Annotated in this window: 106 protein-coding genes and 2 pseudogenes (2 of these 108 only partly in view); 46 read left to right on the plus strand and 62 right to left on the minus strand. The window is 60.8% G+C overall.

What is annotated here, in order from left to right:
* Positions 1 to 431, minus strand: partial view of a VOC family protein gene (locus FB009_RS06900; protein ID WP_011970165.1) — the 5' portion only. It extends 16 nt beyond the left edge of the window; the window shows 431 of its 447 coding nt (coding positions 1-431); its start codon is at positions 429 to 431; the stop codon falls past the left edge of the window.
* Positions 432 to 504: 73 nt separating this feature from the next.
* Positions 505 to 1377: an NmrA family NAD(P)-binding protein gene (locus FB009_RS06905; RefSeq protein WP_018010943.1), complete on the minus strand. Its 873-nt coding sequence runs from the start codon at positions 1375 to 1377 to the stop codon at positions 505 to 507.
* A gap of 78 nt (positions 1378 to 1455) precedes the next feature.
* On the opposite strand from FB009_RS06905, the gene FB009_RS06910 reads away from it, so the two are divergent.
* Both FB009_RS06910 and ppk2 read left to right on the plus strand, forming a co-directional pair.
* Positions 1456 to 2370, plus strand: a complete 915-nt coding sequence (locus FB009_RS06910; protein ID WP_024311772.1) for a LysR family transcriptional regulator — start codon at positions 1456 to 1458, stop codon at positions 2368 to 2370.
* A gap of 134 nt (positions 2371 to 2504) precedes the next feature.
* Positions 2505 to 3424, plus strand: a pseudogene (gene ppk2, locus FB009_RS06915) (polyphosphate kinase 2).
* A gap of 259 nt (positions 3425 to 3683) precedes the next feature.
* Here ppk2 and FB009_RS06920 read toward each other — a convergent pair.
* The 5 genes from FB009_RS06920 to FB009_RS06940 all read right to left on the minus strand — a co-directional run bounded on the left by FB009_RS06920 (position 3684) and on the right by FB009_RS06940 (position 10365).
* Positions 3684 to 4676: a Bug family tripartite tricarboxylate transporter substrate binding protein gene (locus tag FB009_RS06920; RefSeq protein WP_011970169.1), complete on the minus strand. Its 993-nt coding sequence runs from the start codon at positions 4674 to 4676 to the stop codon at positions 3684 to 3686.
* Positions 4677 to 4947: 271 nt separating this feature from the next.
* The gene (locus FB009_RS06925; protein ID WP_024324460.1) at positions 4948 to 6402 is read right to left on the minus strand and encodes a TrkH family potassium uptake protein; all 1455 of its coding nucleotides are present in this window, start codon (positions 6400 to 6402) and stop codon (positions 4948 to 4950) included.
* Positions 6403 to 6584: 182 nt separating this feature from the next.
* Positions 6585 to 6806: a hypothetical protein gene (locus FB009_RS33090; RefSeq protein ID WP_011970171.1), complete on the minus strand. Its 222-nt coding sequence runs from the start codon at positions 6804 to 6806 to the stop codon at positions 6585 to 6587.
* Between the two features lie 13 nt (positions 6807 to 6819).
* A complete protein-coding gene (locus FB009_RS06935; RefSeq protein ID WP_127580458.1) occupies positions 6820 to 8766 on the minus strand; it encodes a M10 family metallopeptidase in 1947 nt (648 codons plus the stop codon).
* Between the two features lie 705 nt (positions 8767 to 9471).
* Complete coding sequence (locus tag FB009_RS06940; protein WP_164829992.1) at positions 9472 to 10365, minus strand: DMT family transporter; 894 nt, start codon at positions 10363 to 10365, stop codon at positions 9472 to 9474.
* A gap of 63 nt (positions 10366 to 10428) precedes the next feature.
* Between FB009_RS06940 and FB009_RS06945 the strand changes: the two genes are divergently transcribed.
* Positions 10429 to 11319: a LysR substrate-binding domain-containing protein gene (locus tag FB009_RS06945; protein WP_101778043.1), complete on the plus strand. Its 891-nt coding sequence runs from the start codon at positions 10429 to 10431 to the stop codon at positions 11317 to 11319.
* Between the two features lie 90 nt (positions 11320 to 11409).
* Here the strand turns inward: FB009_RS06945 and FB009_RS06950 are convergent, their stop codons facing one another.
* Both FB009_RS06950 and wrbA read right to left on the minus strand, forming a co-directional pair.
* Positions 11410 to 12639: an MFS transporter gene (locus FB009_RS06950; RefSeq protein ID WP_127580462.1), complete on the minus strand. Its 1230-nt coding sequence runs from the start codon at positions 12637 to 12639 to the stop codon at positions 11410 to 11412.
* Entirely contained in the window at positions 12636 to 13274 is a 639-nt protein-coding gene (wrbA, locus tag FB009_RS06955; RefSeq protein WP_101778045.1) for an NAD(P)H:quinone oxidoreductase, read from the minus strand. Before wrbA ends, FB009_RS06950 begins: the two co-directional genes overlap by 4 nt.
* A gap of 150 nt (positions 13275 to 13424) precedes the next feature.
* Here wrbA and FB009_RS06960 point away from each other — a divergent pair, with 150 nt between their 5' ends.
* Positions 13425 to 14345 (plus strand): LysR family transcriptional regulator, encoded by a 921-nt coding sequence (locus FB009_RS06960; protein ID WP_127574661.1) that lies wholly within the window; start codon positions 13425 to 13427, stop codon positions 14343 to 14345.
* A 92-nt stretch (positions 14346 to 14437) separates the two neighbouring features.
* Here FB009_RS06960 and FB009_RS33885 read toward each other — a convergent pair.
* From FB009_RS33885 to FB009_RS06980, 4 genes and pseudogenes are all read right to left on the minus strand, one after another.
* Positions 14438 to 14558, minus strand: a pseudogene (locus FB009_RS33885) (LysR family transcriptional regulator); the annotation flags it as partial.
* A 369-nt stretch (positions 14559 to 14927) separates the two neighbouring features.
* Positions 14928 to 15587: a glutathione S-transferase family protein gene (locus FB009_RS06970; protein WP_011970177.1), complete on the minus strand. Its 660-nt coding sequence runs from the start codon at positions 15585 to 15587 to the stop codon at positions 14928 to 14930.
* Complete coding sequence (locus FB009_RS06975) at positions 15584 to 16063, minus strand: SRPBCC family protein (RefSeq protein ID WP_018210355.1); 480 nt, start codon at positions 16061 to 16063, stop codon at positions 15584 to 15586. Before FB009_RS06975 ends, FB009_RS06970 begins: the two co-directional genes overlap by 4 nt.
* A complete protein-coding gene (locus FB009_RS06980; RefSeq protein ID WP_024311774.1) occupies positions 16063 to 16434 on the minus strand; it encodes an ArsR/SmtB family transcription factor in 372 nt (123 codons plus the stop codon). Before FB009_RS06980 ends, FB009_RS06975 begins: the two co-directional genes overlap by 1 nt.
* A gap of 227 nt (positions 16435 to 16661) precedes the next feature.
* Here FB009_RS06980 and FB009_RS06985 point away from each other — a divergent pair, with 227 nt between their 5' ends.
* Positions 16662 to 17615, plus strand: a complete 954-nt coding sequence (locus tag FB009_RS06985) for an SDR family oxidoreductase (RefSeq protein WP_011970180.1) — start codon at positions 16662 to 16664, stop codon at positions 17613 to 17615.
* Positions 17616 to 18021: 406 nt separating this feature from the next.
* Here the strand turns inward: FB009_RS06985 and FB009_RS33645 are convergent, their stop codons facing one another.
* From FB009_RS33645 to FB009_RS07005, 3 genes are all read right to left on the minus strand, one after another.
* The gene (locus FB009_RS33645; protein WP_011970181.1) at positions 18022 to 18150 is read right to left on the minus strand and encodes a hypothetical protein; all 129 of its coding nucleotides are present in this window, start codon (positions 18148 to 18150) and stop codon (positions 18022 to 18024) included.
* 289 nt (positions 18151 to 18439) lie between these two features.
* Entirely contained in the window at positions 18440 to 18658 is a 219-nt protein-coding gene (locus FB009_RS07000) for a hypothetical protein (protein WP_011970183.1), read from the minus strand.
* Positions 18659 to 18670: 12 nt separating this feature from the next.
* Positions 18671 to 18952, minus strand: a complete 282-nt coding sequence (locus FB009_RS07005; protein ID WP_011970184.1) for a hypothetical protein — start codon at positions 18950 to 18952, stop codon at positions 18671 to 18673.
* A gap of 410 nt (positions 18953 to 19362) precedes the next feature.
* Here FB009_RS07005 and FB009_RS07010 point away from each other — a divergent pair, with 410 nt between their 5' ends.
* Together FB009_RS07010 and FB009_RS33650 are read left to right on the plus strand one after the other, a co-directional pair.
* A complete protein-coding gene (locus FB009_RS07010; RefSeq protein ID WP_024311776.1) occupies positions 19363 to 19704 on the plus strand; it encodes a hypothetical protein in 342 nt (113 codons plus the stop codon).
* Between the two features lie 55 nt (positions 19705 to 19759).
* The gene (locus tag FB009_RS33650) at positions 19760 to 19882 is read left to right on the plus strand and encodes a hypothetical protein (protein ID WP_024311777.1); all 123 of its coding nucleotides are present in this window, start codon (positions 19760 to 19762) and stop codon (positions 19880 to 19882) included.
* 285 nt (positions 19883 to 20167) lie between these two features.
* On the opposite strand, the gene FB009_RS07020 is transcribed toward FB009_RS33650, so the two are convergent.
* Complete coding sequence (locus FB009_RS07020; protein WP_011970187.1) at positions 20168 to 20443, minus strand: DUF1488 family protein; 276 nt, start codon at positions 20441 to 20443, stop codon at positions 20168 to 20170.
* Between the two features lie 366 nt (positions 20444 to 20809).
* Between FB009_RS07020 and FB009_RS07030 the strand changes: the two genes are divergently transcribed.
* From FB009_RS07030 to FB009_RS07040, 3 genes are all read left to right on the plus strand, one after another.
* A complete protein-coding gene (locus tag FB009_RS07030; RefSeq protein WP_145161494.1) occupies positions 20810 to 21208 on the plus strand; it encodes a hypothetical protein in 399 nt (132 codons plus the stop codon).
* Between the two features lie 212 nt (positions 21209 to 21420).
* Positions 21421 to 21738 (plus strand): hypothetical protein, encoded by a 318-nt coding sequence (locus FB009_RS07035; protein ID WP_011970190.1) that lies wholly within the window; start codon positions 21421 to 21423, stop codon positions 21736 to 21738.
* 111 nt (positions 21739 to 21849) lie between these two features.
* Positions 21850 to 22128: a DUF2934 domain-containing protein gene (locus FB009_RS07040; protein ID WP_153316323.1), complete on the plus strand. Its 279-nt coding sequence runs from the start codon at positions 21850 to 21852 to the stop codon at positions 22126 to 22128.
* Between the two features lie 58 nt (positions 22129 to 22186).
* Here the strand turns inward: FB009_RS07040 and FB009_RS07045 are convergent, their stop codons facing one another.
* Entirely contained in the window at positions 22187 to 23077 is an 891-nt protein-coding gene (locus FB009_RS07045; RefSeq protein ID WP_102045144.1) for a helix-turn-helix domain-containing protein, read from the minus strand.
* 187 nt (positions 23078 to 23264) lie between these two features.
* Between FB009_RS07045 and FB009_RS07050 the strand changes: the two genes are divergently transcribed.
* Positions 23265 to 25268: an aldo/keto reductase gene (locus FB009_RS07050; RefSeq protein ID WP_101806959.1), complete on the plus strand. Its 2004-nt coding sequence runs from the start codon at positions 23265 to 23267 to the stop codon at positions 25266 to 25268.
* Between the two features lie 184 nt (positions 25269 to 25452).
* Complete coding sequence (locus FB009_RS07055) at positions 25453 to 25761, plus strand: hypothetical protein (RefSeq protein ID WP_011970194.1); 309 nt, start codon at positions 25453 to 25455, stop codon at positions 25759 to 25761.
* 107 nt (positions 25762 to 25868) lie between these two features.
* Here FB009_RS07055 and FB009_RS07060 read toward each other — a convergent pair whose 3' ends face one another.
* From FB009_RS07060 to FB009_RS07110, 9 genes are all read right to left on the minus strand, one after another.
* On the minus strand, positions 25869 to 26984 hold the full coding sequence (locus FB009_RS07060; protein ID WP_011970195.1) for a pyridoxal-phosphate-dependent aminotransferase family protein: 1116 nt from the start codon (positions 26982 to 26984) through the stop codon (positions 25869 to 25871).
* A 351-nt stretch (positions 26985 to 27335) separates the two neighbouring features.
* On the minus strand, positions 27336 to 27782 hold the full coding sequence (locus FB009_RS07070; protein ID WP_162303445.1) for a c-type cytochrome: 447 nt from the start codon (positions 27780 to 27782) through the stop codon (positions 27336 to 27338).
* A 39-nt stretch (positions 27783 to 27821) separates the two neighbouring features.
* On the minus strand, positions 27822 to 28190 hold the full coding sequence (locus tag FB009_RS07075; protein ID WP_011970197.1) for a hypothetical protein: 369 nt from the start codon (positions 28188 to 28190) through the stop codon (positions 27822 to 27824).
* A 151-nt stretch (positions 28191 to 28341) separates the two neighbouring features.
* Entirely contained in the window at positions 28342 to 30999 is a 2658-nt protein-coding gene (locus tag FB009_RS07085; RefSeq protein ID WP_101778051.1) for an ATP-binding protein, read from the minus strand.
* Positions 31000 to 31652: 653 nt separating this feature from the next.
* On the minus strand, positions 31653 to 32564 hold the full coding sequence (locus tag FB009_RS07090; protein WP_011970198.1) for an SMP-30/gluconolactonase/LRE family protein: 912 nt from the start codon (positions 32562 to 32564) through the stop codon (positions 31653 to 31655).
* Positions 32565 to 32624: 60 nt separating this feature from the next.
* On the minus strand, positions 32625 to 33566 hold the full coding sequence (locus FB009_RS07095; RefSeq protein WP_011970199.1) for an ABC transporter permease: 942 nt from the start codon (positions 33564 to 33566) through the stop codon (positions 32625 to 32627).
* A complete protein-coding gene (locus FB009_RS07100; RefSeq protein WP_127580466.1) occupies positions 33563 to 34510 on the minus strand; it encodes an ABC transporter permease in 948 nt (315 codons plus the stop codon). The genes FB009_RS07095 and FB009_RS07100 overlap by 4 nt, the downstream gene beginning before the upstream one ends.
* Positions 34507 to 35961, minus strand: coding sequence for an ATP-binding cassette domain-containing protein (locus FB009_RS07105; RefSeq protein ID WP_020493299.1), 1455 nt, complete (start codon positions 35959 to 35961; stop codon positions 34507 to 34509). The genes FB009_RS07100 and FB009_RS07105 overlap by 4 nt, the downstream gene beginning before the upstream one ends.
* A 67-nt stretch (positions 35962 to 36028) precedes the next feature.
* Positions 36029 to 37045 (minus strand): ABC transporter substrate-binding protein, encoded by a 1017-nt coding sequence (locus FB009_RS07110; RefSeq protein ID WP_018010935.1) that lies wholly within the window; start codon positions 37043 to 37045, stop codon positions 36029 to 36031.
* A gap of 378 nt (positions 37046 to 37423) precedes the next feature.
* Here FB009_RS07110 and FB009_RS07115 point away from each other — a divergent pair, with 378 nt between their 5' ends.
* The 3 genes from FB009_RS07115 (at position 37424) to FB009_RS07125 (ending at position 40736) form a co-directional block, all read left to right on the plus strand.
* Positions 37424 to 38677, plus strand: a complete 1254-nt coding sequence (locus FB009_RS07115) for a sensor histidine kinase (protein ID WP_011970203.1) — start codon at positions 37424 to 37426, stop codon at positions 38675 to 38677.
* A complete protein-coding gene (locus FB009_RS07120; protein ID WP_011970204.1) occupies positions 38674 to 39393 on the plus strand; it encodes a response regulator transcription factor in 720 nt (239 codons plus the stop codon). The genes FB009_RS07115 and FB009_RS07120 overlap by 4 nt, the downstream gene beginning before the upstream one ends.
* 74 nt (positions 39394 to 39467) lie before the next feature.
* On the plus strand, positions 39468 to 40736 hold the full coding sequence (locus FB009_RS07125) for a GGDEF domain-containing protein (RefSeq protein WP_011970205.1): 1269 nt from the start codon (positions 39468 to 39470) through the stop codon (positions 40734 to 40736).
* Positions 40737 to 40754: 18 nt separating this feature from the next.
* Here FB009_RS07125 and FB009_RS07130 read toward each other — a convergent pair whose 3' ends face one another.
* The gene (locus FB009_RS07130) at positions 40755 to 41513 is read right to left on the minus strand and encodes an alpha/beta hydrolase (protein WP_127580468.1); all 759 of its coding nucleotides are present in this window, start codon (positions 41511 to 41513) and stop codon (positions 40755 to 40757) included.
* A gap of 37 nt (positions 41514 to 41550) precedes the next feature.
* Positions 41551 to 43326, minus strand: coding sequence for a cytochrome c biogenesis protein DipZ (locus FB009_RS07135; RefSeq protein ID WP_186447661.1), 1776 nt, complete (start codon positions 43324 to 43326; stop codon positions 41551 to 41553).
* A gap of 292 nt (positions 43327 to 43618) precedes the next feature.
* On the opposite strand from FB009_RS07135, the gene FB009_RS07140 reads away from it, so the two are divergent.
* Positions 43619 to 44035: an organic hydroperoxide resistance protein gene (locus tag FB009_RS07140; RefSeq protein ID WP_024311788.1), complete on the plus strand. Its 417-nt coding sequence runs from the start codon at positions 43619 to 43621 to the stop codon at positions 44033 to 44035.
* Positions 44036 to 44066: 31 nt separating this feature from the next.
* Positions 44067 to 44192, plus strand: coding sequence for a hypothetical protein (locus FB009_RS33655; RefSeq protein WP_024311789.1), 126 nt, complete (start codon positions 44067 to 44069; stop codon positions 44190 to 44192).
* 74 nt (positions 44193 to 44266) lie between these two features.
* Here the strand turns inward: FB009_RS33655 and FB009_RS07145 are convergent, their stop codons facing one another.
* Complete coding sequence (locus FB009_RS07145; RefSeq protein ID WP_018010929.1) at positions 44267 to 44926, minus strand: TetR/AcrR family transcriptional regulator; 660 nt, start codon at positions 44924 to 44926, stop codon at positions 44267 to 44269.
* Between the two features lie 109 nt (positions 44927 to 45035).
* On the opposite strand from FB009_RS07145, the gene FB009_RS07150 reads away from it, so the two are divergent.
* Positions 45036 to 46637, plus strand: a complete 1602-nt coding sequence (locus FB009_RS07150) for an ABC-F family ATP-binding cassette domain-containing protein (protein WP_127580470.1) — start codon at positions 45036 to 45038, stop codon at positions 46635 to 46637.
* Between the two features lie 22 nt (positions 46638 to 46659).
* On the opposite strand, the gene FB009_RS07155 is transcribed toward FB009_RS07150, so the two are convergent.
* Together FB009_RS07155 and FB009_RS07160 are read right to left on the minus strand one after the other, a co-directional pair.
* Positions 46660 to 47628, minus strand: coding sequence for a quinone oxidoreductase family protein (locus FB009_RS07155; RefSeq protein WP_127580472.1), 969 nt, complete (start codon positions 47626 to 47628; stop codon positions 46660 to 46662).
* 82 nt (positions 47629 to 47710) lie between these two features.
* The gene (locus FB009_RS07160) at positions 47711 to 48277 is read right to left on the minus strand and encodes a TetR/AcrR family transcriptional regulator (protein WP_018010926.1); all 567 of its coding nucleotides are present in this window, start codon (positions 48275 to 48277) and stop codon (positions 47711 to 47713) included.
* Between the two features lie 261 nt (positions 48278 to 48538).
* Between FB009_RS07160 and katG the strand changes: the two genes are divergently transcribed.
* Complete coding sequence (gene katG / locus FB009_RS07165) at positions 48539 to 50722, plus strand: catalase/peroxidase HPI (protein WP_164829993.1); 2184 nt, start codon at positions 48539 to 48541, stop codon at positions 50720 to 50722.
* Positions 50723 to 50812: 90 nt separating this feature from the next.
* On the opposite strand, the gene FB009_RS07170 is transcribed toward katG, so the two are convergent.
* The 16 genes from FB009_RS07170 to FB009_RS07245 form a co-directional block, all read right to left on the minus strand.
* A complete protein-coding gene (locus FB009_RS07170; protein WP_026160891.1) occupies positions 50813 to 52009 on the minus strand; it encodes an MFS transporter in 1197 nt (398 codons plus the stop codon).
* A gap of 58 nt (positions 52010 to 52067) precedes the next feature.
* Complete coding sequence (locus FB009_RS07175; protein ID WP_127580476.1) at positions 52068 to 53366, minus strand: amidohydrolase family protein; 1299 nt, start codon at positions 53364 to 53366, stop codon at positions 52068 to 52070.
* Positions 53367 to 53389: 23 nt separating this feature from the next.
* A complete protein-coding gene (locus FB009_RS07180; RefSeq protein WP_011970215.1) occupies positions 53390 to 54334 on the minus strand; it encodes an ABC transporter permease in 945 nt (314 codons plus the stop codon).
* Complete coding sequence (locus FB009_RS07185) at positions 54331 to 55380, minus strand: ABC transporter permease (RefSeq protein ID WP_127580478.1); 1050 nt, start codon at positions 55378 to 55380, stop codon at positions 54331 to 54333. Before FB009_RS07185 ends, FB009_RS07180 begins: the two co-directional genes overlap by 4 nt.
* Positions 55370 to 56896: an ABC transporter ATP-binding protein gene (locus FB009_RS07190; RefSeq protein WP_018210374.1), complete on the minus strand. Its 1527-nt coding sequence runs from the start codon at positions 56894 to 56896 to the stop codon at positions 55370 to 55372. The genes FB009_RS07185 and FB009_RS07190 overlap by 11 nt, the downstream gene beginning before the upstream one ends.
* Positions 56893 to 58308, minus strand: coding sequence for an amidase (locus FB009_RS07195; RefSeq protein ID WP_145161501.1), 1416 nt, complete (start codon positions 58306 to 58308; stop codon positions 56893 to 56895). Before FB009_RS07195 ends, FB009_RS07190 begins: the two co-directional genes overlap by 4 nt.
* 11 nt (positions 58309 to 58319) lie before the next feature.
* A complete protein-coding gene (locus tag FB009_RS07200; protein WP_145161504.1) occupies positions 58320 to 59303 on the minus strand; it encodes a BMP family protein in 984 nt (327 codons plus the stop codon).
* 100 nt (positions 59304 to 59403) lie between these two features.
* Entirely contained in the window at positions 59404 to 60717 is a 1314-nt protein-coding gene (locus FB009_RS07205) for an aspartate aminotransferase family protein (RefSeq protein WP_127580482.1), read from the minus strand.
* Positions 60718 to 60730: 13 nt separating this feature from the next.
* Entirely contained in the window at positions 60731 to 61399 is a 669-nt protein-coding gene (locus tag FB009_RS07210) for a cysteine hydrolase family protein (RefSeq protein ID WP_127580484.1), read from the minus strand.
* On the minus strand, positions 61396 to 62424 hold the full coding sequence (locus FB009_RS07215) for a branched-chain amino acid ABC transporter permease (RefSeq protein ID WP_011970222.1): 1029 nt from the start codon (positions 62422 to 62424) through the stop codon (positions 61396 to 61398). The genes FB009_RS07210 and FB009_RS07215 overlap by 4 nt, the downstream gene beginning before the upstream one ends.
* Positions 62425 to 62436: 12 nt before the next feature.
* Positions 62437 to 63327 (minus strand): branched-chain amino acid ABC transporter permease, encoded by an 891-nt coding sequence (locus tag FB009_RS07220; RefSeq protein ID WP_011970223.1) that lies wholly within the window; start codon positions 63325 to 63327, stop codon positions 62437 to 62439.
* Positions 63328 to 63330: 3 nt separating this feature from the next.
* Positions 63331 to 64038, minus strand: a complete 708-nt coding sequence (locus FB009_RS07225) for an ABC transporter ATP-binding protein (RefSeq protein WP_011970224.1) — start codon at positions 64036 to 64038, stop codon at positions 63331 to 63333.
* A complete protein-coding gene (locus FB009_RS07230; RefSeq protein WP_011970225.1) occupies positions 64031 to 64765 on the minus strand; it encodes an ABC transporter ATP-binding protein in 735 nt (244 codons plus the stop codon). The genes FB009_RS07225 and FB009_RS07230 overlap by 8 nt, the downstream gene beginning before the upstream one ends.
* Positions 64766 to 64815: 50 nt before the next feature.
* Positions 64816 to 65988: an ABC transporter substrate-binding protein gene (locus tag FB009_RS07235; protein WP_011970226.1), complete on the minus strand. Its 1173-nt coding sequence runs from the start codon at positions 65986 to 65988 to the stop codon at positions 64816 to 64818.
* A 126-nt stretch (positions 65989 to 66114) separates the two neighbouring features.
* Entirely contained in the window at positions 66115 to 66765 is a 651-nt protein-coding gene (locus tag FB009_RS07240) for an isochorismatase family cysteine hydrolase (protein WP_024311798.1), read from the minus strand.
* Positions 66755 to 67570 carry an N-formylglutamate amidohydrolase gene (locus FB009_RS07245; RefSeq protein ID WP_011970228.1) on the minus strand — a complete coding sequence of 272 codons (816 nt, stop codon included), beginning with the start codon at positions 67568 to 67570 and terminating at the stop codon, positions 66755 to 66757. The genes FB009_RS07240 and FB009_RS07245 overlap by 11 nt, the downstream gene beginning before the upstream one ends.
* A gap of 154 nt (positions 67571 to 67724) precedes the next feature.
* Here FB009_RS07245 and FB009_RS07250 point away from each other — a divergent pair, with 154 nt between their 5' ends.
* Positions 67725 to 68624, plus strand: a complete 900-nt coding sequence (locus tag FB009_RS07250; RefSeq protein ID WP_011970229.1) for a MurR/RpiR family transcriptional regulator — start codon at positions 67725 to 67727, stop codon at positions 68622 to 68624.
* The gene (locus tag FB009_RS07255; protein ID WP_018210380.1) at positions 68614 to 69927 is read left to right on the plus strand and encodes a glutamine synthetase family protein; all 1314 of its coding nucleotides are present in this window, start codon (positions 68614 to 68616) and stop codon (positions 69925 to 69927) included. The genes FB009_RS07250 and FB009_RS07255 overlap by 11 nt, the downstream gene beginning before the upstream one ends.
* Positions 69928 to 69993: 66 nt before the next feature.
* On the opposite strand, the gene msrB is transcribed toward FB009_RS07255, so the two are convergent.
* Positions 69994 to 70437 carry a peptide-methionine (R)-S-oxide reductase MsrB gene (gene msrB / locus FB009_RS07260; protein WP_018010910.1) on the minus strand — a complete coding sequence of 148 codons (444 nt, stop codon included), beginning with the start codon at positions 70435 to 70437 and terminating at the stop codon, positions 69994 to 69996.
* A 172-nt stretch (positions 70438 to 70609) separates the two neighbouring features.
* Here msrB and FB009_RS07265 point away from each other — a divergent pair, with 172 nt between their 5' ends.
* Positions 70610 to 71884, plus strand: coding sequence for a cation:proton antiporter (locus tag FB009_RS07265; RefSeq protein ID WP_011970232.1), 1275 nt, complete (start codon positions 70610 to 70612; stop codon positions 71882 to 71884).
* Positions 71885 to 71980: 96 nt separating this feature from the next.
* Here FB009_RS07265 and FB009_RS07270 read toward each other — a convergent pair whose 3' ends face one another.
* From FB009_RS07270 to paoA, 5 genes are all read right to left on the minus strand, one after another.
* Positions 71981 to 72718, minus strand: coding sequence for an adenylate/guanylate cyclase domain-containing protein (locus FB009_RS07270; protein ID WP_011970233.1), 738 nt, complete (start codon positions 72716 to 72718; stop codon positions 71981 to 71983).
* A gap of 1886 nt (positions 72719 to 74604) precedes the next feature.
* Positions 74605 to 75741 (minus strand): DNA polymerase IV, encoded by a 1137-nt coding sequence (gene dinB, locus FB009_RS07285; protein WP_011970234.1) that lies wholly within the window; start codon positions 75739 to 75741, stop codon positions 74605 to 74607.
* Between the two features lie 152 nt (positions 75742 to 75893).
* On the minus strand, positions 75894 to 78092 hold the full coding sequence (gene paoC / locus FB009_RS07290) for an aldehyde oxidoreductase molybdenum-binding subunit PaoC (protein ID WP_127580492.1): 2199 nt from the start codon (positions 78090 to 78092) through the stop codon (positions 75894 to 75896).
* Between the two features lie 4 nt (positions 78093 to 78096).
* Positions 78097 to 79047, minus strand: coding sequence for an FAD binding domain-containing protein (locus tag FB009_RS07295; RefSeq protein WP_127580494.1), 951 nt, complete (start codon positions 79045 to 79047; stop codon positions 78097 to 78099).
* Complete coding sequence (gene paoA / locus FB009_RS07300) at positions 79044 to 79679, minus strand: aldehyde dehydrogenase iron-sulfur subunit PaoA (RefSeq protein ID WP_102045161.1); 636 nt, start codon at positions 79677 to 79679, stop codon at positions 79044 to 79046. The genes FB009_RS07295 and paoA overlap by 4 nt, the downstream gene beginning before the upstream one ends.
* A gap of 482 nt (positions 79680 to 80161) precedes the next feature.
* Between paoA and FB009_RS33890 the strand changes: the two genes are divergently transcribed.
* From FB009_RS33890 to FB009_RS07340, 7 genes are all read left to right on the plus strand, one after another.
* Positions 80162 to 80248 carry a potassium-transporting ATPase subunit F gene (locus FB009_RS33890; protein ID WP_127580510.1) on the plus strand — a complete coding sequence of 29 codons (87 nt, stop codon included), beginning with the start codon at positions 80162 to 80164 and terminating at the stop codon, positions 80246 to 80248.
* A 24-nt stretch (positions 80249 to 80272) separates the two neighbouring features.
* Positions 80273 to 81982 (plus strand): potassium-transporting ATPase subunit KdpA, encoded by a 1710-nt coding sequence (gene kdpA / locus FB009_RS07315; protein ID WP_127580496.1) that lies wholly within the window; start codon positions 80273 to 80275, stop codon positions 81980 to 81982.
* 11 nt (positions 81983 to 81993) lie between these two features.
* Positions 81994 to 84036 carry a potassium-transporting ATPase subunit KdpB gene (kdpB, locus tag FB009_RS07320; protein ID WP_127580498.1) on the plus strand — a complete coding sequence of 681 codons (2043 nt, stop codon included), beginning with the start codon at positions 81994 to 81996 and terminating at the stop codon, positions 84034 to 84036.
* Positions 84037 to 84038: 2 nt separating this feature from the next.
* Complete coding sequence (kdpC, locus tag FB009_RS07325; RefSeq protein ID WP_127580500.1) at positions 84039 to 84608, plus strand: potassium-transporting ATPase subunit KdpC; 570 nt, start codon at positions 84039 to 84041, stop codon at positions 84606 to 84608.
* Between the two features lie 18 nt (positions 84609 to 84626).
* Positions 84627 to 87320: a sensor histidine kinase gene (locus tag FB009_RS07330; RefSeq protein WP_127580502.1), complete on the plus strand. Its 2694-nt coding sequence runs from the start codon at positions 84627 to 84629 to the stop codon at positions 87318 to 87320.
* Positions 87317 to 88009 carry a response regulator gene (locus FB009_RS07335; protein ID WP_127574681.1) on the plus strand — a complete coding sequence of 231 codons (693 nt, stop codon included), beginning with the start codon at positions 87317 to 87319 and terminating at the stop codon, positions 88007 to 88009. Before FB009_RS07330 ends, FB009_RS07335 begins: the two co-directional genes overlap by 4 nt.
* Before the next feature lie 218 nt (positions 88010 to 88227).
* Positions 88228 to 89001: a sulfite exporter TauE/SafE family protein gene (locus tag FB009_RS07340; RefSeq protein ID WP_011970243.1), complete on the plus strand. Its 774-nt coding sequence runs from the start codon at positions 88228 to 88230 to the stop codon at positions 88999 to 89001.
* On the opposite strand, the gene FB009_RS07345 is transcribed toward FB009_RS07340, so the two are convergent.
* Entirely contained in the window at positions 88998 to 90149 is a 1152-nt protein-coding gene (locus FB009_RS07345; RefSeq protein WP_011970244.1) for a CBS domain-containing protein, read from the minus strand. The genes FB009_RS07340 and FB009_RS07345 overlap by 4 nt on opposite strands.
* A 169-nt stretch (positions 90150 to 90318) precedes the next feature.
* Here FB009_RS07345 and FB009_RS07350 point away from each other — a divergent pair, with 169 nt between their 5' ends.
* Positions 90319 to 90612, plus strand: a complete 294-nt coding sequence (locus tag FB009_RS07350) for a hypothetical protein (RefSeq protein ID WP_011970245.1) — start codon at positions 90319 to 90321, stop codon at positions 90610 to 90612.
* A gap of 30 nt (positions 90613 to 90642) precedes the next feature.
* Here the strand turns inward: FB009_RS07350 and FB009_RS07355 are convergent, their stop codons facing one another.
* The 3 genes from FB009_RS07355 to FB009_RS07370 all read right to left on the minus strand — a co-directional run bounded on the left by FB009_RS07355 (position 90643) and on the right by FB009_RS07370 (position 95347).
* Positions 90643 to 90915, minus strand: a complete 273-nt coding sequence (locus FB009_RS07355) for a hypothetical protein (RefSeq protein ID WP_011970246.1) — start codon at positions 90913 to 90915, stop codon at positions 90643 to 90645.
* A 223-nt stretch (positions 90916 to 91138) separates the two neighbouring features.
* Complete coding sequence (locus FB009_RS07360) at positions 91139 to 92872, minus strand: peptidoglycan D,D-transpeptidase FtsI family protein (RefSeq protein WP_145161507.1); 1734 nt, start codon at positions 92870 to 92872, stop codon at positions 91139 to 91141.
* Between the two features lie 33 nt (positions 92873 to 92905).
* The gene (locus FB009_RS07370) at positions 92906 to 95347 is read right to left on the minus strand and encodes a penicillin-binding protein 1A (RefSeq protein WP_164829994.1); all 2442 of its coding nucleotides are present in this window, start codon (positions 95345 to 95347) and stop codon (positions 92906 to 92908) included.
* A 198-nt stretch (positions 95348 to 95545) separates the two neighbouring features.
* On the opposite strand from FB009_RS07370, the gene FB009_RS07375 reads away from it, so the two are divergent.
* Together FB009_RS07375 and FB009_RS07380 are read left to right on the plus strand one after the other, a co-directional pair.
* Positions 95546 to 96430: a LysR family transcriptional regulator gene (locus FB009_RS07375; protein WP_011970248.1), complete on the plus strand. Its 885-nt coding sequence runs from the start codon at positions 95546 to 95548 to the stop codon at positions 96428 to 96430.
* A gap of 228 nt (positions 96431 to 96658) precedes the next feature.
* Positions 96659 to 96805 carry a DUF1127 domain-containing protein gene (locus FB009_RS07380; protein ID WP_011970249.1) on the plus strand — a complete coding sequence of 49 codons (147 nt, stop codon included), beginning with the start codon at positions 96659 to 96661 and terminating at the stop codon, positions 96803 to 96805.
* Between the two features lie 602 nt (positions 96806 to 97407).
* Here the strand turns inward: FB009_RS07380 and FB009_RS07390 are convergent.
* Together FB009_RS07390 and FB009_RS07400 are read right to left on the minus strand one after the other, a co-directional pair.
* Positions 97408 to 98091 (minus strand): 5-formyltetrahydrofolate cyclo-ligase, encoded by a 684-nt coding sequence (locus tag FB009_RS07390; protein ID WP_024311804.1) that lies wholly within the window; start codon positions 98089 to 98091, stop codon positions 97408 to 97410.
* A gap of 402 nt (positions 98092 to 98493) precedes the next feature.
* Positions 98494 to 99309, minus strand: coding sequence for a LysR family transcriptional regulator (locus tag FB009_RS07400; protein WP_164829995.1), 816 nt, complete (start codon positions 99307 to 99309; stop codon positions 98494 to 98496).
* A gap of 742 nt (positions 99310 to 100051) precedes the next feature.
* Between FB009_RS07400 and traI the strand changes: the two genes are divergently transcribed.
* The 13 genes from traI to FB009_RS07465 all read left to right on the plus strand — a co-directional run bounded on the left by traI (position 100052) and on the right by FB009_RS07465 (position 111137).
* Positions 100052 to 100672 carry an acyl-homoserine-lactone synthase gene (gene traI / locus FB009_RS07405; protein ID WP_102045166.1) on the plus strand — a complete coding sequence of 207 codons (621 nt, stop codon included), beginning with the start codon at positions 100052 to 100054 and terminating at the stop codon, positions 100670 to 100672.
* Positions 100673 to 100682: 10 nt separating this feature from the next.
* A complete protein-coding gene (trbB, locus tag FB009_RS07410; protein WP_011970254.1) occupies positions 100683 to 101660 on the plus strand; it encodes a P-type conjugative transfer ATPase TrbB in 978 nt (325 codons plus the stop codon).
* Positions 101650 to 102030 (plus strand): TrbC/VirB2 family protein, encoded by a 381-nt coding sequence (locus FB009_RS07415; protein WP_102045167.1) that lies wholly within the window; start codon positions 101650 to 101652, stop codon positions 102028 to 102030. The genes trbB and FB009_RS07415 overlap by 11 nt, the downstream gene beginning before the upstream one ends.
* Positions 102023 to 102319, plus strand: coding sequence for a conjugal transfer protein TrbD (locus FB009_RS07420; protein ID WP_011970256.1), 297 nt, complete (start codon positions 102023 to 102025; stop codon positions 102317 to 102319). Before FB009_RS07415 ends, FB009_RS07420 begins: the two co-directional genes overlap by 8 nt.
* Positions 102320 to 102329: 10 nt before the next feature.
* A complete protein-coding gene (locus FB009_RS07425) occupies positions 102330 to 104783 on the plus strand; it encodes a conjugal transfer protein TrbE (protein ID WP_011970257.1) in 2454 nt (817 codons plus the stop codon).
* Complete coding sequence (gene trbJ / locus FB009_RS07430; RefSeq protein WP_024311807.1) at positions 104758 to 105558, plus strand: P-type conjugative transfer protein TrbJ; 801 nt, start codon at positions 104758 to 104760, stop codon at positions 105556 to 105558. The genes FB009_RS07425 and trbJ overlap by 26 nt, the downstream gene beginning before the upstream one ends.
* Positions 105555 to 105755: an entry exclusion protein TrbK gene (trbK, locus tag FB009_RS07435; RefSeq protein WP_011970259.1), complete on the plus strand. Its 201-nt coding sequence runs from the start codon at positions 105555 to 105557 to the stop codon at positions 105753 to 105755. Before trbJ ends, trbK begins: the two co-directional genes overlap by 4 nt.
* Entirely contained in the window at positions 105749 to 106957 is a 1209-nt protein-coding gene (gene trbL / locus FB009_RS07440; protein WP_011970260.1) for a P-type conjugative transfer protein TrbL, read from the plus strand. Before trbK ends, trbL begins: the two co-directional genes overlap by 7 nt.
* Entirely contained in the window at positions 106935 to 107597 is a 663-nt protein-coding gene (locus FB009_RS07445) for a conjugal transfer protein TrbF (protein WP_011970261.1), read from the plus strand. The genes trbL and FB009_RS07445 overlap by 23 nt, the downstream gene beginning before the upstream one ends.
* Before the next feature lie 16 nt (positions 107598 to 107613).
* Positions 107614 to 108426 carry a P-type conjugative transfer protein TrbG gene (gene trbG / locus FB009_RS07450; protein WP_102045168.1) on the plus strand — a complete coding sequence of 271 codons (813 nt, stop codon included), beginning with the start codon at positions 107614 to 107616 and terminating at the stop codon, positions 108424 to 108426.
* A gap of 3 nt (positions 108427 to 108429) precedes the next feature.
* Positions 108430 to 108870 (plus strand): conjugal transfer protein TrbH, encoded by a 441-nt coding sequence (trbH, locus tag FB009_RS07455; protein ID WP_011970263.1) that lies wholly within the window; start codon positions 108430 to 108432, stop codon positions 108868 to 108870.
* 12 nt (positions 108871 to 108882) lie between these two features.
* Positions 108883 to 110175 (plus strand): IncP-type conjugal transfer protein TrbI, encoded by a 1293-nt coding sequence (trbI, locus tag FB009_RS07460; protein WP_102045169.1) that lies wholly within the window; start codon positions 108883 to 108885, stop codon positions 110173 to 110175.
* Positions 110176 to 110432: 257 nt separating this feature from the next.
* Positions 110433 to 111137: an autoinducer binding domain-containing protein gene (locus FB009_RS07465; RefSeq protein ID WP_024311808.1), complete on the plus strand. Its 705-nt coding sequence runs from the start codon at positions 110433 to 110435 to the stop codon at positions 111135 to 111137.
* A gap of 3 nt (positions 111138 to 111140) precedes the next feature.
* Here FB009_RS07465 and FB009_RS07470 read toward each other — a convergent pair whose 3' ends face one another.
* Positions 111141 to 111464: a transcriptional repressor TraM gene (locus FB009_RS07470; RefSeq protein WP_011970266.1), complete on the minus strand. Its 324-nt coding sequence runs from the start codon at positions 111462 to 111464 to the stop codon at positions 111141 to 111143.
* Between the two features lie 218 nt (positions 111465 to 111682).
* Between FB009_RS07470 and FB009_RS07475 the strand changes: the two genes are divergently transcribed.
* Entirely contained in the window at positions 111683 to 111895 is a 213-nt protein-coding gene (locus FB009_RS07475; RefSeq protein ID WP_011970267.1) for a helix-turn-helix domain-containing protein, read from the plus strand.
* A 177-nt stretch (positions 111896 to 112072) separates the two neighbouring features.
* Here FB009_RS07475 and FB009_RS07480 read toward each other — a convergent pair whose 3' ends face one another.
* A protein-coding gene (locus FB009_RS07480) for a TraH family protein (RefSeq protein ID WP_102045171.1) crosses the window boundary here: on the minus strand, positions 112073 to 112651 show its 3' portion. Its footprint extends 18 nt past the window's final position; only the last 579 of its 597 coding nucleotides appear in the window; its start codon lies off the right edge, out of view; the stop codon is at positions 112073 to 112075.

Raw genomic sequence — 112651 nt, forward strand, 5'->3', positions numbered from 1 at the left:
TGCCAGCCGGCCGGGGGAATGACGTTGATCATCCACGGAACGCCAAACCTGTCGATCAGGGAACCGAAGCCGGGCGACCAGAAGGTCTCGCCAAAAGGCATGACCGGTTTGCCCCCTTCGGACAACTGATTGAACCAGCGTTGGCCCTCGGCATTGTCCTCAGTGTGAAGGGTGACGTCGAATCCGTTCTTCGGCTTATCAATATTGCGGGCCCAGCCGACATCCATGTCGGCTCCCATCAGCGCCTGCTCGCCGACTTCCAGCCAGCAGTGCATCAGCCAATCTTTGTATTTGGGATCGTTGATCGGCATGTCGGGTGGGGCTTCGCCGTAGGAATGGGCGGCGGTGATCCTCCCGCCCAAGACCTTTGCATAGAACTCGAAGGCTTCTCGGCACTGGCCTTGGAAACTCAGACTGGTCACAATCTTCATGATTGCCTCCTCCTGTCGTGGTCGTCATTTCGGATATCGGGCGGAAACAGCCGGCGGACCAGGATCCAGGCCCCTACTTCCCTCCCATTGTCAGCACAATTCTCTCGACCGCTTCGGCCAGCGAGACGGAACCGCGGCGCTGTTCGGTTCCTTGTTCGTGCTCGACCCGACCGCTGGCGATGCCATCATACATCCCGAGCAGCGCCCTGGCGACTTCCGGAGGGACTCCTTCCTGCGCGAGAACCGCAGCACGAATATCAGGCGGAACGAATGCGGTCTCCACACTCCGGCCGAGCACCCTGCTGAATGCGGCCGCAACATCGTTGGCGCTCCAATCCTGCGGGCCCCGCAGTGCAATGATCCGCTTGCCGCTGAAGTCCCCGGTAAGCAGCCGGGCGGCGGTGCGCCCTACGTCGATTGTGCTCACCATCGGGATCTTCTGCGAGGGCTCGAGAAAGGTCGGAAGCACACCGTCGGAGATCACCGCCGGTGCTATCTCGCCCCAGGTCTCGACGAAATAGCCCGGCCGCAGGAAGATGGTTGACCGCGCTGCCCCCTCGAGATGCTTCTCCAGGCTATTGAGCGTTGCGATAACGCCTGTGCCCTTATCATGCTGCGCACCAATGGAGGACAAGGCGACCAGTTTTGGCAGACGGGCCTCTCGCACCGCTTGTGCAAGTGCGATGCCGACCTCGTGCGCGCGGCTGTAGGGATCGCCGCTTGCGGGCGGAGGAGAGAGCAGGAAAGCGCCTGACGCGTCCCTCAATGCTGCGGTAAGGCTTGCCACATCCTCGATACTGCCGATTGCGAACTCAGCCCCCAGCCTCGTCCACTTTCCGGCCTGCTCCGGTCGCCGCAGCACGACGCGGACGGGGATGCCTAATTCCATCAGTGCCCGGGCGGTCTCGCCGCCGGCTCGCCCGTTTGCTCCAAGCACTACATACATGTCCGTTCTCCTTGGTTGACGCCGCAGAGACTAGGGTTCAAATTGCCATGCGTCGAATGCATGGATGGTATTATATATATGCGTGAAGTGGATTTGAGGGCCGCCGACCTCAACCTGCTCGTTGTGCTCAACGCGCTGTTGGAAGAACGGAGCGTAACCCGGGCTGCAACGCGGCTCGGCATGAGCCAACCCGCTGCCAGCAGGGCGCTTGCGCGCTTGCGGGTACTCTTCTCCGATGCGATTCTGGTGGACGGACCGGGTGGATATCTGCTTACCGCACGCGCGGAAGAAATGCGCCCTTCACTGCGCAACACCCTGGCAGGCGTCAACGAACTTCTCGACGGCAGGACTTTCGATCCGATGCGGGCGACCGGGGCCGTGCGCCTGCTGATGCTGGATCTTGAGGCCGCAGTCCTCGCCCCGCGGTTGATCTCCAGTCTCGCGGAGCAGGCGCCGGCAGTCGATCTTCAGGTGGTATCGCCGGGGCTGCGGCCGCTTGAAGCGCTTGAGGCTGACGCTGTGGATGCCGTCATCGGCGTCGTTGATGAAGCACCTGCCGGCATCCGGAAACGCAAGCTGTACCAGGATGGCTTCGTAACCCTGATGCGAGCGGACCATCCTGCCGCGGGCCAAAAGCTTACGTTGCAACGGTTCCTTGAACTGGATCATGTCGTCGTCAGCATCACCGGGACCGGTCCGGCCTGGGTCGACGAAATCCTCGCTCGCCTGGGCAGGCAGCGCCGGGTGAAGGTACGTGTCCCAAGCTTCTTCGCGGCCGTCGAAATCGCCGCGCGTTCCGATCTGGTAATAACTCTGCCGTCCAGCCTTGCCCGGACCGCCGACATGCGGCGCTTCGTAATGACGCCTCCGCCGCTCGACCTGGGCAGCGTGGTCATGAGCCTCGCCTGGCATGGGCGCAATCAGGATGCCCCGCGACATGTGTGGCTCCGCAGAACGATCGTCACGGCCGTGTCCGATATAGGCCTGTCGTAATGCGGTCCCCGCCGCAGGCCCGGGCGATGAAAAGTTAAGCATTGGAAAAAGTGCGCCACCCGCGTCAATTTTTCTTCACTGCGCCATGAAATAAGGAATGCGCGCGCATCCGTGCGCGGACGTCGGAGGATGATATGATGAAATCAGCAGGCGAGAACGAACAGTTCGACTGGCTCGAAGCGGAACTGGCCGACACGATCGACGAGGACTACGAACTCGAGCTTTCCGAACCCGCGCTGTCGGAGGAAATTCGCAAGATCTACCGCAAGTCCCATCCTCCGACGCTCCCGCGTATGGAATACTTCCGCGCGCTACTGGCTCTGCAGGCCGAACTCATCAGGTTGCAGGACTGGGTCGTCTATCACAAAGAGAAGGTTGTCGTGATTTTCGAGGGCCGGGATGCTGCCGGCAAGGGTGGCGTCATCAAGCGCATCACCCAGCGGCTGAACCCACGCGTCGTCAGAACCGTGGCGCTGCCGGCACCATCCGACCGCGAGAAGACCCAATGGTACTTCCAGCGTATGTGCCGCATCTGCCTGCCGGCGGCGAAATCGTCCTCTTCGACCGCTCCTGGTACAACCGTTCCGGCGTCGAGCGTGTCATGGGTTTCGCGACCGAAGAGGAAGTCGAGCAGTTCTTCAACGATGTGCCCGAGTTCGAGCGCATGCTGGTGCGCTCCGGCGTTAGGCTCGTCAAGTACTGGTTCTCGATCACCGACGCAGAGCAGCAGTTGCGCTTTCTGATGCGCATCCACGATCCCCTGAAACAGTGGAAGTTTTCGCCGATGGATCTGCAATCGCGTGTGCGCTGGGAAGCCTATACCAAGGCCAAGGAAGAAACCTTCGCCCGTACCAACATAGCTGAGGCGCCGTGGCATATCGTCGAGGCCAACGACAAGAAACGAGCGCGGCTCAACTGCATCGACCATCTCTTGAAGCAGATCCCCTATGCGGATGTGCCGCAGGAAGACATCAGCCTGCCGGAGCGGATATTCAATCCGAATTACGAGCGGGAGGTGCTTCCGCCGGAACTCTACGTCCCGTCGAAGTATTGAGATTGGTGTGTGACCCAGTACGCTACAAACCCTGGAGAAGGCCGGCATGGGCTTGTCATTACCCGGTCTGTCCTCAAAAGACCGCATATTATAGTGGAACGGCATCGTCAGCGATCCACAGGGTAACACCAACCTGAAGCCTCGACCCCCCTGCGCTTTTGGCAGCTGGCTCCGGTTCAACGGTTGAAAGGCTCTGGATCGTTTCACTGTCGTTGAAACCGTGAAACGATTCAGAGTCGGCAGGGTCAATGGGTGCAGATCAATCCATCTGGATATTGGCGTCGCGGACGACGGGGGTCCATTTGGCAAGCTCGGCCTTGACGTGGGCGTCGAGCTCCTCGGGCGTCGAGCCCACGATCTTGGCGCTGAATTCCTCCATGCGTTTCTGCACGGCGGGATCGGCCATGGCCTTCTTGGCGGCTTCGTTCAGTCGGGCGATCACCGGCTGCGGCGTGTTGGCCGGAGCGAAGAGTGCATTCCAGGTGTAGGTCTCGTAACCGGGAATGCCTGATTCTGCGATGGTCGGAATGTCGGGGAAGGACGATGCGCGTTCGGCGGTGGTAACAGCGAGCGCGCGCAGGGTGCCAGCTTTGATATGACCTGAAGACGAAGGGAGATTGTCGAACATGATGGGCACCTGATTGCCGATTACGTCATTCAGCGCCGGGCCGGAGCCCTTGTAGGGGATGTGCTGCATCTCGACGCCCGCCATCTTTTTGAAGAGCTCGCCGGAGAGATGAAGCGGCGTTCCGTTGCCGGAGGAGGCGTAGGCGTACTTCTCGGGATCAGCTTTCAAGAGCGCAAGCAATTCCTGGACCGTCTTAACCGGCAGTTCCGGATTGACCACCAGGACGTTCGGAACGACGACCAGAAGCGAGATCGGTGCGAAATCCTTCTCGGGATCATAGGGTTTGGTTTTCAGGATAAGGGGGTTCAGCGCATGCGTCGCGACTGTCGCCATCAGGATCGTATAGCCGTCGGGGTCGGCGCGGGCGACGTTTGCGGCGCCAAGATTACCCCCGGCACCGGCAACGTTCTGGACGATCACCTGCTGTCCGAGATCATCGGACATTTTCTGTGCGATGATCCGCGCGACCACGTCGGTCGAGCCTCCGGCAGCAAAGGGAACGACGAGCGTTACCGTCCGGTCCGGAAAGTCTTGCGCTTGCGCGGCCGAACCAAACGCGAGCGCCGAACAGAAAGCAAACCCGGCCGCCATGGCGGCGCGGCGGGTCAAGCTTAGAAATGCCATGCGGAAGTCCTCCCGATACAAATGGACAATGGATGCTGGCCTGAGGCCGGCTGTCCTAACAATAGGGCCGAGTTTCGGTCACGCAATGGCGGTCGATACGATCGGCTGTGAATGGCGCATGTATTTATTGCCCCTCACTGTTCTCCAGTCTGCCCTCTATGTCGATTGCTACATCCCGACACCGTGCTTCGCGTGAGCAGCGGCGAGCGCCGCCATAATTTGCCGTGGTGGCATGCAGCCGCTGCTCGTCACGAAAAATCTCGTAGGCTTATCATTGCTTCCAAAACACGGGTGTCAGGATGACGAGCACGGTCAGCACTTCAAGGCGCCCCATCATCATCATGAGCGACAACAGATAAAGTTCCGGATCCTTGAGGGATGAGAAATTGCCTGCAGGGCCAACGATATTGCCAAGCCCGGGGCCGACATTCGAGAGGCAGGTAATAACTGCTGATACCGAGGTGAGGAAGTCGTAGCCCAGTGCCGCCATCGTGAGGCTTCCGAGGATCCAAAGGAGGATATAGGTAACGAAAAACAGGAGGATCGCCCGCAAGGTGTCGGCGTCTAACGAGTTCCGGCCGTAGCGGATAGGGTAAACTGCCGCCGGGTAGATGAGTTTGCGTAAGCCAGAGTGGATGGCGTTGAAGAGAACGATGAAGCGGTAGGCTTTGATGCCGCCGGCGGTGGAGCCGGAACAGCCACCCATGAAGGTCGCGATGAATGCCGCCATAACCACGAAAGGACCCCAGAGCTGGTAGTCCTCGCTCATGTAACCCGCAGTCGAGAGAATGGAACTGAAGTTGAAGAACGAGTGGGCCAGTGCGATGTGAAATTCGACGCCGTTCGTCAGGCGGTGATAAATTGCGGCGGAGAGAGCGAAGACCGTCAGATAGGCAAGAAAAACGAAGATCTGAGGATCGCGCAAAGCGTCGAGCCGACCACGTGCAACGAACACGATGAGGATCGAAAAGGGCAGGCTGCACAAAGTCATGAAGAACGTCGCGGTCCAGAGTAGAGGGATGCTGCCGAAATAGGCGAACGATGCATCATGGGTCGAAAACCCGCCGGTGGCGACCGTCGACATGGCGTGATTGATCGCATCGAACCGATTCATTCCGGTCAGGTTGTACCCGATGGCACAAAGAAGCGTGATGCCGACATAGACCGTAAAAAAAGCCCGGCTGAACGTGGTGAGGCGGGCAAAGGGCTTCTCGTTTGTGTCGGAGGATTCCATCTTGAAGAAGGACATCCCTCCGACGCGCAGGTACGGAATGATGAACAATCCCAAAACGACGATGCCCACGCCTCCGAGCCAGCATATGAGCGACCGCCACATCAGGACGCCGGGCGGGGCATCGTCTAGCCCGACAATCACCGTCGATCCCGTCGTGGTAATCGCAGAAACCGACTCGAAAAGCGCCTGCGCGAAGTCGAGATCGAGGGATGACATCCACAGCGGCAAGGCGCCGATCAACGCGAAAGTCGACCAGAGTACGTTGACGAGTAAAAAGCCGAACTTCTTGGAGAACGGAGGCGGCCCGGCACGGGTGGCCATGAAAGTTGTAGCGGAAAGTCCGTTGGTAACGAAGGCAGCAGTCGCGAAGACCTGCCAATCGGTGTGGCCATAATAGAGGTCCAGCATCGCTGGAATCAGCATCGCGCCGGACAGATAGAGGCCCAGGATTGAGGCGATGTGGATGGCGTGCCGGAGCAGGGAGGCGCTCAATCTACTTGCATCCCAGGTTGGCGATGATGACCGGTTGTCCTAGGACCCCAGCGTTCGACCAGTGGACCGGCAAAGTCAAATGGGAGCGCCGGCTTTCAACTAACATTTACACAGAACTTGTCGAGCCCAAGCCAGATACCTAGCGGAAATGGGCGGCGGTCAGTGTGTCGGAATTACGTGGGCTATCGATCCATAGGCTTGGGGATCGGCGAGGAGTGCCGGGGCCGGGGCTGCGGCACGGCGCGAAAGCGCACAGGTTGAGCCTTCCAGTCCGAGGGCAGAGGCAAAGGGATGGCGCAATCGGTGAGCAGCGTCTGATCTCCGTTGGTGACCTCGAAGACGATCCCTGGCCGCTCCATGCTCCTGCAGTCGGGCCAGCGCTCAAAATCGATCCATTCGCTCATGGTTCCCAGCTCGTCAGACGAAGAAGTCGCTCGCGGAAAGCGCCGACAGATTCATGACCTTGATCTGAAAATCTGCAAGGCCATCGCCATTGACATCACCCGAGACTATCCCACTCCTGAAGTTAAGTTCACCTGATTTTCCGTGGAGCCCGTTGCCGCCGATAAAAAGAAACGCCTGATCCCCGCTGAGGTTGCTGTTGGCATCGATCGATCGCAAATCGATCCGATCAATGCCTCGCGCAAAATCATCGATGACGTCCATCGCAGCCGGTCGCGATTGCGTCGCTGTCTGAAATACGAACACGTCCGAGCCGCCACCGCCAATCAGCCGGTCGGCGCCTTCCCCGCCGATGAGGGTGTCGTTGCCACCGCGTCCGTTGAGCAAATCGTTACCGGCAAGCCCGTTCAGAAGATTTGCGATATTGTCTCCGCGCAAACTGTCGTTGAAAGCTGAACCATAGAGCCGCTCGACGGACAGATAGGTGTCACCGGCCGCTTCCCCGGTGTTCGAGACAGGGGAATAGAGATCAGCGACTAGCCCCAAGGCGGCATTGTAGTAATTCGCCAGATCGACGCCATTGCCGCCGTCGAGCCGGTCGGCGCCGGCACCGCCGACAAGACTGTCGTTTCCGTCGCCGCCGATGAGAGTGTCGTTGCCGGCACGCCCGTGAAGCACGTCATTACCCGCTAGCCCGTTCAGAAGGTTTGCGAACCTATCTCCGCCAAGAGTATCGCCGAAGGCGGAACCGTAAAGCCGCTCGACGGACACATAGGTGTCTCCCGCCGCTTCCCCTCTGTTGGAACCGGGAGAATAAATGTCGGCAACGACGCCAGCCGCGGCGTTGTAGTAGTTCGCCAGATCGTTGCCGTTGCCACCCTCGAGCCGGTCCGCGCCCGCACCGCCAACAAGGTTGTCGTTTCCGTTGGCGCCGATCAGCCTGTCATTGCCGTCGTTACCCCAAAGAACATTTGCAGCAGCGTTTCCGGTGATAACGTCATTGCCCGCGCCACCCTTTGCATTCTCGATAAGAGAGCGCGCATCACTCTGATATTGCAGGGCGTTGGCGATATTGCCGATCGCCACTTTCGAATCGTCGTAGCGCAGCTTCGCCAACTGGACCGCCGAGGTGGTCGTCCATTCGCCCGGACGGAGATCGACCTTCAGTGCAGTTGTGTAGTTGGAGAAGTCGTATGTGTCGGTTCCGCCGCCATCCCAGACCGTAAGCAGGATCTTGTTGCCGCCGGGTGCGTTCTGGCCCACGCCATTGATGAACATCTCGCCCGACGTCGGGCTCCATCGGTAAGTCGTGTTCCCGCTCTGGGTGGTGAAATCCGCGCCGTAAATATGCTGCAAGGCAGCGATATCATACATCATCAGCGATTGCGCATATCCCCAGGTCTCGTTGATATAGCCGGTCGTGGTCGAGGCTCCGACATAGGAGCGATAACTCATGACCGTGTATTCCATCGAGTCGCGGTTCGCAGGCATGACGTTGCCCTCATGGGCGTGTTCCAGCCCAAGCGCGTGGCCGATCTCGTGGAGGAATGTCAGATAGGCGTAGTTTCCTTTCATCGGGCGGCTGTAATAGCCGGACGAGCTGTTGAACCACGCGTCCCCGCCTTCTGCAGCAGTCGACGGAAAATACGCCCATGCGGTGCTCGGAGCGTCGGACGAGGCAAGGCGGACATCGGCGTGCTTGGTCGCGCTCTCTGCAATCTCGGTGAATGATACTTTGGCAACGGAGGAGAACTGATCGAAGGCAGCTCGCGCGGTAGTCTGCTGTGCGGCGTTCAGCGCGGCAAAACCTTTTTGCGGTTCGCCATTGCCATAACCGGAGCCGTAGAATGAAGCGCTGGTTGGGAAGCTGAAGGTGAAGTCCTTGACCGCCCATTTCCAGTCGCCAAGGAGCCCGTCGATATAGGCATTACCAGTCGGGGCATAGGTCGTCGTCGAAGGCATCGTCACTCCTGGCCGTCGCATTCAAGGATGGGTCAGCACCCGATTTGTTGCCGATAGGATTGAAGTTGCGCGGCGCCGCCAGATCCGGCACCACAGGTAGTGCCAGCTCTATTGAGATTCCGCATGCGGTGTGGCGCTGATATAGACTGCATCGATCTTCCAGATCCATTCGGCCTGGTGGCCGATCTCTCCTCCGGACGGGGTTATCCTGTCGGCCTAAGCCAATCGTGCAGCCGCAACATCGTCGATGTAGCTCGGCTGCCTTCCCTCTGAAGAACTCAATTCTTATGGTGCATAACCTCGTCCGTCTGAGCACGGGTATTTCAGATATTTCTTGATGACAGGTTACGGAAACGCACCCCATAAACTTGCCCCGCCTGGAGTGAGGCCGGGTGTGTCGAACAGGCACAGCAAACGACCTCGGACTCCTTCAGCGGCCGCAGCGGGAACATTCTGCTTCAGTGAGCGTAGGACGCCCTCTGAAGCATGCGCTCCGCGAGCAGCATCGCCGTCATCCGCGGAGGGCGAGACAGCCGGGCACCTGACGTGGCGGACCTTCAGCATAGGTTTCGATTGAATGTCCGGAGAATGGGGAAGGCTCCACCTGCGCCGATGCGGTCTCGGTCAGAGGTGATGCGTGCGCGCAGCAGTTCAAGACGAGGCCGTTGGCCTTCCACCCGTTGGATAACGGCCGGTGGATCTCGATCAGGAGCGACGCCCCCAGCTGTTCACAATGACCACTCCGGCCAGAGCCAGTGCGCCGCCCAAAACGGTATTTGGCTGCGGAATTTCACCGAGCAGGAGCCATGCCAGTCCAACGGAGAACGGTGGGACCAAGTAGAGAAATTGTCCTGCCCGCGCGGCACCAAAACTATTGAGGGCGTAGGTCCAGCAACTTTGGCCGATGATGCCCGGACCAATCGCCAGGAACATGACCATCAGCCAGGTGTCCGGGCGCGCGCGCATCACCTGGGAGATGCCGGCCGATAGCCAGGGCGTGAGGGCGAGAGCGCCCGCAACGATGACGAGCGCCGTCACGTCGAGCGGCTCGGCTCTGGCGAAGAGAGGGCGCTGGAGGATGGAATAGGCCGCTGCACAGGCTGCGGCGAGCATGATCAACGTCGATCCCGTCCCGAACGACAGGCCTCCGGGCTGACCCGAGGCGATCAGGGCCACTCCGGAAAAGCCGAGAACGGTACCAATCCAGCTCCAGCGACTGAAACGCTCTTTCAGAAAGAGCACCGCGAGCAGCACCATGAAAAGCGGTTGTGTGTTGACGATGAAGCCTGCAGCGCCCGCGGAGACGGTTGCCTGCCCTAAATTGAGGAGCACGTTATAAGTGGCAATGCCGAGGAGGCCGCTGATCGCCAGAACGAAGAAATCCCCGGGGAGAAAGCATCGCGGACGCCGCCAGGCAATCCACGCAATCGCGAAGACCGCTGCCAAGGCGAAGCGGATTGCTGCCAGAGGCAAGGGTTCCACTTCGCGCAATGCATAGCCGATCGCCGCAAAGGAGAAAGACCACGTGATGACTGTTCCCGCAACCGCAAGTGCCGGCAAGAAGGTCGTCATGGGGATGTCAGCTGCTTTTTTGTTCATGCGAGCTGTGTGCCACACAAACATTTGTTGACATAGAACCCCCATCGACATTCAGATGTGCTCATGACGCACAACGTTGAACTTCCACCAGTCGAGGCGCTTCAGGCCGTCCTGTCGGCTTACCGCCTCGGATCGTTCTCGGCTGCCGCGGCTGCGCTTGGCATCACCCATGGCGCAGTCAGCCGACGTGTCGCGGCGACGGAACGGTGGGCCGGTTTCCGTCTTTTCGGCCGGCACGGGCGAGGCGTGCGAGCGACACTCGACGGCGAGCGCTTCGCCGCACGCATAGAACTCGCAATGGCGATGCTGCACGACAGTCGAGGCACGGGTCGTTCCGATCATGGGCTCGATACCGTGCGTGTCGGCGTCGTGCAGTCCTTTGCGCGTCTTTGGTTGACACCGAGACTGGCAGCCCTCGAAGGCACGCCGCCCGATCTCAGGATCGAGATGGAGATCGACAACGCACATATGGCACTTTCGGATGCGCGCATTGCCATTCGGCTGGGCCGTGGCGGCTGGCCGAATGTCGTCTCGGAGCCTCTGTTCGACGAAGGTTTGCAGCCTTTTGCCTGCCAAAAGATTGCTGTTGAACTGGGGCCTGATCCGGCTGCCAGGGATCTGCTGCGTTATCCCCTGATCCACGATGCGTCCGAGGCTGGTTGGCGTCGCTGGCTCACCGCGCAGGATTTGGTGTACCACCCCAAAGGCAGCGATCGTACCTTCGGCGGCCACGATCTGGCTTTGATCGCTGCGGCTTCGGGCATGGGCATTGCTTTGGCGCGCAAGCCCTATGGGAGCGAGCAGCACGAACGGCTGGGGCTTGTTTCCGTTCATCCGGCTGTGGTGGATAATGTAGAACGGTTTCACATCGTTACGCGATCAGGTGCGCGGCACGGGGCAATCGAGAGACTGATCCAACGTCTCCAAAGCCAGGCTCGTCAGTCACAAGCCTAGAGCGGGGATAACGAAAAGCGTGCGCGGCTTTCCGCCCGAATCCGGCTCTGCTTCTTTGGAGTTTTCACGGTGATCTCGTTTGGCCCATTTTCACCAAAGCGCACCCTCGCCCTCTTTGTGGATGGCATGGTCGGTCAATTGCCTCCTGTTGAAGGGGAGCACGAGCAGCGCTGCCATCAAGGCCATAGCGACGATAGCGACGGAGACGAGGGGCCAGCCGAATGCGCCGGAAATGCCACCAGCGGCGGCAGGGCCGATGATGAGGCCGAGGTTATTGCCTTGCACGGCGAAGCCGATGGTCACGCCAACGAGTTCGGGGCGCGGGGCTTGACGAGGTGCGCTATCAAAAATGACGACGGGGATCAGCCCGCCGGCGAACGAGAAGACGACACAGAGCGCGTAGCAAGCGATAGCCCACAGGGCCTGGCTGAAGATGCCAATCCCGCAAATGGCCATGATGCCGAAGCTGAAGTGCAGCAGGCGCCCCGGCAGGAAGCCGCGGGCGAGCAACTGTCCGCACACGAGGTTGCCGACGCCGCTCGCCGCTATCGCCAGCGCGCTTAACATGCTCGCCGCGTCGTTGCTGATTCCGATGCGTTGAGAAAGCAGGGATGGCAGAAGGCCGAACACAGCAAAGAAGATCGCCGAGAATGCCGCGAACAGACCTCCCAGCACCCAGGGTCCGGGCGAAACAAGCGCCTCGCCGATGTCCTGACGGACGTTGCGGTACAGTCGCGGCTGGCTGGATGGCGGGTGCAGGCCCCACCTGAGAAGCATCGCGTAGCTGAGGAGGATCGAGGCATTCAGGAACCAGAAGCCGCGCCAGGTGACGATGCTCAGCAGCGGTGCGGCGAGCATGATCACGGTTAACCCCACCGGCATGAAGCTGGCCCACAGTGACATCGCCCGATCGCGGATCTGGATCGGGGCTAATCCGGCAATCAGGGCAGGGCCGGCAACAACAAGGCACAGAAAACCGAGGCCTTCGATTACCCTTGTAGCGAGAAGGGTGGTAAAGCCCGAGGCCAGCCCTCCCAAAAATGATCCCGCCGCCTGAAGAAGCAGGCCAAGGGTGGCCATCGTTCCGGCCCCGACGCGGTCGGCCGCCAGCCCGATCGGAGCGCCGGTCAGAGCGCCGAGGATGGCGAAAGCTGAGATAAGCCACGACGCCGCGGCAAGACTGAGCGCCAGATCCTCTTGTATTGCGGCAAGTGCTACCGGCGCCTTACCGACTTGAAAGGCAGACACTACGCCCGCGCCCACCACGAGCAAAATCCGGGGCCATGCCGACCCGCCCGATGCGAATTTGGAGACAATCAACGGGCCAGCTCCGGCTGAAGATGTTTTCGGCCGAGTGCCATTGCAGCTGCGACCTCGGCGACGTGCCTGCCCTGAAACCGTGCACCGTCCAGTTCATTGGCGCTGGGGCTGCGGTCGCCGTGGTTTTCGTCCTCCGCCAGAGTCGAGGCGCCATAAGGCGAACCGCCGGTGATCTCGTCCATACGCATCTGGCCTTTGAAGCTGTATGGCAAACCTACAATCACCATGCCGAGGTGCAGCATGACGACGTGAGTGGAGAGGATGGTCGACTCCTGTCCGCCGTGTTGACTGCCCGTCGAGGTGAAGACACTGCCAATCTTGCCGACCAGTTTGTTTTCGGCCCACAGGCCGCCGGTCTGATCAAGAAAATTCTTCATCTGGCTCGCCATATTGCCGAACCGGGTGGGCGTGCCGATGACGATTGCATCGTAGTCGGCAAGCTCGGCGACGGTTGCAATGGGCGCTTCCTGGCCGAGCCGGTACCCCGAACTCCCAGCGACCGCCTCCGGCACGAGTTCCGGCACGCGCTTGAGCGCCACGGTGGCGCCTGCCTGCCTGGCGCCTTCTGCGACGGCTTTCGCCATCGTCTCGATGTGACCGTACGAGGAATAGTAGAGCACAAGTATTTCGGTCATCTCTTCGTCCTGCCTTGTTGAGCGGGTGACCGGATAGCAACAAGGTTGCCGCCGTGCCGGTCAGCATCAGTTTCTTCTGTCAGCCGATAGATGACATGCGCGAGTGATCATTGTAATTGTCATTGACCGAGTCGATCTATGGAATAGATCATGTTGGATGCCCTTACGCTCGATCAGATGCGCATCTTCGTCGCCATCGCGGAAGCTGGGAGCTTCCGCGCGGCCGCTTCGCGCCTCTCCCGAGTTCAATCTGCGGTCAGCCATGCGGTTGCCAATCTGGAGGCGGAGCTCGGGGTGAGCCTCTTCGACCGCTCCGGGCACCGGCCGGTCCTAACGCCGGCGGGCCGGTCTTTACTAAGCGACGCGCGCGCCATCCTTCTCAAGACAGACACAATGCGGGCGCGGGCTCGCGGGCTTGGGGAGGGAGTCGAACTCGGGCTTACGATTGCGCTCGATCCGCAATTTCCGCCGGTTCTCGCCTGTGCTGCACTGAAGGAGATGCACCGGGCCTATCCTTCCGTCGCCATTAGGGTACTCACGGCATCGCTCGGAGTAGCTGTTCATGCATTACGGGAGCGTCGCTGCGCATTGGCCATCAGTGGAATCGATCTTCCCGATCCGCATATAGAGCGGCGGGCGCTCGCCCTTGTTCAACGCGCCGCAGTCGTCGCCGCCAGTCACCCCCTCGGTATCCTTGCCGCAGCGGGAGGTCCGGTCACAGCGACGGATTTGGCGGATCATGTGCAGGTCGTTGCGGAGGATCCATCTCCTCTTACGCAAGGTCGTGATTTCAACGTTCTGTCTCCTGGAACATGGCGGGTAGGTGACAACGTGACCAAGCATGCGCTCATCCTCGCCGGAATCGGCTGGGGAAACCTGCCGCTCTGGCTGGTGGAGCGCGATCTGGCAGAAGGCCGGGTGGTACGGGTTCCGGCCGCGGAATTCGGTCCGAAAGGCGAAACAATGGCGAACGCCTACCTGATGCACAGGAGCGACGAGCATCTCGGCCCCGCTGCACGTGCGTTTTGCGACGCTTTGCTGCGCATGGCCGGCCACCGAACGGCACCGTGAATGCCAACCTTCAAAGCTTTGCCGGCTAAAAGTGTGGCGAACGAGATTGTTGAAGCGAACATCTCATCGCTATTCCAATCGCCGGGACATAGTCATTCCGCGACTATATCGATCTTCGTCGTTGCGAAGCGTTTCCGCAACCGGGTCGCCGCCGGTCCTGTGGGCGTTTTTGTGCCAGACCAGCTCCAGCGCCACCGGGTGCGCGCCATCGTCCCGCTTTAGAATCTGCAGAATGCCCATGATTCGCGAACCACCAGACTTCGGCTGCCACGCGAAGCCGGTGCCTCTTCATACCTTCTGTACGCACCGCGAACATGACCTGTTGGTGCCGTTGAGATGTTCCCAGTCGCCCACTGAATTTGCGAGCGGATGGCTCTTGCCGCAGACCAGCTTCAACGGCACCCAGCCGATCGCATGGAAGTCCAACTTCGCGGGCAGATCCTCTTGCCGCCACATGATGGCGATATCTGATTTTCTGTCGAGGATATGGAACAGCGGGCACGCCGTTCTCAAAAGTGAACGCAAGAGGCAGATGCGTTCCGGGAATGCCAGACCTTCCAGCGTGATCCGCGATCGGACGAGCTAGTCTCTGTCGGGTGCTCCCAACGGAAAAAAGCGACGATAAGGACGCGCCTCGTCGACGACCCGTGCAACCGAAGGTCGGGTCAGAAGCCGCTGTCTGTATGCAGCGAGAACGGGAAAACGCTCCGCCATTGGATGGACCCAGTCGCCATAGAAAAGCGCCGGGGCAGCAGCGCAGTCGGCAATCGTGAACCGGCCACAAGCAGCCCATTGCTTCCCCTGCAGGCGTAGCTCCAGCCAGGCGTAGCTGCGATCCATCAGCGCATGCGCATCGGTAACGCCGCGCGGATCCCGCTCCTCTTTACTGCGCAAGGCATCCCCGACAATCCGTTGCATCTGCACATGGACGTAATCGTCGAACACGTCCGCCATCATTCGTGCCTCCAGCGCTTGGCGTGGGTCGTCCGGTATCATCGGCATCCCGTGTCCGTGAAACAGGTCGAGATATTCAATCACGGCGTTGCTCTGCGTGATCTCCTTATCCCCGTCGATCAGCGCGGGAAATTGCCCAGTGGGAGAGAGTGCAGCGATGCGCACCTGATTTTCCGGATGATCGGGATCGATCATCTTGAATGTAAAAGGAATACCGCGCTCGTAGAGCGCAATCAGCGGCTTCCAGACGAATGAGGCAAACGGATGCCCGTAGAGCTCCAGGGTCATTGTTTTGCTCCGCAGGATCTGAGGTTCGCTTCGATCATGTCGAATTGGATTTCCGTACCATGGTGGCGGTCGGAAGTGCCGTCCTTCCCGTTCAGGAAAACGATTTGCTCGGTATAGGAGACGCCGGTTCCGCCCGCTTCCGATTCGAGTTGCAGACTCGACAAGGTGACCGAATGGAAGCGTCCGGAGTGATGCAGGTCGTAGGTATAGACGAGCCGCCGGGCCGGTTCGATCGCATGGTAGCGGGCCTCGAAAAGCGTCACCGTGCCGCTTTCGTGGAAGCGCCCTTCCAAGACCTCTTGCCCGCCCACGCGGAAGTCCATCGACCGGCGAAGCAATGTCCACCGCTCTGGCGGTCCGGTGAACCACTGGGCCTTGAGCTGCGGATCGGACCATGCGTCGAACACCCGGTGGGGCGGGGCCGCCCAAATGCGCTTCAGTGTGAACGTGCCGTGGAAAAGCTGCGCTTCCGTCATCAATTATCTCCCTTTGTCGCCGCATGCGGCAACCCAGCGTCTACTGGACCGCCGTTTTCGAGCAGTATTCCTAGTCGGTCGAACCTGCTCTCCCAGAGGTGGCGGCGCTCGCTTAGCCAATGCTCGATGCGCTGCACGGTGTCGTGGGATATGCGGCACTCGCGAGTGCGGCCGCGTTTTTCCGTCACTATGAGCCCGCTCGCCTCGAGGACTTGCACGTGCTGAAGGATTGCTGCGAACGAAGATTCGTAAGGCTTAGCGAGTTCGCTTACCGAAGCAGGCCCTCGTGAAAGGCGATCGAGAATCCCCCGACGCGTCGCATCCGAGAGCGCATGAAAAGCCATGTCCAATTGTTTAGAATACTCAATCATACGCTTAAGTGATGCCATGCGCCCGAAAAAGTCAAGCAACTGCTTAAGTTTCCGCGCGGAATGGGATAGCTGTGGACTGGCTTTTCGCCAGAGACTTGGCGTCGTGAGTCCCGCGAGGTGCGCGGACAATCCTAGCGCCCGGAACCTGCGAGCATAGAATTGAGCCGACCGCCGGCAAACCTTTTGGCTCGGCCGACGTTTTAACTCCTCAATCGAAGGAGGTTCCTATGAAATCCGAAACAGGTCAGAAGCAGCGCGAAATCCAGAAGCAGGTCGACGAGGCTGACAAGCGGGAGAAGCCGAAGACCTCGGGAGCCATGCAGGCAGGCGCTCGCCGCTACCCAGAACCGCCGTTTCCAAAGGTGCATCAGGACAAGCCAGGCTCCGAGGCTGATCTTCCTGTCGCGCCAATGTATGATGCCCCGTTTTACAAGGGCTCAGACAAGCTAAAGGACAAGGTAGCACTTATCACAGGCGGTGACTCCGGCATCGGGCGGTCGGTTGCGGTCCTCTTTGCTCGCGAAGGGGCGGACGTCGCAATTGTTCATCTCGACGAAGCTCAGGACGCAGAAGACACAAAAGCTGCTGTTGAGAAGGAAGGACGCAAGTGCCTGGTGATCAGAGGCGACGTAAAGGATGCGAGCTTCTGCCGGAAGGCAGTGGAAAAGACCGTTATGCAACTTGGCCGTCTCGACATCCTCGTCAACAATGCCGCCTTCCAGGTGCACACGCAGGATATCCAGGACCTGACCGACGAGCACTTCGACGAGACGCTGAAGACGAACCTCTATGGTTACTTCTACATGGCAAAGGCGGCTATTCCTCATTTGAAGAACGGCTCGGCAATCATAAACACTGGATCAGTCACCGGCCTTACCGGTTCGAAGGAGCTTCTCGACTACTCCATGACCAAGGGGGGCATTCACGCCTTCACCCGCGCCCTTTCGGGACATCTCGTTCCTAAAGGTATCCGCGTGAACGCCGTCGCCCCGGGCCCCGTCTGGACGCCTCTCAATCCGTCAGACAAAGCGGCTGAAGATGTGGAGAAGTTCGGGTCCCAAACCCCGATGAAGCGTGCTGCACAGCCAGAGGAAATTGCGCCGGCCTACGTCTTTCTCGCCTCCCCGCAGATGTCGAGCTATATCACCGGCGAGATCCTCCCGATCGTCGGCGGTTACTGATCTCTTCCTGTGGTTCAAGTCTCTCATGGCGGGAACGCAAGCTTCGCGGCTTATTTTGGCAAGGTCCTGCGCTGGCTTTACGGCCCGGCCTTGTTGGTCGACATGATGTGGCACGCGATCCATGGCATGCGCCACGCCATGCCAGTGAATGGTGGTTCTGCTCCCAAGGCTTCTCGACTGGGGCCGCGCAGCCGGTCTCCCTGGCGGAGACGAATGCCCGGACGGGAACAGTTCCATTATAGTGTCACGCCATCGTTCCGGCCAACGGCTAGAGCGACGGGCTGCCTAAAGAAGGCGGCCCGTCTTTTCGTCGCGCTTGGACGTATGCTTTGGCTACGACGCGCGAGCCGAACAAACATTCCACTCCACTTGAGCGGACAGAATTGTTCTAGACAGAGAAGGCTCTCTAACCAGGCGCTTGGCGAGTGGCGGCGGTTGTAGGTGTCGTCTCACCTGCCCATTCGGCGAGCACGATGGCGGAGCTGAGCAGGACGACTGGCAGGGCAAGCGCGGCGAGAAACTTAATAACACTCAATCCGACGCTCCTTGCAAGGTATTGAGAACCCGCAGTGCCCGTGCAGCGTTTTTGGCGTTTAGCCCTTCCATTGTCCAAGAGCCTATTCTTACTTTGTCTCCCGTAAAGACGTGGTGGATCGTATAGGTACCGTCTCCTTCGAAACGGCGGCCATATTGATAGAGTTGACCAGAGCTGTCAGGCGCCCCGCCTTCAGACTCCCATACGCTGAGGGCGAGCGCGTGCTCCTCGTGTTTGCTCTTCAACTTTCGACCCTCCTCGGGCTTGCTCGTACTGCGAGCGGCTATCGTCAGCGAGGGGACGGCATGCCACATTCAATAGGCTCCAGATTGTCTTCCCCGCTGACGCGTTCCTGGCCGAGTTCGTCATTGCGAATGCGATACTGGGGCCAGCTGGATGTCAACGGCAGTTTGGCTGTGATGCGATAGGTCTCTGCCGCTTCGGGCGCGATATAGGTTCTGTTTTTGAGGCGCACGGACAGACCGATTGGGAAACGATGGTCACGCATGGATCATTGCCTTCAAAGTTGAGACGGCGCTTCGGCGTTGCGCCGATCGAGTGCTATGAGACCTTCAAGCTCCTCTGGATCGATCGGCATCAGGCGCATGCGGTGCTTGTTCGCGCTTGTTGCCGGGAGCGTGATGAAGGTTGCTACGCGACGATACGCCGACCAGGAGAGACCTTCGATCAATTCCTCGTCTTCATCGACGACATAGTCGCCGGCAGTGACCATCTCAGACAGTCCCGATATCCAGAATGGTTTATCAAAATGGACCGTTCGGTGTTTTGTTCGGGCATACATGACCTTCGTCCTTTTCAAAAATAAAAAAATTGGCCGCTCGGCGCGGGTACTTCCAGAGCGGTGAGTTTGCCGTGCTGAGTTTCTTCCAGTGCAACAGAAAATCCTGACGACCACAGAGAAACAATCAATACACCGGCATTGAGGCTTTACTAAGTTTAATACGAGCCGTAAGTTGCGAAGATTGAACAAAAAATCGGGATTATGCAGAATTGTGTCCGCCGACGAGACTTAATTTTTCTATATCTTGCCCTAGAGATCATCGGAGAATATTTCGAGAGCGTCAAAATAATCATACATTTACATTTATATCTTTAGGGAGCAATATGTAACATCTGGATTGCAACTGGCTCCTGGTAAGAGCACGGGCCCGCATCGATCCCGATAATCAACCGATTAGAGGGAATAAAATCATGACATTGGAACAGATTCTTGAAAGATCAAAACCCTATGGTATCGGCCTTGTGGTGGGGCTCTTTGCTGCTCCCATCATCGGGTTCAACGCTGGATGGATCACAACCACGACGGCCAGCGCGCAGGCTTCGGAGACAGCCCGAGTGGATGCTCTCACGGGCATCTGCTCAAGTGCCGCAGGGCGAATGGCAACTGCCAGCAGCACAGACCTGGCCGCGCTCAAAGGCTATGACAATCGTGCGAAACGCGACGAGCTCGTTGCAGTGATTATGGCCGATATCCAGGTCCCTGCAGACATCCTCGACAAGATCAGCACCAGCTGTAGCCGCTCACTATCTTGAAGCCCGGCGAATGCCGGGCTTGGGCATCTCAATAGACTACAAACAGGAGGTCGCTATGAGAAACCTCATTCCGGCTCGCTTCTATACCTACGATTTCACGCGTTTGGTCGCGATGATCGCCTTTACTGTAGCGATTGCCGTAATCGTCTACTCGGTCCTGTTCGGACGCATCCTATAGCCGTCCGATCACTCGTGCGGCAACCATTCCCGGACGGATGTTCGAACCACTAGACGAGACTTGTGCGTTATCCCGACATAGCTCTTCAGGCGGGGATCCGCTTATTGTGGGAAGAGTTGGTCGGGAGTTTATTCATGACACAGCCTCAGGCGGCTTCGCCATTCTGACAGGCTGATGGGCGCTTTCATATGGGAATCGTTTCAGGGGGGCGAGTATCGGCTGCGCGGTCTGGCCGACAGACGGATCACCATGTTTTGGGTCGTTCCGACCAAAAAACAGCGTGATCTAACGGAAATGCGCGGCGGTTAGCGTATAGGAATCGCGACGGCCACCCGAATAGGCCTTCCGTGCGACATCATAGACGGACTGGCGCAACGCGTCGAAGGCAGAAAGAAGCTTCGATTCAGAGATTTTCGATCTGCCCAATTCGGCATCGGCAATCACGAGCGCCTCAGCCTCGACGAAGAACCGCACCTCGAACATGCCCTCATGGCCAAGGAAACGGACGGCGTTTCTTTTTTCATCGAAGCTGCGGCTCGAATTCGGAAACAAGAGCGTCATCTCAGCGTGCCTCTGTTTCGCACGACGCTGAAGGCGTGGGTGCAGATAGGCTACCCGGCCAGTCCAGCGCTCCGTATGCGATGTTATGGTCGAAACGAAGCAACTCTTTACGCCCGCTGCGCAAGACCTCGCATCGTAATCGTGGTGAATGGCAGGTCCTTCGAGGCGGCGAAGCGATACCCCAGCCAGATCAACGAGTTTATCTATGTGCCTCAATTGGGCTTTAAACAAGGCGTCGGTCCTTCCGGACGTCGAATCCACGTAATTGTTCAATCTGTGTGAAGATCGCCAAGGCGGAGACGGCGATATTACTCGCGAGGATCCAGGAACATCGAGACGCATGCAGCGTTTTGTTCCAAAGACTTCATGCACTGGGAGGTGATCATGCGAAAGCGCTCCCGCAAACTGTCGCCGGAGATGCGCGCGGCGATCAGCGCGTTTCTAAGCGCCTGTCAGAAGGAAGCCCGGCCATTTGCGACCGCTGAAGCCCTTGGCGCGGTGCGGCGCGTCTTTCCTGACCTGGATATCTCGGATACCGAACTCATGGACGCCATCAGCAGCGAAGCAACTTCAGCGGGTTTCGAGGTAGACACCCCAGAACCGATGTCCGCGGCGCGGATGAAGGATGCGCTTGAAAAATGGGACAATGAAGGCGGCGCAATTAAAAACCGGGCGCCCGTCGAAGCTCATGGGATCCGCGCCAATGACAAAGACGGCAAAGGGCGGCGGGCAAAGGCGATAAAGGATCGAAATGAGCTTCTCTAGCACGGCACATTGAGCGGCTCAGACGTTCAATGTCGGCGGCGGCCAACTTTTTACCTCAGGCACTTTGATCCGCTGGTCCATAGACGTCTTTACGGATGAGCGTAGGTGGTTGCTATTTGCATGACCACGGCGCAGTGTGCTGGCCTTCGGCAGCAAAAGTTACGGGCGCTCCTGTTGAGGGCTAGCCCTGGCCCCAAGGAAAGGAGGATGTAATGTCTTCCATCGAATACAAGATCTCACCTTCCGATTTTGAAATGATCCGGTCCGTCTTGGATGATGCCGGCTATGATGTCAGCGTCCTTGTCGAGGACCAGAGCTTGTTCAACACGGCGGCGTTGCTCGTGACCAAGCTGTTCCTATCAGGTGTAGACTCCCGGTCGGCACTAGCAGCCAAGCTGGAGTGTCAATTGGGCAGAGCCGGCAAGCACAGACAATCATGCGGGCTGTCGCTGTCGCGCTACGCGATTCAAGGTCTTCCGATCGAATTGCAATTTCCGCATGCATACAAGTCATCCACGGTGGCTAATTGAACTTTTGGTGTGCCAACGAGTATTTGCTGAGCTTGCTCTTCCAACCAAGTTCATCGGCAATCTCCAGAAGTATTCGAGGAAGTGCAAAGGTTGCATAAGGGAGTGCACTCGATGGCAAATGGCAACGAACAGATTAGAGAAGACCGGATCCGCGAGCGCGCCTACGAAATCTGGGAGCGAGAGGGTCGCAAATATGGTGACCACGAGCGCCATTGGGAGGAGGCGGAAAAGGAACTGAGAAAGAAAGAATCCGGTGTAGATCCCTCCGCGAACCCATCTGAGCCGGGCGATACCAGTGGAAACACCAATCGCAGCACAAGTGAATGCGTCTCCCTATCCGGCGACAGCGCAGTAGCGAAGCAAAACTCCTCCGATTCAAGCGCAGCTTAGCCGACGCCAGTGAGCGAAATTTGGCTATGCGCAAGCGGGAACGATCCTGTGCAGTCGCTCACCGCGCCGTGGCGCGAATGTCTCGGCGGAAGTCCGACGGCGGCATGCCGGCAATCTGCCGGAAAGCCTTGTTGAAGGCGCTCACCGATCCGAAGCCGCTATCCATGGCAACCTGTAGAATGCTCTCCTTGCCATTCATCAGCATGGCTTGCGCCCGCGAGAGGCGCAGCAGGGTCAGGTATCCGATCAGCGTCATGCCCGTCGACTTGCGGAAAAGGTTCATCGCGTATTTGGGATGCAAGCCGGCTGCGGCGGCTATGTCGCCCGCGTCGATCTCGTCGAGGAAATTGGCGGCAATGAAATCGCACATGCGCACGACGCCGGGCGAGGGCGAAGCCGAGGCGCTCCCGGTTCTCAATTCCTTACCGGACGACACGATCGTGTAGGGCTCCATGAACATTCGTTCGAGGCGCAGCAGCAGTTCTTCAACAGCATGTTGAGCTTTCACCTCGTCTCCGGAGTGAGCCCAATTCCGCCAGCGCGGAAAATTCTGGTCGTCGGCAGCATCCGTCTCGGACGTCAGCATCGTAGCTCCGCCCATGAGCATTGCCGAGATTGCCAGGGGCAGCCGCATGCGGAAGAAGTGGACGAGCGGCAGATGGCCGCCTGCATAAATGGAATCGTCTGAGGACTCGTCCATCCTGTGCGGCTGGCCGCCCCAGAAGAGGCACATCTGTCCTGCGTGAAGCCGGAAATCATGGTCGGCCATACGGTAATGCATAGAGCCGCGCATCACGTAGTTGACTTCGACTTGTGCATGCCAATGTGGGCCCAGCATGATCGCCGGATGGGCGTGGAAGAAGTGCAGACGTGTCGGCGTTCCCTCTATGCTGCTCGGACTGGGCCTGTAGATCGCCCGCTCGACAATCTTACTTTCCGACAACTTCACATTCCCTTTGTACGAGACAGATTTTCGCCCGGCGATAGTCTGCCCATGTTCGCTTAAGGACCACAATCTGAAAAGCGAGGTGCCGAAGACCGATCCTAAGTGTCCAAACAAATTTTCCGCGGTCGAGGACGCGTCCGGTCTTTCTGTCCGCGTGACCCACCCCAGGACTGCCCGAAGAGGATGCAGCATGAGCTCAGTACAACAGATCCGTTGGGGTATCATCGGCCCCGGCACCATCGCGCGGACCTTTGCCGAAGGGATCGCCCATTCGGCAACAGGGCGCCTCGTCGCCGTCGCGACGCGCAACACGGATAAGCCCGGGCTTGGCGATGCATTTCCGGGGGTGCGGATCGTAAAGGGTTACGACAGGCTTCTCGCAGATCCGGAGGTCGATGCCATTTACGTGGCCACGCCACATCCGAGCCATGCGGAATGGGCGATCAAGGCGACACGCGCCGGAAAGCACGTGCTGGTCGAAAAACCGATGGCGCTTTCGGCTTATGATGCGAGATCGATCTTTCACGAGGCGCAGAAGGCCGGCGTTTTCGCCGGAGAAGCCTATATGTACAGGTTCCACCCGCAGACCGGTCGTCTGGTCGACCTGGTGCGGGAGGGGACAATCGGCGAGGTGCGGATCATCCGCTCGAGTTTCGGCTTCAACATGGGCGCTTATCGCCCGGAGCATCGCCTGTTTGCCAATGATCTCGCTGGCGGCGGCATTCTCGATGTCGGCGGCTATCCGGTCTCGATGGTGTGCATGCTCGCGGGCGCTGCCGGGAAGAAGCCATTCCTCGAGCCGGTGAAAGTCTCTGGCGCTGCCCGTCTGGGACCGTCCGGCGTCGACGAATGGGCATCGGCTGTTCTCAAGTTTCCGAACGACATCGTCGCCGAGGTGTCCTGCTCGATCTTGGCAGAGCAGGACAACGTGCTGCACATCATCGGTTCGGAAGGCCGCATCGAGGTGAAGGACTTCTGGTTTGCCTCCGGCAGGCGGGGCGGGGTGGGCCGCATTGAAATCATCAGGGGTGATCGCCGGCAGGCAATCGAGATCGAGGAAAAGCGCCATCTCTACGCATTCGAGGTCGATGCGGTGGGCGAGGCGATCCGCGCCGGCCGCACCGAGTTCGCCTTCCCCGGCATGAATGCGGAAGAAACGTTCGCCAATCTGCGGGTTCTCGACCGCTGGCGCGCATCGGTCGGCCTCGAATACGAAATCGAGACGGCCGCCAGACGGACGGTCAATATCGCCGGCGAGAAGGTCGTCGCCGGGGACGGCGTGCCCAGACGGTACATTCCCGGGCTCGTCAAACGAGCCTCCACGGTCGCGCTCGGCTTCGAATTCTTCCCGAGTTTCGCAGCCGCCTCGCTGACACTCGATGCCTTCTACGAGGCCGGCGGGAATCTGTTCGACACCGCATTCGTCTACGGTGCGGGCAAGACCGAAAAGATTTTCGGCGACTGGCACACCAGCCGAGAGGTCAGACGGGACGATATCGTCCTCATAGGCAAGGGCGCCCATTCGCCGCTCTGCTATCCGGATGTGATTGCGAAACAATTGGATCAGTCGCTGGAGCGGCTGAAGACAGATTATGTCGACGTCTACTTCATGCACCGCGACAATGCGGATGTTCCCGTCGGCGAATTCGTCGACGCGATGGATGACGAGGTCCGGCGCGGACGTATCCGCGGTATTTTCGGCGGATCCAATTGGACGCGGGAGCGCATGGACGAGGCGATCGCCTATGCCGAGAGAAACGGCAAGACGTCGCCAGCCGCTCTTTCAAACAACTTCTCGCTGGCGCAGATGCTCGATCCGATCTGGCCCGGTTGCGTTGCGGCATCGGACGACAGCTGGAAAGACTGGATGACGACGCGCCAGATTCCGAACTTCGCCTGGTCGAGCCAGGGGAGACGCTTTTTCACGGAGCGGGCAGGGCGGGACAGGCATGAGGATGAGGAACTCGTCCGCGTCTGGTATTCCGATCTGAACTTCAGGCGCCGGGACCGCGCAATCGAACTCGCCAAAAAGCGCGGCTGCAGCCCGATCCACATCGCGCTCGCCTATGTCATCGCACAACCCTTCCCTGTCATACCGCTCATCGGACCGCGGACGGTGGCGGAACTGGAAGACAGCCTCTCGGCCATTCATATCGCTCTTAGTCAGGATGAGGTGCGTTGGCTGGACGGCTGAGCGCCTGGTCGCCGTGGGGAAGCAGGCCCATGCGACGCAAGCCATTTCACAAACGCGCCTGCACAGCCGCCGGCCGCTTCGGCGCGACATCAGCCGTTTCATACCGCCGGACTCCGTGTCGCGAAACCAGCGGGCGGCAGAGGCGTTCTCCTCCCGTACACACCAACGATCAGGAGAAAGCCAAATGGCGGACGACAGCACCACTACCATCCGAGCCACCTTCAGAACCCGAGAAGCAGCCGATCTTGCGGTCGAACACCTGGTTCAACAGCACGGTATCTCAAGGCCCGACATCTTCATTCAGTCGGCGACGGACCGCAACACGGCCGGCTCGGAGCCCTCCGGCGGCGACGCCTCTCATGAACAGGGCGCTCGTCGTGATGCACCGCTTGAAGGCGAGATCGAGGTCTCGGCGGATATCGCATCCGGCCGGATTGACGCCGTTCAGCGCAGTTTGGGCGATGCCGGCGCGATCCGTGTGTCTAGCCGCTAGGTCACCACGCGTACAGGTCGAGTCGACCTAGAACCATCGTGATCGCAGCAGTCTGCAGAGCCGCCAAAAAATGTCGGCTTCTGCGGCCGGGCATCCGTCGTCATTCCCTAAGGCAAAATCGCCGCGATCGCGTCGGCCAGCCGCTCCACATTCTCCATCCGGCACGTCTCACCCATCAGCCCGATGCGCCAGATGCGGCCCGCGAGCGGCCCAAGTCCTCCACCGATCTCGATCCCGAATTCGTCAAGCAGGCGTCTGCGAGCGGGCGCATCTTCCACACCCTCCGGGACCCACACCGTGTTCAGCTGCGGCAGCCGGTGGGCTTTGTCGACGACGAAAGCGACGCCGAGCCCCTGCAAGCGATCGGCCAACTGCTCATGAGCGGCGCGGTGGCGCGCCCAAGACGTTTCCAGCCCTTCCTCGAGCAGGCGCGAGAGGCTTTCGTGCAGGCCATAAAGGGCATTTACCGGAGCCGTATGGTGATAAGATCGAGCACCCTCACCCTCCCAGTAGCCGAGCATCAGCCCAAGATCGAGGAACCAGCTCTGGATTGGCGACGTGCGCGCCATCACCGCTGCGACTGCGCGATCGGAAAAGGTAATAGGCGCGAGACCGGGCGGTGCCGACAGACATTTCTGCGTGGCGGCATAGACAGCATCGGCATGCCAATCGTCGACCAGTACCGGAATTCCGCCGAGACCGGTCACTGTATCCACGACCGACAGCATCCCCGCCTCGCGCGCCAGAGCGCAGAGCGCGGCCGCATCCGATCGCACCCCGGTCGAGGTCTCCGCGTGCACGAAAGCGAGGAGTTTGGCCTGCGGCGCCTCCAGCATCGATGCACGGACGGCTTCGGGATCGACAGGCTTGCCCCATTCGGCGCAAACCAGCTGCACCGTCGCGCCGGCTCGTCGGGCGATCTCGGCCATGCGTCCGCCGAACACGCCGTTTTGGGCGATAATCGCGGTGTCCCCGGGCTCGAGCAGCGTCACCAGTGCCATCTCCATGGCAAGAGAAGCGGGGGCGGAAAGGGGAAAGGTTACGCGGTTGTTCGTTCGAAAAGCGGCGCGCAGTTGGCCCTTGATGAGGTCCATCAGCCTGACGAACCCGGGATCGAGATGGCCGATCGTCGGGCGTGCCTGGGCCGCGAGGACTTCCGGCGAGACATTGGACGGACCGGGACCCATCAGCAGACGGGGCGGCGGCGAAAAGGGATAGTTCATCCGGGCGATCTCCTGCCGGCCGGTTCCCCGGCCTCGTTGCTATCGGAGAAAGATGGCGGCAGGAGTGAGGATAAGTAAAGTTTAGTTTGCTTAGGATTGCGCTAAAAAAAAATTACTCAACGTCGGCAGGCGTCGCGTCGAAAACCAACGTCTTAAGAAGCGTGGCGGTCGCAGTGACATGAGGCGGAGCCTGCGCTTCGCGTCTGGGTTATTCGTCAGGCAATAGAAGGAGACCTTGAATGGCAGACGGCAAGACGAAGACCGCAGCAGATCGCCGGCTGATCTCGGGCACGCAACGGTACGAGGTTAATTTGCGCGGAAAGGCAGGGCGGATCAACGGTCGACGCGGCTCTACGGCTTCAATCGTTCAGGCCGTCCACGGCCGAGAGCGCCGTCGGCGCGGGCCTGCAGATAAGCGTAGATGTCGTCGATGTAGGGAGCGAAATTGGGATCGCCAGCGAACCCTTTCATGACAGAGTTCCCGCCGCTGCTCTGGCCCCTGAGAACGACACGCCTGAATGTGTCGATGTTGATCGGTCGGGCGACGAGCGAGGACGCGAAGGCCGAGCCGACTCCATCGGGGCCGTGGCAATGATTGCAGCCGGCATGATAGCGCCGGTAACCATTATAGGTCCGAGCATCGGCCTTGCCGTCGGCGACCCTGTAGAACTTGTGGGCGGATCCAAACTCCTGCGAACTCTCGGAGCCGGCAGCGGAGCCATAAGCGATTACGGCGAATAGAATGAAGTGCTGCAATGCGCGCATCTCGCTGCCTCGAAGCGCTGGCGCAGCCGACATATCTGCACCGCTGGAGGATTCCCGGTGTCGAAGGGATCGTTACTCCTCGGCTATGGCGCTGGTCGCAACGGCGTCGATCAAAGGAACGAAGGGCTCTTGAACGAGAAGAACCGTGCCATTGCGTATGATCTCGAAGTCGACGGACGGCTCGCCCGCGGCTTGAGGCACTGAGATGGTCAGCCGCTCCCCCGCGACGAGCGTGGACACGAAGCGAATCGGCTGCGCTTCTGCTCCAGATGCCAATGTCGCAACCACCCTGTAGCCATCCTTCTCGACCGAGTAATATATGGTGCCATTGAAGTGACCAAGGTGAATGCTGTGACCGTTGCCCGGCGCCAGTTCTGACGCCGAAGCACCACCTGACATGGCGAGCAAGGTCGTTGCAAATACGGTAGAACGTCTAGTCATCGCTATCCCTCCTCAGCAAGCCATCGACTGCCTGAGCAGTCATGTTTGCGAGCTCAGGATATGGGCGAAGTTATTCCGGCGCATCGGTGCCGCCGCCCAGTTTTCCGGGGCTGTACCCCTAAACTTCGGCGACTGGCTTAACTTTCGGTAGCTATGTGCTATCGGTCGCCAGGAGCCATGGCTCGCCGCGTAAGCGCAGGAGGACCTCCATACGGCTGGCGGCGCTGAATTTGCTGAGCACGGCGGAAACCTGATGTTCGATTGTGCGCGGAGAGCGCGACAATAGCTGGGCGGCTTCCTTGTTGCTCATGCCCGCCGCGATCAGGGCGAGCACCTGTTGTTCGTGTCGCGTCAAACCGAGAGGGTGACGTCGGGCGGCCCCATACGGCCCCCTCCGGGCTTTCGGCAACTGACCCGCAACTCCCAAGCGCTGCGCCTGCGTTCGGGCCAGCGCCGCAGCGGGACGCGCCTCCAACGACTCGAATATTGTGACTGCACGAGCTAGTGCCGGCCCGGCATCGACTCCGCGAACCTGCATCAGGGCAAGCGCCGCGTCATAGGGAAGGCCGAGCCGATCCCATTCCTTTGCCGCCGCCAACGGATGGCCGTGAAGTTCAGCGGCATGCGGTAGAGGTATCTGCGCGTTCGGGATCGGCAACGGCATGGCCATTCCGCATCGCCGCCACCAGACCGCCAGTTCCCCGAAGTCCCAAGCTCGGAAACAATTGAGATCGATTGCAGCAAGAGCGGTTAACTGTTCCTGGCAAGCACCATAATCCTCGTGAAGCCAGGCCGCTTCGGTCAAAGCGCTTCGAACTGGCACGATACGTTGGAGTTCGCCTGTCGCCAATCCCTCTTGGAGGGCGTTATGAAGAAGCGCCATACCGCCGGGCTCACCCAGTCGCATGTGCACTCTTCCGAGTACCGTTAGCGCCGGCAGGTGCATGACCATAGGCAGGCGCTCCAGGTTCATGACACCTTGCGCGATGGTCTCAGCTTCGCGAAAGCGGCCCTGCTCCATCCGAAGTTCAGCCTGCCGGCCAAGCAGGTAATGCGCCGCCGTGTCGAGATCGTGCCTGGTGGCGAAGGCGATACCTTCCGCCAGCAGGCGCTCAGCCAGCCCGAACTCCTTGGACACTACCGCGCACTCCGCGAAGTTGGTATACGCTCGGACCGCATGGTCGTGGAAACCATGCGCGAGCGCCAACGCTAGGGTTTCTTCCAGCCGCTCGCGGCCCCCTGGGCGGCCGGCAAAAAGGAGCGCGGTGCCGACATTGTTCAAAGCGTGAATGCGCGTTTCGATCTCTCCGAGTTGGTCGGCCAGTGCGAGTGCACGCAAGCCCCATTCGATCGCTTCGTCGAAGCGATAGTGAAGCATACGAAGTTGGGAGCGTGTGCTGTAGGCCATTGCCAGTTCCGGCCCGGGCGGCAGTTTTTCCATTTCACACACCGCCTGGGCTGCGCAGTCCTCTGCCGCCTCGCCCTCGCCGCGGCGCCAGTGCAGCCGCGAAAGCCTGCACAGATTAGGGCCGATCTTTTCGGTGCGTCCGAGTTCTCGCCAAATCGCGATAACGCGATGGTGCGCCTCGATCACCGGTTCGTAGACGAGTAGTGCCAGTCCTGCCTCATAGGCCCAATCTTCATAAAGCTGTGCGGCCTGTTCCGGTGCGGCTTGCGCAACGTATCTGAGGGCCGTGGCTAGATGTGAGGCCGCCTCCCGGTGAGCGCCCAGGCGCGCCGCATGTGCTGCGGCTTGCGGCGCGAGTTCGAGAACGCGTTCGCCATCGCCGGCCCCAGCGGCGTGGTGTACTCGGCGCGCAAGCAGTGCAGGCGCTTGTGTGGTTACGTGTTGCGACATCGCCGCCTCGACTTTTGAATGCAGCGACTTCTGAAGGCTTGGAGGCAATCGATCGACCGTCGCCTGTCGCGCAAGTTCATGTCGAAACATAACGGCGCCCTGATCGTCTCGCCGCAATAATCCGCGCGTCAGGCATTGGTCCAGAAGTATGTCGGCCTCGACTCCAAGCAGAGCCCGAACCAGCCACGGTTCTACGCCGCCCGGAACAATGCTGATCACCTCAAGCGCTTTCCGTTCGCCTGCTGTCAGCCGAGACAGGCGCGCCCAGACCGCATCGCGTACGGAGTGAGGTATGCGCCCTGGCCCGGTCTTGCTTGCCAGAAGTTCGGTGACGAAGAAGGGATTGCCCGCGGTGACTTGATAGAGATCGTCGGCGCAACGTCCCGCCTGCTCAGTCAATGCGGCCACTGCTTCGGGAGAGAGCGGCTGAAGCGTTAGGCGGCTAACCGACGCGGACGGAAGGTCGCCCAACACACGCGTGAGGGGATGATCGGCGCCGATTTCATCGCTTCGAAAACTGAGTACCAGCACTGTCGGAAGCAAGGAGATGCGGCGACCGAGGTATTTTATAAGGTCGAGCGTCGCATTGTCAGCCCATTGCACATCCTCGAAGATGAGTATGACTGGATCACTCGCGTGCTGGAGCGCATTCAACACTGCCGGAAAGAGTCGCTCCGGCGAAGCCGCCTGATTGAGTAGTGCTGCCACACGCGCATCAAGCAGTTGCCCCATATCTTGCAAAGGTCCGAGGGGACACGGCGTGATAAGCGCCTCGCACCAACCCCATAATACTCGGCAGCCGTGGTCCGAATGCTCCGCGAACTCGCGAAGAAGGGTGGTCTTGCCGATCCCGGCTTCGCCTTCCACCACCACTGTGCTGCCGTGACCGAGCGCAGCACTCCGCGCTGAGGCCAGCAAAGCCTTGAGTGGACCCTCTCGATCGAGCAGCATGGCGCACCCCCTTGGGGAGTATAACAAATGAGGTCAGTTTTGCACGATTGTATTTCCTAAGTTAACTGCCGAGGATCCTCAATAATTCGTTGATTTTACTTTTTTATCGCCGCCTCTATTCTGGACGAAATCTACGGTTGTCACCACGCCGCTCCGCCAAGGCCTGATCTGGACACCGTCGCGGGGTGTTCGACGAGCGCTCGCTCCGGCAAGAACCGAAAACTCTCGCTGATGGCAATCGTTAAGGATAGCAGGCCGCTGTCGGATGCTCGAAGCGAATTCACCGGTCCGGGACCGTGGGTCCGAAGAACAGGTCTCAGAAATGCCGGAGGGTGAAGATCGCGGCCAATGCTAGCACCGGCTCAACACTTGTCATCCGCGGCATTGAAGGTCCTCGGGAGCTCCATGGGAGTGCTTTGCCTGGCCCGTCATCATCAAAATCACGAAGTATTCGCACGATGAAATTCAGCTGTGCCAAATTCTATGGATGATTGCGGCTCCAAAGGAATCCTCGTCGCCGCAAGCCAGACGAACGCGGAAACTCCGCGCGTCGAGCCCCGCCCGTACCCGCGCCGTAATCAACCGATCGCGCCACTGAATCTGATACTCGCGGGGATGTTTGGTAACGGAATGGAGTGAGGCAGCATTCATCCCTACGGCACCTGTGCACCGGTGACGGTCACATAGATCGAATAGAGCGATGTCGTCGCGGTGATGAAGAGGCGGTTGCGGCGCGGGCCGCCGAAGGTGAGGTTTGCAACCGTCTGCGGCACGAGGATCTTGCCGAGGAGCTTGCCGTCCGGCGCAAAGCAGTGAACGCCGTCGCCGGCGCTTGACCAGAGATTCCCGGCTGTGTCGATCCGGATCCCGTCCGGTATGCCGTTGTCGATCGTCGCGAAGACACGGCTGTTTGAAAGCGTGCCGCCGATGAAATCGAAGGCCCGGATATGCCGCGGCAGGCGATCGTCATGGCTTGCGCCGGAATCCGCCACATAGAGAATCGTCTCGTCGGGGGAGAAGGCGAGGCCGTTCGGCTGGTTGAAATCAGTGACCACGGCGTCGAGCTCGCCGGTTTGCGGATCGAGGCGATAGACGTTGCGCGTAGCTTGCTCCGGCTCAGACCGATACCCTTCATAGTCCGAAACTATGCCGTAGGTCGGATCGGTGAACCAGATCGTGCCATCGGAGCGGACCACGACATCGTTGGGTGAGTTGAGCCTTTTTCCATTGTAGGCCTGCGCAAGCACCGTAATCGAACCGTCGATCTCGGTGCGGCTCACCCGCCGTGTCCCGTGCTCGCAGGAAACCAGGCGCCCCTGCCGGTCGCGCGTGTGACCGTTGGCGAAATTCGAAGGCTGGCGGAAGACGGAAACGCCGCCCTCCGGGCTCCAGCGCAGCATCCTCTCATTTGGAATGTCGCTCCATACGAGCTGATTGGCATCACTGAACCAGACCGGTCCTTCCGCCCACCGGCAGCCGGTATGGAGCTCTTCGAGGCGGGCATTTCCGACGATCATGTGGCGAAAGCGCGGGTCGTGAATTTCATAGGTGGTGTTCTGGGCCATTCGGATTGCCTTATAAAAGTTAACAGTTGTCGGCGGGGAACCGCAGCTTCTTCTTTCGGTTCAGCGCGCGCGGCCGCCTGCGAGCATGATGACGCTGATGATGATGAGCCCGGTCATGATCAGGCGGATGCCGGCTCCGAGCCCGTAGGTGTTGAGCATGGAGACGACCAGGAACATGAAAAGCGAGGCGCCCCATATGCCCGGCACGTTCGAATCGCCGCCGGCGACCGCCGTGCCGCCGAGTACGACAACCGCGATCGACATCAGCAGATATTCCGACCCCATGTTGAGCGCCGCACCGCCGGAGAAGCAGGCGAGCAGATAGCCGGCGAGAGAGGCGAGTACGGCGCAGAAGATATAGGTGACGAAGCGGGTACCGTCCACGGGAATGCCTGCCATCTTCGCCGCGGGCATGCTCTGCCCGACCGCGGAGATCCACCGCCCGTAGATCGTCTTTTCGAGCAGGAACCAGGCAAAGACTGAGATGACGAGCGCGATGATCGCGACGTTTGGAACCCCGAGCGTATTTGCCGTCGTGAAATCCGCAAGGAAGCTCGGCGGTTTGATGCGCAAGCCACGATTGGTCCAGATAGCCGCAGATTGGACGATGAAGCTCACGGACAGCGTCGCGATGATAGGCGGGATGCGCAGCGCCTTGATCAGAGCATAGTTCACTACACCCACACCGACGCCGGTGATCATCGCAATGACGAGGCCGGGCACGATCATCGCATTGTCCACCTCCATGAGTTTGAGTGCCAGCGTTCCCGCGAGCGTCATGGTGGAGGGAACCGAAAGGTCGATATTGCCCGGACCCAGCGTAATGACGAACATCTGGCCGATGCCGACGATGATGGAGAAGGCAGCGAAGGTGAGCGCCGCCTGGGAAAGATCAAATGTGCTTGCGCCGCCGGTCACCATGATGGTGGCGAACCAGACGACGAAGGCTGCGGTCCAAGACCACATCCATGGCTTTCGCGAAATCCGCCCAAGCATCCTCATCGAGCCTTCTCCCGTTTCTCAATGCGAGCGAGGAGCAGACGCAGCGCCAGCACGATGATGAGGATCGCGCCCTGCGCGCCTATCTGCCAGTCAGGCGAAATGCGCAGGAAGGACAGAAAAGAGCCCGCGAGCGTCAGGGTCAGAGCGCCGATCACTGCGCCGATCGGAGAAACGCGCCCTCCAATGAACTCGCCGCCGCCCAGGATCACGCCGGCGATCGACAGCAGCGTGTATCGAAGCGCAATGTTTGCGTCGGCCGAAGTCGTCAGCCCCACGAGCGCGATGCCGGCTAGAACTGCGAAAACGCCGGCCAGCCCATAGGCCGCTGCCCGCGCGGCAAGCACGGACCATCCGGCTCGCTCGACCGAACGCTCATTGCCGCCTACGCCGCGGATCAGCACCCCGAGCGAGGAGCGCATGACGAGAAGGTGGGCCACGAGCGCGATGACGATGCTGGCGATGATCGCCATCGGAGCGAAAGGCGGCTTGGCCGTCATCAGCGCGCGCACCCAATCCGGTGGCTGACCGCCGGGTGCCGGCAGCAGGAGAACGGCGAGGCCGGCCCAGACGAAGCTCATTCCGAGCGAGACGACGATCGACGGCAGGTTACGAAGGTGGATGACAATTCCAATGGCCGCGTAGACACCGACCACACCGGCAAGAATGAGCGTGCCGAGAAGCGGTGTATCGCGCAGAAATGTCGCCGCCACGCATGCGACGAAGCTGACGAATGTGCCCATCGAAAGATCAAGGTCGTTGACTGCCATGATCAGCATCTGGGCAATGGTGGCGAGCGCGATCGGGACGGCAAGATTGAAGAGCAGGTTCAGCCCGACATAGCTCATCGCCCGAGGCTGCAGCCAGAACACGGCGGCGAGCAGCACGGTCAAAGAAAGGGCGGGAACCGCCAGTCGGACCGCCTCGGCGGAATAAGTCAGCCTCATGCCGCTGCCCCGCGGAAGGAGACAGCGAGGATATTCCCTTCGGTAACCGCATCGCCTTCGAGTTCCGCGACGATAGCCCCATCGCGGAAGACGTAGACGCGATCGCAGAGGCAGACCTCCTCCATCTCGGTCGAATACCAGACGAAGGTACGGCCGCTTGCGGCCTGCTGGCGGATGATTTCATAGACTTCCTGCTTCGTACCGACGTCCACGCCGCGCATCGGATCGTCCATCAGCACCACCGGGGCTCGGGTAGAGAGCGCCCGCGCGAAGAGCACCTTTTGCTGGTTGCCGCCCGAAAGCGAGAGAATACGATTGGCGAGGTCCTGCGTCCTGATGTCGATACGGCGCTTCCAGTCAGTGGCCCGCTCCATCTCGGCCGCCACGTCCACCACCCCTCGATTTGTGAGGTCGCCGAGCGAACCGATCGAAAAATTCTTCAAAATGCTCCAGAGTTCAAAGACGCCGTTGAGGCGTCGGTCGCCGGCCACGAAGGCAACGGTGGCCTCGCGGCGCGCCAGCCAGTCGCTGGTTTCGGCCGCATGAAGTTTCATCAGCATCCGCGTCTGACCGTGGCCGGCAAGCCCGGCAAGCCCGACGACCTCGCCGCGCTTCGCACGAAAGGGCAGACCGGGACCGATCTGCTCCACGACGACCGGGGCACCCGCAAGATCCCGCACTGCCCGGCGATTTGCCTCTCCTTTCGCGACGCTGCCCATGGATTCGACCAGGCTGTGCTCGGTCCAATCGATCGAACGTCGGTCGGCGACGATGCGTCCATCCTTCATGACCACGATCCGGCTCGCAGTCGTTAGGATCTCGTTGAGGATGTGCGAAATGAATATGACGGATCCGCCTGCGTCGACGAAGCGGCGGACATAGCCAAGCATCTGCTCCGCAAGACCGGCATCGAGAGACGAGGTGGGCTCGTCAAGGATGACGAGCCGCGGCGCCACGCCCGCATCGGAGAAGGCCATGGCGATTTCGACCATCTGGCGCTCGGCGATCGAAAGTTCGCCGACGCTTCTGTCGCTTTCGATTCCATGTCCGGGAAAGACCAGGTCGAGGCTTCGCTCTATGACCTTCCGCGCCCGCTTCCGCCAGCCGAAACCACCGAGGTGGCGGTGCAGGATGCGGGTGTTTTCGATGACGGTGAGATTGGGGCAAAGCGACAGTTCCTGGAAGACGCAGCGCACGCCGCGCGCCCGGGCGACGCCGATGCCGTAGCGCGCTAGGCGTTCGCCGTCGCTTGAAATATTACCCTGATGCGGGGTCAACCCGCCGTTAATGACGCTGACGATCGTCGATTTGCCAGCGCCATTATGGCCGACGACGCCCACGCATTCGCCGGGCATGATCGCGAGCGTCACGCCGTCGAGCGCCTTGACCGCTCCAAAACTGACCTTGGCGTCTGCAACCTCGACGATTGCTGTCAGCGTGTCACCTGTCATTGATGCCGCCGTGCTCCAGGGGAACTTTGCCGCGCGGACCACGAACCGCGCGGCAGGCAGGGAAGGTTTACTTGGCCGCTTCGATGACCTTGATCGCGTCTTCCTGCGCATATTCAACGTTCGCGACACCGCCGGCCTGGGTATTGGCGAGGTTCTGCTCGAGATTGTCCTGATCGATGCGGAGGAACGGCACCACCAGATCTTTTTTCACTTCCTTGCCGTCCAGTATCTGCTGGGCGACCCAGAAGGCCAGCGTCGACACGCCGGGGGCAATGGAGACCGACATCGTCTCATAGCCATTGGCTTCCTTCTGCTGCTGCCACCATTTCAGCTCATCTTCGCGGTTTCCCATGACGATGATAGGCATTGGCCGCTTTGCTGCCGCGATTGCCTGTGCCGCACCGTACCCGTCGCCGCCCTGCGTGACGACGCCGGCTATTTCCGGCAGGCTCGGCAGAATGCCGGCGACGGCCTTCTGGGCAACGTCCTGCGCCCAGTCGCCATGGACCGATCCGGCAATCTTGAACTGCGGGAACTGCTTGACGCCCTCGTGGATGCCGGCCGAGATTTCGTCATCGACAAAGACGCCGGCAAGGCCGCGGATCTCCAGCAGGTTTCCACCCTGAGGCAGCTTCTTCGAAAGATATTCGACCTGGCTGCGGCCCATCTCCTTGAAATCGACGGCGATGCGCCAGGCGCATGGCTCGGTGACGATGCCGTCGAACGAGACGACCGTAATCCCCGCATCGCACGCCTCTTTTACAGCACCGTTCAGGGCTGTCGGAGAAGCGGCATTGAGAACGATGGCGTCATAGCCCTGCAGAATCATGTTCTGAATCTGGGCTGCCTGCTCGGTTGCCTGGTTCTCGGCTGTGGTGAAGGCGTCCGCGGCGGCGACGACACCGGCCTTGACCGCCTCGCCCGTCACCTTTTCCCAGCTTGTCAACATGGCCTGCCGCCAGGAGTTGCCGGCATAGTTGTTGGAAAGGGCGATCTTCTTGCCGGATGTGTCGGCAAGTGCCGAGACTGGCATTGCGGCACATGCGACGGCGACAGACGCCAGAAGCATCTTACGAATTGTCATGTCTCCTCCCTCCGATCCGTCTTAGAGCGAATCGCTTTATTTAGGGCGCGGTTTGCGCACGGCGGAAAATAATCCTTGCACTACAGCGCCCCTGCGCCTTTCGGACACGCGAAAGTCCCTGTAGCACTTTGAATTGCTGCATGTTCTGCTTCGAACCAACGAGTGTTGGAAGAAAGACGCATTGAGCTTCCTCCTCTCAGTACCTCACAGGATGAGGGAGAACGGGGCGGCTGTACAGGCGGCATAAAGCAAGACGTTTGCGGGTTTTGCACGAGAGGATGCGGGTTTACGCAGGACGCGAAGCCCTGCGGCGGGCTTAATTGGAGACAGGCGATCGCCTCCCGGAGGAGCATGGGCGATTGCGGGAGGACTGCGGATATGCCGCACATGGCGCCGGCAGCACTGGTCGATCACTATCTCGGTATTTCGCGGCTGTTAGCCGGTCAGCTCGATTTTCGTTCAGCGATCCGGGCCGTCGCGGCCGAGATTGCGCACATCATTCCGCACGACCATCTGGACGTGTGCATTTTGATCGTGGACGGCAACTATCACACGGCGTACGAAACCGGCATGGACACCGCTTGGGGAAACGCCGCCTCGGCGCCGGTCGTCAACAGTCCGATACGCAGCCTTCTCTGGGGGGAAGTAGATTATCTGCTGACGGACGATGCGATCAACGATGCGCGGTTTCACTTTGAGGGCGCCTTCAAACGGCCGATCATCGAACAGTCCCTGCGCAGCCGGCTGCACGTGCCGCTGAAGGTTCAGGGCGCGATCATCGCAGCGCTCAGTTGTTCGTCGCAGAGTCCGGGCGTCTATGGCATGGAGCACGTCGACCGGGCACGCATCATTGCCGATCTCCTGGCACCCTATTTCTTCGCGCTGCGTGCCGCCGAACAGGCGCAGCAGTCGGCCATAGTCGAGGCGGAAGCGCGGGCACGCGAGGAAGGCCTGCGGCAAGGGGCGCTGAAGTTGACGGAGGCGCTGGAGCAGGAGCGTCAGCGAATCGGAATGGACCTCCATGACCAGACGCTAGCGGATCTTACCCGGCTTGCGCGCCGCGTCGATCGGCTTGCGCGTTCCGGGGAACTGACCAGTGAAGCGCTGGAGCCGGTGTCGCGCGGGCTGCAACACTGCATGCAGGATCTCAGGCAGATCATCGAGCAGGCGAAACCATCTGTTCTCCAGCTTTTCGGCCTCGCGCAGGCTATCGAGAACCATCTCGACCGGTCGGTTCGCGATAGCAACACGCCGGTTGAATGGGCGATCGTCGACGAGACCGCAGGCGCCCTCGACACACTCGAACCGACCGTCAGCGTTGCGCTCTTCCGGATCGCCCAGGAAGCGATCAACAATGCGGTCCGTCACGCCCAGCCGCTCGCAATCACCGTTCGGCTTCGGGCCGAAGCGAAGCAGCTTGCGTTGGAGATAACGGACGACGGGCGCGGCCTTGCGCGATCTCGCGGTCGCGTCGGCGGCGGCATTGACAACATGAAGACGCGCGCGCGGCTGATCTCGGCGAAGTTCGTGATCGGCCCCGGACGCAATAACCGCGGAACGACGGTCACCGTCTCGTTGCCGCTCGAGCGGGATGCGGAAATTGCAGCAATGGGCCAGGAGGATCGGCAATGAAGGTATTAATTGTGGAGGACGACCCCCTCCACCGCTCTTACTTGCACGAGGCCGTCTGCTCGGCACTTCCTGAATGCGAGACCGTCATCGAGGCGGAGAACGGCGTCGCCGGAGAGCAGCTCGCGCGCCATCATAAATCCGCGCATATCGTCATGGACCTGCAGATGACGCACCGCAACGGGATCGAGGCGGCGCGTACGATATGGAAGGAGCGTCCCGACACGCGCATTCTCTTCTGGTCGAATTATTCCGACGAGGCCTATGTGCGCGGCGTCTCGCGGATCGTTCCGGATGGAGCGGCCTATGGCTACGTGTTGAAGTCCGCTTCGGACGAGCGGCTGAAACTGGCGCTTCGCTCGATCTTCGTGGAAAGCCAATGCGTGATCGACAGGGAGGTGCGGGGCTTGCAGCAGAAAAGCATCGGCCACGCCAACAGCTTCACCGATTCCGAATACGAAATCCTCGTCGATATAGCGCTGGGCCTGACCGATCGCGCGATTGCGCGGCGCCGCAGCCTCTCGCTGCGAAGCGTGCAGAACCGGCTGCAGCACCTCTACGACAAATTGGACGTCTATCAGGCCACCACCGACGATCACGCCGACAGCCGCTTCAACCTGCGCGCCCGTGCCGTCACCGTGGCTTTTCTGCGCAAACTTCTGAACTACAGTGCATTGGAGCGCGCCGAGGCCGAACTTCAGGAATGGCTGAAGGCATAGCTCAAGGGCTGCAACCCGCGAGTTCACGCATCGGTGATCTTGCCAGCAGGAGGTGCTCCCCTAGATGGGGAAAGATGGAGCTTCAGGAAAGCGCAATTTACGCCGGCCCCCCGATTGCGTCTCCGGAGGTGCGGTCTCAGCCGCTCAGACCGGCTGTCATGGCCGAGGTCGAGCGCCTTCTCGGGGGGCGGACGCGCGACATCCGGCTTAAAGGTGAGCTTGGCCGTCTGTTCGAGGAGCGGTCGTGGTCGCGAACCGCCAAGATCATCCGCGCCTGGATGATCTGGGTGACCTTGCTGGACGTATTGACGCTGGGCCTCAATGCGATCCTGCTTCCAAATGCGGTCGCACTGTCGATGCTTCCGCCAGCCTGCATACTTCCGCCTGCAGCGTTGGCCACTGCGTTCATCTGGCGAAAGCCAAGGGGCGTCGGGCTTCAGAGGGTGTCCCTGGTCGCAGGCCTTTTCCTCATTCTCCTGTCCGTCGCGCTGGTGGGCGTGAGCGCGGGTGGCGAGTTTTACGAGCGGCACTTGAACATCATGCTGTTCGTCGCCATTACCGCAATTATCATTTTCTCCATTCCTCTGGCGTGGACGGTGGCGGTCGCCTCTTTCGCTTTGGCTCTCTACCTGATTTTCCAGCTGCGCAATCCGATGCTGGATACGGGCAGCGCCGTAGCGGGGACGCTGTTTTTCACGAGTGGCATCGTCGCGACTGTGGTTGCCCGCCGCACGATGACGATCCTCGCCCAGAAGACCTTTCTTCTCGAACTTCGAGACAAACGGCGCGTAGCGGAGCTTGCCGATGCGAATGCCCGCCTCGAGCGGCTTGCGAAAACCGACCCTCTGACCGGGATCGCCAACAGGCGCTGGATGATGGAAACACTCAATCGCCTCTGGGGCGCAGGCGCCGAGCGTCCCGCCGGCACTGCCATGCTGATGTGCGACATCGACGACTTCAAGAGCCTCAACGATCGGCTTGGCCATGCCGAAGGCGATCGTTGCCTCGTGAAGGTTGCCGGCATCATTCAGAGCAGCGTCAGGCGGAATCGCGACCATGTGGCCCGCTACGGCGGCGAAGAATTTCTCGTCGTGCTCCCGGGAGCGGATGTGCAAGCGGCCCTGGCCACGGCTGAGCGCATCAGGGCGAGCGTCGAAGCCGCCTCACTTCCGAACCCCGCATCCCGCGTAGCGCCTTACGTCACCCTCAGCATCGGTGTGGCGGCGCAGGGCGCAGCCGGCGAGATTATCGGGCCGGAAAGGCTTCAGAACCAGGCTGACACGGCACTCTACCTGGCGAAGAAAGCGGGCCGAAATCGTGTCGTCCTCTTTCGGCCCGAATGAACGGCTGCGCGGGGCGTATCAGCGGCCCGCCTTCCCGGCTGCTTCAGCGATGATGTCGGCGACTTCTTGCGGGTGAGAGGCAAAGACAGCGTGGCTGGAATTGATCTCCGTCACGGTGCTGCCGGCGCGCTTCGCCATTGCCCGCTCGAGATCCGGATGAATGGACCGATCCTCCGTTGCGACCACGGTCCAGCTCATTTTCGTCTTCCACGCCGGATCGTCGACCTTTGCTGCGAACGCTTCCTTAGAAGCGAAAACCTGCGACCTTGCCATGAAGCTGGCTTCGGGCTTGGGCAGATCAGCTGCAAAATCTTCGGCGAAGGCATGCGGGTCCAAGTAGAGATACTTGCCGTCAGACGTTTCCTTGATGTTCTTGCCGGCCGGTGGTTTCGAACTCGCGAGGTCGAACAGGCTTTCGCCCTTGTTCGGCTGGAAGGCGGCCACATAGACGAGACCGGCGACATCAGGACGGTTGCCTGCCTCCGTGATGACCATTCCGCCATAGCTATGACCGACAAGCAAGCTTGGCCCGTCCTGCAGGTCCAGAATGCGCTCGGTGGCTGCCACGTCGTCGGCAAGCGAAGTAATCGGCTGCTGGACTATCGTGACGTGGAAGCCCCGGCTTTCGAGTACTTCCGTCGCCTTGCGCCAGCCGGAGCCATCAGCGAGAGCCCCGCGTACGATAACAATGTTTTTCACGTCAGCGGCATGCGCGGCGAAAGCGATCACGCTGCTGGCGAAAGCAAGCGCAAGGGTGATGATATAGCGGCGGTTCATGGATTCGGCTCCTGTCGTTCGAGGGGGGGGACATTGGTCACCCGAAGGTGAAGGCGTAGGCTTCGACACCGGCATCGAGGAATCGGATTTCGAAGGTCCGTGCTTCCACGTCGCCGGACTGGCGAATGAGCTGATAGAGCCTGGTTGAGGTCACGGTGCCATTGCCGCCGGCATCGGTATCGGCGCCGTGGTCGGCTCCGGGCGCCTTTCCATCAATTGTCACCTTGAAGCGCACCGGTTTTGCGGCGGCGCCGGGTCCGAGGACCAAGTGCAGATCGCGGGCGCTGAACCGGTAGGCAATGCCGCCGTTCGCCTGGTCGAGGGTCGCTTGCTCCGCACCGACTGTCCAGATCCCGGACAGGCCCCATTCGTTGAGGGTCGGTTCCGCGACCGAGTACTGCCGGGAAGCATCGGCGCTGAGGTTTTCCCGGGAGGCGAAGCTGGTGGCGCGCTTGTAGCCGAGATAGGTTTCGCCGGATCGGATGTTCTTTGTGTCCGGGCCCGCTTCGGCGCCTTTCGCATCCGGCGCCACGGGTGCGCTTGCTTCCATGTCACTGCCTGCCTCCCGCAGCAGATCCTGAATCGCCTGTTCGGTCTGGTCGTAGTTGCCTTCGCCGAAGTGGTGGTAGCGGATCCGGCCACTGGCATCGATCAGATAATGGGCTGGCCAGTAGCTGTTTCCGAATGCGCGCCAGATGGTGTAGTCGTTGTCGATCGCAACCGGATAGCCGATTTTGAAATCGTCGACCGCCCTCCTGACGTTGTCGATCTTCTTCTCGAAGGCAAATTCCGGGGCGTGAACGCCGATCACCACAAGCCCTTGTTCCTTGTATTTCTCAGCCCAGGCGCGCACATAAGGCGTGGTGCGGATGCAATTGATGCAGGAATAGGTCCAGAAATCGACAAGGACGACCTTGCCGCGCAGCTGCTCGGTAGTGAGCGGCGGCGAGTTAAGCCATTCGACGGCGCCATTCAGGGACGGCGCGTAGCCTTCGTCGGGCAGGCTGCTGCGGAAGGGCTGCATTGCACCGGCGGCGGCAACGGTCGTGCCATTGCCGACAGCCTCGGATGGCGCACCGGCGGCAGGGTTGGCGTGCAGCCGGTCGAGTACGGCCTGTTCGAAGGCGGTAGTACTGGCGTAGGAAAGCCTGGCCAGAAAGCCGGTATCGAGGCCGAGTGCAATGGCGGCAACGCCTGCGAGGATCGCGGCGCCAAGAACCTGGCGGATCCGTTCGCTTATGCCCAGCGACTGCTTCAGGGCTGCAAACATCCTGCCGCCGGCAATCAGGGCTAGGGCAAGGGAAGTAGCGGCACCGGCGGCATAGGCCACGAGCAGCAAGGTCGTTTGGATATTGGCACCCTGCAGCGCCGCACCCGTCAGCACGAGCCCGAGGATCGGCCCGGCGCACGGGGCCCAAAGCAAGCCGGTTGCAACGCCGAGGATGAGCGAGCTTGCGGCAGTCGGTGCGGAGCCAGGCTTGTCCGACGCGTTCAACAGGCTGTTGCCGAAATCGACGACCGGCCGCGCGACCATGCTTGCGATACGCGGCGATAGAAGACTGACGCCAAAGATCGCCAGCAGTACGATGGCAGCGAACCGGCCGTACTCGTTGGCATGGATTGCCCAGCTGCCGCCGACCGCTGCGAGTGTCGCAACGAGCGCGAAAGTGGCGGCCATGCCGGTCAGCATGGGCAGCGTGCTGCGAATGAACGGCTGCCCCGCCCGGGCAAAGACGAAGGGAAGAATGGGAAGGATACACGGGCTGAGGATTGTCAGCGCCCCTCCGAGATAGGCAATGATAAGAAGCGTCATCATCGTTTCCTCTGAAACCGAAGTTCGGGTTCTGGACGCAGGCCAAGCGCCCGGTCAGTAGCTGAGCCAATCTGGCGGTGCGACGTATCCCGGATGTGTCTCGGCCCGGTGCAAAGTGTACCGGAGTGTAAGGAGCTAAAGGGGGTGCTTTGGTACGGAAGATTGTCTGCCAGGGGGGCGCATACATTCCGGTACGCTCTGCGTAGCTTTGGAAACATGGCGGATACATCGCGCAGGCAGAACACATGTCGTCAGATGTCGCGATGGTGCGGCGCAACGAACGGAGTGTGCGATGACAGCGCAGGAAAAGATTCTCTACACCGGAAAGACACATACGACCGGCGGCCGCGAAGGTTTCGCGCGCAGCGATGACGCCCGGCTGGAGGTCAGGCTTTCGTCGCCTGGTAGCGACAAGCCGGGAACCAATCCCGAGCAGCTTTTTGCCGCCGGCTGGTCGGCCTGTTTCATCGGCGCATTGGGGCTTGCCGCCGCGCAGCGTAAGCTGCAGCTCCCCGCCGAAACGGCGGTCGATGCGGAAGTCGATCTCGCCAAAGCGGAGGGCGGCTTTTTCCTTCGAGCACGGCTTGCTGTGAGTTTACCCGGCATCGCTTCAGACCTTGCGCGATCGCTCATCGCCGAGGCGCATCAGACCTGCCCCTATTCAAAGGCGACGCGAGGAAACATCGAAGTCGATCTGACGCTCGCCTGACCGACATACGCGATCTTGACGGAGATTTTCGATGAAACGCATCACTGTAGGAATGCTGGCATTTGCCGTCCTTGCCGCGCCTTGCGTCTATGACGCATTTTCGACGGAGCCATCCGCGCTGGTCGGGCTTCTTGCCGCCTCTGTGCTTTGGCCGTGAGCCGAAGAGGGATGCCGGCAACTCCGACGAAGGATCGGCCGGGGAACCGGCTGATCCTTCGTTCTTTCGATGCGTTAGACCGTCTTCCTCCGCTCCAAGGGACCGGCTTTCATGGCTGCCTGGAAAATAGCCCATCGGCTTTCAAACAGGCGATGACACTCGGCGGCGTCAGGACGTTCGGACAGGCTGAGACGGACGCGACTATTGGCGCCTTCCAGCAAATCGACGAGGACATTGCACATCTCCACTGCATCTCCCCGCACGAGTAAGCCGGCGGCTTGGGCCAGTACGATCGTTTCGACGATCGGCTCCAGCGCGGCACGCGACCATGCCGCCAGCCTTTCCCCCAACTGCTTGGAAATCACGGCTTCGGCGATAACAGACAGATAAAAGGCCGAATATTCCCGATCCGTGCCGAAGAGAAAGTAGCTGAAGGCGATGTTGTGCAAGGCTGCAAGAGGGTTTTCGCCCCGTCTCGCGGCCTCGGCAAGCGCCTTGCGGAAGCGGATGAGGTCGCGTTCAACCACCGCTTCCAGAAGCATCTGCTTGTTTTGATATCGCCGATAAAGCGTGTGCTTCGAGATTCCGAGGTCGGCGGAAATTTCCTCCATGGAGGCGTTGGCAATACCGTTGCGGGCGAAAGCCGAGCGGGCGCTGTCCAGGAGTCGGCGGGTCAGGGCCTCGGCTTCATCTCGGGTGGGACGTCCGCCGGCACGTCTGCGAACCATGTTCATTGATACCCTGCGATGCTCATGGGAACTGGACAGCTGCCATTGTCCTCGCCGCCGATTGCTGATAACAGCACGGTACTGTGCTGTTATTGACATTGCAACAGGTTCCGCCATGCCTTCCATCACCCTCTCCGCACTTTCCTGGGCCAAACCCGACGGGGAGCATGTTCTTACCGATCTGAACCTCGCCTTCGGCCCGGAGCGGACAGGATTGGTTGGCAGGAATGGTGTAGGCAAAACGAGTGTACTCCACATCGTTGCCGGTCTTTTGAGGCCTGACGCCGGCACTGTTGCCATCGAAGGACGCGTCGCGCTTGCGAGGCAGATGCTTTCGGCCGGCGCCGACGAAACCATCGCCGATGTCTTCGGTGCGACGGAAGCGCTTGCTGTGTTGCAGCGGGCGCAAAAAGGCGAGGCGCGCCTTGAAGAGCTCGAGAATGCGGATTGGACGGTGGAGGAGCGGATCATGTCAGCCCTTGCCCGGCTTGGACTGGACGCGCGGGCAGACACGCCTTTGATGCAGCTTTCCGGTGGCCAGCGCACGCGTGCGGCACTGGCCGCGGCGATTTACGCCGAGCCGGATTTTATCCTTCTCGACGAGCCTACGAACAATCTGGATCGTGACGGCAGACGATCAGTCATCGATCTTCTTTCCGGCTGGCGGAGTGGGGCAATCGTCGTCAGCCACGATCGGGAGCTGCTCGAAGAAATGGATGCGATCGTCGAGCTGACTTCGCTCGGGGCGAAACGCTACGGCGGGGGCTGGAGTGCTTTTCAGGAGGCGAGGGCAGTCGAGCTGGAAGCGGCGCGGCAAAGCCTGGCGCATGCACAGAAGACCGCCGACGAAGTTGATCGCAAGGCACAGGCTCTGGCGGAGCGGCAGGATAAGCGTGATGCGGCGGGTGCCCGAAAAGCGGCAAAAGGCGGGATGCCGCGCATTCTGCTGGGCCGGCGCAAGAGCAGTGCGGAGGCGAGCCGGGGCAAGGGTGTGGAAGTGACCGAGCGCCAGCGCGCCGGCGCGCTCGACGCCGTCACGGCGGCCAAAGCCCGGATCGAGGTGCTGCAGCCCTTTTCCGTCCGCTTGCCTCCGACCCGGCTTGCGGCCGGGCGACAGGTCCTGACATTTGACGGCGTGACCGTCGGTTACGATCCCGCGCGTCCCCTTATCCGGGACCTGTCCTTCTCCCTGGCCGGCCCGCAGCGTCTTGCCGTAACCGGCAGCAATGGGTCGGGAAAGACGAGCATTCTGAAGGTGATCATCGGAGAATTGCCGCCAATCAGGGGTGCCGCTTCCGTGAATGTTCCTTTCGCTCTGTTGGACCAGAGCGTCAGCATCCTGGAGCGCGGCGAGACGATCCGTGATAATTTCAAACGGCTCAATCCCGGCGCAAGCGATAACGCCTGCCGGGCGACATTGGCCAGGTTTCGCTTCCGCGCGGATGCGGCCTTGCAAAGGGTTGAGACATTGAGCGGCGGGCAGGTACTTCGCGCCGGTCTTGCCTGCGTGCTCGGCGGTTCCGATCCCCCGTCGCTGCTTGTCCTCGACGAGCCGACCAATCATCTGGATATCGAATCCATCGAGGCGGTGGAGGCCGGCCTGCTCGCCTATGACGGCGCACTCGTCGTCGTCAGCCACGACGAGACATTCCTTGCCAATATCGGCATCGACACGCGGTTGGAGCTTTGCCCAGCGGTCGACGCCGATCGAGGGTGAGGCTGCTGTCGATGACGACTCGTTACGCGATCAAAAGCAGTTTCCCGGTGGTTGCACGGCTCGCCATGTCTGCATGGGCGCGGGCGGCGTCGGCAAGGGGATAGACTCCGCCCGTTGTGACCGTGATGGATCCATCCTCGATCCATTCGAAAAGCTGCTTGGTGCGAGCAAGAAGGAGTGCGTGCGTATGGACGTGATCCATGAACGTCGCGTAGCCGATCTTGATGCTCTTCGGCAGGCTCATGATGTCGAGCGGCCCGGGCCCGCCGAGCACCGGTCCATACCAGCAGAACGTGCCGGACCGGCGAAGCGCATCGATCGACCCCTTGAAAGTCTTGGGGCCCGAGCCATCGTAAACGACGTTCACGCCCTCGCCTCCGGTCACGCGCAGGACGTCATCCGCAAACTGTCCTTCGGCATCGACGATGACGTGTTCAGCGCCGGCCTTCCTGGCGCACGCAACCTTGTCCTCCGACGAGACCCGTCCGATCACGCGGCCACCCTTGAGCCTGATAATTTGTGTCAGCAGCAGGCCCACCCCGCCGGCAGCGGCATGGACGAGAGCGATGTCGCCCGCCTGGACCGGATAGAAATCGGTTGCAAAGTGACTTGCCGTAAGCCCCTGCATCATCACGGACGCGGCGGTTGCGTCGTCGATGGCATCGGGAATTTTCACCAGGGAGCCCGCCGGGATCGAATGACGCTGGGCATAGCTTCCGGGCGCATAGGCCCAGGCGACCCGATCACCGACTTCCAACTCGTCCACTCCGTCGCCGACGGCAATCGCGCGACCGGCGCCCTCAACACCCAGAACTTTCGGGTTAGGGATCTCGGTCCAGGCCATGCCCTGGCGCACGCCGATGTCCATGAGGTTCACGCCCGCTGCGGCGATTTCGACGACGACATGCCCCGGCTGTGCGACAGGCTCTGGGCAATCGACGAGTTCCATGACATCGGTACCACCGACCTCTTTCATTACAACGGCTTTCAATGTCCATCTCCATTATTGATTGATCATTCCAGAAAACAGCAAAGTTTTGTGCCTGCTAAAGCGGGATTTCAGGTCGTGTTGTCTAGATTATTGCGCGAAGCGCCAACCCGCTGAGGGATTGAAGCTGTTCCGGGCCGGCTCCGCCACGTGCGGCGATGCGGATACCGGTGATATTGGCGAAGAGGAAATCTGCCACGGCCTCTGCGGACAACGAGACGGCTATATCACCTGCGTCCTGAGCTTCCCTTACGCGTTCAATAGCGACCTTCTTGAGCCGAAGATCCGCTGCGTGGTGCAGTGCCGTCAGGTCCGGCCGGCTTTGGCCGAATTCGCAGATAGAGTTGACGCCGAGACACGCTTGACCGGCATTTTCGACGACGCGTGCCATCATTGACCGAATACCGTCCAGGGCGCGCGGCGTCCCGCGCAACAATTCGATATGAGCACGTGTCTCTTCGGCGGAATAGCGTTCCACCGCCAGGCGGTAGAGCTTCCACTTGTCGCCGAACGTGTCATAGAGGCTCTGGCGGCCGATATTCATAGCCCGTACGAGCATTTCCGTGGAGGTGCCCTCGAATCCGTGCTCGCGAAATACGGCGATCGCCGCGTCCAATACCTCCTCCTTGTCAAATTCCTTGATCCGGGCCATGGGGTCATTTAGACATACTGGAACGATCTGTCAAGAATAAATGCTTCCGATCATCTTTTGCCCTTTGATTTTTCGCAGCACCGTCACACGGCTGCTAAATTGCGCGACTTCACTGTGCCGGTCAGGGAAATAAGCCGTTTGACCAATCGGGTAAAATTGCGCCAAATCATGCGAGCATGTGCGCCGGCCCGGATGATGCAGCGAACAGTTCGCGGACAGGCTGCCTCGGAGAGGCGCTCGATCAAGGAAGAGGAGATGACCATGGATCAGAAGACCGACAATGCGGGCAAGTGTCCCGTCGCACATACGGCGCCGAGGGGCAGATCGAACCGCGACTGGTGGCCGGACCAGCTGGATGTTCAGGTTCTGCACCGGCATTCCGATCTCTCCGATCCGATGGGCAAGTCGTTCAATTACGCCGAGGAATTCAGGAAGCTCGACCTGGATGCGTTGAAGCGGGACCTGCATGCCCTGATGACTGACTCGCAGGACTGGTGGCCGGCCGATTTCGGCCACTATGGCGGGCTTTTCATCCGCATGGCATGGCACAGCGCCGGAACCTACCGCATCACCGACGGCCGGGGCGGGGCAGGCCAGGGTCAGCAGCGGTTCGCGCCGCTCAACAGCTGGCCGGACAACGCCAATCTCGACAAGGCACGGCGGCTCTTGTGGCCAATCAAGCAGAAATACGGCAACCGGATCTCCTGGGCGGATCTGTTGATCCTGACCGGCAATGTCGCGCTCGAATCCATGGGCTTTAAGACCTTTGGCTTCGCCGGTGGCCGAACCGATGTGTGGGAGCCCGAGGAACTGTTCTGGGGGCCGGAAGGCACCTGGCTCGGTGACGAGCGTTACAGTGGCGAACGGCAATTGAGCGAGCCGCTTGCGGCCGTGCAGATGGGCCTCATCTATGTGAATCCGGAAGGCCCGAACGGCAATCCTGATCCAGTAGCGGCCGCACATGACATTCGCGAGACCTTCGCCCGCATGGCAATGAACGACGAGGAGACCGTCGCCCTGATCGCCGGCGGCCACACCTTCGGCAAGACGCATGGCGCCGGCGATCCGTCCTTCATCGGAGCGGACCCGGAAGGCGGCGCGATCGAGGATCAGGGGCTTGGCTGGAAGAGCACTTTCGGCACAGGCGTCGGCAAGGACGCGATCACCGGCGGACCGGAAGTGACCTGGTCGCAGACGCCGACCCGGTGGAGCAACCATTTCTTCGAGAACCTTTTCAACTTCGAATGGGAGCTGAGCAAGAGCCCGGCTGGTGCGCATCAGTGGAAAGCCAAGAACGCCGAGGCCTCCGTTCCGGATGCCTATGATGCGACGAGGAAGCACGTTCCGACCATGCTGACCACCGACCTGTCGCTCCGCTTCGATCCGGTATACGAGAAGATTTCGCGCCGCTTCCTCGAAAATCCGGACCAGTTCGCCGACGCCTTCGCCCGCGCGTGGTTCAAGCTGACCCACCGCGACATGGGGCCAAAGGTTCGCTATCTCGGCCCCGAGGTTCCGGCCGAGGACCTGATCTGGCAGGACGTGATCCCGCCCGTCGACCACGAACTAGTCGACGACGCTGATGTAGCCGGTCTCAAGGCGAAGATCCTCGCTTCCAGCCTTTCGGTGCAGGAGCTCGTCTCCACCGCCTGGGACTCGGCTTCGACCTTCCGCGGCTCGGACAAGCGCGGCGGCGCCAACGGTGCGCGCATCCGTCTCGCGCCGCAGAAAGACTGGGAGGTCAATCAGCCGGCTCAGCTCGCCAGAGTTCTCTCGGTGCTTGAAGGGATACAGAGGGACTTCAACGCTTCCCAGGCCGGCGGCAAGAAGATCTCACTTGCCGACCTGATCGTGCTTGCAGGCAATGCGGGGGTCGAGAAGGCGGCGAGGGCGGCCGGACAAGAGATCATCGTGCCCTTCACGCCGGGCCGCATGGATGCCTCGGAGGCACAGACCGACGCGGCCTCTTTCGCCGCGCTGGAGCCTCGTGCCGACGGTTTCCGCAATTATGTAAACAGCAGCCGCCTGCAATTCATGAAACCCGAAGAGGCTCTGGTGGACCGGGCCCAGCTGCTGACGCTGACCGCACCGGAAATGACCGTTCTCGTCGGCGGTCTGCGGGTTCTGAAGGCCGGCCAGCCTGAGCACGGCGTATTCACGTCCCGTCCGGAGGCGTTGACGAACGACTTCTTCGTCAACCTGCTGGATATGGGCACGCAGTGGTCGCCCGTCGAAGGCAAAGAAGGCGTCTACGAAGGCCGCGACCGCAAGACGGGGGCAGCCAGATGGACCGGTACCCGCGTCGACCTGATTTTCGGCTCGCATTCGCAGCTGCGCGCCTTTGCGGAGGTCTATGCCCAAACCGATGCCAGGGAGAAGTTCGTAAAGGATTTCGTGGCGGCCTGGACCAAGGTCATGAACGCCGATCGGTTTGATCTGGTGTGACTGTTAAAGTGCCAGGACGTGGCTTGAGCCATGTCCTGGCCTCTCGGGCGCGCGCAAGGTATCGGCGGTTCGAATGCCGAACCATTCCGTCTAACCATCCTCTTTCGCCGTGCTGCCGATCAGCGTCAGACATAGCAAAGCCAATATCGCAGCGAGGCTGCTGGCAAGGGCAAGCGGCCACCAGCCTATGTTGATGAAAGGCGCCGCGGCGGCCGTACCTCCGGCAGTGATCCCGAGTATAGCGGCAACGACCAATGCGGCGCCGCGTGAATGATCGCCCCTGGAGGCTACGATCGCCTGGTGGAAACCTATCGGCCCCCGGATGCCGAACGCGCCGTTTGCGGTCATCCACAGGGGCACGAGCACGGCCAGACTGCGTCCGCCAAGAGATGTGTAGAGAAGAATCAGCAAGAAGCCGAGAACCAGGCCTCCTGTACCAACCATGATCATGCGTTCGGTACCGAATCTTCGGGCAAGTGCATTGGACGCGTTCGATGCCAGAATGAAAAAGGCAATGCCGCAGACCTGGAGGAGAATGAAGCTTCCGATCGTCATGCCCAACGCCCCTGTCATCACGGCGGGGGCCCCGAAGACAAAGGTGAGAATGCTGCCGAGGGAAAGCGCCTGACTTAAACCGTGCCGAAGAAAATCGCCATTGCGAAGGATCGACCCATAGCTCTGATGTATATCACGAGCCTCGGCCCGGTCCGGAAGCGACTGACGGTAAGCCCAACTGCCGGCGGCGCAAAGAACCGCAAATCCCGCCAGCATAAAGAAGGAGGTCTGCCATCCCGCAACGGTCATAAGATAGGCTCCGGCGATGGGGGCAAGAGCCGGCGTCAGGGACTCTATGGAACCGAGCCGGCCGAACATGGAAGGTGCCTTGTCGCCGGGAAAAAGCCCGTGAATAAAGCCGGGCGCGAAAACCGCCGGGGCCGAGCCGAAGGCGCCTTGCGCGAAACGGAGGATGACCAGCCATTCCAACGTCGGCGCATAGGCAGACAGAAGAGAGGTGACGGCAAACAGACTTAGCGACCAGACCAACAGCGTGCGGCGAGAGTATCTCGCCCCGAGTTCGCCGAAGGTCAGCAATCCCACGAGCGTCCCTGCGGCATAGGCTGCGAGCACCATCTGCGCCAATGCCGCAGTCCCGCCGAGTGCGGCCGGCATGGCGGGGATTGCAGGCAGAATCAAATCAGTCCCCGCGATTCCGAGGATGGTTCCGAACGAGATCAGCAGGAACATGAGGGCTGGCGAAGCATTCACAATCATAGCTGCCCATAACACGCAGACTTCGCTCGACCAATTGCACTTTGCTTATCGGTTTCACCACAAATCTTGATGATCAGCGCTGCAGCACCGGGGGAACGTAGTCGCGTCCCGTGTCGATCGAGGCAGGCCGCCCGGCGAGGAAGAGCTCGCCGACGCGCGGCGCGGTCCTGGCGACGACCTTGCCCGCCTTGATGACGAACAGCCGGTTCGGCTTCAGCCGCAACGCCTCGGTGACATCAGCGGCCTGCAGCACGATCAGATCTGCCTTGCACCCGACGTCCAGGCCGTAGCCTTCAAGCCCCATGGTCTTTGCCGAATTGACGGTGATCGCGTCGAATATCCTGCGCTTGTCGTCGATGCCGGCCATCTGCGCGACATGGATGGCCATGTGACCGACCTCCAGCATGTCGCCAGAGCCCATCGAGTACCAGGGGTCCATGACGCAGTCATGGCCGAAGGAGACGTTGAGGCCCGCCGCCATCAGCTCCCGCACCCGCGTCATGCCGCGCCGTTTCGGATAGCTGTCGTGGCGCCCCTGCAGCATGATGTTGATCAGCGGATTGGGGATCACGTTGATTTCCGCCTCGGCCATCAACGGAATGAGCTTCGAGACGTAATAGTTGTCCATCGAATGCATCGAGGTGAGATGCGAACCTGCCACGCGCCCCTGGAGGCCGAAGCGCACGGACTGCGCCGCCAGCGTCTCGATGTGGCGCGACATGGGATCGTCGGTCTCGTCACAATGCATGTCGACCGGCAGGCCGCGGTCGGCGGCGATCCGGCACAGCGCCTCGACCGAGCGCGCGCCGTCCTCCATCGTCCGCTCGAAATGCGGAATGCCCCCGACGATGCCGATGCCCATGTCGAGAGCGCGATCGAGCGAGGAGACGCCGTCCGGCGCACGGTAGTAGCCATCCTGGGGGAAGGCGACGAGTTGCAACTCGATATAGGGGGCGACCTTTTCCTTCACCTCGAGCAGCGCCTCGGCCGTCACCAGGCGCGGATCGGACGTGTCCACATGGCTGCGAATATAAAGGAGGCCTTGTGTGACGGCGAGGTCGCAATAGCGCAGGGCCCGCTCGACCAGGGCTTCCTTCGTGAGGAGCGGGCGCAACTCGCCCCAGAGCGCGATGCCCTCGAGCAGCGTCCCGGAAACATTCATGCGCGGCAAACCGAGCGACAGGGTCGCATCCATGTGGAAATGCGGATCGCAGAAGGGCGGGCTCACCAGCCGGCCGGTCGCGTCGATCTCCTCGCCGGCGGCCACGACGATGGATTTCCCGATGGCGGCGATCTTGCCGCTGGAAACGCCTATGTCCAGGCCCTCGCGCCCGTCGGGAAGGTTTGCATTACGGATGATCAGATCGAACATGGGTGGCATCTCCGGATATTCGCTCAGCGCTCGCCGCGCCGGTACGGTTGCATCAGGGCCTGCGGCACGCGGGCGCGTCGGGCCATGAGCGCCAGCGCTGCGATCGACAGCAGATAGGGGATCATCAGAAAGATCTGATAGGGTACCACGCCGCTCAGCCGCGTCTGCAGGCGCAGCTGGAAACTATCGAACAAGGCGAAGAGCAGCGCACCCAGCAAGGCGCGGCCCGGCCGCCATGAGGCGAAGACGACGAGCGCGATGCAGATCCAGCCGCGCCCCTGCACCATGGTCGGGAAGAAGCTGTTGAAGGCCGAGAGCGTCAGGAAGGCGCCGCCGACACCCATCAATGCGCTGCCCGCGACGACGGCGCCATAGCGCACCGCCATTGGATTGATCCCCTGCGCCTCGGCAGCGTGGGGATTCTCCCCGGTCATGCGGATGGCGAGCCCGAGCGGCGTGCGGAAAATCACGTAGGCGAGCGCCAATGCAAGAAAGATAGCCGCATAGGTCGGCGGCGTCTGTGTGAAGAGCGCCGGACCGACGAAGGGGAGGGAGGACAGCATCGGCACGTCGATCGGCTGGAATGGCTCGATCGTCGGCGGTGTACCCGCCACCGGCACGAGCAGACGGAAGACGTAGTAGCTGAAGCTCGACGCAAATAGCGTCACGCCGAGGCCGGAAACATGCTGGGAGAGCCCGAGCGTCACGGTCAGACCCGCATGCAGGAGGCCGAAGACCCCACCGGAAAGGGCTGCGACAAGGAGGCCCGTCCACAGGTCGGCGCCGTTATAGACCGCGAGCCATCCGATCATCGCGCCGAAGGTCATGATGCCTTCGATGCCGAGGTTGAGCACCCCCGAGCGCTCGCAGAGCAGCGCCCCGAGCGTGCCGAGGATCAGCGGAGTGGCGATGCGCAAAACAGCCGCCCAGAGGCCCGCGGAAGCGAGAATGTCAAAGACGACGCTCATCGGCTGATCCTGTATTGCGTGAAGAAGACGCCGGTCAGCATGCTGATCAGCGACAGCGCCACCGTCACATCGGCTATATAGGAGGGAATGCCCATGCTGCGGCTCATCCCGTCGGCCCCGACGAACATGACTGCCGTAAACAGGGCGGCGAGCACCACGCCGAGCGGATTGAGATTGGCGAGCATGGCGACGACGATTCCGGAGTAACCGTAGCCCGGCGAGAGGTCGGTCGTCACATAGCCCTGCACGCCCATGACTTCGAGAGCGCCGGCAAGACCGGCAAGGCCGCCCGATATGCAGGCCACCGTCACCAATGTGCGGCCAAGCGGCACGCCGGCGAAAACCGCTCCGGCGGGATTGAGGCCCGCTGCGCGCGCCTGCATGCCGAACACCGTGCGCGATTGCACGAGATGAACCAGGACCGCGAGCATGGCGGCGATTATCAATCCGAGATGGAGGCGCGATCGGGAGAGGAGCTTGGGCAGTACAGCCGCATCGGCAACCGGCTGGGACTGCGGCCAGCCGAAGGCCATCGGGTCCTTCAGGATGCTGTCTATCAGCATGGAGACGAAGAGCACGGCGACGAAATTGAGGAGAAGCGTGGTCACGACCTCGTCGACGGAAAAGCGCAGCCTCAGCCAGAGCGGCACAAGCAGCAGGACGATGCCGGCTGCCGCGCCCGTAACGAGAAGCAGCGGGATCTGTACGGCTGCGGGAAGGCCGCCCAAGAGCTGCGAGCTGGCGGCCGCGACGGCGATCGCCCCGAGATAGAACTGGCCCTCCCCGCCGATGTTCCACAGCCGCGCCCGGAACGCGACCGCCGCGGCAAGTCCCGTCAGAATGAGCGGGCTTGCGCGCGTCAGGGTCTCGGTGGCCGAAAGTCGCGAGCCGAAAGCACCGACGAGAATGCGCCAATAGGCTTCCATCACCGGCGCGCCGGCAATCGCAATAAGCACGCCCGCCAGCGCCAGCGCACAGAGAACGGCAAGTACCGGCGTCGCGATCACCAGGGCGAGCGAACGATGTTCGCGTCGTTCAAAGCGCATGGGAAACCTCGTGCTCGTCATTCCATTCGCCGGCCATCATCAGGCCGAGTTTCGTGGCATCGGCACTCTCGGCAGCGATCGGAAGGGAAAGCCGGCCGTTGACAATGGCCTGAATGCGATCGGCGAGCGCCATCACTTCTTCGAGGTCCTCCGAGATCAGGAGCACCGCGGTTCCCGCGCGCCGCGCTTCGAGCAGGCGCGCATGGACCGCGACGACAGCTCCTTCGTCGAGCCCGCGCGCCGGCTGCGCTGCAATGAGGATGCGCGGCCGGTCGATCAGATTGCGCCCGAGGATGAGTTTCTGCATGTTGCCGCCCGAGAGCAGGCGCGTCCGCGTCGGCGGCCTGCCGCCGCGCACGTCGAAGGCATCGATGATCTCTCCGGCAAATGCCTGGGCTGCCTGCCGATCGACGAGGCCATGGCGTGAAAATCGCGGCAGGCGCTCGAGAACGGCGTTCTCCCAGATGGCCATTTCGCCGATCGCTCCCTCCTCGTTGCGATCTTCCGGAATGCGGCCAATTCCGGCCCCGACGGCCTCATCCACAGTAAGGTCGCCGACAGGCTGGCCGAACAGCAGCAGCTCGCCCCTGTCACGCCCGACCGTACCCGACAGGAGATGCGCCAGTGTCGTCTGGCCGTTGCCGGAAACACCGATAATTCCGAGGACTTCTCCTGCCCGAAGGCTGAAATCTACCGATTTCAGTCTTTCCACTCCATCGATGATGACGCTGACGCCGGCAGCCTTAAGCACCTCCTCGCCGGGCGTGGAAGGCTCGCGCACAGGCCGCGCCAACTTGCGGCCCACCATCAGTTCGGCAAGCTCGGCCTTGTTCGTCTTTTCCGCCAGTCGCTCGGCGACCTTGCGACCGCCGCGCAGCACGACAATTCGGTCGGCGGCGGCCATGACCTCGTCCAGCTTGTGCGAAATGAAAATCAGCGAAAGACCTTCGCGCGCCATCTCCTTCAGCGTTGCGAACAGCCGCTCGGCCTCCAGATTGGTCAGCACCGCCGTGGGTTCGTCGAGCACCAGGATACGCGCATCGTTGTAGAGTGCCTTCAGGATCTCGACGCGCTGCTGCTCGCCGACTGACAGGTCGCCGACCCGCGCATCGGGCTCCACCGTCAGGCCGAACCGCTGGCAAATGCCGCTGAGCTTCCGCCGTGCTGCGGCCGTGCCGGATCGGAAGTGCCAAAGGCTCTCCGTGCCGGCCATGACGTTTTCCAGCACCGTCAGGTTGGGGGCGAGGGAGAAATGCTGGTGCACCATGCCGATCCCGGCACGGATCGCCGCGCGCGGTTTGCCCGACGGCAGTTCCCGTCCTCCGACCAGCACCTTGCCGGTATCCGGCACGTAATGGCCGAACAGAATGCTCATCAGGGTGGTCTTGCCGGCGCCGTTTTCGCCGAGGAGTGCCACGATCTCGCCCTTGCCAAGACTCAGCGATATGTCGTCATTGGCGAGATTGTCGCCGAAGCGCTTGCAGACGTTGCGGATGTCGAGAACGGCTTCTGTCATTCCGAAAGTCCCGCAACGGCGAATCGGTGCCGCCAGCGGCCATGGCGTTCGAGGCGTGCCGCAAGCTCGAGGAGGAGGCGGTCGCCCCCCATAGGCGCCAGGATTTGCACCGGCAGCGGCAACCCGCCTCTATCCGCGCCGAAGGGAAGGGTAAGCGCCGGAAAGCCGGTCACATTGGCGAGTGCCGCAAGCGGTGCAAACGTCGTCATGCGCCTGATCTGCAGGTCGATGTCGCCGTGGTCGAAGGGGAAGGCCCCGATTCGCGGGGGTGCCGACGCAAGCATGGGGGTCAGGATACAGTCTACCCGGTCGAAAAGCGACCAGAGCGCATGGCTCGCATGGACGGCGGCGTCGAGTGTCGCCCAGAAGGCAGTCGCCTCGAGACGCAACCCATGGCTGGCAAAAGCCTGCGTCAGCCGTTCGGCGCGTCCCGCGTCGAGACCGGCTGAACCGACGAAATTGGCGAGGTTGACGGCGATGATGTCACGCAGCGCCTGGCCGCTTGCGGCGACGCCAGGGGCAAAAGCGTCCCAGTGCATCGCAACGACATAGTGGCCGTCTGCCTCGAGCGCGCGCGCGGCGCTTTCCACAGCCTCGCTGCGCGCCGGTTCGGAGGGGTATTCTTCCCCGGTCTCGAGAAGGAGGCCGACACGCAAGCGCCCGGACGGGGCGGGGGCGAAGGTTGGGTCGGGAAACGGTCCCCTGCTGCGTCCCGCTGCCGCGTTGAAGATCGCCGCAAGGTCGCGGGCCGAGCGGCATAGCGCCAACTCACCGGCAATGCCGCCGAGGTGATTGCCGAAGGATGGCCCCGCCGGTACCGCGCCACGAGTCGCCTTGAGGCCGAAGAGCCCGCAGCATGCCGCGGGAACGCGGATGGATCCGCCGGCATCGGTCGCATGGGCGATCGCCACGATGCCCGCGGCGACGGCAGCCGCGGCGCCGCCCGAGGAGCCGCCGGGCGTCAGGTCCGTATCGAGGGGATTGCGACAGACGGAGCCGGCTGCCGGCTCGCTCGCGAGCGAGAGGCCCATTTCCGGCACGGTGGTAAGTCCAAAGAAGCAAAGGCCCGCAGCGCGAAGCCTGGCTGCCAGGTCACTGTCCTGTGAGGCAGCGGTACTGCGCTCGAGCATGTTCGAGCCGGCCGTAACCGGAAGACCGGCAAAGGGGCCGCCGAGATCCTTGGCGAGGCTAGGGACACCGAAAAAAGGTTGGGCCTGCGCGTCGCCCGGCGACCGGCTGAGTCGGGCATCCGCATTCTCGGCGGCGGCTCGACCGAGAATGGGATCGACATGCGCGAGCGCACCGATTTCTGCCCATCGGCGGGTCGCCGCAAGGGATGCTTCCATGGCTTCGGAAGCGCTGAGACGGCCCGCCCGGATCGCCTCGGCCAGAGAGATTGCATCACCTGCCATCACAAAGCCGGTTACTTCGGCTCGTCGGTTATGCGCGGAACCTCGAAGGCGCCCGATTTGATCTCGGCGCGCTTGGCTTCCATGGCCGCTTCGGCATCCGCCGGTGCGACGCCCTTTACATAGGCAATGTCGCTGCCGCCTTCCTTCAGCAGGCCGAAGGCGGTGTAATCCTTGCCGACCGGGTTGCCGGCGGAAACGTCGGCTATTGCCGCGTCGAGGATCGGGCGGAAGCCCCAGAGTGCGTTGGCGAAGACCGTCTCGGGGTAGCGCGGCGTGTAGTCGATCAGAGAACCCACGGACTTGAGTCCACGTTCCTTCGCCGCGTCGGCGGTGCCGATACGTTCGCCGAAAAGGATGTCGGCGCCGGCATCGATCTGGGCGAGGCCCGCTTCACGCGCCTTTGGCGGATCGAAAAAGGTGCCGATGAAGGCGACGAGGTGCTTGGCTTCCGGATTGACGGCCTTTACGCCGGCGGCGAAAGCATTGATGAGCATGTTGACTTCCGGTATCGGAATGGCGCCGACGGAGCCGACGACGTTCGACTTCGTCATCTTCCCTGCGAGCATGCCGGCAAGATAGGCGCCGTCATGGTTCCATGTGCCGAAGACACCGAAGTTCTCGCCGGCTTCCTTGCCGCTCGAGCCGAGTACGAAGGCAGTCTCCGGATAGTCGGCGGCGACGTCGCGGGCCTGCTTTTCAACAGCATAAGCTTCGCCGATGATGAGTCTTACGCCCTGCTCGGCATATTCGCGCATCGCGCGGGGGTAATCCGTACCGGAAACGCCTTCGGAGAACACATATTCGATCGCGCCTTCGGCAGCCGCGTCCTGCAGTGCCTTGTGCAAGACCGAGTTCCAGGCATTCTCGACCGGAGAGGCGTGGATGCCCGCGACCTTTATCGGCGCGGCGCGGACGGCCGGCGCGAAAGCGCTCACGCCAAGCGCCAAGCCGAACGCAAGCACATTGCGCCGGCTCATCATCAGATTTCTTGTCATGGATGGTGTTCCCCTTTTTACCGGTTGGTTGAACTTTTATTGTGTGCAAAGCTTTGTCAAGCAGCGCAGTGGGACATGACGGCAGGGACTGCGGATCGGTCTACCAGCCGGCGAAATCCTCAAGCGCGGCATCATCGATCCGTCCGGCCGCCACGTCGGCGAGCGCCTGATCGAGAATGGCGACACCCTCCCGAGCCTCGGCCTGCGTCAACGTCAGCGGTGGCGTGAGTTCGAGCACGTTGGACCGAACGCCGACATAGTAAAGAACAAGGCCGAGTTGGAAGGCGCGGTAGACGGTCAGCGCCGTCTGCCGCGAAGCCGGTTTACGGCTGGTGCGATCCTCCACGAGTTCGACGCCGAGAGCCAGGCCGCGGCCGCGCACATCGCCGATAAGCCTGTGACGGGCGGCAAGGCGGTCGAGCGATTCGCGCAGCACCCCGCCGGTCCTTTCCGCATTTTCGGCGAGACGGTTGCGCTCTATCGTCTGCAGCACCGCCAGCGCGGCGGCCGCGCAGATTGGATTGCCGTGCACGGTCTGCAGCGAGAAGGCGACGGCGTGGTTCATGACGGCTTCCGGCCCCACCACCGCAGAAATCGGCAGGCCGCCGCCGAGCCCTTTTCCGAAAACGATAATATCCGGTTCGATACCCGACTGTTCGAAGGCGTTGAAGCGTCCGCTGCGACCGAGGCCGACCTTCACCTCGTCCGACACGATCAGGATGCCGTGCTTGCGGCAGAGCGCCTCCACCGCCTTGAAGAACCCGTCCGGGGGCAAAAGCATGCCGCCGTCCGACTGGATCGGTTCGATGAAGAAGGCAGCGACCTCACCCGGTGGCAGCTCTGTCGCGAAAAGAAGTTGGAGACGGGCGAGCGCGGCGTCCTTTGCGGCCTCGGGACTGCCAGCGGCGTAGCTGTTCGGGTATGGCACCAGTGTCAGGCCTTCCGCTCGTCCGCCTTGCTGTGCCGGATGGCCGGAAATGCCCATGGAACCGACGGTGCCGCCGTGATAGGCCCCCTCAAAGGCGAGGATGCGCGGCCGGCCGGTGGCGGCGACGACCATGCGGGCGACGGTCTCATTGGCGTCGGAACCGGAATGACCGAACCAGACGCGGCCGCGGGCGCGTTCCGGTACCAGGGAAAGCAGCTTTTCGGCGAGCAGCACGCAGGGCTCGTTGGCAGTCGAAAGATAACTGGCGCCCGCCTGATCGGAGAGTGCGCGGTCTACCGCCTCGCGGATTGCTGGATGGGAATGGCCGAGGCTCGCAGCACCCCAGGAGGCGGAGAAATCGAGAAGCCGTCGCCCATCGTCGGCGGTCAGATAGGCGCCGCTGCCGCCTACGACGGCCTGCGGAAAGAACCGCAGATGCGCCATGCTGGAGATCGAACGGCTTTCGCGGGCGTAGAGACCGGGCATCGGCTATGCTCCTCTATCTCAAAAAGGTGAGAACCTCTTCGAGCGAGACGACATGGCAATAGATCATGTTGATGATCTCGAGTTCCCGGCGATGCAGCTCTTCGGTGGCCGCCGCGCCGCAATCGTCGACGACGACGACGCCGAAACTTTCATCCGCCAGGCTGCGCACCGTGGAAGATACGCACTGGTCGGTGAAAATTCCGCAGCAGATGACGTCCTTGATGCCCATGTTGTGCAGGACGAGGCGCAGGTTCGTACCGGTCAACGCGCTGTCGGTCGTTTTGGTGATGACGATCTCGTCGGCGCGTGGCTCGAGTTCCGGAACGACCTGGCCCTCCGGCAGCTCCTTCGGCAGAAGCAGATAGTTGAAGCCCGGCTTTTTCTGGCTCAGCGACCGGTCGCGCCCGTCCGGCTTCAGGCAGGCAATACGCGCGAAGATCACCTCCACCTTGCGCCTGCGGCATTCGTCGATCAGCCGTGCCGTGTTCGGTATCACCGTTTCGCGCATGCGCTCGTAGAAGGGCTGCCAGCGGGCGGTTTCCTCGGGCGTATCCTTCGGGTCCAGATAGGTGTTCTGGATGTCGATGACCAGGAGCGCAGTGGTTTCCGGATCGAGAACGATGTCGTCCGGTTCCTGCGCATTCGCGTAGTAGAAGGATCGGTAGGCGGTCTTCCAGCTCATGCGACGATCTCCTTCTTGCGCCGTGTGCGGGTGAGGATGTGGCCTATCTCCCGATTTGGGAAAAGACCGCCGGGCCTGACGATCATCACGGCAATCATGGCAAGCGCAAGTACGATCTCGGTGAGGCCGACGACCTGGCCGGCGCCGAAGGACGTGGCGTTGAGCGCGCCTTCCGTGCCGCGTAAGGCCTCATAGGCAAAGGTGATGAGGATCGTTCCGGCGACGGCCCCGGTCACGGTGTTGGCCCCGCCGATCACCAGCATCGTAATGATCAGGAAGGTCTCTTTGAGATAGAAGGCTTTCGGAGCGAATGAGGTGATGAAGTGTCCCCACAGCGCCCCGCCGATGCCGGCGATGAATGCGGCGAGGATGAATGCGCGCCAGCGCAGTTGCGGAATGTCGGCGCCGAGCGCTGCAGCGGCGACCTCATCTTCGCGGGATGCCCGCAGCAGCTTGCCGGTGCGCGATTCCTTGAAGACGAGCGCTACGACCACGACGATCGATGCGACGATGGCGGCGACCGGCATGTCCGTCGTCTTCGGCAGACCGAAGAGCGTGCGCGGGCCGTTGGTGAAGGCGCTCCAGTTGTTCATGACGGTGTAGAGGACGACGAGCAGCGCGAAGGACGTGATCACCGATGCCGCATCCGAAAGCCGCATCAGCGGATAGGAGATAACGGCCGCAACGACCGCCGCCAGGGCGCCCGCCGCGAAGAGGGCCAGAAGCGGCGAAATCTCCACCACCTTCATGAACCCGTAGAGATCCGGCAGAGCCATGCCCTTCATCTGACTGGGGATGGTGAGCACGGCGGAGGTGTAGGCGCCGAGGCCCATGAAGCCGATATGAGCGAAGGAGAGCAGACCCGAATTGCCCATGAAGGTCTGCAGCCCGACGACCAGTACGAGCGAGATCAGCAGATTGGTGGAGATACGGTCATAGAGCCGGATGCCGAGAAGCTGACTGCCGATGGCTATGGCGGCGATGACACCGATAAGGATGAGGGCGGTGACATAGGAATGTTTCATGGTTGCGCTCCCTCAGGTCCGCTGTCCGCTCGCCGGGCCCCTTATGAGCCCTTCCGGACGCCAGAGCAGGATCAGGATGACGAGGCTGAATGTGAAGGCGTCGCGGAACTTCAGCAGGTCCTGCGACAGGGTGTAGTTGAGCGTGGTATCGATCAGCGCCAGCAGGAAGCCGCCGACAACCGCGCCGGGCAGGCTGCGCATGCCGCCGATGACGGTGGCGATGAAGGCGACGAGCAAGGGTTCCAGCCCGACACCCGGAACGACGGTGCCGATGCGGCCGATCCAGAGAATGCCCACGACCCCGGCGAGAAAGCCGGAAAGCGCGAATGCAGACGAGATGATGAGGTTCGCCGGCACTCCCAGCATGCGCGCCATGGTGAAGTTCGTCGCCGCTGCGCGCATGGCGATGCCGAGCGTCGTCCTGCGCATCAGGAAGGCGACGCCGGCGAGAAGCAGGATGGAGGCCGCGATCGTGATCAGGTTGCGCACCGGTGTGATCGCGCCGCCGATCGAAACCGTCTGCGAGAAGATGTCCGGCAGCGGCACGTTGCGCGGACGCGGCGAGATGAAGAGCAGTGCCGCGTTCTGTAAAAGGTTGGAAAAGGCGAAGGAGGTTATCAGCACCGCCGTTACCGACTTGGCACGCACCGGGCGGAAAGCGACATAATCGGTGAGAATGCCGAAGACGATCGCCATACCCACGGCAAGCACCGCCATGACGATCCACGGCAAGCCAGAGCCGCTGGCGAGAAACATCGTGTAGCCTGCCACCATGATGAGTTCGCCATAGGCGAAATTCACGAGGCGCAGGATGCCGTAGATGATGACGAGGCCGAGCGCCATGAGCGCATAGGCGCCTCCGAGGCTCAGGACGTCGATGACGAACTGGATCGCGAAAGCCATGGATCAGCCTCCCAGATAATGCGCGCTAAGGTCGCTGGTCGAGCGAATCTCCTCAGCCGTGCCGGATGCGACGATGGCGCCGAGGCGCATGACGAAGGCGCGGTCGGCCACTGCAAGCGCCTGATTGACGTTCTGCTCCACGAGCAGGATGGTGAGACCGGATTTCTTCAGCGTCTCGATCATCTCGAAGATACGCTCGACGATGGATGGCGCGAGGCCGAGCGAGGGTTCGTCGAGGAGAAGGATCCGTGGCCGCGACATCAGAGCGCGCGCGATGACGAGCATCTGTTGCTCCCCGCCGGACAGCGTACCGGCCGGTTGGCTTGAGCGCTCGGCAAGGCGCGGGAAGAGCGCGTTCAGTTTTTCCAGGTTCTCACGGTTGCCGGCCGGGTCGCGGCGATGAATATAGGCGCCGAGCATGAGGTTCTCGGCAACGGTCAGATCCGGGAAGACGTCGCGCGTTTCCGGTACGGTGGCAAGGCCCGCGCGTACGACCTGTTCGGGACTGGCTGAAGTGATGGCCTTGCCTTCGAGCGTGATCGAGCCGCCGGAGGCTTTCAGCGCGCCGGCGATGCATTTGATCGTCGAGGATTTGCCAGCGCCGTTGGCACCGAGCAGGCTGACAAGCTCGCCCGCCCTGAGGGTGAAGCTGATGCCACGCACAGCTCGGATCGCGCCGTAGCTGACGGAGAGGTCGGCAATATCAAGCATGGGCCGCCCCCTTGCCGAGATAGGCTTCGATGACGGCCGGATGACTGCGGACGTGGGCAGCGTCGCCCTCGGCAATGGTGCGTCCGGAGGCAAGAACATGCAGTCTGTGGCAAAGGCGCATGATGAGGCCCATGTCATGGTCGATGATGAGAAGACCAAGGCCGCGTTTTCCAGGCAGCTCGGCGAGCGTGTGCAACAGGGCCTCCGTCTCCGCATCGTTCATGCCGGCGGCTGGCTCATCGAGCAGCAGAAACAGCGGTTCGGCGGCGAGCGCCCGCGCGATCTCCACGCGGCGCTTGTCGCCGTAACTGAGGTTCTCGCCAAGCTCGTCCGCCTTCGCGGCGAGGCCGAGTTCGTCCAGCAGATTTTGCGTGCGTTGTGCGGCAATCGTGCGGGATGCACCCTTTGCGAGGGCGGCGGCCTCGACATTTTCGAAGACCGTCATCGTGTTGAAGAGGCGTACGATCTGGAAGGAGCGGCTGACGCCCGCAAGCGCGACCTCGCGTGGCGAGAGGCCCGAGAGCGTGGTGCTGCCAGCCGTAATCGTGCCGCTCGCGAGCTTTACCTGGCCGGTGATGGCATTGATGAGCGTCGTCTTGCCGGACCCGTTTGGCCCGATGAGGCCGACGACCTCGCCGGTGGCAAGCGAAAGCGAGACATGGTCGAGGGCGCGGAGGCCGGTGAATTCCACCGACACGGCGTTTACCGCGAGACGCGTTTCAGACATGACTTTTCCGAGGTGATGGGGTCGGCCTTGCGGCCGACCCGAATGACCGATCAGGGCTTCGGCAAGGATTCCGGCTTGCGCCATCCGACGAAGCTCGGCTTTCCGGCCTTGAGCTCGATCACGGCCGCGGCCTTGTTCGGTACATGGCCTTCCTCGTTCGTGCCGTAGTCGAGATCGCCGGTCAACAGTTTGAACTGGCCATCCTCCAGTGCCTTGGCAAGCGCTGCGCCTTCGGTCGTCCCGGCCGCCTTGATTGCTTCCGCGAGCAGCATGATCGTGTCCCAGCCCGTCGAGACGAAGGATGTGTCCGGTGCCTTGCCGAACATCTCCGTATAGAGTTCGATGAATTTCGGCATCTCCGGGTGGGCTTCCGGGCCCATCCAGGTATGAGTAACGAAGTAGACGTGATTGCCGAATTGTTCGCCGAGTGCCTGGTGCATGGCCGGGTCGTCATAGGCGTCGCCGCCCAGAACCGGCGCATCGTAGCCGACTTCGCGAAGCGCGCGGATGATCACGCCGATGTCCGTTCCATAGGAGGAGACGAAGATCACGTCCGGCTTTTTGCCGAGCGCCTGGAGGCGGGCGAGCTGGGCGGAGAAATTGTTGTCGCCGTTGGTGTAGGTGTCTTCGAGGAGGATTTCGCCGCCATTGGCCTTGAACTGCTCCACGAAATATTTCGAGAGCGACTTGGTATAGGCGATGAACTGGTCGGTGACGACGTAAGCAGTCTTCCAGCCCTTTTCCTTCACGGCGAAATCGGCGGCCGTCGCGCCCATCGTGGTGTTCCACATGGAAAGCGTGAACTGCTTGTCACCGAGGGACCAGGAGGAATAGAGCGGGTCGGAGGCGCAGGTCGAAATACCGACGAGGCCGGCCGACTGCGCCTCGCGGCTTGCGGGCGAGCCGAAGTCGAAATCGCAAGGCGCCACGATGACCTGCGCACCCTTGTCGATCAATTCCACCGCGACGTTTCCGACTGTTACCGGATCCGATTTGCCATCGATGTTGATGAATTCGATCTGCTTGCCGAGGACGCCGCCATTGTCGTTGAGAAATTTTACGGCGACCTGCGCGCCGTTGTAGCCGGGCGTGTCGAGCGGCGCCTGGATGCCGGTCATCGAGAGTGCTCCGCCGATCACGATCTTGTCGTCGTCGGCAAAGGATGCGGAAGAGGCAAGCGCGATGCCTGCCGCAGCAAGAAACAGTTTGGAAGTCTTTATCATGGTCGTTCCCCTTATTGATGCCATCAGGCACAGTGATCGATTGTGCGACCCGCTCCTGTTACTTTCTTTTACGGATCGCTTCCCTATGCTCCTTTGTTTCGCTCCCGTCTTGCTGGCATGGCAGTCCTACTGTCCGATTTCCTGCAAGAGGTCGTCGGTCGATATCTGCCGGCAATAGCCCTGGATCGCGCGCAGAGAGGTGTTCTGGCGTTCCTCAGAATAGGTGCCGCAGGCATCCGGCACGAGTGTCACCAGATAGTTGAGGTCGCAGGCGTCACGCACTGCCGATTCCACGCACTGGTCCGTCACAAGGCCGCACAGCACGATCTGTTTGACGCCGAGGTTACGCAGCAAATAGTCGATATGGGTAGACACGAAGACACTCGAGGAGCTCTTCGGCAAGACGATCTCGTCCTCGAGCGGCTCGAGCTCGTCGATAACCTTGCCGTCCCATGAGCCCTTCGGGACATTGAAGCCGGTGATCTTGTAATCCAGGCTGCGGTCCCGTCCGTCCTTCGTCAGGCTTTCGATCGTCGTGTGCAGCACCTCTATGCCGGCCTTGCGGAAACCGGAGAGCAGGCGCTGCATGTTCGGGATCGCCACCTCGTGGATGCGCTTGAAATAATAGCCGTATTTGCCGGCGATATCGGCGTCGGAAACGTCCTTGAACTCGCCCCCTTCGCGGCGGACGGAAAAGTTCTGCACGTCGATGAACAGGATTGCGGAAGCGGCCGGATCGAGCGGTACGTCTCGGGTGGTCAGATGGTCAGCGGCCATCATGGGTTCCTTTGAGGCTTTCTGCTGCAAGGCGGAGGGGACCGGCCAGCCGGTCCGCCCATTCCTGTTGCCCGCGGGTGTCGGTGATGAGGTCGTTGCGCACTTCGAGAAGCACATGCGGGATGCCGCGCCGCTCGCCGTGTACGGGGATCGTGTAATCGGAGAAATCGTCCACGTGATAGGGCTCGTTGAGCCTGACGGTGACGTCCGGATTGGCGGCACGGAAGGCTGTTGCAAGCCGTTCGGCGAAGCGGGCATCGCGATTGAAGAGAAGGCCGAGTTCGAAGTTCCGCACGGCTCCGGTCGCGCGCATGACCGGCGTAAAGCTGTGTACCGAGACGAGGAAGAGCGGCTTGCCGCTCGCCTGCCGCGGATCGAGCGCGCCGGCAATCGCCTCGTGTAGCGGCTGATGGATCTCTACGAAGCGATTGCGGCGTTCACGATCGGAGAGTTCGGCATTGACCGGAACAGCGGTGCCGTCGCTCCGTTCGACGATGCAGTCCGCCGCTGCCAAGGGCCGGTTGCAGTCAATGACGAGGCGGCTGTAGCGCTGCAGGACAAGCGCCGCATCGAGCCGCTCGGAAATGCCGCGTGCAATACCCTCCGCGCCGACGTCGTAGGCGATGTGGCGGTCCATTTCCTCGGACGCGATCCCGAGATCGCCAAGCGCGGCAGGCACCGCCCGCCCCGCATGTTCGCAAGTGAGGAAGATCTCCGACCGGCCGGTGGAATTGACCCGCTCTACGGGATCGGGGTCGCCCGCCTGAAGCAATGTGGTCGTTTCGCGATCTGCGAGCCTGAGCATGAAGACTGTCCGTCGTGCGGTCTGGCGAGGTCGGCCGGTCGGGTTTCGGTGACAGGTAGTCAAAGAAATTTTTCAATCATAGTCAATCTGATTTTTCCATTTGACTAATTTTTTTCAGGCCACGAATATCGGTTTCGATAACGGGGAATACGAAATGAGCGATGGGAAATCGTCGACGATTCGCACGAGAATTCGTGAGGCGGCAGCGCAACTGACGGCCAGTGAACGGAAGATCGCCAATGCCATTCTCGCCGATTACCCCTTCACCGGCCTGGAAAACATACAGGAACTGGCCGCCAAGACCGGCGTCAGTGCGCCATCCATCACCCGCTTCGTCAACAAGATCGGCTGCGGCGGTTTCCAGGATCTGCAACGGCAGCTGATTGCCGAACTGAAGGAGGGGCGGCGCTCGCCTCTCGACCTCAAATCCAGTCAGAAGCCGGTCGGCCATTCGGATTTCCTGTCGGAATATGTGGCCCGCGTTTCGGCCGTCATGCGGGAAATGACAGGGATGGTTTCGCAGGCGCAATTCGACATTCTGGCCGAGCTTTTCGCGGATCCTTCGCGCAACATCTTTCTCCTGGGGGGGCGCGTCAGCGACAGTATCGCTTCCTTCCTGTCGATCCATCTGCGGCAGATCCGCAGCGGCATCTACCATATGGCCGACAATCCGGAGTTCTGGCCGGAGCATGTTCTGCGTATGCGCAGGAAGGATGTCGTATTGCTGATCGATTTCCGTCGCTACCAGCTCAGCCTTGCGCGCCTTGCGGCGAACATCGCTGAAAAGCGCGGCGCAACCATCGTCGTCGTCACCGACAAGTGGATGTCGCCGGCCGCGCGCAGCGCTGATCACATCGTCGCCCTGCCGATCGAAGCCGGCACGGCCTGGGACACGGTTGCCGCTGCCATGGCGCTCGTCGAGGCGCTGATCGTGCGCGTCTCGGAAGCCGATTGGGGGGCGACGCAGAAGCGTATCAAGGATTGGGACGGCATCCGCTTTGCTATGCCGGGCTATGATCAGGACAGGATCAACGGGGACGCAGATGAAACGTGAGGAAATGATGGTCGCCTGCTGCGGCGACCTTTCAGGCAAGGTGCGCGGCAAGGCCTTTCCACTGGCGCAAATGGAAAAGCGCTTGAAGCAGGGCGTCGGCTGGACGCCGACCAATGTTCAGATCACCTGCTTCGACGCCATCGCCGAAAGCCCCTTTGGCTCGCTCGGCGATCTCGTGCTCATTCCCGATCCATCGACCCGCGTCAGCATAGAAAGCGGGGAGGGCACGCCGAAGGAGAATTTTGTCCTCGGCAACATCCGCTATACCGACGGACGGCCCTGGGAGCTCTGCACGCGCTCGATCCTGGAGGCCGCCCTTGAGCGGCTGCACAGGGTGGCAGGTGTTACGCTCTATGGCGCCTTCGAGCATGAATTCCAACTCAGGCACCGCGTTTCGGACGTCGGCAAGGCTTTCACGCTCGGCGGCTTCCAGGAAGAGCGGCATTTCTGCGAGGCGATCATCGCCGCGATGCGCGAGGCGGGCGTGACGCCCGACACGATCCTCAAGGAATTCGGTGCCGGCCAGTTCGAGGTGACGATGGGGCCCCAGAAGGGCGTCACCATTGCCGACCATTCGCTGATCACCCGCGAACTCGTCGGCCTCGTTGCCCGCGAACTGTGCTACGAGCCGACCTTCACGCCGATCCGTGATCCGGCCGGCGTTGGCAACGGTGTGCATGTGCATATGAGCATGCTGGATTCGTCAGGCAATCCGGTCACCTACGACCCGAACGGCAAACACGAGCTCTCCGATGTCGCGGGAAAATTCGTCGCGGGCATTCTGAAATATCTCGACTCAATCGTCGCGATCACGGCGCCGAGCGTGGTCTCCTATCTGCGTCTCACGCCACATCGCTGGAGCGCAGCGTTCAACAATCTCGGTTTTCGCGACCGCGAGGCCTCGGTGCGGATCTGCCCCATCTCAGACATCAGCGACATCGCACGGGCTGCCCAGTTCAACTTCGAATTCCGCGCTGCCGATGCAACCGCCAACCCTCATCTTGCCCTGGCCGCCATCGTTCATGCCGGCGTGCAGGGCATCGAGGAAAGCCTGGCGGTTCCGGAGGCGACGCAGGAGGATTTGTCTCTCCTGAACCCGGAGGCGCTTTCCGAGCGCGGCTACGTCCGGTTGCCGCAGACGCTCGAGGCCGCCCTCCAGCGCTTCCAGGACAATGCGACCGTTTGCGGCTGGTTCCCCGAGGGCTTTGCCGACGTTTATCTCAAGCACAAGGAGGGCGAGATAGCTTATCTTGCGGGCAAGACGCAGACGGAGATCTGCAAGGCCTATGAAGGCGTCTACTGACCGGCGGACCGCCGCCCCTCACCCTTGCGGCCCGGACCTTGCCGGGCCCGGGCCGAGGATGGTCCTTCAGATATGCTCTACCTGGTCGATGAATGCGCCATAGCCTTCGGCCTCCATTTCCTCGCGCGGAATGAAGCGCAATGCGGCGGAATTGATGCAGTAACGCAACCCACCCCGGTCCTGGGGACCGTCTGGGAATACATGGCCAAGGTGACTGTCACCATGCGCGGAGCGTACTTCGGTGCGGATCATACCGTGCGAGCTATCCCGCAGCTCGTTGACATTCGCGGGTACGATCGGCTTGGTGAAGCTCGGCCAGCCGCAGCCGGATTCGAACTTGTCCGACGAGGCGAACAAGGGTTCGCCGGAAACGATGTCGACGTAGATACCCGGTCTCTTGTTGTCGTTATACTCCCCGGTGAATGGGCGTTCGGTGCCGTTCTCCTGGGTCACACGGTACTGTTCGGGCGTAAGCTTTCTGATCGCTTCGTCGGTCTTTGCGTAGGCCATTGCATGTCTCCTGCTTGGTTCGCTGCCCTTATATGGAGAAGAAAACGAGGATTCCCAATAAAGCAAGCGCATCGACGGTGACGCAATAAGGACCGATCCTCCGGCAGGCTCCGGAACTATTATGGGTGCAATTTCTTTCCTTGCGACACGGCATTCGACAAGAAGGTGGAAAATGGAGCATTACCATATCGCTCTTGGATTATTCGGGGCCGTGGTGCTGTTGACCGCCTGGATTCCCACCGCCTTTCGTCGACTACCACTTTCACTGCCAATCTTTTGCATCGTCATCGGCATGCTGGTCGGGCAAACCATCTTCAATCCAATCGCCCAATTGGATTCATTCAACAGCCGCCTTGTCATCGAACGCATGACGGAGTTCACCGTCATCGTCGCGCTCATGGGCGCGGGATTGAAGATTGACCGCCGCGTCGGCCTTCGCAGCTGGGCGCTCACCTGGAGACTTCTCGGTCTCGTAATGCCACTTGGGATAGTGGTGATTGCCCTCGGCGCCACCTGGATACTCGGGCTCGGGGCTGCTTCGGCCATTCTCCTCGCCGCTTGTCTTGCCCCGACAGATCCAGTGCTTGCCAGCGACGTCCAGGTGGGGCCGCCGGAGACCGGTACGGAAGACGAGGTCCGCTTCGCCCTTACATCCGAGGCAGGCTTGAACGACGGTCTCAGCTTCCCATTCGTGTATCTGGCAATCGCAATCGCGCTTGCACCCGAAGAGCCTGACTGGTTCTCACACTGGCTTCTCTTCGATGTGGTATGGCGGCTCCTGGCAGGCATCGCGATGGGGTGGATAATCGGTAAGTTGCTCGGACTTGCCACATTCCGACTCCCGAGAGAGGCCGCGCTCGTGCGGACCGGCGACGGCTTCGTGGCACTGGGCATCACCTGCATCGCCTACAGCCTTACCGAACTCGTCCACGGTTACGGCTTTTTGGCGGTCTTCGTCGCGGCCCTTTCTTTCCGCAGCATCGAACGGCACCACGAGTTCCACAAGGAGCTTCACGACTTCTCCGAGCAGATCGAAAGACTTCTGATGATGGTGCTTCTTGTCTGTTTCGGAGCGGCCGTCAGCGTCGGTCAGCTCATCGACGAACTCGACTGGCGCCTGGTTTCATTTGCGCTTTTCGTTCTGTTGATCGTCCGACCGGTTTTCGGTTGGGTATGCCTGCCCTCGATCCTTCCCAAAGGAGAGAGAGCCGCCATTGCCATTTTCGGGATCCGTGGGCTGGGCTCCATCTACTATCTCGCCTTCGCAACAGGGGCGGCCGATTTCGAGGGTGTGGGCACGCTCTGGTCGTCCGTGGCCCTGATCGTGCTGATATCCATCGTCACCCACGGACTGACCGTCACGCCGGCAATGCGCTGGCTCGACCGGCAGCGTAGAACCGCTCCTGCCGGTAAGCAAAGCGCAGTGGGGAATATACTTGCCAAGTAGCGGGTGAGCTTTCCAGGTCGAATCCACCAAGATCAACTGCCCACACACTTCTCCTCCTCTTCAGAGAGATATTGCGCAGCGCGCATGATGATGCTCTCAGATGGAGTAAAGCATGATTGGCTTCTCAAAGCCCTTTAGGCGGTATTCGCGACTTTCGCCTTCAGCCGTCTGGCCTAGCGCCCGCTCCCACACCGCTTTGGTCACGAGAATCCGACCTGCCTCAGCGGCGGACTGGGCGCGAGCGGCGGTGTTCACAACGGTCCCGATCGCAGTCAAATCCCGGTGCGACCGGCCGAACTCTCCGAAGCTGGCCTCACCGGTGTCGATGCCGATGCCGACGCCGAGTTCACTCCCGTCCAGGCTGGCACCTTCCGCCGCGCGAATGTCACGACGCGCTCGGCAGCGGCGCTGGATCTCCCGCGCGGCGAGCACGGCGCGCTCGGCATGGTTCGCGTGGGGGATCGGGAAATTGAAGATTGCCATGATTGCGTCCCCGACCGTCTTATTGAGAAGACCGTCGAACTCCCAAATGGCCGCCGCACATTCATCGTAGAAATCATCCAGCAACGATGAGACGGAATCGGCCGAAAGCGACTGCGAAAGTGACGTATAGCCTCGAAGATCGGCAAAAAGAACGGAAACGTCGACGGTGATCTTTCGAGCTTTCATCACGCGTGTGAACATGAGTTCGCAAATCGTGCAGGTATTCGGATTCATCCGGCTCGGGCGAATCCCAAACGCCCGGAAGGGAATGGAAGCCGGACCGCGCAGGGGTACCGGGACACGCATCTGCTCCCAGCACCCCTTGCAAATCCTGGATTGAGAATACGACATTTTGCGCTGCCCGTTCGCGTGATGTGCCGCGATCTTTGCATAAATGGGGGACAAAATCTCGAAAATCGCCGGTTAAGCTCCATCGAAAAACATGCAAAGTTGCTGTTGCGCGGGCACGACCTGCTACCCTTGGGACAGTTCTTCAGCTGTTGCAGCTATAGGTGCGTTCCACAACGCATTGTCGGCATATTTGAAAGCAAGTATGCTTATAACTGAGACGACTATGAATATTACGACGAGACGCATAAACAGTTTCCGTATTTATTTCCAAATAACTCTCTACAAGGCCGTGTTGTTCCCGGAGATCCGGAGTGACGGTGCTCGCCTTGGCAGCAATTCTTGGGTGAGCCTCGCGGGAGCAATCGATGCTCGCCCCCGCGGGTAGCGGACGCTTTCGCTTGTTCGGGAAAGCTGTGGCCGGGTCTATTACCGAGGCTAATCTTTTACCGAGGCTAATCTTTCCTCACCGGCCCTGTGTTTGCGCGACGGGCAGATAGACTTTGGATCCCGCTTGCTCGACACGGCTAGACGAGCCACCGACTAGCAGGTAGCCTGATATCGCGAGGACCGAGAGCAGCAATATGCTAACCGGTAGTCCCGTTGAAGCATGGTATTCCGGTTCTTGATAACTTCGTCCATTCATTCGAACGCACTCCACTTCAGACAAAGTGAGAACGAGCGACCGATGCAGCGGTTCCTGAATCGGTTGTTGAACCTGGGTAACAATCTTAGAGGCGTTGTAACGAGCTGATATCATACCACGCTGTTGCGGCCATGAAGAAGGAATTGGCTGGATGGCGCTCCGCCATGTTCACGGACCGTTCCTAGTTATTTCAGGCGTAGTCCAAGCAAGGACCGGGCAAACACACGAGTGCCCGGCGGCCAGTCGTGAATGCTCGCTAGCGCCTCAACGGCTCGTCGCGTGACAGTTTTTAGTTGCCGTGCCTCTGGCTCTCTGGGGAACATGCGTCTTCCAGGCAGGCGCACGAGTTCTCTTGGCCCCAGTGCTTAATCAAAACAGGTCGTAAAGGGTGAGAAACACAATCATTCCGATGCAGAGTGCCGGCGTTGATTTGATCGCAAAATCGATTGCGTTGAATTGATATCCGAAGCTTTCAACATAAGACTTCACTTTGGCATCTCCCGGTGAGTTGATCAGGATCCTGAATGGCATATCAAACGGCCGTTCGCCTGTATTGGAAGCGCGTCTGGCGATATGCGCGCAGCGCCCGCGGCATCACTGCCCTACGAGAATGTAGCAAGCTATTCTCCGTGCCCATGCAGAGCTTCGCATGAGAAGTTTATCGATGGCCGGAGAGTTGAAGGCAGGGGCTTGGATCCAATCCTTTGCAGCGCTTAAATTAAGATATGCGCCATAAATGCGGCGAAACCAAGATTTATCCGCGTATCGTCTAGAAAAACTGAGGCTGGGTTCAGGTCGTCGCCTAATCCCTTGGATGTCCTGCTGTATGATATTCTTCGTTATCCGCAAAGGAGCCGTCGAAACGTGATTTGTAATTCGGTTTTACTTTGCGGATGCGGCGGACCTCGAAATCCTGGCATATTGGATTCCGGAAGACGCTGTTGCAAAAACTCCGCTTCGCCCATGGCGCATGGCTGGGTTGCGAATTCAGCGCTACGATCCAGACGGGAAAAATGTATAGTCAACTCATCGAAGCGATGCACCTCCTCCCGCAGAGCTTCGATATGTGGGCGACCTTCCTCCTCCTGGGTTCTTCGCTCACGAGATCAGCGCCACTCCTCCTCCCGGGCTGCTGATCGGTTCTTTCGGAAAGCCTGCCGCACCTCCTCCCGCGGCGGGCTTTTTCGTATCTTGTCGAGCAATCTGCCTTGGCGCGGATTAGGAAAGTGTCCGTGGTTCTCCGCTAAAGCGCCAGTGCGAGCTGCGGTGCGCTCCCATGGTCGACCGCCCGCAGAGATGAGAGCGTCACCCCAAGCAATCTGATGCCTTTAGCGGCGGGAAAGATCGATGACAGCAGCAGATCCACGATCTGCGCCATTTCTGCCGCGCTCGCCACCGGCGCGGGGAGGGTCTTGCTCCTGGTGATCTGCGTGAAGTCCGACCACTTCACCTTCAGCGTCACGGTCTTGCCGCGAATGCTGCCGGCCTCGCAATAGTGCCACACCTTGTCCATCAGAGGCCTGAGGCCTTCTCGGGCCGTCTCGAGATCGTGGATATCCTCCCGAAACGTGTCCTCGGCCCCGACCGATTTCCGGATGCGGTCCGGCTTCACTTCCCGCCCGTCGATACCGCGGGCGATCCAGTAGAAATACGGCCCTGACTTGCCGAAGTGCTGCTGCAGGAAAGCGAGATCACGAGCCTTGAGATCGGCCCCTGTTTCAATCCCAAGCCTCTTCATCTTCTCCGCCGTCGCCGGTCCGACGCCATGAAACTTCTTGACGGGAAGCATCTGGACGAACTCAGGGCCGTGCTTCGGCGTGATGACGAACAGCCCATCGGGCTTGCGCTGGTCGGACGCTATTTTCGCGAGAAATTTGTTGTAGGAGACGCCGGCGGATGCGGTAAGGCCCGTTTCGGCCCTGATCCTTGCGCGGATCTCTTCGGCGATCTCGGTTGCGAGTTCCATGCCTTTCAGGTTCTCGGTGACGTCGAGATAGGCCTCGTCGAGCGACAAGGGCTCGATCAACGGCGTATATTCAGCAAAGATCGCATGAATCTGCCGCGAGACGGCGCGGTAGACCTCGAAGCGGTGGGGCACGAAAATCAAATCGGGACATTTGCGCTTTGCCGTAACCGAAGGCATGGCCGAATGGACGCCGAACTTGCGAGCCTCGTAGCTGGCGGCCGCGACCACGCCGCGCGCTGCCGGATAGCCGACCGCGACCGGTTTGCCCCGAAGCTCGGGATTGTCGCGCTGCTCGACAGAGGCATAAAATGCATCCATGTCGATATGAATGATTTTGCGCACGCCGCCGCCAGGGGAGGGGACAATGACCGCTCCGCTTCCCTCATTGTCTTCCGGCTCTCGTCCCGCTCGCATCCATTTCCTTATCGTTCAGTCGCCGTCTGTTCTATCCGAAGCTCCACCGATTTATAGAGCAAACCGCTTTTCTCTGAATCGCGAAATTACTCTAACCTTTTGTTTGTACGCGATTCCGGGCGGAAAGCCGCTGCGCACTTTCTTGGAACGCACTAACTGATTTCCGGAAGCTCTTTGATCAGCTTGTCGAGCGTGATTGGATAATTTCTCACCCTTATGGCGGTCGCGTTATAGATGGCGTTCGCTACAGCTGCGGCGACACCGCAGATGCCGAGCTCCGCGACGCCCTTCGCCTTCATCGGCGAGGACATCGGATCGGTCTCGTCGAGGAAGACAACGTCCTGGTGCGGTATATCGGCGTGGACTGGCACTTCGTAAGCGGCAAGGTCGTGGTTGACGAAGAAGCCGCGCTCCTTATCGACGACCAGCTCCTCCGACAAGGCACCGCCAACGCCCATCGTCATCGCGCCGATCACCTGACTGCGCGCAGTAATTGGATTGAGGATCCGGCCGGCGGCGCAGACTGCCAGCATCCGCCGGATCCGGGTCTCTCCTGTCGCTACGTCCACGCCGACCTCGACAAAATGCGCGCCGAAGGTGGACTGCTGATGGGTTTTGGTGAGATCGCCGAACTCGATCCGGTCCTCCGCCACGAGCGCCTCATCGGCTACGGCCTGCGCCAGCGGCATGCGGCGATCTCCCGATCGGACTTCACTCTCTGCGAAGATGAGATCTTCGGCGCTGTTGAAGCTTAGCTTTTGCGCCACTGCTTCGCGTAGCTTGACGCAAGCGGCGTATACGCCTGCCGTGGAGCAGTTCCCCCCGAACTGCCCGCCCGAACCCGAGGAGACCGGGAAGCGCGAGTCTCCCAGGCTGACGGCGACCTTTTCGATCGGAACGCCTAGCATTTCTGCAGCGGTCTGGGCGATAATCGTGTAGCTGCCCGTGCCGATATCGGTCATGTCGGTTTCGACCGTGACGATGCCCTCGCGGTCGAGCCGGATGCGGGCTGCCGAGGGCAGCACAAGATTGTTGCGGAACGCGGCGGCCACTCCCATACCGACAAGCCAGTCTCCTTCCCGACGAGCCCCGGCTTTCTTGCTCCGTTCCCGCCAGCCGAAGCGCTCCGCTCCGGTGCGCAGGCAACCGATGAGATTGCGGTGCGAAAAAGGTCTTTCCGGATTCTCCGGATCGACCTGAGTATCGTTGATGATACGGAATTCGACGGGATCGAGACCGAGCTTTTCGGCCATCTCGTCGATCGCGATCTCCAGCGCCATCATGCCCGGGGCTTCGCCCGGTGCGCGCATCGCATTTCCTTCGGGAAGATCGAGTGTTGCAAGCCGCATGGCCGTCATCCGGTTCTCGCCGGCGTAAAGCAGCCGCGTCTGCTGAACGGCCACTTCGGGTCCTCCGCCCGGGAGGTCCCCGGACCAGCTTTCATGACCGATCGCAGTGATTTTGCCATCGCGACCTGCGCCAATGCGGATTCTCTGGATCGTCGCCGGCCGGTGCGTCGTGTTGTTCATCAGGAAGGGGCGGGGCAGGGCGACCTTCACGGGGCGCCCGGCTTCGCGGGCGGAGAGCGCGGCAAGCACCGCATCTGCGCGCAGGAACAGCTTGACTCCGAAACCACCGCCCACGAAGGGCGACATGGTATGGACTTTCTCCTTGTCGATTCCGAGCGTCGTCGCGAGATCGGTCCGCCACCAGTCGATCATCTGGCTCGACGTCCAGACAGTCAGGTCATCGCCATTCCAGGCGGCGATGGAGGCGTGCGGCTCCATCATCGCATGCGACTGATCCGGGGTCGTATAGATCTGGTCGAGCTTAACGGGCGCTGCCTCGAAGCCGGCATCGAAGTCGCCCGCTCCGGAGGCACCCCCTCCTTCCGGCTCGACGGCGCTGTCCTTTGCCGCCGCCAGGTCGAATGCGCCCTTTTCCTCGGTATAATCGACCTTGACCAGCGCGGCGGCCGCGCGAGCCTCCTCGAATGTTTCCGCGACCACGACGGCGATCGCCTGGTGATAGTGCTGAATCTCCATGCCGCCGAAGAGCTTGGCCGTGTTGTATTTTCCTTTCTTCAGTTCCCCCACCGCTTCTGTCGTTACGACCGCGATCACGCCGGGGGCCTTCTTCGCGGCGGCGGTATCCATGGACCTGATCCGGCCCTTGGCGATTGCCGAGCCGACCACATAGCCATAGGCATAGCGGGTATTCCGATCGTGCCACTCATAGGCATAGACGGCTTTGCCGGTGGTCTTGAGCGGACCGTCGATGCGGTGGATGGGCTTGCCGACGACCTTGCCCTGGTCGATCGGGTTCGTCGTGGCTGGTGTGTCGAATCTCATCGTCTCATCCCCTCGCTTCGGAAAGAACGGCGCTCAAAGCGCGTTCGACAAGCGTGAGCTTGAAGGCATTGTCGTCTGTCGGGCGGGCTCCTTCGAGAAGCTTGGCGGCGGCCGCCTTTGCTCCGTTAGGCAGCTCCGCGTCGGCGGCTTCTTTGCGCCAGGGTTTCGGCGCGATGCCGCCAATTGCGACGCGGCCGGTCCCGTCCGGCTGCACCACGGCACCGACGGCGACGAGTGCAAAGGCATAGGAGGCACGGTCGCGCACCTTGCGATAAATCTGTTTGCCGCCAGCCGGCTTCGGCAGGATGACCGCCGTGATCAGTTCGCCCTGCTCGAGGACATGCTCGATATGGGGCGTGTCGCCGGGCAGGCGGTGGAGATCCGCAATCGGGATGCTGCGCGTCGTGCCATCGGCTCGCACTGTCTCCACGACAGCGTCGAGGGCGCGCATGGCGACAGCCATGTCGCTCGGATGACTGGCGATGCAGGCATCGCTGACGCCAACCACGGCAAGCGGGCGGCTGAAGCCGGCGAGCGCCGAACAGCCGCTTCCCGGTAGCCTTTTGTTGCAGGGCTGATTGGTGTCGTAGAAATACGGACAGCGCGTACGTTGAAGCAGGTTGCCGGCGGTTGTCGCCCTGTTGCGCAACTGCCCCGATGCTCCCGCAAGCAGGGCGCGCGACAGTAGAGCGTAGTCGCGGCGGACCCGTTCGTCGGCAGCAAGATCGGTGTTGCGAACGAGCGCGCCGATACGCAGGCCGCCTTCCGGTGTCGCTTCGATCCGGTCCAGGCCGAGCCGGTTGACGTCGATCAGATGGGTCGGCCTCTCGATCTCCAGCTTCATCAGATCCAGGAGATTGGTACCGCCGGCGATGAATTTCGCGCCATCCATGCCGGCTGCGGCTTGCGCCGCTGCTTCGATCGAGGCGGGGCGCTCATAGCTGAAAGCTCTCATGCCTTCCTCCCTGCGACTTCGGTAATCGCTTCCACGATGTTCGAATAGGCGCCGCAGCGACAGATATTGCCGCTCATGCGCTCCCGGATTTCGTCAGACGTAATTTCCGCCGGCGCCGTAAGATCCCTGGTCACATGGCTTGGAATATTGGCGCGGATTTCTTCCAGCATGGCAACGGACGAACAGATCTGGCCGGGCGTACAGTAGCCGCATTGGAATCCGTCGTGCTTGACGAAGGCGGCCTGCATCGGATGGAGGTTTTCCGGCTGCCCCAAGCCTTCGAGCGTGGTGATGCTGTCGCCCTCGTGCATGACGGCGAGCGTCAGGCAAGCATTGGCGCGGCGGCCGTCGATGAGGACGGTACAGGCGCCGCACTGGCCGTGGTCGCATCCCTTCTTCGTGCCGGTCAGATGCAGATGCTCGCGTAGCGCATCGAGAAGGCTCGTGCGGTTGTCGAGGCGAAGCTCCCGGCTTTCACCGTTCACCTTGAAAGTGACCTTCGTGCTCTGAGATTCGGTTGTCGCTTTGGTCTGCGCGTGACTGAGCGAGTGCGCGCTCACGACAGTGACGGTAGCGGCCGAGGCGGCGAGCAGGTCGCGCCGCGAGATTTCGATTGCGCCAGGACTTTGCATATCGAACTCCATGTCTTGAAACGTTCGCGGCGGGGACTGCCGAAAGGGCCGCAAACATGAAAACAACGGATGCGGAAAAATGATCCCGCCCATTTCGCCCACAAGCAGCTAGGGCCCTCGACGGACAAAGCTAGGCGGGATGCCGAAAACGATGTGCCGTTTTCCGCCTGCATCCCGCTCTAACGTGTTGAAATCGCCTGCGATGTTTTTGACGCGATCCGATCTAAAATCATTGTGATCGCGTAGCTCGATCGGTACGCCGTGTGCCGCAGCTTCTGCCGGATCCCGGCTCTTTATCTTTTCTTTATGCGGCCGCCCAATCATCCCAATCGAAAATTGATCCCCTGGGCGCGCATTCTCCGTATGACAGAAACGTCAGGAGAATGCCCATGTCCGATGCCCTTTTCCTTGCTGCCGCCATCGGTGGCTTTGTGGTGCTTGCGCGTTACGCGCGCATCCTCGGCCGGCTTTAGGACGAACCGATGATCGATGCCCTTATCGGCCTGTTCGTCGCCGCCGCGCTCACTGCCTACCTCGTCGTGACGCTGGTCCGACCGGAACGGTTCTGAGCTGCCCTGTACGGAGATTTCCCCATGACCATCGTCGGGTGGCTGCAGATCAGCCTCCTCTTTCTCGCCGTCCTCGTCGTCATCAAGCCGCTGGGGCTTCACATGGCGCGGGTCTTTTCCGGTGAGCGCAACGCATTCTCCACGCTTTTCAGCCCGATCGAGCGTGGCCTCTATGCGGCCGCCGGAGTCGATCCGGTCAAGGAGCAGGGTTGGCTTGCCTACACGCTGTCGATGCTGGCTTTCAGTCTCGCAGGCTTCGTCGGGCTCTATGCGATCCTCAGGCTCCAGGCCTGGCTGCCATTGAACCCGCAAGGTTTCGGCAATGTGCCGCCGGGCCTTGCCTTCAACACGGCCGTCAGCTTTGTCACCAACACCAACTGGCAGAACTACGCCGGCGAGACGACCCTCAGCCATTTCAGCCAGATGATGGGGCTCACGGTCCAGAACTTCGTGTCCGCCGCCACGGGCATCGCGATTGCGCTCGCGATCATCAGGGCATTCGCGCGGTCGGCCGCGTCGACGGTCGGCAACTTCTGGGTGGATCTCACGCGGGCCACGCTCTATGTCCTCCTGCCGCTTTCCATAGTCGTGGCTCTCGCATTCGTGGCGATGGGACTGCCGCAGACCTTCGATGGGGCGGTGAACGCGACGACGCTCGAAGGCGCGCGACAGACCATCGCGCTCGGGCCGGTCGCCAGCCAGGAGGCGATAAAGCAGCTCGGCACCAATGGCGGCGGCTTCTTCAACGTCAATGCCGCCCACCCCTATGAAAATCCGACGGCGCTTTCCAACCACCTCAACATCTTTGCGATGCTGTCGATCTCGGCGGCGCTGCTCTATACCTTCGGCCAACTCGTCGGCAACTGCCGTCAGGGCTGGGCCTTCGCCGCGGTTACCGCTTTCTTCCTGATCGCGGGCGTAGGCGTGGTCTACTGGGCCGAGGCGCAGGGAAATACGATCCTGTCGGCGGTCGGTCTCGATCCGGCCGACGGCAATATGGAAGGCAAGGAAGTCCGCTTCGGGCAGGCCATGACCGCGCTTTACGCGACGGTGACCACCGGGCTTTCGAACGGCGGCGTCAACGGCATGCACGGCTCCTTGACCGGGCTCGGCGGTCTTGTGCCGATGTTTCTCATGCAGCTTGGCGAGGTTCTGCCCGGAGGTGTCGGCTCCGGCCTCTATGGCATGATCGTCTTCGCGATCCTCGCCGTCTTCGTTGCCGGCCTGATGGTCGGCCGCACGCCGGAACTGCTCGGCAAGAAGATCGAAGCGCGCGAGATGAAATTCGCAATCCTTGCCGTGCTCGTCCTGCCGCTTACCGTCCTCGGTTTTTCCGCGGTTTCCGCGGTCACGCCTTCGGCCGTATCGAGCATCGGCACTGGCGGCCCGCACGGTCTCTCGGAAATCCTCTATGCCTATACGTCGGCCGCCGGAAACAATGGTTCGGCTTTCGCCGGGCTGACCGGGAACACGCCGTGGTACAATACGACGCTCGGGATTGCGATGCTGCTCGGCCGCTTCGCCTATGCAGTCCCCGTGCTTGCCATCGCCGGTTCGATAGCCGTCAAAACCCGCGTCGCGGCTTCGAAGGGTACCTTCCCGACCGACACGCCGCTCTTTGCTGGTCTGCTGATCGGTATCATCCTTATTCTTGGCGGTCTGCAGTTTTTCCCCGCGCTCGCTCTCGGTCCCATCATCGAGCATTTTGCGATGCTCTCGGGCGAGACCTTCTGAAGGAAATCAGCATGTCTACGAAACCCGTCGCGCCGGCCCTGTTCGACCCGGCTATCCTTCTCCCGGCGGTTAGGGCAGCTTTCGCCAAGCTCCATCCGCGCCGCCTCGTCCGCAACCCGGTGATCTTCGTCACGGAGGTCGTGGCGCTGCTGGTCACCCTGTTTTTCGTCCGAGACCTCGTTACCGGCGGCTTGACACCGCTGTTTTCGGGGCAGGTCGCCGCCTGGCTGTGGTTTACGGTGCTCTTCGCCACCTTTGCCGAAGCCGTCGCGGAGGGCCGCGGCAAAGCGCAAGCGGACAGCCTCCGCCGCACCAAATCGGAGTTGACCGCCCGCAAGCTCCTGTCGCCTGAGGCGCGGGAGGCCGAGGAAATTCCGGCCAGCATGCTGAAGATCGGCGATCTGGTGATCATCGAAGCCGGCGAGCTGATACCGGGTGACGGCGAGGTGATCGAGGGTGTCGCTTCGGTCAACGAGAGCGCGATCACCGGCGAATCGGCGCCGGTGATCCGCGAGGCGGGCGGCGACCGCTCCGCCGTCACCGGCGGCACACAGGTACTTTCCGACCGGATCAAAGTCCGGATCACCACCGCTCCCGGTTCAACCTTCGTCGATCGCATGATCGCATTGATCGAGGGGGCGCAGCGTCAGAAGACGCCGAACGAGATCGCGCTGTCGATCCTGCTTTCCGGTCTGACGCTGATTTTCCTGATCGCCGTGGTGACGCTGTGGGGTCTCGCCGGCTATTCCGCGACCGTGCTGTCAGTCACCGTACTTTCGGCGCTGCTCGTCACGCTGATCCCGACAACGATCGGCGGCCTTCTTTCCGCGATCGGCATCGCGGGCATGGACCGGCTGGTCCGTTTCAACGTCATAGCCACTTCCGGGCGCGCCGTGGAGGCCGCCGGCGACGTCGACACGCTGCTTCTGGACAAGACCGGCACGATCACCTTCGGCAACCGCATGGCAAGCGCTTTCCTGCCGGTGCCAGGGGTCACGGAGGACGAATTGGCCGAAGCGGCGCTGCTTGCAAGCCTCGCGGACGAGACACCGGAAGGCCGTTCGATCGTGGCGCTTGCGACCGGCGCGTTCGGACGGCGCTTGCCCGATGCGGACCTGGATGCGGTCGTTCCCTTTGCCGCAGAAACCCGGCTTTCGGGAGTGGATCACTCCAGCCGCCGGCTACGCAAGGGGGCGGTGGACTCGATCCTGAAATTTGCAGGGCTCGCGGACGGCGACGTCCCGGCCGAATTCCGGCAGTCGGTCGAGAGGGTCGCCCGCACCGGCGGCACCCCCCTCGCGGTTGCTGACGGCAGCCGGCTGTTGGGTGTCATCCACCTGAAGGACATCGTCAAGCCCGGAATCAAGGAGCGCTTCGCCGAATTGCGTGCCATGGGCATCCGCACCGTGATGGTGACGGGCGACAATCCGGTCACCGCCGCTGCTATCGCCTCGGAGGCCGGCGTCGACGATTTTCTTGCCGAAGCGACACCCGAGGACAAGCTCGCCTATATCCGCAACGAACAAAAAGGCGGGCGTCTGATAGCCATGTGCGGTGACGGCACCAACGACGCGCCAGCCTTGGCGCAGGCGGATGTCGGCGTCGCAATGCAGACCGGAACGCAAGCCGCTCGCGAGGCGGCGAACATGGTAGATCTCGACTCCAGCCCGACCAAGCTGATCGAGATCGTCGAAATCGGCAAGCAATTGCTGATGACGCGCGGCTCGCTCACCACCTTCTCGATCGCCAATGACGTCGCGAAATACTTTGCCATCATTCCGGCGCTCTTCGTGACGAGCTATCCGGGCCTCGGTGCCCTCAACATAATGGGGCTGGCGTCGCCGCAGTCTGCCATCCTCTCGGCCGTGATCTTCAACGCCCTGATCATAGTGGCGCTCATCCCGCTGGCGCTGAAAGGCGTCGGCTATCGTCCCGTCGGCGCTGCTGCGCTGCTGCGCCGCAATCTCTTCGTTTACGGCCTCGGCGGCCTCGTCCTGCCCTTTGCCGGGATCAAAGCGATCGATCTTGCCGTCTCAAGCCTCAATCTGGTGTGATCATGCTCAATCAACTTCGCCCCGCACTCGTCCTCACCCTCGCCTTCACGGCGATCACCGGGTTTGCCTATCCGCTGGCGATCACTGGTGTGGCTCAGGTGCTTATGCCGGCAGAGGCGAATGGCAGCCTCGTTCGCAAGAACGGAGTCGTCATCGGTTCCGGCCTCATCGGCCAGAACTTCGCCTCGCAGAGATATTTCTGGCCCCGCCCTTCGGCAACTGTGCCGGGGCCCTACAATGCCGGTTCGTCGAGCGGCTCCAATCTGGGCACGACATCCATCAGGCTGAAGGATCGCGTCGCGGTCGACATGGAGCGCCTGCGGGAAGCGGGCGTGTCGGGCGTCGTGCCCGCGGATGCCGGTACCGCGTCGGCGTCGGGACTCGACCCGCACATCTCGCCCGCCTTCGCACGGGCCCAAGTTGCCCGGATCGCAAGGGCGAGGAGGCTCCGCGAGGCGGATGTCGCCGCCCTCGTTAAGAGAAATGCCCAAGGGCGTCTCATGGGCATCATAGGCGAGCCGCGCGTCAATGTGCTAGAACTCAACCTGGCCCTGGATGCTTCAGGGAACTGACGATTTCCGAGACGCTCTATGCCCGAGAATGATCGCGACCAGACGAGCCGCCCGGATCCCGATGCCCTGCTGGCGCTGGCCAAACAGGACAGGAGGGGGAAGCTGACGCTCTTTCTCGGCGCAGCCCCCGGTGTCGGCAAAACATATGCGATGCTCATGCGTGCGCGGCGCCTCAAGGAAGAAGGCGTCGACATCGTCGTAGGGCTTGTCGAGACCCATGGGCGCGGCGAGACTGCGGCGCTGCTCGAAGGGCTGGAGGTTCTTCCGCTGCGGCACGTGGAGCACAGCGGTCGTACGCTGCAGGAGTTTGATATCGACGCGGCATTGGCGCGTTGCCCGCAGGTGATCGTCGTGGACGAACTCGCCCATACCAATCTCGGCGACAGCCGTCATCCGAAGCGGTATCAGGACATCGAGGAGCTTGTCGATGCCGGCATCGACGTATGGACGGCGGTCAACATTCAGCACCTGGAAAGCCTGGCCGATGTCGTCGCCCAGATTGCCGGCGTAGCCGTTCGGGAGCGTATCCCGGATACGGTGCTGAAGCGCGCCGACGAGGTTTTCCTTGTGGACCTGCCGCCAGCCGAACTGATCCAGCGCCTGAAGGAGGGCAAAGTCTATCTCCCAGAGAATGCCAGTCGCGCCGCGGAGCGTTTTTTCCGGCTCGGCAATCTAACTGCGCTCCGCGAGCTCGCTCTCCGGCGCACCGCTGACCGGGTCGACGACCAGATGGTCGATTATCTTAGGCAGAATGCGATCGAGGGTTCGTGGGCCGCGGGGGAAAGGCTGCTGGTCTGCATCGGACCGGATCGCTTGTCGGAGAAGGTGGTCAGGACCGCGAGCCGGCTCGCATCGGGCCTGAACGCCGATTGGATCGTGATTTCTGTAGCGCGCGCAGATGGAGATGCGAGCACCGAGGCCATGCGGCGACTCGACGCGACCATTCGCCTCGCCGAACAACTGGGTGCCGAGACGCGCCGTATAGTCGGCAGTGATTTCGTCGAAGAAATCCTTAAGCTCGCGCGACGCGAGCACGCAACTCAGATCGTCATCGGTGCCAAGCGCCACCGCTTCCCGCTGCTGCCGTTTCGTCGCTCCCTGCCTGATGCGCTGGTAGCTCGCGCATCTGGGATCGGCATTCATCTGATCACCGACAGGAACGAACCGGCGCCAAAGCCGAAGCGAAAGCATAAAAGAGCCTTGCCAGAGGGCTCCGGCCGCGCCTTGGCCATTGCCGCATCCTCTGCCGCAACGGCGACGGCGCTCGGAATTTTGATCGAGCGCTTCATCGTGCTTCAAAACATCTCGCTGCTCTACCTGCTTGCCGTGCTCGCCTCGGCCGCTTACGCGGGTTATGTCGCCGCGATCGCAGCGGCGCTTATTTCCGTCCTCGCCTATAATTTCTTCTTCATCGAACCAGTTGGAACCGTCACCGTAGCCGAGCCGCACGAAGTGTTTGCGCTCTTCACTTTCCTTGCCGCAGCAATCCTTGCCGGAGGTCTTGCCTCGCGCGTTCGCGAACAGGCGAAGACAGCGAGCAGGCGGGCGGCGGCGACGCAGGCGCTTTACGACTTCTCCCGCAAGCTTTCCGGCACCGCTAACGCCGAAGACGTGCTCTGGGCCGCCGTGACCCAGATACAGGCAACGCTCCGGCGCAACGCCGTACTTCTGCTTCCGGCCGGCGGGGAGATCGAACCGGCGGCGGCCTGGCCGCCGGATACCGAACTTGGCGTCAGCGACATGACGGCCGCCCGGTGGACCTTCGAGAGGAACGAGGCGGCCGGCAATGCCACGGGCACGCTGCCGAACAGCCCGTTTCAGTTCAGGCCTCTCAGGAGTCCGCATGGAATTGTCGGCGTCTGCGGCTTCCTGCAGGACGACAAGCCGCTGGATATAAGCGAGGAACGGGCGCTTGCCGCCATCCTCGACCAGACCGCGGTCGCCGTCGACAGGGCGCGGCTTTCGCGTGAAAGCCTCGATCAGGCCGCCCGGCTGGAGGGGGAGAAGTTCCGGCAGGCGTTGCTTTCGTCCATTTCTCATGATCTCAGAACGCCGCTGGCGACGATCACCGGAGCGGTAACGAGCCTTCGCCAATTGGGCGAGCGCATGCCTCCCGAAAGCCGCGACGATCTGCTCAAGTCGATCGAGGAAGAGAGCGGCAGGCTCACGCGCTTCGTCGCCAACCTGCTCGACATGACCCGGGTCGAGGCCGGCACGATCAATGCCAGGCGCGACTGGGTCGATGTGGCGGATGTCGTGCATTCTGCAGTGGAACGCGCGCGGACATATTTTACAGGGCGCGTGTTCGAAACCAGCATTGCTGCCGATCTGCCGTTGATTCGGGGCGACAGCGTGCTGTTGGGACAGGTACTCTTCAATCTGCTGGACAACGCAAACAGGTTCGGCGGCGACGAGGCGATCAGCATCTATGCGCGCCGGGAGGGGGATGAACTCGTGCTTTCCGTTACCGATCTCGGCAAAGGGATTGCGCCTGACGACCTCGATCATGTGTTCGACAAATTCTTCCGGAAGGGAAAGCCGGACGGGCGCTCGCTCGGAACCGGGCTCGGTCTTTCGATCAGCAAAGGCTTCGTCGAGGCAATGGGCGGGCGGATCAAGGCGGAAAGTCCGGCACTGAAGCGACGCGGCACCCGCATCAGCATGCGGTTTCCGGTTGCTCGCACCGGAACGGCTGACAAGGGTCGGGAATGACGGTGGAACGTATACTCGTCGTCGACGACGAACCGCAGATCCAGCGGTTCCTGCGTCCGGCGCTCATCGCTGCGGGTTACGACGTGGTGGAGGCGGCCGACGGGACCCAGGCGCTTAAGGCGGCCGCGACTGCGGCGCCCGACGTGATCATCCTCGATCTCGGGCTTCCTGACATGGACGGCAAGGATGTCGTCGCCAATATTCGCGCCTGGTCGCAGGTGCCGATCATCATCCTTTCCGCACGGGACCGTGAAAGCGAGAAAATCGCGGCGCTCGATCTCGGCGCCGACGACTATATCGAGAAGCCCTTCGGCATCGGCGAGCTGACGGCGCGCATTCGTGCGGCATTGCGCCATCGCATTCAGATGGAGGGGGGCCAGGCGCAACTTTCGGCCGACGGTCTCTCTATCGACATGGTCAAACGCGCGGTCACCCGCGACGGCGAACCGCTGCGGCTGACGCCCAAGGAATATGATCTGCTCGTCATGCTCGCGCGGCACGCCGGACGGGTGGTCACCCATAAGACGCTCCTCGCATCCGTCTGGGGTGTGGCACATGGCGAGGATCTACACTATCTGAGGGTCTTCATCGGCCAGTTGCGCGGCAAGATAGAACGCGACCCAGGTCGTCCTAAGGTCATCCGTACCGAGCCGGGCGTCGGGTACCGTTTCGTCGGTGACGAGAGCTGAATGGACCTGCGTACCTCGTAGGTAGGGCGGGACGAGGAAAAGTCTGTGCGGTTTTCCGTATCCCGCTCTGATTTGTTCGAATTGATCACGTTCATGTTTTTAGGTCGATCCGGCCTCGAGACTTTGTGATCTGATGATGGGCCAGGTTGCCTCCGTGTGCCACCGCACATGTGAGGCCATTTTTTCGAGGCGGCCGGGCCGCCAGCATGGAGCTGTTCATGGAGGAATTTCTGCTGTTTGCGCTGGTCGGCTTTCTCGCCCAGGCGATCGATGGCGCTCTGGGCATGGCATATGGTGTCATCTCTTCGACGGTGCTTCTCGCCTTGGGCGTGCCGCCCGCTCAGGCATCGGCATCGGCCCATGCGGCGGAACTGTTCACCACCGCCGCTTCCGGGTCGGCCCATCTTTACCACCGGAATATCGATTGGAAGCTGTTCTGGCGGCTCGTCCCTTTTGGCGTCGTCGGCGGAATGCTGGGTGCTTTCGTGGTGACCTCGTTCGATGGAGATCAGGTCAAGCCTTTCGTCACAGCCTATCTCGCAGTGATTGGGGCCTGGCTGCTTTATCGCTCCTTCCACCGCATTCCAACAAAACCGGTCAAGCTGAGAATCGTTGCGCCGCTCGGTGCAGTCGCGGGATTTCTGGATGCCGCCGGCGGCGGCGGCTGGGGGCCGGTCGCCACCACCGGTCTGCTCGGCGCCGGCGGGCAGCCGCGATTTGTCATCGGTACCGTCAGCGCAAGCGAGTTTCTGATCGCCCTGTCTGTATCACTAAGCTTCCTGGCCACAATCTTGACCGGTCATTGGGAGCAGGCCGGCGAGTTCCGCGACTATCTTGCTTCCATTGGCGGGCTCATCATCGGCGGCGTGATGGCGGCTCCTCTTGCAGGATGGGCCGTCAAGGCGCTGCGGGAGAAAACGCTCCTGCGTCTCGTCGGATCCATGATCGTGCTTTTGGCCGGCTATCAGACGCTGGAGCTCACCGGGTTCTAGATGCCCTGTCCGTGGCCTCGCATGATCTCGGACGCACCGTTCTGGGAGATGCTTTTGGCCAAAGTCGCGAGCAGGTCGGTTTGGGATATGATGCCCACGACCTTTTCGTCGTCGTCCAGTATGACGACGGCATGTGTCATGCCGTCCGTCAGGCGGGGGAGCAGGCTGATCGCAGGGTCGGACGGGTTGGCGGTGGCCGCCACGGCAATCGGCAGTTTGCTGCCGGGTTCCTTGCCGGCCAGCTCTCGCAGGCCGACCGTCCCTTGCAGTTTCCCGTTTTCGTCGAGCACGGGAAGTGTTCGAATATCATGCTTCAACAAGAGGTATCGTGCATGGTCCGGCGTCGTGTCGGCCGGAACGGTTACGACGTCGCGGGACATGATGTCGGCACATGTCAGCTCTCCCCTCTGTCTGATGAGGGCCTGCAGTTCGACTTCCCTCAAGAGAGCATCGATGTCCGCGCGGCTGACGTCGAGTGTCTCGTTCAAGCGTGCTATTGCGAGATCAATGTCCTCGGAATTGAAGCCGACCCGAAGCGCAGGCGGGGGATCGGCCGTTTCATGCGTGTTCACTGGTGCAACAGCCGGTCGGTGCGGATATTGGCGCCGCGCCATCCGGTGGAATACGATGCCCAATCCCACAAGGATCAGGGAGTTGATGGCTACCGGTATGAACGGGAACCAGAAACCCGCGCGCGCGATCGCCGCTCCACCTATCACCGCTGTCAGCGCGGCGGCGCCTCCAGGGGGGTGAAGCGACCGCGTGAGCGACATGGCAAGGATCGCCAGGGCAACCGCAAGGCCGATGGCGACCATCTGGTCCTTCACGAAATAGCTCACGGTGACGCCGATCAGGGCGGAGATCGTGTTCCCGCCGATGATCGACCAGGGCTGCGCAAGCGGACTGGCCGGAACCGCAAAGAGCAAGACCGCAGAAGCGCCGATGGGGGCAACGATCAACGGCAGCTGAGGATCGTCGCCGAAGATGAACCCGCAGACGAGACCGGTCAAACAGATGCCGATCAGCGCTCCGAGACAGCCGATAAGGCGCTCTTTCAGCGTTGCGCCCGCCAGGATCGGGGAAAACAGCTTAAACCTGGGCGAAGACCCTGGCTTCTGAACATTATCGGGTGGAGGCGGAACAATCATTTCGGGGGGCGTCAGATGCAGTTGCTCATTTTTCGAAGCTTATGTGCCTATAAAAAGAGCGAAGCAATAGGCCGATCGGATTTCCGTGTCGTTCCGATCGATATTTTGGAGGCCAGAAGTTGGCACGCAAATTGCTCCTCAAAGGCGAAACAGTTGACACGGGTGCAGCTTGGACGTCTTCGACATCTCCTCCGCTCTGATCTGGCTCGCTCTTGGATTGAGCGGCCCCGCGTTTCTCACGGCTTTTGCCGATCAGCCACGTGGCTGGAAATCCGCCGCCGAAACGACTGTCGGGACCAGTGTTTTCGTCGCAGCATTGGGCCTATGTCTTTCTGCCGGAGCCTTTGTCGCGACCGCGGTCGCTGCTCCCGTAGCACTCGCCGTCGCCACAATGTTTCGACGAAACTGCCAACGGCTGCCGATGTTGGCGGTCTCGATTCTCTGCCTGGGTATCTATCTCTAAAGCCCCATATAGCCGCCGATTGCAGGCGCTTCAGTCAGGCGGATGCCGAGTCGCCTCGTCGCCGGGTGCCGACGGTTGAATAGTTTCAATTCGACTTGCTTCGGGCTGGCCGTCGGGCTCGATCGGCTCGGAGAGCGTCCCGATCGGCTTCGCCGCCAAAGCTTTCAGATCTTCTGCGAGCCCGGCAAGCTGCGCGGCAAAGTCCAGAAGGTCCGAAGCGGCGCACTGCGCCGCGGTTTGCAGGAGGTCCGGGGCCGTTGCTGCATCGTCGGCGCTAACGTTTTCGCGGTCGCTCATATCCATTTCTCATTGCTGGAGTCGCAACTAAGATAGACCCGCTCCGCCGTGGTGAAAATTGGGACAAAAGGCCGATGTCCGCACCTCGGCGGGAAGCGGAGGACCGTCGGCCGTCTCGCTCGGATCGGCGGCTGACAGCCATCAAACCACGAGCGCCCAGTAAACCACGGGCGCCCAGTAAACCACGGGCGCTCAGTGCCGGGCCACTCACCAATCTGGCTTAATCCGTTTATCTGGGCCGGAGCAGCCAGGTTCGTGCGGCTGCCGTCCCTCGCGAACCGGGTTCTTCGGTCGCGGCGGGAACCGCTTGGACAGTGCCCGCGGGCGGCGGAAAGGTGGGCGCAACGAGCATTGGGAGGATGCGCTGGAATACGGCGCCGCCGAACGGCACCGCATTCCAGCCCGAGGTTCGGTTGCCATATGTCTCGGGCAGTCCGCGGGGCTCGTCCAAAAGGGTGAGCAGCAGGTATCTGGGATTGTCCGCCGGTACGATACCCATGAAAGATGTGACGTTGAGCTCCCTGGAATAGCGGCCCCCGACCACTTTCTCGGCTGTGCCGGTCTTGCCGCCGATTGCGTAACCGGGAACATTGGCTCTCGTTGCAGACCCGACAGCGGTGTTGAGGCGCAAAAGATGGCGAATTGCCTCGCTGGTGTCCGACGACACGAGATCCTCCGCTATCGTCCGTTCGGAAACGGGGCTGTCCTTTATGAAAGTGGGCCTGATCAGCCTGCCGCCGTTCGCCAGAGCGGCCACCGCAGTGCTGGCCTGCAGCGGCGTAACGGCAATCCCATGGCCGAATGAGACCGTTGCCGTCGCCACCTCACTCCACGAGGATGGCAGCAGCGGTGCGGCGCTCTCCGGCAGTTCGGTTGCAAGCGGCGACAGGGCTCCGAAGCGTCCGAGGAATGTCCTCGACGCTTCCGGTCCGAGGGCCAACGCCATTTTCGCCATGACGATATTGGAGGAGTGCACGAATGCTTCGGGAATGGTCAGCGGTCTGTACTTGCCGCGATAATCATGGATGCGCATCCTCCCGAAATTCAAAGGCTTGCTCGCATCCACCACCGATTCGAGATTGAACCGGCCCGATTCCAGAGCCATTGCCGTCGTCAGAGCCTTGAAGGTCGATCCCATCTCGAAGACGCCAGCAGTAACGCGGTTTATTCGGTCTGGCTTGAATGCATTCTCCGGATTGTTCGGATCGAAGTCCGGATAGGAGGCGAGCGCGAGAACTTCGCCATTGGTGACGTCGAGCAGGAGCCCGGCACCCGCGGCAGCCCCGAATTTCGTGATGGCCTTGCCGAGCTCCTGCTCCAGTGCGTATTGGACGCGCAGGTCGATCGACAGCTCGACCGGTTGGAGTTCACGTCCCTTGAGTTCCATCCCGGCACCGCGCAGGTCCGCGAGCCAGTTTGCATCAATCCACTTTTCAATACCCGCAATGCCCCGATTGTCGATGTCCACGGCGCCAAGGATATGGGCAGCCAATGAGCCGTTCGGATAGAGCCGTCGGTTTTCGGGGCGAAAGCCGATCGCTGCCAATCCTGAATCGATGACAGCCTGCTGCTTGTCCGGAGTTATCTGCCGCTTGATCCAGGTGAAGGCGTCTTTGCTATGCAGGCGCGAATGGAGATCCCGGGCATCGAGTTCGGGGAAAAGCCCGGTGAGTTTTTCAACCGCCTCGTCCAGGTCTGGGATCGACCGCGGCTCGATAAAGAGCGACGCGATGGGTATATCGGTCGCGAGCAGCTCCCCGTTTCTATCGACGATTGCGGGCCGGCCACCTGGAGCCCGGTCATAGGTGATGCTGATCCCGAGGCTCGCTTCCTGCTCCATTCCGAGCTGGACGAGTCGCAGAAAAATACCGCCGAATATGGCAGCAAACGCCGCCATGATGCAGATGATGCGCACCCGTCTGCTGTGTGCCCTGCTCCGAAGGGTGAAGGCGTGCTTCCTCATTTGGGATCCTCGGCGAGATAAGAGACGGCAGGCTCAATAGAGGCCCTGCGGGGCGGTCAGTAGCTGCTTGCGCAGCGCTGCGGGCTTGTCCTCGTCGCCGTTTGCTCCGAACCCGTCTATGACGGGACACTCGGTCGAACACGGCGCGGTTCCCGGCTTGAATGCCTCGACGATCCCGCCGGGATCTGCAGAAGCGGCAAGCCTGCCTGTGCGGCGATCCACGGTTGCGAAGGTCAAGCCCTCTGGAACGGGGAAGTCGATGGCAGCTTTGCCGCGCAGTGCCGTCTTCATGAAATCGATGAAGATCGGGGCTGCCAGTCCGCCGCCCGTTTCGCCATAGCCCATCGGCTTCGGCGTGTCGTATCCCATGAAAACGCCGGTCACGAGTGTCGGGGTGTAGCCGACGAACCAGACGTCCTTCTCGTCGTTCGTGGTGCCGGTCTTGCCGGCGATTGGAACCCCGAGCTGCGCCACCTTGTGCGCCGTCCCATGTTCCACAACACCGCGCAGCATCGATGTCACCTGATAGGCGGTCATCGGGTCGAGCACCTGCTCGCGGGTATCGCGAAGCACCGGCTCTTCCTGATGCTGCCAACTTGCGGCGTTGCATTGATCGCAATCGCGCTGGTCGTGACGGAAGATCGTGCGGCCCTGGCGGTCCTGAATGCGATCGATCGCCGACGGCGTCACGGAGCGTCCGCCATTGGCAAGGACCGCATAGGCCGCTACGAGCCGCATCAGTGTCGTTTCACCGGCTCCGAGCGACATCGGCAGGTAGGGTGCGAGTTTATCGTAGAGGCCGAACGCCTGGCCGTATTCGGCAACGACGTCCATGCCGAGATGTTGCGCGAGGCGAACGGTCATCAGGTTGCGGCTTTTCTCCAGCCCCGTGCGTAAAGTGGACGGACCGCCGAATTTTCCGTCGTAGTTCTTGGGTCTCCATATTCGGCCTGTCCCGTCCGGCTTCGCAATGGGCGCATCCGCGACCAGCGTCGCCGGAGTGTAGCCGGTATCGAGAGCGGCCGCGTAAACGAACGGCTTGAAGGCTGAACCGGGCTGGCGGGATGCCTGCGTCGCGCGATTGAACCGCGACTGCGCGAAGGAGAAGCCGCCAACGCTCGCCAGCACGCGCCCCGTATGCGGGTCCATTGCCACGATCGCACCCTGCACTTCCGGTATCTGCCGCAGGAGAAAACCACTTTCCGCCTCCTCGACATAAATGACATCGCCTGGCGAGAGAACCTGCAAAAGGGAGTCCGCCTGCCTTATTTTGCCCGTGGCGGAAAGTTTCAGTGCCCAGCGCATGGACCTGCTGTCAATGAAGCCCGTCACAGGACCTGGCGACGATCGCCCTGAACCAGGATCCGCATTTCTAAGCCCGATCCGCACGCCCTCGTCCGAGCAGGAGAGGACCGTCGCGAGCTGCCACTCCTTCACATCCGCCAAGGTTTCCTGTTTCTCCAAGGCGGCCGCCCAGTCTCCGGTCAGATCGATATGGGCGAGCGGCCCCCGGAATCCTCGCATCTGATCGTATTCGACGAGGCCGGCCCGCAACGCCTTGAGCGCTGCCGCCTGAAGCGCCGGGTCGAGCGTCGTGCGTACTGAAAGGCCGGCAGTATAGAGCGCCGCCTCGCCATATTCCGCGGCAACCTGCCGGCGAACTCCCTCGGCGAAGTAGTTAGCCTCTGCCATAAGGGGGATCGCGGCTCGAGGCTTTACGCCCAGAGGTCTCGCCATCATATCACGTGCTTCCGCGGCGCTGACGAAGCCGTTACGTTGCATCTGGGCGATCACCCAGTTGCGCCGGCTGATCGCGCGTTCGGCATGTCGATAAGGGTTGTAGTTGTTGGGTCCCTTCGGCAGAGCAGCGAGATACGCTGCCTCGGCAACGGTCAGTTCGCTGACGGATTTGTCGAAATAGGTTAGCGCACCGGCGGCAATGCCGTAGGCTCCGAGCCCGAGGTAGATGTCGTTCAGGTAAAGTTCCAGGATCCTGTCCTTACCGAGTGCGTGCTCGATCCGAATGGACAGCACCGCCTCCTTGATCTTGCGTTCGAGGGTGCGGTCCGAAGAAAGCAGGAAGTTTTTGGCGAGCTGCTGCGTGATCGTGGAGGCGCCGATCAATCGTTGACCTGATCCGGCATTCATCGCGTTGGACCAGGCAGCCTTGGCGACACCCAGGACATCAATTCCCGAATGCGTATAGAAGCTCTTGTCTTCCGCCGAGAGAAAGGCGCCCTTCACGCGCTCCGGGATCGCGGCGATGGGCAGGAACAGACGCCTTTCCCTGGCATACTCGGCAAGCGGCGTTCCGTCATAGGCGTAAAAGCGCGTCATGACCGCCGGCTCCCATTCCGCAAGTTTGCGGTGGTCCGGCAGGCCCCTTGTAAGATCCGAGAGATAAACGGCGCCGATACCGAACGCGGCCAGCATCGCGGCCGATATGATGCTGAAGATAAAACCAATGCGCTTCATGCCGATCCCGACAGCTTCATGCCAGACAAAAACTTGGCACAGGAATAGGCGCCGCCGTCGCGGAAGCGGCGAAAGCGGTGACTGAAAGCCCTGTGGCGACTTGAACTGCGGCGAAGATGACAGAAGCGTCGGCACTCGACAAACGAGCAATATTGCGGGTAGGCATGAATCAGATTTGGCCTTAGCGAAACTGATTCCATGGAACTCCCCAAGCTGCCCCTCAATGCACTACGTGCCTTCGAAGCATCGGCGCGCCACTGCAGCTTCACGCGTGCCGGGCTGGAGCTACGGGTTTCGCAGACGGCAATCAGCCATCAGGTGAAGGCGCTCGAGGATCTGCTCGGCGTCAAGTTGTTCCGGCGATTGCCCAGGGGCCTTGCCCTTACCGATGAAGGCTCAGCCCTTGCCCCGGTTATGAGCGACGTGTTCAAGCGCATGTGTGCAACCGTCAGCCGCTTCGAGGAAGGGAACTTTCAGGAGGTTGTCACCGTAGGCGTTGTCGGCACCTTCGCAGTCGGATGGCTGATGGAGCGGCTATCGGACTTTCATGATGCACATCCGAACCTCGACCTCCGCATTCTGAGCAACAACAACCGCGTCGATCTGGCTGGCGACGGCCTGGATTTCGCGATCCGGTTCGGGGACGGCTCATGGCACGGCACGGAGGCGATGCACCTGATCGCCGCGCCGCTATCGCCGGTCTGCTCGCCTTTGATTGCCGCCCGGCTGGTTGAACCGGCCGACCTTGCCCGAATCGAGCTGCTGCGTTCGTATCGGTCCGATGAGTGGGCGCAATGGTTTCAAGCGGCGGGCAGCCAGTCTCCCGTTCTGCGCGGCATGATGTTCGATACCTCGCTGGCACTGGCGGAAGCGGCCGCGCGAGGCTTCGGTGCGGCCCTCCTGCCGGTCACCATGTTCGAGCACTATATCGAGACGGGGCGTCTGGTGCAGCCTTTCGAGGTCACCGTAGCGGCGGGTGACTACTGGCTCACATGGCTGAAGTCACGCCAGTTCACCAGAGGCATGCTGGCATTCAAGAGATGGCTGAAGGAGCAGTTCTCCGGTCCTTCCGCCGACCTGTAGAAGCCGGGTGGCCGGAGATCGTCTTGGCGCAAAAGCCAAGGCACCTTTTTGTGTATCGATTACCTGCCGCAGACTGATGGGACCAGGGACCATTGCACGCGGTGCATGGGTGGCGTGATGCAATGGCGCTACCGCTGCGTCGGTAGGAAACCTATATTCGCCTTATCGAACGACGCCGGAGCCGAACAAGGTTGCTGACGTCCACAGACCTCAGGAAAGGGGATCATCATGAACGTAGCACGCTCCTTGAACAACTGGCGCAAGTACCGTCAGACAGTGAACGAACTTGGCCGCATGACCAACCGCGAACTGGACGACCTCGGTATCAACCGGGCCGACATCCGCAGCGTCGCCCGCGCTTCGCTCGCTGGCTGACAGCGCAATAAACCATCGCTTCGCAAGCGCCCGCCCGATGAGGCGGGCGTCTTTGCGTTCGGGCATCTGCTATTAAGCCTTGCACTTCGTGCATTGCTGCATTGCAGCAAAATACATAGAAACTGACCGCAACCATTGTATGATTGTTTTCAACGAAGCGATGCACCTCCTCCCGCAGAGCTTCGTGATTCAGGCGGCCCACTCCTCCTCCCAGGGACGTCTGAAGGACCAGCGGCACTCCTCCTCCCTGTCGCTGATCGGTTCTTTTAGGAAAGCCTGCCGCACCTCCTCCCGCGGCAGGCTTTTTCGTTTCTGGCGTCCACGTCAACGGTAGGTCATGGAATTCGCTCGGCAAGGGGAGCGTGTTCGAGTTGCTTGAGCAGTTGCTGCCGGTCAGCGAACGGTCGCACATCAGGTCGAGGATCTTCACAGCGACGGCGACACCCTCCCTGCTGGTAGGCGAGATGTGATGAATTGCACACCAATCGTCCAGCGCCGACCGCATGACGGCAACGTCGTCCGGCCTATAAGTCCCCTGGGCCATGTTATCCTCCCTCGAACGCAACGAAGTAAGCGTTTCTTGATCACCCAACGTGTGCAAATCACCGCGTGGCGCTGTAACCATCAGTGGTAGAGTCGGTTACCACGACGTCCATTCGAACGTCGTGGTTCTGTGGGTATATCGTTCTTATTCTTGCCTGCGCGAAGCCAACGCCCATCACCCGCCGCTTCGCTGTCATTCCGGCCAGCGTCCGGTCGTAATAGCCCCCGCCATAACCGAGGCGATAGCCCGATGCGTCGAAGCCCACGACCGGTGCGATGACGATATCCGGCGTGCATGAATGAGGCGTGGCCGGAACGGGTATGTTCCAGATGCCACGGGTCAGCTTGTCCCCCGGCCGCCAGAGGTGGAATTCCAGAGGCTGCTCCTTCTGAACAACCACGGGAAGCGCACATTCGCCGCCTTGGTCGGATATTTGCCGCATCAACGGTCTGAGGTCGGGTTCACCCCGAAAAGGCCAGTACAAACTGACTACAAGGCCGCGCATATCTCCGATTTCGGCAAGTATGCGATTGACGATCTGCGCTTCGCACATTGCCCGATGGTCGGGAGCCATTGCCAGGCGTTCAGCGATTAGGCGAGCACGTTCGCTTTTCCGCCACCGCCTGACATCGACATTGTTCGTCCGGTCGGATGACAGGCCGGCATAGGCCGGGTCGAGTTCGTGCATCAGGCATGGCGGCGAGGCGAAAGCCGGGGGAATATCGTCGTCCTCGATGTCCATGCTTGTCGCTTCCTTTTCAATCTCGCTCAAGGCCATGTTCAAGCCCTTTTAGGGCGGCACCACGGAACCGAATGCCGTGTCGGACGCGCGCTCTAGGCTGCGGCCGTGACCTCAGCGCTGGCAGATTTGGACCTTCGTTCGTGCATCGCCGCTTCCATTCAGTCTACGCAACATTGCCGGTCAAGCTCAGCCTTGCACGCACCTCGAGGGAATTGATGAACCGCCTCTCTTCATCGAAAAGTCGGTGGTTTGGCCCGATCTGAATAATACAGGGTTCTCTCGTACCAAGATGCCAAGGCCGTTCCCCGCTGACAAACGAATTGAATTGCTGTTTGACCGCAAATTTTTTGCTCTTATTTTGACCGGCGTAGCGTAACGGAAAGCTGCCTACGTGCGCCTGGATCACACGTTGCCTTCGGAGATTGCCCGTAATCCCGCAAGTGCCGGCCCCAAGACACCCTCATCGGCGTTCGCGGATCTAACCATATACACCGGATAGGAGTATTGCGGCATTCCAGGCACCAGGTGAAGCTGGCCCGCCGCCAGATGCGGCTTCACTGCACTCATTCTGAAATAGCCACAGCCGCCGCTCGCAAGAACATAGCTGAGCGCCAGGGGGCCGAAATCGAACGAGAGGTCAGGTTCGACATCCGGAAAGTTCATGTCGCGATGCAGCGCGAAGTCAGGCCCCCAATCTGTGTGAACATAGCTTGTCTTCTTCAGGCCCATTGCGGGATCGCTTGTCGCAAGCACAAGCTTTTCTTCCATCAGCAGATCGATTTCGAGGCCCGGGCGATGTTGAGGTGCATACATGATCGCCGCATCGACCATTCCCGAAGCCACCTGGTTGATCAGATCCCGTGGCACGTCCACATGTACGCGAAGCGCGATATCCGGAAGAGACTGCCGGATCCATCTGACCCAATCTAGCAGCAGTGGTTGCGCAAGCGTGAGTTCGCTGCCGACCGTCAGCACCGCTCGGTGTCCGGCCGGCACCGCGACCTGTTGACGCGTGCGCTGCCAGAGTTGAACGAACATTGGCGCGTGGCGAAGGAACTGCTCGCCAGCCGCGGTGAGAGACGCTCCGCCCTTATTCCGAACGAATAGTGGCCGGCCGAGCAGTTGTTCGAGGGTGCGAACCCGCGCGCTCACTGTCGTCTGAGCAACATTCAAGCGCTCGGCGGCGCGAATAAAACTGCCCGTCGAGACGATCTCCAAGAAAGTGCGGCGAGTTCAATATCCATTGAAAGACAGCATAAATACTGCTCTTAAGCGCCGATCAAATTCCTTTGCTCAATACTAACGAGGCCGTGAGCTCAGGTAAATCCATCAATGCGCACAGTGTCAGTCCACCAGGGCTTGGCCGGGGCAGCTTGCTGTTGTCAGCCAAGTGTGAGAATGCCGTTTCAGCCGGGCTCGGCATCTTTTGATGAGCAGCCGGCTTCTCAAATCGGCTGCCTCTGCGAGGCATCTTGATCTGCGGATTGGCGATTGGTCCTGATCATTGTTCTGGCTCGCAGCATTTTGAGCATCTCGAAGCCATTATACCTGCGTAGAGGGTGGCGCGGCTGGTGCAGCACCCGCTCGGCGGGTCTGGCCTCGATTGGACGCCCGGCACACAGAATGAAACCCGGTCGGTAGCTTCCGCTATCATGCCCATGTGGTGCATGGCAACTATGACGCTGGTCGTCAACTCCTCGTACAGTTTGTGCAAAGCGAAATGCTCCGCGGCGGATCTCAGATCGGGCGCCATGGTCGGTTCGTCCGCCATGACAAGTTTCGGCGATACCGCGAAGCGCAAGTGCTCCCCACGACACTCTGGCGCATGCCGCCCGAGAACTTGTGCTACCGCCATCGTCCTTTTGGCGGCTACCTCAAGCTACCTTGTCGGATTCAACAACTGCAAAGCGATTCTGATCCGTGCTCATCTTTGCGTCGAATCGAAACGACGGAGAAAAGCATGCAGGTAATTGCAATTTCCGCGCAGCCGGATCTTCGCGCGAAGCAACTTCTCGAACAGCATCACAGGCTCCGAGCGCGGGTCTTTTCCGATCGGTTGGGCTGGGCGGTCTGCGTTCTCGACGGACTGGAATCGGACGCTTTTGATGATCTCGAGCCAACCTACATCATCGCTGTCTCGGACAGCGGCCGGGTCGCAGGATGCGCCAGGCTCCTTCCGGCAATCGGCCCAACAATGGTGGCTGAGGTCTTCTCCTCACTTCTCCCGGACGGACGGCTGAAAGCTCACCCCCAGATGATCGAAAGCTCCCGCTTCTGTGTCGAAACGGCTCTAGCGGAGGGAAGGGCAGGCGGCTTGGTCCATGAGGCGACGCTGACTATGTTTGCGGGCATCATCGAATGGTGCATGGCGAATGGTTACACCGAGATTGTCGCGGTGACCGATCTCCGATTTGAGCGGATCCTCGCCCGCGTCGGATGGCCATTGCAGCGTTTGAGTAAGCCCAAGACGATCGGTCCCACGATAGCCGTGGCCGGCACGCTGCCGGTCACAGCGGACAACTTTCTCAGGCTTCGCCCTTCCAACTATCGCTCTGAACTTGCCCCTCCCTGCCGATTTTAAGGAGAGATCCGTGACCCAGCTTCGTTCTCACCCCCGACTCGTCCGCAAGCTTCAGGAGGCACTCGGCGATCAGCTCTGCGTCGCCCTGGATGACGCGAGTGTCGTTGAGATCATGCTCAATCCAGACGGAAAGTTGTTCATCGACCGGTTGGGCGACGGTGTTGCGCTTGCCGGGGAAATGTCATCAGCTGCTGCTGAAATTGTTGTCGGTACAGTGGCGCATGCGCTCCAATCCGAGGTCGACAGGGAACAGCCGATCATCTCCGGTGAGTTGCCGATCGGTGGTCACCGTTTCGAGGGGCTCCTTCCCCCGGTCGTGGCAAGGCCTGCCTTTGCGATTCGGCGCCGCGCCTCACGCCTCATCCCCCTCGAAGACTATGTCCGCACCGGGGTGATGACCGAAGATCAAGTCTCGACTATCCGAAGTGCAATTTCCTCGAGGCTCAACATCATCATCTCCGGAGGGACCGGTTCCGGCAAGACGACGCTTGCAAATGCTGTCATCGACGAGATCGTCAAAACCAGGCCGGATGATCGCCTCGTGATTCTTGAAGATACCGCGGAAATTCAGTGCGCGGCCCAGAACGCCGTTCTTCTACATACCAGTGATAAGGTCGACATGGCGCGGCTCCTTAAGAGCACCCTGCGCTTGCGTCCCGACAGGATCGTCGTGGGCGAAGTGCGCGACGGCGCGGCCCTAACGCTACTCAAGGCCTGGAACACCGGTCATCCCGGTGGGGCGGCTACGATTCACTCCAACACCGCCATGTCGGCGCTCCGCCGTCTTGAACAGCTGACGGCCGAGGTAAGCCAGCAGCCAATGCACGAGGTTATTGGAGAAGCCGTCGATCTGATTGTTTCGATCGAGCGCACGCCCCGCGGGCGACGCGTTCGCGACGTCATCCGCGTCGAGCGTTTCGCCGGCGGCGAGTATGAGATCGAATCCGATCAGCTCACGGAAGAACAGGAGGCGCGCCATGTTGCATAAGCAAGCACTCATCAGCTTTGTTGCAGCCGCCAGCCTTCTCATAGCTGTGGTGCCGGCGCTTGCGAGTTCAGGTGGGGGCGGTCTTCCGTGGGAAGGGCCGCTAGAGCAGATCCAGGAGTCGATCACGGGCCCGGTCGCTGGATATATTGCCCTTGCGGCCGTCGCCATCGCTGGCGGAATGCTCATTTTCGGCGGCGAGCTGAACGATTTCGCGCGGCGACTTGTGTACGTCGTTCTCGTGGCTGGCATCCTGCTCGGCGCCACTGCCATCGTTGGTCTGTTCGGCGCGACTGGCGCCTCGATCGGGACTCCAGACGAGCAGATCGCCAAGCTTGGGTCGAACGGAGGAGGGGAGAAAGCTCATGTCTAATTCCCTCGGTCTGCAACGCAACCGCGTTCATCGCGCGCTTTCGCGCCCGAACCTCCTGATGGGCGCGGACCGGGAGCTGGTTTTGATCACCGGGCTTGCGGCCGTGATCCTGATCTTCGTCGTGCTTACGATTTATTCGGCGCTCTTCGGTGTCGCAGTCTGGATCGTGATCGTGGGCTTTCTCAGGATGATGGCGAAGTCCGATCCACTGATGCGACAGGTCTATTTACGGCACATTTCCTACAAACCCTACTATGGGGCGACTAGTTCGCCGTGGCGCCGATCCTGAGGTGTCGGCAATGGTAGCCCTCAAACGTTTCCGTGCGACCGGTCCGTCCTTCGCCGATCTGGTCCCTTATGCCGGCCTGGTCGATAACGGCGTTCTCCTCCTGAAGGACGGAAGCCTGATGGCCGGCTGGTACTTTGCTGGACCGGACTGCGAAAGCGCCACTGACCTCGAACGCAATGAATTATCGAGGCAGATCAATTCGGTCCTGTCGCGCCTTGGAAGTGGGTGGATGATTCAGGTCGAGGCGATCCGCATTCCGACAGTCGACTATCCATCTGACGACCACTGCCATTTCCCTGACCCGGTAACGCGTGCGATCGATGCCGAGCGCCGCGCGCACTTCGCACACACGCAGGGGCACTTCGAGAGCAAGCACGCGCTAATACTGACCTATAGACCGCTTGAGTCGAGGAAGGCTGCTCTTAGCAAATACATCTACTCGGATGAGGAGAGCCGCAAGAAGTCCTACGCGGACACGGTACTATTTGTCTTCAAGAACGCCGTCCGCGAGATCGAGCAGTATTTCGCGAACACGCTTTCGATCAAGCGAATGGAAACGCGCGAAACGGTTAAGAGGGGCGGGGAGCGGGTTGCCCGGTATGACGAGTTGCTCCAGTTCGTGCGGTTCTGCATAACAGGCGAGAGTCACCCCGTCCGCTTGCCGGATATTCCGATGTATCTAGACTGGCTTGCGACCGCCGAGCTTGAACACGGGCTGACGCCGAAGGTTGAGAACCGCTTCCTTGGCGTCGTTGCTATAGACGGCCTGCCGGCGGAAAGCTGGCCAGGGATCCTGAACAGTCTTGACCTGATGCCGCTCACCTACCGATGGTCATCGCGCTTCATCTTTCTCGATGCCGAAGAAGCCCGGGCGAAGCTCGAACGCACACGCAAGAAATGGCAGCAGAAGGTGCGGCCGTTTTTCGACCAGCTGTTTCAGACGCAAAGCCGCTCGGTGGATCAGGACGCCATGCTGATGGTGGCCGAGACTGAGGATGCCATCGCCCAAGCCTCGTCGCAGCTGGTCGCCTATGGCTACTACACGCCTGTGGTCGTGCTGTTCGATGACGATCGGAACACGCTGCAGGAGAAGGCCGAATCTGTGCGCCGACTGGTTCAGGCCGAAGGATTTGGTGCGAGAATTGAGACACTCAACGCGACCGACGCTTATCTCGGCAGCCTGCCGGGCAACTGGTACTGCAACATCCGTGAACCGCTGATCAACACCAGTAACTTAGCTGATCTCATTCCTCTCAATTCGGTCTGGTCCGGCAACGCCGTTGCACCATGCCCCTACTATCCGCCGAACTCGCCCCCACTGATGCAGGTCGCCAGCGGTTCCACGCCATTTCGGCTGAACCTGCACGTCGATGATGTCGGCCATACGCTGGTCTTCGGCCCGACGGGGTCAGGCAAATCTACGCTGCTGGCGCTGATAGCGGCGCAGTTTCGCCGTTATGACCGCGCCCAGATCTTTGCTTTTGACAAAGGGAATTCGCTGCTTTCTCTAACGCTTGCAGCGGGTGGCTATCACTATGATCTCTGCGGCGACGATGCGGAAGAGAGGAACGCTCTGGCCTTCTGCCCTCTATCCGAACTGAAAAGTGACGCTGATCGGGCGTGGGCGACGGAATGGATCGAGATGCTGATCGCCCTGCAGGGCGTCATCATCACCCCCGACCATCGCAATGCCATTTCCCATCAAGTCTCACTTATGGCCAGCGCGACGGGGCGCTCGCTGTCGGATTTCGTTAGCGGCGTTCAGATGCGCGAGATTAAGGACGCACTTCATCACTACACCGTCGACGGTCCGATGGGCCAGTTACTTGATGCTGAAGAGGATGGGCTGACGCTTGGCGCCTTGCAAACTTTCGAAATCGAGCAGCTCATGAACATGGGTGAGCGCAACCTGGTGCCTGTGCTCACCTATATCTTCCGCCGGATCGAGAAACGCCTGGATGGCTCGCCAAGCCTGATCATTTTGGATGAAGCATGGCTCATGCTCGGCCATCCGATTTTCCGTAGCAAGATCCGCGAGTGGCTGAAAGTGCTTCGCAAGGCGAATTGCGCCGTGGTGCTTGCTACGCAGTCGATCTCGGACGCTGAGCGCTCCGGCATCATTGATGTGCTCAAGGAATCCTGCCCCACAAAGATCTGCCTTCCAAACGGCGCTGCTCGGGAGCCGGGGACGCGCGAGTTCTACGAACGGATCGGCTTCAACGAAAGACAGATTGAGATCGTTTCGATCGCCATTCCGAAGCGAGAGTACTACGTCGCCACTCCGGAAGGCCGACGGCTTTTCGAAATGGCTCTTGGTCCCGTGGCACTCAGTTTCGTGGGGGCATCGGGGAAAGAGGATTTGAAGCGCATCCGCGCACTCAAATCCGAGCATGGCCGCGATTGGCCAATCCACTGGCTTGAAACGAGAGGAGTTCAAGATGCCGCAGCGATACTCAAAAAATAGTTGGTTCGCTGGTTCCATGGTCGCTTCGATGACAATCGTCGCTGCCCTGCCGGTTCACGCCGGCACGGCTACCGGTGCGGCAACGGAGTGGACGCAAGTACTCAACAACGCAGAACTGGTGTCCCTTGTAGGTCAATCTGGTGAGCAAATTCAGAACCAACTCACCCAGATTAGCCAGCTATCCCAACAGATCGAAACACAGCTGAACATCTATCGGAATCTGCTGCAGAACACGGCCGCCCTGCCATCGCACATGTGGGGGCAGGTCGAGAACGATCTCAATCGGCTCCGTAGCATCGTCGACCAAGGGCAGAGCATAGCCTTCTCGATGGGCAATGCTGACGATGTGCTGCAGCAGCGGTTTGCAAGCTATGCCGACCTAAGAACAAACCTGCCGGCCAATGAGACGTTCTCCGCGACCTATCAAACCTGGTCGGACACCAACCGCGACACGATCGCCAGCACGTTAAAGGCGGCAAGTCTCACGGCCGATCAGTTCGAGAGCGAGGAAAGCGCAATGTCCTCCCTTCGGTCAATGTCCGAAACGGCGGATGGCCAGATGAAGGCGCTGCAGATCGGACACCAGATCGCCGCTCAGCAGGTGGCGCAGATGCAGAAGCTTCGCGGTCTCGTCTCACAACAGATGACGCTAATGGGAACCTGGCTACAGACCGAGCAGACCGATAAGGATCTGGCTCAGGCGAGGCGGGAAAAGTTCTTCAGAGCCGAGGTGAAGAGTATTCCGGAGGGGCAGAAGATGGAGCCCCGCTGGTGAGCCGCGCCGTCCTTGTTGCCTTGTTGTTGGCTGTCGCCGTAGCATCGTCGGCAGCGACAGTGCTGATAATCAACCCCAGAGACACGCTCAAATCTTCCCTCACTGAGCAGCAACGCAGTGCTCGGGAGAGATTCTTCGGCACCGGAAAGGAGCTGCCGCCGATCAAAGATGGTCAGGAGATGCGTCCGAGATGGTGAAGGTAACTCGTCCGTTCCTGATTGCCGGACTTTTATGCATAGCCTATTCAGCACCCGCTTTCGCACAAGAGGGACACGTCCTCACGGAACTGGAAAACCAAGTCTCGTCCGCTGCGAAGGGGTGGGAGACCACCATTATGAATGCCGCACGATCCCTATTTTGGATTCTGGCGGCAATCGAGATTGGTATAGCGGCCGTCTGGCTCGCCACTCAGGCCGCGTCGCTGGACAGCTGGTTCGCCGAGCTGGTGCGGCGTATTATGTTCGTCGGCTTCTTCGCATTTATTCTGGAGCAAGGTCCAACTTTTGCGAGAGCCGTCGTCGACAGTCTTTTCCAGATTGGTGCGGACAGCGATTCAGCTTCACCTGCTGAAGTATTCGACGCCGGTATCCGCGTAGCCTCGCAAATGTCGCAACAGGTACAGTTTGGCGTCTTTGAGGATAATGCCTTGGCGATCGCGGCGGTATTGGCGATGGGCGTCGTCGTCATTTGCTTCTCGCTTGTCGCAGCCATTTTCGTGTCGGTCATGGTCGAGATGTATGTTGGCCTCCTCGCCGGTATGATCATGCTCGGACTGGGCGGCTCGTCCTTCACCAAGGACTTTGCTGTTCGGTACCTGATCTATGCTTTCGGCGTCGGCATGAAGCTCATGGCCCTGGTGATGATCGCCAAGATAGGATCGAGCGTCCTGCTTGGCCTCGCGCAAGCCCCCACCGCATCATCCGATAAATTCGTAACTGCCTTAGCGATCGCCGGTATTTCCGTCGTGGTCTTCATCATCGCAATGTATGTGCCGACCATTCTTCAGGGTGTCGTCCAGGGCGCGTCCGTCAGCGGAGGAATGGAAGCGATCCGCCATGGCGGACAGGCGGCATCGTTCGCCGCCGGTGCGGGCTTCCTCGCCGCCGGTGCGGCCGGCGCTGGCTTTGAAGCGGGAAAGTTCGCACGAGCAGCGGGTTCATCCGTCGCAGGTGCGGCTCTTCGAAGTGTGGGTGCCGGAATCGGGTCGGCAGGACGCGCTGTGGGGTCCGCTGCCAAGGAAAAGGCAATCGGCGCTCCCGGTGCCTATGCCGGATCCATTCTCGGACTAGCCAACGCAAAGCTCGACGAGCAACGCAGTGGGCTTAGCGAATCCCTCCCGAGCGCAACGAAATCCCGTAATCAGGAAGCGAAGGAAGATGGCAGTAAACCGCACGCCTGAAAATCCCTATCTTGCCGCTCGCCAGGAATGGACCGAGCGATATGGCTCCTATGTGAAGGCCGCAGCCGCATGGCGCGTTGTCGGCATACTCAGTCTTGCCTTGGCCCTCGTAGGTTTCAGCTACGCTTTGTACCTCAGCACTCAGGTCAGGCTGGTGCCCTATATCGTGGAAGTCGATAGGCTTGGAACTTCGGTTGCGTCTGGCTTCCCCGAGCAGATCGAATATGCCGACGCCCGCGTAGTACGCGCCACTCTAGGCAACTTCGTCACGAGCTTTCGCAGCGTCACCCCGGATGCCGTGGTGCAGAAGCAATACATCGACCGCACCTATGCGCTTCTACGCACCTCCGATCCGTCCACTCAAAAAATCAACGATTGGTTCCGAAGCAACTCCCCGTTCGAGAAGGCCAGATCTTCAACAGTTGCCATCGAGGTCAACAATATTGTGGCCCTCTCGAACCAGACCTATCAGATCGACTGGACGGAATACGAGCGGGACCGGAAGGGCAAGGAAACCGGGACGCGCCGCTTTCGGGGCATTGCAACGGTCGCGCTTACCGCACCGCAGGATGAGGCGACGATCCGTCTTAATCCGATCGGCCTCTATGTCACAGATTTCGACTGGACGGCGCAGCTATAAGGCAGGGGACTTCTCAATGCAAAAAACTCGATTGCTCACGGTCGCCGGCTGCCTAGCCGGACTCGTCTTTGTCAGTGGCGCGCAGGCACAAAATATGACAACCAACGAGGTGAAGGGAACGAAGATTTCGAGCAAGTGGCGTGGCACGCCAGGGCTGGTCACGAAAGGACCGGACGGAAAAGTGATTTTCCTGTTCGGGGAAACCCAGCCTTCTGTGGTTTGCTCGCCCCTACAGGTCTGCGACATAGAGCTCCAAGGTGGGGAGATCGTTCGCGATGTTCTCGTCGGTGACACGGTGCGCTGGAAGGTGGAGCCTGCGATTTCGGGAGCAACAGGGGGACAGGCGATTCATCTGGTCGTCAAACCTTCGGAGCCCAACCTTCTCACCTCGATGGTGGTCACGACCTCCCGGCGAACCTATCACATCCAGCTCAAGTCCCATCCCAGCCAGTACATGGCGCGCATTGGCTTCGAATATCCCGAAGACGTATCGACCAAGCTCTCGGACATCAATGCTCGCCTCGAGGCCGGCGGCATTCCAGGTGCCGCGCCCGACAAGCTAGACTTTTCCTATTCAATCAGCGGCCAAGCGTCATGGAAGCCGAAGCGGGTCTATTCGGATGGGGTGAAGACATACATCCATTTTCCAAGGTCGATTTTCGGTCAGGACGCGCCGGTCCTCTTCGTCGTTTCCGGCGGTCAAAATCGCATTGTCAACTATAGAATGAAGAACGACATGATGATCGTGGACTATGCAGTCGACAAGGCGATCCTCGTTTCCGGGGTCGGTTGGAGGCAGCAGAAGATCATCATTCGGCGGGGAAGCTGAACGATGCAGAATCTTCTTTCGACTGTGATTGCCGCCGCGCTTTTGTCTGGTTGTCAAACGGCGGATCAGGGCTTGCGTCCCAGCTCAGATGCGGGAGCAGTCACCGGACCGGCCGCGAGCGCCATCGCCGGCGACATGGTGAGCCGTCTTGCCGAGCAAATCGGCCCTGCCACAGCTACGACAACAATCAGAATGGACAAGGATACCTCCGAGTTCGCGATAGCCCTCGAAGCAGCCTTAAAGGGGTGGGGCTACACGGTCGTCACCGACAAGAAATTGGTCAGGGGCATCAAGCCCGTCGAGCTTGCATATGCAGCCGAGAGCTTCGACGGACAGATTCTGGCTCGACTCTCGACGCCTTCCATTGCGTTCGGGCGAGCTTACACGCCGACTGGGGCCGGCGCCATGCCCGCTAGTCCGCTGTCGATCTTGCAGCGCAACTGACGGAGAATGGATATGGTCCAGTCGCTTCAGCTCGGCGCGTCCAGTCATGCCGACGATCAGAAGGCCATGCGCCGCCTCAACCGCCTGCCGATCTTCGTTGCCATCACTGTCATCGTGCTTTTTTTCGCCGTCGTTGTGATTGGCCTGTCGTGGCGCGGGGTCTCCCTCAAGCGTGGCGACGACACCCAAAGCATCTCCAATACTCCGGCGACTAGCTTCGGCGAGCAACTCAAACGGGGTGTAACGGACGGTATCATCGGAGAGCCAGTTGAACGCGAGGCTTTCCAGCCGACGCCAGTCGTTCACAAGGTCGACACGCAAGAATCCGTTGTTGAAAGAAGGCCTGGGGAACGAAAGGAGCGACGACCTAAGCTTGAATCCGAAGAGGAGTGGAAGGCTCGCCTGAAGCGAGAGCAGGATGAGCAGTATATACGCGAGGCCCATCGCCAACGAATGGCTCGCCTCCAAGCCCATGCGACCGCGCTCGATTCTCCGCTGAAGGTGGACGTTTCCGATATCAAGAATTCAACAAATCACGCCAACACTCGTCAGTCTAGAAATCTCGAAGCGAAGGGTGCCTCAGACCTACATGCAGCTGCTATGAAATCGGGCCTGATAAGCCAGCAAGTCGACCCGAACGGCCAGATATCCAAGGAGGAGTTTTTTAATAAGGAAATCAAGGATCTTGGCTACCTGCCGAACCAGGTTGTACCGCAGTTGTCATCTTACGAATTGAAACGCGGCTCGGTTATTCCGGCCACATTGATCACTGGCCTCAATTCCGATTTGCCAGGACGCATTGCTGCTCAGGTCAGCCAGAACGTCTATGACAGCGCTACCGGCTACAGACTGCTCATTCCGCAGGGAGCCAAACTCCTGGGGCGCTATGATTCGAAGTTATCCTTCGGCCAAGAGCGGGTTCTGGTCGTCTGGACCGATTTGATCTTTCCCAACGGTTCAACGCTGCAGATTGGCGGCATGGCCGGCACAGACGCCGAAGGATATGGCGGCTTCAAGGATAAGGTCGACCGTCATCTGTGGCGGACCTTCGGTTCCGCGGCTCTAGTCGCAATAATCGGAACCGGTATCGATATGTCGTTGCCAGAGAGTTCAACGCTTGCAACGCAGGACACCGCCTCAGACGCTGCAAGGCGTAATTTCGCGGAAAGCTTTGGTCGGGTGGCGGAACAGACGATCTCAAAGAACCTCAATGTGCAGCCGACGATCCGTATCCGTCCTGGCTACAAGTTCAATATTCTCGTTGATCAAGATATTGTTTTTCCGTCGGTTTATAATGGCCATTGATGGTGGCCTCCGCATCCGGCGCATCTCCCTGCTCTGCGAAGGCCCCCAAGAAGTGCTCTTTCCACCTAGTTAGCGAGAGGTTGAATGCTCGGAAAACGTGTGGCAAATTGTGCGCGGTAAACCTCAGGAAGAACGGCATGGGTGATCACCCGGGGCCCGTGGCCCGCTGGCCTACTAGACAATCGCGCCATCAGTGGCGCGCAAACGATGCGACGAAGGGCCCCTTCGCAACGGCGCAGGAACAGAAGGAGTATTCAATGCAAACGGAACTTCGCCTGTTAATCGACATGACAGAAGCTGCAAATGATGAACGAATGATAAAAAGTGCAGTGCTCAGCTTCGCCAACGCTCATGGTTTTGAGCGTTTTGCGTATCTGCAAACCCAGGGCGATGATGTTCAGACATTCAACTCCTACCCAGAGGAATGGCAGGACATTTACCTCGGCAGCCGCTACTCGATCATCGATCCGGTGATCACTGAAGCCAAGCGTCGCATGAATGTGTTTTCCTGGACGGTCGACGATTGGCCGGCTCGTGGAAGATCGGAGCTTAGGCGTTTCAAAGACCAGGCAGTCGCGCACGGTATTCGCAGCGGAGTGACGGTTCCCGTTGAAGGGAGTTTCGGTTCCAAGATGATGCTGACTTTTGCGTCTTCGGAGAGGAAGGCTGACGTTTCGAAACTCCAGGACGCGCAAGATGCAATACAGGCTGTCCTTGTGATCCATTATCGCCTGAAGATTTTAGCCGCGGTCACAATTGTCAGTCCGAAAACGATGCTTTCGCCAAGAGAAGCCATGTGCCTTATGTGGGCGATGAAGGGTAAAAATGGCCCGGAGACGGCAAAGATCACCGGGATCAAGCCGCGAACGGTCCAGCACTATCTCGATAACGCGCGCCGCAAGCTCGGAGCGCAATCCGTTCCTCATTTGGTAGCGATTGCCAGAGATCACGGACTGGTCTGAGCTTCATTGCTCGCCCTCCAAGGAAAGATCAGGGACGTAGCCAAGCGCGTCGATGATTTTCGAAAGTTCATCCTGCTGGGCTTCGGATTTCTTCTGACGCGCGACATACTCATCCTGCAAGCTCTTGAGTACGGCTGCCGGAACAGAAGGGTCGGTGGTTGCGCGAGCCCATTCCTCATAAACACCTTCGTCGGCCGCGATTAAGCGGCGGTGCTCACGAATTGCAGAAACTGCGAGCACCTCTAGATCCGACTTTTGCAATGAAACGAAGCAGGGAGCGGTCGGCTCTTCTTCGTCGTTCGTCTCGGATGAGTTCCCTGTATGCATTCGCTTCTCCCCAACCTGAGCATTCGCCGCTCAAAAACACAGTCGTCGTGAGCATTAGACCGACATGGTCATGAGTGCTCGACCTGTCGTGCAGACCATCATGCTACCCCCAAAACCCAACTAGCAGGTGACAGGATGGACATCGCAATATCACATGTGACAAAAAATAGGAACTATCGTTCCTGGAACGATCGTTCCTTTTGGGTTTGGATCAGGCGGTGGAACTCAACGAAGTCATGGCGATCAATCTGCGTCGGATTCGTCATGTCAAACAACTGACGCAGGAGGAACTGGCGGTTCAATCGGGACTGAGCGCGCGCTATATCGGGTCGATCGAGCGCGCCGATGTCTCGGCCACCGTGACCGTCCTCGGGCAGATCGCCGCCGCTTTGGGTGTCGAGCCAGCCGAACTTGTGACGAAATCTCGCTAATTGGCTCATCCCAGCCCGCGTTGGGCTCAGTATGACTTGCGGTGGCGCTCTTCCCGAAACGCGCCTGGTCGCTTGTCAGAGATCATGAACGGGCGATCTTTAAAGGTGGGCGTCATCTGTATGCCGCTAAAGGAGCGGAATTATTCACTGATGTCCCCTACACTACCAGAGCGAAGGTCAATTTCCGCCGATGCGGGACAGATCGATTCGAATGCCCGAGCGCTCAACCGCCTGTGTTTCCTCTGCCCGATCGTTGATTGATGTCGCTGCGGGCCCCTCGACTGGACGTACTCCGCTCTGCTGCGGAAGCTCGATAGGTTCTCCCGGATCAGGAGCTTGAAACACGCTCACGCCCTCGAATTCACCGGTCTTCCACGCGTGGACCGCGTCATCGAAGATCTGAGGGAAAGCATCTTCGCTTGCGGGGCTACCGTACCACTTGGCGACGATCCTCAGGATCCTGGCGAACGTCGCCGTGCCTTTGCGAAGATTTTCGCAGGCGTCGAACAGGTCAGGGTTCAGATCGGCGGGTTCTCCAACGCGGACCGGAAACTGGGTTAGCCCGACGCGGACTACTGCCCTGTCAGAATACTCCCGAACGATCGCCATTGCCTCATCGGCCGATGTTATCTTCGGCAACAGTATCAACCGGCCGCCGGATTTGACGGTGATGGAGAGAGGATCAACGGAGCCTGCGGCCACCACAAACTGCTCGACTATCGCGGGCTTAAGTGAGGGATCCGCGCATTCTTCAAC

The organism is Sinorhizobium medicae (assembly GCF_007827695.1).
Lineage (GTDB): Bacteria > Pseudomonadota > Alphaproteobacteria > Rhizobiales > Rhizobiaceae > Sinorhizobium > Sinorhizobium medicae.

Bases quoted from the DNA above. Each gene is read 5' to 3' on its own strand.
- FB009_RS06905 (WP_018010943.1), bottom strand. From the start codon at position 1,377: ATGTATGTAGTGCTTGGAGCAAACGGGCGAGCCGGCGGCGAGACCGCC.
- FB009_RS06910 (WP_024311772.1), top strand. From the start codon at position 1,456: ATGCGTGAAGTGGATTTGAGGGCCGCCGACCTCAACCTGCTCGTTGTG.
- FB009_RS06920 (WP_011970169.1), bottom strand. From the start codon at position 4,676: ATGGCATTTCTAAGCTTGACCCGCCGCGCCGCCATGGCGGCCGGGTTT.
- FB009_RS33090 (WP_011970171.1), bottom strand. From the start codon at position 6,806: ATGAGCGAATGGATCGATTTTGAGCGCTGGCCCGACTGCAGGAGCATG.
- FB009_RS06935 (WP_127580458.1), bottom strand. From the start codon at position 8,766: ATGCCTTCGACGACGACCTATGCCCCGACTGGTAATGCCTATATCGAC.
- FB009_RS06940 (WP_164829992.1), bottom strand. From the start codon at position 10,365: ATGAACAAAAAAGCAGCTGACATCCCCATGACGACCTTCTTGCCGGCA.
- FB009_RS06945 (WP_101778043.1), top strand. From the start codon at position 10,429: ATGACGCACAACGTTGAACTTCCACCAGTCGAGGCGCTTCAGGCCGTC.
- wrbA (WP_101778045.1), bottom strand. From the start codon at position 13,274: ATGACCGAAATACTTGTGCTCTACTATTCCTCGTACGGTCACATCGAG.
- FB009_RS06960 (WP_127574661.1), top strand. From the start codon at position 13,425: ATGTTGGATGCCCTTACGCTCGATCAGATGCGCATCTTCGTCGCCATC.
- FB009_RS06970 (WP_011970177.1), bottom strand. From the start codon at position 15,587: ATGACCCTGGAGCTCTACGGGCATCCGTTTGCCTCATTCGTCTGGAAG.
- FB009_RS06975 (WP_018210355.1), bottom strand. From the start codon at position 16,063: ATGACGGAAGCGCAGCTTTTCCACGGCACGTTCACACTGAAGCGCATT.
- FB009_RS06980 (WP_024311774.1), bottom strand. From the start codon at position 16,434: ATGATTGAGTATTCTAAACAATTGGACATGGCTTTTCATGCGCTCTCG.
- FB009_RS06985 (WP_011970180.1), top strand. From the start codon at position 16,662: ATGAAATCCGAAACAGGTCAGAAGCAGCGCGAAATCCAGAAGCAGGTC.
- FB009_RS07000 (WP_011970183.1), bottom strand. From the start codon at position 18,658: ATGCGTGACCATCGTTTCCCAATCGGTCTGTCCGTGCGCCTCAAAAAC.
- FB009_RS07005 (WP_011970184.1), bottom strand. From the start codon at position 18,952: ATGTATGCCCGAACAAAACACCGAACGGTCCATTTTGATAAACCATTC.
- FB009_RS07010 (WP_024311776.1), top strand. From the start codon at position 19,363: ATGACATTGGAACAGATTCTTGAAAGATCAAAACCCTATGGTATCGGC.
- FB009_RS33650 (WP_024311777.1), top strand. From the start codon at position 19,760: ATGAGAAACCTCATTCCGGCTCGCTTCTATACCTACGATTTCACGCGT.
- FB009_RS07020 (WP_011970187.1), bottom strand. From the start codon at position 20,443: ATGACGCTCTTGTTTCCGAATTCGAGCCGCAGCTTCGATGAAAAAAGA.
- FB009_RS07030 (WP_145161494.1), top strand. From the start codon at position 20,810: ATGCACTGGGAGGTGATCATGCGAAAGCGCTCCCGCAAACTGTCGCCG.
- FB009_RS07035 (WP_011970190.1), top strand. From the start codon at position 21,421: ATGTCTTCCATCGAATACAAGATCTCACCTTCCGATTTTGAAATGATC.
- FB009_RS07040 (WP_153316323.1), top strand. From the start codon at position 21,850: ATGGCAAATGGCAACGAACAGATTAGAGAAGACCGGATCCGCGAGCGC.
- FB009_RS07050 (WP_101806959.1), top strand. From the start codon at position 23,265: ATGAGCTCAGTACAACAGATCCGTTGGGGTATCATCGGCCCCGGCACC.
- FB009_RS07055 (WP_011970194.1), top strand. From the start codon at position 25,453: ATGGCGGACGACAGCACCACTACCATCCGAGCCACCTTCAGAACCCGA.
- FB009_RS07060 (WP_011970195.1), bottom strand. From the start codon at position 26,984: ATGAACTATCCCTTTTCGCCGCCGCCCCGTCTGCTGATGGGTCCCGGT.
- FB009_RS07070 (WP_162303445.1), bottom strand. From the start codon at position 27,782: ATGTCGGCTGCGCCAGCGCTTCGAGGCAGCGAGATGCGCGCATTGCAG.
- FB009_RS07075 (WP_011970197.1), bottom strand. From the start codon at position 28,190: ATGACTAGACGTTCTACCGTATTTGCAACGACCTTGCTCGCCATGTCA.
- FB009_RS07085 (WP_101778051.1), bottom strand. From the start codon at position 30,999: ATGCTGCTCGATCGAGAGGGTCCACTCAAGGCTTTGCTGGCCTCAGCG.
- FB009_RS07090 (WP_011970198.1), bottom strand. From the start codon at position 32,564: ATGGCCCAGAACACCACCTATGAAATTCACGACCCGCGCTTTCGCCAC.
- FB009_RS07095 (WP_011970199.1), bottom strand. From the start codon at position 33,566: ATGAGGATGCTTGGGCGGATTTCGCGAAAGCCATGGATGTGGTCTTGG.
- FB009_RS07100 (WP_127580466.1), bottom strand. From the start codon at position 34,510: ATGAGGCTGACTTATTCCGCCGAGGCGGTCCGACTGGCGGTTCCCGCC.
- FB009_RS07105 (WP_020493299.1), bottom strand. From the start codon at position 35,961: ATGACAGGTGACACGCTGACAGCAATCGTCGAGGTTGCAGACGCCAAG.
- FB009_RS07110 (WP_018010935.1), bottom strand. From the start codon at position 37,045: ATGACAATTCGTAAGATGCTTCTGGCGTCTGTCGCCGTCGCATGTGCC.
- FB009_RS07115 (WP_011970203.1), top strand. From the start codon at position 37,424: ATGCCGCACATGGCGCCGGCAGCACTGGTCGATCACTATCTCGGTATT.
- FB009_RS07120 (WP_011970204.1), top strand. From the start codon at position 38,674: ATGAAGGTATTAATTGTGGAGGACGACCCCCTCCACCGCTCTTACTTG.
- FB009_RS07125 (WP_011970205.1), top strand. From the start codon at position 39,468: ATGGAGCTTCAGGAAAGCGCAATTTACGCCGGCCCCCCGATTGCGTCT.
- FB009_RS07130 (WP_127580468.1), bottom strand. From the start codon at position 41,513: ATGAACCGCCGCTATATCATCACCCTTGCGCTTGCTTTCGCCAGCAGC.
- FB009_RS07135 (WP_186447661.1), bottom strand. From the start codon at position 43,326: ATGACGCTTCTTATCATTGCCTATCTCGGAGGGGCGCTGACAATCCTC.
- FB009_RS07140 (WP_024311788.1), top strand. From the start codon at position 43,619: ATGACAGCGCAGGAAAAGATTCTCTACACCGGAAAGACACATACGACC.
- FB009_RS33655 (WP_024311789.1), top strand. From the start codon at position 44,067: ATGAAACGCATCACTGTAGGAATGCTGGCATTTGCCGTCCTTGCCGCG.
- FB009_RS07145 (WP_018010929.1), bottom strand. From the start codon at position 44,926: ATGAACATGGTTCGCAGACGTGCCGGCGGACGTCCCACCCGAGATGAA.
- FB009_RS07150 (WP_127580470.1), top strand. From the start codon at position 45,036: ATGCCTTCCATCACCCTCTCCGCACTTTCCTGGGCCAAACCCGACGGG.
- FB009_RS07160 (WP_018010926.1), bottom strand. From the start codon at position 48,277: ATGGCCCGGATCAAGGAATTTGACAAGGAGGAGGTATTGGACGCGGCG.
- katG (WP_164829993.1), top strand. From the start codon at position 48,539: ATGGATCAGAAGACCGACAATGCGGGCAAGTGTCCCGTCGCACATACG.
- FB009_RS07175 (WP_127580476.1), bottom strand. From the start codon at position 53,366: ATGTTCGATCTGATCATCCGTAATGCAAACCTTCCCGACGGGCGCGAG.
- FB009_RS07180 (WP_011970215.1), bottom strand. From the start codon at position 54,334: ATGAGCGTCGTCTTTGACATTCTCGCTTCCGCGGGCCTCTGGGCGGCT.
- FB009_RS07185 (WP_127580478.1), bottom strand. From the start codon at position 55,380: ATGCGCTTTGAACGACGCGAACATCGTTCGCTCGCCCTGGTGATCGCG.
- FB009_RS07190 (WP_018210374.1), bottom strand. From the start codon at position 56,896: ATGACAGAAGCCGTTCTCGACATCCGCAACGTCTGCAAGCGCTTCGGC.
- FB009_RS07195 (WP_145161501.1), bottom strand. From the start codon at position 58,308: ATGGCAGGTGATGCAATCTCTCTGGCCGAGGCGATCCGGGCGGGCCGT.
- FB009_RS07200 (WP_145161504.1), bottom strand. From the start codon at position 59,303: ATGACAAGAAATCTGATGATGAGCCGGCGCAATGTGCTTGCGTTCGGC.
- FB009_RS07205 (WP_127580482.1), bottom strand. From the start codon at position 60,717: ATGCCCGGTCTCTACGCCCGCGAAAGCCGTTCGATCTCCAGCATGGCG.
- FB009_RS07210 (WP_127580484.1), bottom strand. From the start codon at position 61,399: ATGAGCTGGAAGACCGCCTACCGATCCTTCTACTACGCGAATGCGCAG.
- FB009_RS07215 (WP_011970222.1), bottom strand. From the start codon at position 62,424: ATGAAACATTCCTATGTCACCGCCCTCATCCTTATCGGTGTCATCGCC.
- FB009_RS07220 (WP_011970223.1), bottom strand. From the start codon at position 63,327: ATGGCTTTCGCGATCCAGTTCGTCATCGACGTCCTGAGCCTCGGAGGC.
- FB009_RS07225 (WP_011970224.1), bottom strand. From the start codon at position 64,038: ATGCTTGATATTGCCGACCTCTCCGTCAGCTACGGCGCGATCCGAGCT.
- FB009_RS07230 (WP_011970225.1), bottom strand. From the start codon at position 64,765: ATGTCTGAAACGCGTCTCGCGGTAAACGCCGTGTCGGTGGAATTCACC.
- FB009_RS07235 (WP_011970226.1), bottom strand. From the start codon at position 65,988: ATGATAAAGACTTCCAAACTGTTTCTTGCTGCGGCAGGCATCGCGCTT.
- FB009_RS07240 (WP_024311798.1), bottom strand. From the start codon at position 66,765: ATGGCCGCTGACCATCTGACCACCCGAGACGTACCGCTCGATCCGGCC.
- FB009_RS07245 (WP_011970228.1), bottom strand. From the start codon at position 67,570: ATGCTCAGGCTCGCAGATCGCGAAACGACCACATTGCTTCAGGCGGGC.
- FB009_RS07250 (WP_011970229.1), top strand. From the start codon at position 67,725: ATGAGCGATGGGAAATCGTCGACGATTCGCACGAGAATTCGTGAGGCG.
- FB009_RS07255 (WP_018210380.1), top strand. From the start codon at position 68,614: ATGAAACGTGAGGAAATGATGGTCGCCTGCTGCGGCGACCTTTCAGGC.
- msrB (WP_018010910.1), bottom strand. From the start codon at position 70,437: ATGGCCTACGCAAAGACCGACGAAGCGATCAGAAAGCTTACGCCCGAA.
- FB009_RS07265 (WP_011970232.1), top strand. From the start codon at position 70,610: ATGGAGCATTACCATATCGCTCTTGGATTATTCGGGGCCGTGGTGCTG.
- FB009_RS07270 (WP_011970233.1), bottom strand. From the start codon at position 72,718: ATGTCGTATTCTCAATCCAGGATTTGCAAGGGGTGCTGGGAGCAGATG.
- dinB (WP_011970234.1), bottom strand. From the start codon at position 75,741: ATGCGAGCGGGACGAGAGCCGGAAGACAATGAGGGAAGCGGAGCGGTC.
- paoC (WP_127580492.1), bottom strand. From the start codon at position 78,092: ATGAGATTCGACACACCAGCCACGACGAACCCGATCGACCAGGGCAAG.
- FB009_RS07295 (WP_127580494.1), bottom strand. From the start codon at position 79,047: ATGAGAGCTTTCAGCTATGAGCGCCCCGCCTCGATCGAAGCAGCGGCG.
- paoA (WP_102045161.1), bottom strand. From the start codon at position 79,679: ATGCAAAGTCCTGGCGCAATCGAAATCTCGCGGCGCGACCTGCTCGCC.
- FB009_RS33890 (WP_127580510.1), top strand. From the start codon at position 80,162: ATGATCGATGCCCTTATCGGCCTGTTCGTCGCCGCCGCGCTCACTGCC.
- kdpA (WP_127580496.1), top strand. From the start codon at position 80,273: ATGACCATCGTCGGGTGGCTGCAGATCAGCCTCCTCTTTCTCGCCGTC.
- kdpB (WP_127580498.1), top strand. From the start codon at position 81,994: ATGTCTACGAAACCCGTCGCGCCGGCCCTGTTCGACCCGGCTATCCTT.
- kdpC (WP_127580500.1), top strand. From the start codon at position 84,039: ATGCTCAATCAACTTCGCCCCGCACTCGTCCTCACCCTCGCCTTCACG.
- FB009_RS07330 (WP_127580502.1), top strand. From the start codon at position 84,627: ATGCCCGAGAATGATCGCGACCAGACGAGCCGCCCGGATCCCGATGCC.
- FB009_RS07335 (WP_127574681.1), top strand. From the start codon at position 87,317: ATGACGGTGGAACGTATACTCGTCGTCGACGACGAACCGCAGATCCAG.
- FB009_RS07340 (WP_011970243.1), top strand. From the start codon at position 88,228: ATGGAGGAATTTCTGCTGTTTGCGCTGGTCGGCTTTCTCGCCCAGGCG.
- FB009_RS07345 (WP_011970244.1), bottom strand. From the start codon at position 90,149: ATGATTGTTCCGCCTCCACCCGATAATGTTCAGAAGCCAGGGTCTTCG.
- FB009_RS07355 (WP_011970246.1), bottom strand. From the start codon at position 90,915: ATGGATATGAGCGACCGCGAAAACGTTAGCGCCGACGATGCAGCAACG.
- FB009_RS07360 (WP_145161507.1), bottom strand. From the start codon at position 92,872: ATGAGGAAGCACGCCTTCACCCTTCGGAGCAGGGCACACAGCAGACGG.
- FB009_RS07370 (WP_164829994.1), bottom strand. From the start codon at position 95,347: ATGAAGCGCATTGGTTTTATCTTCAGCATCATATCGGCCGCGATGCTG.
- FB009_RS07375 (WP_011970248.1), top strand. From the start codon at position 95,546: ATGGAACTCCCCAAGCTGCCCCTCAATGCACTACGTGCCTTCGAAGCA.
- FB009_RS07380 (WP_011970249.1), top strand. From the start codon at position 96,659: ATGAACGTAGCACGCTCCTTGAACAACTGGCGCAAGTACCGTCAGACA.
- FB009_RS07390 (WP_024311804.1), bottom strand. From the start codon at position 98,091: ATGGACATCGAGGACGACGATATTCCCCCGGCTTTCGCCTCGCCGCCA.
- traI (WP_102045166.1), top strand. From the start codon at position 100,052: ATGCAGGTAATTGCAATTTCCGCGCAGCCGGATCTTCGCGCGAAGCAA.
- FB009_RS07415 (WP_102045167.1), top strand. From the start codon at position 101,650: ATGTTGCATAAGCAAGCACTCATCAGCTTTGTTGCAGCCGCCAGCCTT.
- FB009_RS07420 (WP_011970256.1), top strand. From the start codon at position 102,023: ATGTCTAATTCCCTCGGTCTGCAACGCAACCGCGTTCATCGCGCGCTT.
- FB009_RS07425 (WP_011970257.1), top strand. From the start codon at position 102,330: ATGGTAGCCCTCAAACGTTTCCGTGCGACCGGTCCGTCCTTCGCCGAT.
- trbJ (WP_024311807.1), top strand. From the start codon at position 104,758: ATGCCGCAGCGATACTCAAAAAATAGTTGGTTCGCTGGTTCCATGGTC.
- trbL (WP_011970260.1), top strand. From the start codon at position 105,749: ATGGTGAAGGTAACTCGTCCGTTCCTGATTGCCGGACTTTTATGCATA.
- FB009_RS07445 (WP_011970261.1), top strand. From the start codon at position 106,935: ATGGCAGTAAACCGCACGCCTGAAAATCCCTATCTTGCCGCTCGCCAG.
- trbG (WP_102045168.1), top strand. From the start codon at position 107,614: ATGCAAAAAACTCGATTGCTCACGGTCGCCGGCTGCCTAGCCGGACTC.
- trbH (WP_011970263.1), top strand. From the start codon at position 108,430: ATGCAGAATCTTCTTTCGACTGTGATTGCCGCCGCGCTTTTGTCTGGT.
- trbI (WP_102045169.1), top strand. From the start codon at position 108,883: ATGGTCCAGTCGCTTCAGCTCGGCGCGTCCAGTCATGCCGACGATCAG.
- FB009_RS07465 (WP_024311808.1), top strand. From the start codon at position 110,433: ATGCAAACGGAACTTCGCCTGTTAATCGACATGACAGAAGCTGCAAAT.
- FB009_RS07470 (WP_011970266.1), bottom strand. From the start codon at position 111,464: ATGCATACAGGGAACTCATCCGAGACGAACGACGAAGAAGAGCCGACC.